This window comes from Pseudomonas sp. 5C2 (assembly GCF_034314155.1).
In the GTDB taxonomy this organism is placed as follows: Bacteria; Pseudomonadota; Gammaproteobacteria; order Pseudomonadales; family Pseudomonadaceae; genus Aquipseudomonas.
The window spans coordinates 1,207,203-1,322,545 of record NZ_JAVIWH010000002.1 but is presented as its reverse complement, the minus strand read 5'-3'; the positions used below and the strand labels follow the sequence as shown (position 1 = coordinate 1,322,545).

The 115,343-nt window shown below is 55.4% G+C and carries 111 protein-coding genes and 7 pseudogenes (1 of these 118 only partly in view); 57 read left to right on the top strand and 61 right to left on the bottom strand.

What is annotated here, in order from left to right:
* Positions 1-22: 22 nt before the first annotated feature.
* Positions 23-307, bottom strand: a complete 285-nt coding sequence (locus tag RGU44_RS06760; protein WP_322216373.1) for a hypothetical protein — start codon at positions 305-307, stop codon at positions 23-25.
* On the opposite strand from RGU44_RS06760, the gene RGU44_RS06755 reads away from it, so the two are divergent.
* Positions 292-1,844 (top strand): IS3-like element ISPpu4 family transposase gene (locus RGU44_RS06755; RefSeq protein WP_250690811.1). Its coding sequence is split into 2 segments (ribosomal slippage): positions 292-754 and positions 754-1,844, totalling 1,554 coding nucleotides; the frame shifts between segments, so codons are not numbered across the junction. The genes RGU44_RS06760 and RGU44_RS06755 overlap by 16 nt on opposite strands.
* A 22-nt stretch (positions 1,845-1,866) precedes the next feature.
* On the opposite strand, the pseudogene RGU44_RS06750 reads toward RGU44_RS06755, so the two are convergent.
* The 7 genes and pseudogenes from RGU44_RS06750 to RGU44_RS06720 form a co-directional block, all read right to left on the bottom strand.
* Positions 1,867-2,124: pseudogene (locus tag RGU44_RS06750) on the bottom strand (PaaI family thioesterase); the annotation flags it as partial.
* A 457-nt stretch (positions 2,125-2,581) separates the two neighbouring features.
* Positions 2,582-3,199: a class I SAM-dependent methyltransferase gene (locus tag RGU44_RS06745; RefSeq protein WP_322216372.1), complete on the bottom strand. Its 618-nt coding sequence runs from the start codon at positions 3,197-3,199 to the stop codon at positions 2,582-2,584.
* Between the two features lie 49 nt (positions 3,200-3,248).
* Positions 3,249-3,707, bottom strand: coding sequence for an OsmC family protein (locus RGU44_RS06740; protein WP_322216370.1), 459 nt, complete (start codon positions 3,705-3,707; stop codon positions 3,249-3,251).
* Between the two features lie 293 nt (positions 3,708-4,000).
* Positions 4,001-4,189: a DUF2892 domain-containing protein gene (locus RGU44_RS06735; RefSeq protein ID WP_322178467.1), complete on the bottom strand. Its 189-nt coding sequence runs from the start codon at positions 4,187-4,189 to the stop codon at positions 4,001-4,003.
* A 10-nt stretch (positions 4,190-4,199) separates the two neighbouring features.
* The gene (locus tag RGU44_RS06730) at positions 4,200-4,622 is read right to left on the bottom strand and encodes a DUF6691 family protein (protein WP_322178466.1); all 423 of its coding nucleotides are present in this window, start codon (positions 4,620-4,622) and stop codon (positions 4,200-4,202) included.
* Between the two features lie 2 nt (positions 4,623-4,624).
* A complete protein-coding gene (locus RGU44_RS06725) occupies positions 4,625-5,059 on the bottom strand; it encodes a YeeE/YedE family protein (protein ID WP_322216368.1) in 435 nt (144 codons plus the stop codon).
* Positions 5,056-5,382: a metalloregulator ArsR/SmtB family transcription factor gene (locus RGU44_RS06720; protein WP_322216366.1), complete on the bottom strand. Its 327-nt coding sequence runs from the start codon at positions 5,380-5,382 to the stop codon at positions 5,056-5,058. The genes RGU44_RS06725 and RGU44_RS06720 overlap by 4 nt, the downstream gene beginning before the upstream one ends.
* A 134-nt stretch (positions 5,383-5,516) precedes the next feature.
* Here RGU44_RS06720 and RGU44_RS24960 point away from each other — a divergent pair, with 134 nt between their 5' ends.
* On the top strand, positions 5,517-5,597 hold the full coding sequence (locus RGU44_RS24960) for a CGNR zinc finger domain-containing protein (protein WP_416194632.1): 81 nt from the start codon (positions 5,517-5,519) through the stop codon (positions 5,595-5,597).
* Between the two features lie 67 nt (positions 5,598-5,664).
* On the top strand, positions 5,665-5,856 hold the full coding sequence (locus tag RGU44_RS06715; RefSeq protein ID WP_322216364.1) for an MbcA/ParS/Xre antitoxin family protein: 192 nt from the start codon (positions 5,665-5,667) through the stop codon (positions 5,854-5,856).
* A gap of 247 nt (positions 5,857-6,103) precedes the next feature.
* On the opposite strand, the gene RGU44_RS06710 is transcribed toward RGU44_RS06715, so the two are convergent.
* Both RGU44_RS06710 and RGU44_RS06705 read right to left on the bottom strand, forming a co-directional pair.
* Positions 6,104-6,484: a hypothetical protein gene (locus RGU44_RS06710; RefSeq protein ID WP_322216361.1), complete on the bottom strand. Its 381-nt coding sequence runs from the start codon at positions 6,482-6,484 to the stop codon at positions 6,104-6,106.
* Positions 6,485-6,901: 417 nt separating this feature from the next.
* Positions 6,902-8,035 carry a nickel/cobalt efflux protein RcnA gene (locus tag RGU44_RS06705; RefSeq protein ID WP_322217783.1) on the bottom strand — a complete coding sequence of 378 codons (1,134 nt, stop codon included), beginning with the start codon at positions 8,033-8,035 and terminating at the stop codon, positions 6,902-6,904.
* 320 nt (positions 8,036-8,355) lie between these two features.
* Between RGU44_RS06705 and RGU44_RS06700 the strand changes: the two genes are divergently transcribed.
* On the top strand, positions 8,356-8,631 hold the full coding sequence (locus RGU44_RS06700) for a metal/formaldehyde-sensitive transcriptional repressor (protein ID WP_322216359.1): 276 nt from the start codon (positions 8,356-8,358) through the stop codon (positions 8,629-8,631).
* A 141-nt stretch (positions 8,632-8,772) separates the two neighbouring features.
* On the opposite strand, the gene RGU44_RS06695 is transcribed toward RGU44_RS06700, so the two are convergent.
* Positions 8,773-9,987 carry an ATP-binding protein gene (locus tag RGU44_RS06695; protein ID WP_322216356.1) on the bottom strand — a complete coding sequence of 405 codons (1,215 nt, stop codon included), beginning with the start codon at positions 9,985-9,987 and terminating at the stop codon, positions 8,773-8,775.
* Between the two features lie 122 nt (positions 9,988-10,109).
* On the bottom strand, positions 10,110-10,772 hold the full coding sequence (locus tag RGU44_RS06690) for a response regulator (RefSeq protein ID WP_322216354.1): 663 nt from the start codon (positions 10,770-10,772) through the stop codon (positions 10,110-10,112).
* Between the two features lie 316 nt (positions 10,773-11,088).
* On the opposite strand from RGU44_RS06690, the gene RGU44_RS06685 reads away from it, so the two are divergent.
* The 4 genes from RGU44_RS06685 to RGU44_RS06670 are packed head-to-tail and all read left to right on the top strand — an operon-like array spanning position 11,089 to position 17,334.
* Positions 11,089-11,685 carry an undecaprenyl-diphosphatase gene (locus tag RGU44_RS06685; RefSeq protein ID WP_322216352.1) on the top strand — a complete coding sequence of 199 codons (597 nt, stop codon included), beginning with the start codon at positions 11,089-11,091 and terminating at the stop codon, positions 11,683-11,685.
* 10 nt (positions 11,686-11,695) lie between these two features.
* Complete coding sequence (locus tag RGU44_RS06680; protein ID WP_322216351.1) at positions 11,696-13,123, top strand: TolC family protein; 1,428 nt, start codon at positions 11,696-11,698, stop codon at positions 13,121-13,123.
* Complete coding sequence (locus RGU44_RS06675) at positions 13,120-14,184, top strand: efflux RND transporter periplasmic adaptor subunit (protein ID WP_322216346.1); 1,065 nt, start codon at positions 13,120-13,122, stop codon at positions 14,182-14,184. The genes RGU44_RS06680 and RGU44_RS06675 overlap by 4 nt, the downstream gene beginning before the upstream one ends.
* 21 nt (positions 14,185-14,205) lie before the next feature.
* Positions 14,206-17,334 carry an efflux RND transporter permease subunit gene (locus tag RGU44_RS06670; RefSeq protein ID WP_322216343.1) on the top strand — a complete coding sequence of 1,043 codons (3,129 nt, stop codon included), beginning with the start codon at positions 14,206-14,208 and terminating at the stop codon, positions 17,332-17,334.
* Between the two features lie 378 nt (positions 17,335-17,712).
* Here the strand turns inward: RGU44_RS06670 and RGU44_RS06665 are convergent.
* Positions 17,713-17,901 (bottom strand): annotated as a pseudogene (locus RGU44_RS06665) (transposase domain-containing protein); the annotation flags it as partial.
* A 59-nt stretch (positions 17,902-17,960) separates the two neighbouring features.
* Positions 17,961-18,506, bottom strand: coding sequence for a hypothetical protein (locus RGU44_RS06660; RefSeq protein WP_322216341.1), 546 nt, complete (start codon positions 18,504-18,506; stop codon positions 17,961-17,963).
* Positions 18,507-19,374: 868 nt separating this feature from the next.
* Here RGU44_RS06660 and RGU44_RS06655 point away from each other — a divergent pair.
* Positions 19,375-19,536, top strand: coding sequence for a hypothetical protein (locus RGU44_RS06655; RefSeq protein WP_322216338.1), 162 nt, complete (start codon positions 19,375-19,377; stop codon positions 19,534-19,536).
* A 182-nt stretch (positions 19,537-19,718) separates the two neighbouring features.
* Here RGU44_RS06655 and RGU44_RS06650 read toward each other — a convergent pair whose 3' ends face one another.
* Positions 19,719-20,429: a response regulator transcription factor gene (locus RGU44_RS06650; protein WP_322216336.1), complete on the bottom strand. Its 711-nt coding sequence runs from the start codon at positions 20,427-20,429 to the stop codon at positions 19,719-19,721.
* 151 nt (positions 20,430-20,580) lie between these two features.
* Between RGU44_RS06650 and RGU44_RS06645 the strand changes: the two genes are divergently transcribed.
* From RGU44_RS06645 to RGU44_RS06565, 17 genes are all read left to right on the top strand, one after another.
* Positions 20,581-21,273, top strand: a complete 693-nt coding sequence (locus tag RGU44_RS06645) for a response regulator transcription factor (RefSeq protein WP_322216333.1) — start codon at positions 20,581-20,583, stop codon at positions 21,271-21,273.
* Positions 21,251-22,618 (top strand): sensor histidine kinase, encoded by a 1,368-nt coding sequence (locus RGU44_RS06640; protein ID WP_322216330.1) that lies wholly within the window; start codon positions 21,251-21,253, stop codon positions 22,616-22,618. The genes RGU44_RS06645 and RGU44_RS06640 overlap by 23 nt, the downstream gene beginning before the upstream one ends.
* A 524-nt stretch (positions 22,619-23,142) precedes the next feature.
* The gene (locus RGU44_RS06635; protein ID WP_322216327.1) at positions 23,143-23,346 is read left to right on the top strand and encodes a co-regulatory protein PtrA N-terminal domain-containing protein; all 204 of its coding nucleotides are present in this window, start codon (positions 23,143-23,145) and stop codon (positions 23,344-23,346) included.
* A 241-nt stretch (positions 23,347-23,587) separates the two neighbouring features.
* Positions 23,588-24,424 (top strand): glycosyltransferase family 2 protein, encoded by an 837-nt coding sequence (locus RGU44_RS06630; protein ID WP_322216324.1) that lies wholly within the window; start codon positions 23,588-23,590, stop codon positions 24,422-24,424.
* A gap of 266 nt (positions 24,425-24,690) precedes the next feature.
* Positions 24,691-25,431: a hypothetical protein gene (locus RGU44_RS06625; protein WP_322217782.1), complete on the top strand. Its 741-nt coding sequence runs from the start codon at positions 24,691-24,693 to the stop codon at positions 25,429-25,431.
* A gap of 330 nt (positions 25,432-25,761) precedes the next feature.
* Positions 25,762-27,813, top strand: a complete 2,052-nt coding sequence (locus RGU44_RS06620; protein ID WP_322216321.1) for a bifunctional DedA family/phosphatase PAP2 family protein — start codon at positions 25,762-25,764, stop codon at positions 27,811-27,813.
* 282 nt (positions 27,814-28,095) lie between these two features.
* Positions 28,096-28,491 carry a hypothetical protein gene (locus tag RGU44_RS06615; RefSeq protein ID WP_322216318.1) on the top strand — a complete coding sequence of 132 codons (396 nt, stop codon included), beginning with the start codon at positions 28,096-28,098 and terminating at the stop codon, positions 28,489-28,491.
* 100 nt (positions 28,492-28,591) lie between these two features.
* Complete coding sequence (locus RGU44_RS06610) at positions 28,592-28,978, top strand: hypothetical protein (RefSeq protein WP_322216315.1); 387 nt, start codon at positions 28,592-28,594, stop codon at positions 28,976-28,978.
* 130 nt (positions 28,979-29,108) lie between these two features.
* Positions 29,109-29,360 (top strand): DUF2933 domain-containing protein, encoded by a 252-nt coding sequence (locus RGU44_RS06605; RefSeq protein WP_322216312.1) that lies wholly within the window; start codon positions 29,109-29,111, stop codon positions 29,358-29,360.
* 3 nt (positions 29,361-29,363) lie between these two features.
* Entirely contained in the window at positions 29,364-31,712 is a 2,349-nt protein-coding gene (locus RGU44_RS06600) for a heavy metal translocating P-type ATPase (RefSeq protein WP_322216309.1), read from the top strand.
* Between the two features lie 114 nt (positions 31,713-31,826).
* Entirely contained in the window at positions 31,827-32,099 is a 273-nt protein-coding gene (locus RGU44_RS06595) for a heavy-metal-associated domain-containing protein (protein WP_322216306.1), read from the top strand.
* A 28-nt stretch (positions 32,100-32,127) separates the two neighbouring features.
* Complete coding sequence (locus RGU44_RS06590; RefSeq protein ID WP_322216304.1) at positions 32,128-32,568, top strand: DUF411 domain-containing protein; 441 nt, start codon at positions 32,128-32,130, stop codon at positions 32,566-32,568.
* Positions 32,569-32,809: 241 nt separating this feature from the next.
* The gene (locus RGU44_RS06585; RefSeq protein ID WP_322216301.1) at positions 32,810-34,594 is read left to right on the top strand and encodes a copper resistance system multicopper oxidase; all 1,785 of its coding nucleotides are present in this window, start codon (positions 32,810-32,812) and stop codon (positions 34,592-34,594) included.
* 63 nt (positions 34,595-34,657) lie between these two features.
* The gene (locus RGU44_RS06580) at positions 34,658-35,518 is read left to right on the top strand and encodes a copper resistance protein B (protein ID WP_322217779.1); all 861 of its coding nucleotides are present in this window, start codon (positions 34,658-34,660) and stop codon (positions 35,516-35,518) included.
* Between the two features lie 78 nt (positions 35,519-35,596).
* Positions 35,597-35,983, top strand: a complete 387-nt coding sequence (gene copC, locus RGU44_RS06575) for a copper homeostasis periplasmic binding protein CopC (RefSeq protein WP_322216298.1) — start codon at positions 35,597-35,599, stop codon at positions 35,981-35,983.
* A 3-nt stretch (positions 35,984-35,986) separates the two neighbouring features.
* On the top strand, positions 35,987-36,925 hold the full coding sequence (gene copD, locus RGU44_RS06570) for a copper homeostasis membrane protein CopD (protein ID WP_322216295.1): 939 nt from the start codon (positions 35,987-35,989) through the stop codon (positions 36,923-36,925).
* 150 nt (positions 36,926-37,075) lie between these two features.
* Positions 37,076-37,750 carry a heavy metal response regulator transcription factor gene (locus RGU44_RS06565; protein ID WP_322216292.1) on the top strand — a complete coding sequence of 225 codons (675 nt, stop codon included), beginning with the start codon at positions 37,076-37,078 and terminating at the stop codon, positions 37,748-37,750.
* 242 nt (positions 37,751-37,992) lie between these two features.
* On the opposite strand, the gene RGU44_RS06560 is transcribed toward RGU44_RS06565, so the two are convergent.
* Both RGU44_RS06560 and RGU44_RS06555 read right to left on the bottom strand, forming a co-directional pair.
* Complete coding sequence (locus RGU44_RS06560) at positions 37,993-38,586, bottom strand: iron transporter (RefSeq protein ID WP_322216289.1); 594 nt, start codon at positions 38,584-38,586, stop codon at positions 37,993-37,995.
* 493 nt (positions 38,587-39,079) lie between these two features.
* Positions 39,080-39,859, bottom strand: a complete 780-nt coding sequence (locus RGU44_RS06555; protein ID WP_322216287.1) for an SDR family NAD(P)-dependent oxidoreductase — start codon at positions 39,857-39,859, stop codon at positions 39,080-39,082.
* A gap of 246 nt (positions 39,860-40,105) precedes the next feature.
* Here RGU44_RS06555 and RGU44_RS06550 point away from each other — a divergent pair, with 246 nt between their 5' ends.
* Both RGU44_RS06550 and RGU44_RS06545 read left to right on the top strand, forming a co-directional pair.
* The gene (locus RGU44_RS06550; protein ID WP_322178512.1) at positions 40,106-40,678 is read left to right on the top strand and encodes a TetR/AcrR family transcriptional regulator; all 573 of its coding nucleotides are present in this window, start codon (positions 40,106-40,108) and stop codon (positions 40,676-40,678) included.
* Positions 40,675-41,652: a DMT family transporter gene (locus RGU44_RS06545; protein ID WP_322216284.1), complete on the top strand. Its 978-nt coding sequence runs from the start codon at positions 40,675-40,677 to the stop codon at positions 41,650-41,652. The genes RGU44_RS06550 and RGU44_RS06545 overlap by 4 nt, the downstream gene beginning before the upstream one ends.
* Before the next feature lie 212 nt (positions 41,653-41,864).
* Here the strand turns inward: RGU44_RS06545 and RGU44_RS06540 are convergent, their stop codons facing one another.
* Positions 41,865-42,176, bottom strand: coding sequence for a hypothetical protein (locus tag RGU44_RS06540; RefSeq protein WP_322216281.1), 312 nt, complete (start codon positions 42,174-42,176; stop codon positions 41,865-41,867).
* Positions 42,177-42,423: 247 nt separating this feature from the next.
* Between RGU44_RS06540 and RGU44_RS06535 the strand changes: the two genes are divergently transcribed.
* Entirely contained in the window at positions 42,424-43,035 is a 612-nt protein-coding gene (locus RGU44_RS06535; protein ID WP_322216278.1) for a CGNR zinc finger domain-containing protein, read from the top strand.
* Between the two features lie 65 nt (positions 43,036-43,100).
* On the opposite strand, the gene RGU44_RS06530 is transcribed toward RGU44_RS06535, so the two are convergent.
* Complete coding sequence (locus tag RGU44_RS06530) at positions 43,101-43,454, bottom strand: hypothetical protein (RefSeq protein ID WP_322216276.1); 354 nt, start codon at positions 43,452-43,454, stop codon at positions 43,101-43,103.
* A gap of 550 nt (positions 43,455-44,004) precedes the next feature.
* On the opposite strand from RGU44_RS06530, the gene RGU44_RS06525 reads away from it, so the two are divergent.
* The gene (locus tag RGU44_RS06525; RefSeq protein WP_322216274.1) at positions 44,005-44,466 is read left to right on the top strand and encodes an isoprenylcysteine carboxylmethyltransferase family protein; all 462 of its coding nucleotides are present in this window, start codon (positions 44,005-44,007) and stop codon (positions 44,464-44,466) included.
* Positions 44,467-44,511: 45 nt separating this feature from the next.
* Here RGU44_RS06525 and RGU44_RS24955 read toward each other — a convergent pair.
* A pseudogene (locus tag RGU44_RS24955) lies at positions 44,512-44,803 on the bottom strand (SAM-dependent methyltransferase); the annotation flags it as partial.
* Positions 44,804-44,962: 159 nt separating this feature from the next.
* On the bottom strand, positions 44,963-45,499 hold the full coding sequence (locus RGU44_RS06520; RefSeq protein ID WP_322216272.1) for an aspartate carbamoyltransferase: 537 nt from the start codon (positions 45,497-45,499) through the stop codon (positions 44,963-44,965).
* Between the two features lie 123 nt (positions 45,500-45,622).
* Between RGU44_RS06520 and RGU44_RS06515 the strand changes: the two genes are divergently transcribed.
* The 5 genes from RGU44_RS06515 (at position 45,623) to RGU44_RS06495 (ending at position 50,305) form a co-directional block, all read left to right on the top strand.
* A protein-coding gene (locus RGU44_RS06515) for an IS3 family transposase (RefSeq protein WP_322215723.1) occupies positions 45,623-46,785 on the top strand; the annotation gives its coding sequence in 2 pieces (ribosomal slippage) (positions 45,623-45,878 and positions 45,878-46,785; 1,164 coding nt in all).
* Between the two features lie 24 nt (positions 46,786-46,809).
* A complete protein-coding gene (locus tag RGU44_RS06510; RefSeq protein ID WP_322216270.1) occupies positions 46,810-47,442 on the top strand; it encodes a Crp/Fnr family transcriptional regulator in 633 nt (210 codons plus the stop codon).
* A gap of 462 nt (positions 47,443-47,904) precedes the next feature.
* Entirely contained in the window at positions 47,905-48,984 is a 1,080-nt protein-coding gene (locus RGU44_RS06505; protein WP_322216267.1) for an ArsO family NAD(P)H-dependent flavin-containing monooxygenase, read from the top strand.
* A gap of 27 nt (positions 48,985-49,011) precedes the next feature.
* A complete protein-coding gene (locus RGU44_RS06500) occupies positions 49,012-50,049 on the top strand; it encodes a permease (RefSeq protein ID WP_322216265.1) in 1,038 nt (345 codons plus the stop codon).
* A 19-nt stretch (positions 50,050-50,068) separates the two neighbouring features.
* Entirely contained in the window at positions 50,069-50,305 is a 237-nt protein-coding gene (locus RGU44_RS06495; protein WP_322216263.1) for a thioredoxin family protein, read from the top strand.
* Positions 50,306-51,048: 743 nt separating this feature from the next.
* Here the strand turns inward: RGU44_RS06495 and RGU44_RS06490 are convergent.
* From RGU44_RS06490 to RGU44_RS06465, 6 genes and pseudogenes are all read right to left on the bottom strand, one after another.
* A pseudogene (locus RGU44_RS06490) lies at positions 51,049-51,447 on the bottom strand (transposase); the annotation flags it as partial.
* A 102-nt stretch (positions 51,448-51,549) separates the two neighbouring features.
* Positions 51,550-53,112 carry a GGDEF domain-containing protein gene (locus RGU44_RS06485; protein ID WP_322216261.1) on the bottom strand — a complete coding sequence of 521 codons (1,563 nt, stop codon included), beginning with the start codon at positions 53,110-53,112 and terminating at the stop codon, positions 51,550-51,552.
* 857 nt (positions 53,113-53,969) lie between these two features.
* On the bottom strand, positions 53,970-54,398 hold the full coding sequence (locus RGU44_RS06480) for a DUF6957 family protein (RefSeq protein WP_322216259.1): 429 nt from the start codon (positions 54,396-54,398) through the stop codon (positions 53,970-53,972).
* Positions 54,399-54,472: 74 nt separating this feature from the next.
* Entirely contained in the window at positions 54,473-54,877 is a 405-nt protein-coding gene (locus RGU44_RS06475; RefSeq protein WP_322216258.1) for a DUF6957 family protein, read from the bottom strand.
* 501 nt (positions 54,878-55,378) lie between these two features.
* On the bottom strand, positions 55,379-55,756 hold the full coding sequence (locus RGU44_RS06470; protein ID WP_322216255.1) for a hypothetical protein: 378 nt from the start codon (positions 55,754-55,756) through the stop codon (positions 55,379-55,381).
* On the bottom strand, positions 55,756-56,484 hold the full coding sequence (locus tag RGU44_RS06465; RefSeq protein ID WP_322216253.1) for a metallophosphoesterase: 729 nt from the start codon (positions 56,482-56,484) through the stop codon (positions 55,756-55,758). Before RGU44_RS06465 ends, RGU44_RS06470 begins: the two co-directional genes overlap by 1 nt.
* Before the next feature lie 300 nt (positions 56,485-56,784).
* Between RGU44_RS06465 and RGU44_RS06460 the strand changes: the two genes are divergently transcribed.
* Positions 56,785-57,246, top strand: a complete 462-nt coding sequence (locus tag RGU44_RS06460) for a helix-turn-helix domain-containing protein (protein ID WP_322216251.1) — start codon at positions 56,785-56,787, stop codon at positions 57,244-57,246.
* A gap of 304 nt (positions 57,247-57,550) precedes the next feature.
* On the opposite strand, the gene RGU44_RS06455 is transcribed toward RGU44_RS06460, so the two are convergent.
* From RGU44_RS06455 to RGU44_RS06440, 4 genes are all read right to left on the bottom strand, one after another.
* The gene (locus RGU44_RS06455; RefSeq protein ID WP_322216248.1) at positions 57,551-57,787 is read right to left on the bottom strand and encodes a hypothetical protein; all 237 of its coding nucleotides are present in this window, start codon (positions 57,785-57,787) and stop codon (positions 57,551-57,553) included.
* Positions 57,788-57,834: 47 nt separating this feature from the next.
* Positions 57,835-58,746 (bottom strand): ParA family protein, encoded by a 912-nt coding sequence (locus tag RGU44_RS06450; RefSeq protein WP_322217777.1) that lies wholly within the window; start codon positions 58,744-58,746, stop codon positions 57,835-57,837.
* A 920-nt stretch (positions 58,747-59,666) separates the two neighbouring features.
* Positions 59,667-60,047, bottom strand: coding sequence for a histone-like nucleoid-structuring protein, MvaT/MvaU family (locus tag RGU44_RS06445; RefSeq protein ID WP_322216247.1), 381 nt, complete (start codon positions 60,045-60,047; stop codon positions 59,667-59,669).
* Between the two features lie 38 nt (positions 60,048-60,085).
* Positions 60,086-60,427 (bottom strand): hypothetical protein, encoded by a 342-nt coding sequence (locus RGU44_RS06440; protein WP_322216245.1) that lies wholly within the window; start codon positions 60,425-60,427, stop codon positions 60,086-60,088.
* A 1,136-nt stretch (positions 60,428-61,563) separates the two neighbouring features.
* Between RGU44_RS06440 and RGU44_RS06435 the strand changes: the two genes are divergently transcribed.
* Complete coding sequence (locus RGU44_RS06435) at positions 61,564-63,483, top strand: ATP-dependent nuclease (RefSeq protein WP_322216243.1); 1,920 nt, start codon at positions 61,564-61,566, stop codon at positions 63,481-63,483.
* Complete coding sequence (locus RGU44_RS06430; protein ID WP_322216241.1) at positions 63,480-65,153, top strand: ATP-dependent helicase; 1,674 nt, start codon at positions 63,480-63,482, stop codon at positions 65,151-65,153. The genes RGU44_RS06435 and RGU44_RS06430 overlap by 4 nt, the downstream gene beginning before the upstream one ends.
* 160 nt (positions 65,154-65,313) lie before the next feature.
* On the opposite strand, the gene RGU44_RS06425 is transcribed toward RGU44_RS06430, so the two are convergent.
* From RGU44_RS06425 to RGU44_RS06410, 4 genes are all read right to left on the bottom strand, one after another.
* The gene (locus RGU44_RS06425) at positions 65,314-66,366 is read right to left on the bottom strand and encodes a TniQ family protein (RefSeq protein WP_322216240.1); all 1,053 of its coding nucleotides are present in this window, start codon (positions 66,364-66,366) and stop codon (positions 65,314-65,316) included.
* A gap of 11 nt (positions 66,367-66,377) precedes the next feature.
* Positions 66,378-67,007 carry a hypothetical protein gene (locus RGU44_RS06420; RefSeq protein WP_322217774.1) on the bottom strand — a complete coding sequence of 210 codons (630 nt, stop codon included), beginning with the start codon at positions 67,005-67,007 and terminating at the stop codon, positions 66,378-66,380.
* A 216-nt stretch (positions 67,008-67,223) separates the two neighbouring features.
* Positions 67,224-68,207 (bottom strand): TniB family NTP-binding protein, encoded by a 984-nt coding sequence (locus RGU44_RS06415; protein ID WP_322216238.1) that lies wholly within the window; start codon positions 68,205-68,207, stop codon positions 67,224-67,226.
* Positions 68,204-68,935: a Mu transposase C-terminal domain-containing protein gene (locus RGU44_RS06410; protein WP_322216236.1), complete on the bottom strand. Its 732-nt coding sequence runs from the start codon at positions 68,933-68,935 to the stop codon at positions 68,204-68,206. The genes RGU44_RS06415 and RGU44_RS06410 overlap by 4 nt, the downstream gene beginning before the upstream one ends.
* Positions 68,936-69,606: 671 nt before the next feature.
* Between RGU44_RS06410 and RGU44_RS06405 the strand changes: the two genes are divergently transcribed.
* Positions 69,607-71,159 (top strand): IS3-like element ISPpu4 family transposase gene (locus RGU44_RS06405; protein ID WP_250690811.1). Its coding sequence is split into 2 segments (ribosomal slippage): positions 69,607-70,069 and positions 70,069-71,159, totalling 1,554 coding nucleotides; the frame shifts between segments, so codons are not numbered across the junction.
* Here the strand turns inward: RGU44_RS06405 and RGU44_RS06400 are convergent.
* The 3 genes from RGU44_RS06400 to RGU44_RS06390 form a co-directional block, all read right to left on the bottom strand.
* Positions 71,054-71,863 (bottom strand): hypothetical protein, encoded by an 810-nt coding sequence (locus RGU44_RS06400; protein WP_322216234.1) that lies wholly within the window; start codon positions 71,861-71,863, stop codon positions 71,054-71,056. The genes RGU44_RS06405 and RGU44_RS06400 overlap by 106 nt on opposite strands.
* Positions 71,860-72,594, bottom strand: a complete 735-nt coding sequence (locus RGU44_RS06395) for a hypothetical protein (RefSeq protein WP_322216233.1) — start codon at positions 72,592-72,594, stop codon at positions 71,860-71,862. Before RGU44_RS06395 ends, RGU44_RS06400 begins: the two co-directional genes overlap by 4 nt.
* A 733-nt stretch (positions 72,595-73,327) precedes the next feature.
* Positions 73,328-76,138, bottom strand: coding sequence for a TrlF family AAA-like ATPase (locus RGU44_RS06390; protein ID WP_322216231.1), 2,811 nt, complete (start codon positions 76,136-76,138; stop codon positions 73,328-73,330).
* Positions 76,139-76,724: 586 nt separating this feature from the next.
* Between RGU44_RS06390 and RGU44_RS06385 the strand changes: the two genes are divergently transcribed.
* The gene (locus RGU44_RS06385) at positions 76,725-78,056 is read left to right on the top strand and encodes a PipA/GogA/GtgA family type III secretion system effector (protein WP_322216229.1); all 1,332 of its coding nucleotides are present in this window, start codon (positions 76,725-76,727) and stop codon (positions 78,054-78,056) included.
* 604 nt (positions 78,057-78,660) lie between these two features.
* Here the strand turns inward: RGU44_RS06385 and RGU44_RS24950 are convergent.
* The 4 genes and pseudogenes from RGU44_RS24950 to RGU44_RS06370 all read right to left on the bottom strand — a co-directional run.
* Positions 78,661-78,891, bottom strand: a pseudogene (locus tag RGU44_RS24950) (SDR family oxidoreductase); the annotation flags it as partial.
* 129 nt (positions 78,892-79,020) lie between these two features.
* On the bottom strand, positions 79,021-79,593 hold the full coding sequence (locus tag RGU44_RS06380) for a hypothetical protein (RefSeq protein WP_322216227.1): 573 nt from the start codon (positions 79,591-79,593) through the stop codon (positions 79,021-79,023).
* A 271-nt stretch (positions 79,594-79,864) separates the two neighbouring features.
* Positions 79,865-81,490 carry a type III effector gene (locus RGU44_RS06375; RefSeq protein ID WP_322216225.1) on the bottom strand — a complete coding sequence of 542 codons (1,626 nt, stop codon included), beginning with the start codon at positions 81,488-81,490 and terminating at the stop codon, positions 79,865-79,867.
* Positions 81,491-81,581: 91 nt separating this feature from the next.
* The gene (locus RGU44_RS06370; protein ID WP_322216223.1) at positions 81,582-82,124 is read right to left on the bottom strand and encodes an RNA polymerase sigma factor; all 543 of its coding nucleotides are present in this window, start codon (positions 82,122-82,124) and stop codon (positions 81,582-81,584) included.
* Between the two features lie 244 nt (positions 82,125-82,368).
* Here RGU44_RS06370 and sctW point away from each other — a divergent pair, with 244 nt between their 5' ends.
* From sctW to RGU44_RS06300, 14 genes are all read left to right on the top strand, one after another.
* Positions 82,369-83,457 (top strand): type III secretion system gatekeeper subunit SctW, encoded by a 1,089-nt coding sequence (gene sctW, locus RGU44_RS06365; protein ID WP_322216221.1) that lies wholly within the window; start codon positions 82,369-82,371, stop codon positions 83,455-83,457.
* Positions 83,457-85,541 (top strand): type III secretion system export apparatus subunit SctV, encoded by a 2,085-nt coding sequence (sctV, locus tag RGU44_RS06360; protein ID WP_322216219.1) that lies wholly within the window; start codon positions 83,457-83,459, stop codon positions 85,539-85,541. The genes sctW and sctV overlap by 1 nt, the downstream gene beginning before the upstream one ends.
* Positions 85,542-85,559: 18 nt before the next feature.
* Positions 85,560-86,492, top strand: coding sequence for a type III secretion system inner membrane ring subunit SctD (sctD, locus tag RGU44_RS06355; RefSeq protein WP_322216217.1), 933 nt, complete (start codon positions 85,560-85,562; stop codon positions 86,490-86,492).
* Positions 86,489-87,838 carry a FliI/YscN family ATPase gene (locus RGU44_RS06350; protein WP_322216215.1) on the top strand — a complete coding sequence of 450 codons (1,350 nt, stop codon included), beginning with the start codon at positions 86,489-86,491 and terminating at the stop codon, positions 87,836-87,838. The genes sctD and RGU44_RS06350 overlap by 4 nt, the downstream gene beginning before the upstream one ends.
* A gap of 2 nt (positions 87,839-87,840) precedes the next feature.
* Positions 87,841-88,287: a type III secretion system stalk subunit SctO gene (gene sctO, locus RGU44_RS06345; protein WP_322216213.1), complete on the top strand. Its 447-nt coding sequence runs from the start codon at positions 87,841-87,843 to the stop codon at positions 88,285-88,287.
* A 6-nt stretch (positions 88,288-88,293) separates the two neighbouring features.
* Positions 88,294-88,860, top strand: coding sequence for a flagellar hook-length control protein FliK (locus tag RGU44_RS06340; protein WP_322216211.1), 567 nt, complete (start codon positions 88,294-88,296; stop codon positions 88,858-88,860).
* Positions 88,857-89,579 (top strand): type III secretion system protein, encoded by a 723-nt coding sequence (locus RGU44_RS06335; protein WP_322216209.1) that lies wholly within the window; start codon positions 88,857-88,859, stop codon positions 89,577-89,579. Before RGU44_RS06340 ends, RGU44_RS06335 begins: the two co-directional genes overlap by 4 nt.
* A complete protein-coding gene (locus tag RGU44_RS06330; protein WP_322216208.1) occupies positions 89,569-89,934 on the top strand; it encodes a FliM/FliN family flagellar motor switch protein in 366 nt (121 codons plus the stop codon). Before RGU44_RS06335 ends, RGU44_RS06330 begins: the two co-directional genes overlap by 11 nt.
* Before the next feature lies 1 nt (position 89,935).
* Positions 89,936-90,589: a type III secretion system export apparatus subunit SctR gene (gene sctR / locus RGU44_RS06325; RefSeq protein WP_322216207.1), complete on the top strand. Its 654-nt coding sequence runs from the start codon at positions 89,936-89,938 to the stop codon at positions 90,587-90,589.
* Positions 90,590-90,596: 7 nt separating this feature from the next.
* Complete coding sequence (gene sctS, locus RGU44_RS06320; RefSeq protein ID WP_322216206.1) at positions 90,597-90,863, top strand: type III secretion system export apparatus subunit SctS; 267 nt, start codon at positions 90,597-90,599, stop codon at positions 90,861-90,863.
* Complete coding sequence (gene sctT, locus RGU44_RS06315) at positions 90,864-91,658, top strand: type III secretion system export apparatus subunit SctT (RefSeq protein WP_322216205.1); 795 nt, start codon at positions 90,864-90,866, stop codon at positions 91,656-91,658. It begins immediately after the preceding gene.
* Positions 91,655-92,731: a type III secretion system export apparatus subunit SctU gene (gene sctU, locus RGU44_RS06310; RefSeq protein ID WP_322216204.1), complete on the top strand. Its 1,077-nt coding sequence runs from the start codon at positions 91,655-91,657 to the stop codon at positions 92,729-92,731. The genes sctT and sctU overlap by 4 nt, the downstream gene beginning before the upstream one ends.
* A 66-nt stretch (positions 92,732-92,797) precedes the next feature.
* Positions 92,798-93,733, top strand: a complete 936-nt coding sequence (locus RGU44_RS06305; protein ID WP_322216203.1) for a CesT family type III secretion system chaperone — start codon at positions 92,798-92,800, stop codon at positions 93,731-93,733.
* Positions 93,730-95,142 (top strand): hypothetical protein, encoded by a 1,413-nt coding sequence (locus RGU44_RS06300; protein ID WP_322216202.1) that lies wholly within the window; start codon positions 93,730-93,732, stop codon positions 95,140-95,142. Before RGU44_RS06305 ends, RGU44_RS06300 begins: the two co-directional genes overlap by 4 nt.
* On the opposite strand, the gene RGU44_RS06295 is transcribed toward RGU44_RS06300, so the two are convergent.
* The 16 genes and pseudogenes from RGU44_RS06295 to RGU44_RS06220 all read right to left on the bottom strand — a co-directional run bounded on the left by RGU44_RS06295 (position 95,143) and on the right by RGU44_RS06220 (position 110,011).
* A complete protein-coding gene (locus RGU44_RS06295) occupies positions 95,143-95,502 on the bottom strand; it encodes a type III secretion protein HrpV (RefSeq protein WP_322216201.1) in 360 nt (119 codons plus the stop codon).
* Positions 95,503-95,507: 5 nt separating this feature from the next.
* Positions 95,508-95,714, bottom strand: coding sequence for an HrpT family type III secretion system protein (hrpT, locus tag RGU44_RS06290; protein ID WP_322216200.1), 207 nt, complete (start codon positions 95,712-95,714; stop codon positions 95,508-95,510).
* Positions 95,711-97,765 (bottom strand): type III secretion system outer membrane ring subunit SctC, encoded by a 2,055-nt coding sequence (sctC, locus tag RGU44_RS06285; RefSeq protein ID WP_322216199.1) that lies wholly within the window; start codon positions 97,763-97,765, stop codon positions 95,711-95,713. Before sctC ends, hrpT begins: the two co-directional genes overlap by 4 nt.
* A gap of 23 nt (positions 97,766-97,788) precedes the next feature.
* Positions 97,789-98,013: a type III secretion protein gene (locus RGU44_RS06280; RefSeq protein ID WP_322216198.1), complete on the bottom strand. Its 225-nt coding sequence runs from the start codon at positions 98,011-98,013 to the stop codon at positions 97,789-97,791.
* Positions 98,014-98,083: 70 nt separating this feature from the next.
* Complete coding sequence (sctL, locus tag RGU44_RS06275) at positions 98,084-98,659, bottom strand: type III secretion system stator protein SctL (protein ID WP_322216197.1); 576 nt, start codon at positions 98,657-98,659, stop codon at positions 98,084-98,086.
* A 22-nt stretch (positions 98,660-98,681) separates the two neighbouring features.
* The gene (locus tag RGU44_RS06270; protein ID WP_322216196.1) at positions 98,682-99,224 is read right to left on the bottom strand and encodes a type III secretion protein; all 543 of its coding nucleotides are present in this window, start codon (positions 99,222-99,224) and stop codon (positions 98,682-98,684) included.
* Positions 99,221-100,036 (bottom strand): type III secretion system inner membrane ring lipoprotein SctJ, encoded by an 816-nt coding sequence (gene sctJ / locus RGU44_RS06265; RefSeq protein WP_322216194.1) that lies wholly within the window; start codon positions 100,034-100,036, stop codon positions 99,221-99,223. Before sctJ ends, RGU44_RS06270 begins: the two co-directional genes overlap by 4 nt.
* Positions 100,037-100,044: 8 nt before the next feature.
* Positions 100,045-100,407 carry a type III secretion system inner rod subunit SctI gene (gene sctI, locus RGU44_RS06260; protein ID WP_322216192.1) on the bottom strand — a complete coding sequence of 121 codons (363 nt, stop codon included), beginning with the start codon at positions 100,405-100,407 and terminating at the stop codon, positions 100,045-100,047.
* A gap of 44 nt (positions 100,408-100,451) precedes the next feature.
* The gene (locus RGU44_RS06255; protein WP_322216191.1) at positions 100,452-101,453 is read right to left on the bottom strand and encodes a type III secretion protein HrpZ; all 1,002 of its coding nucleotides are present in this window, start codon (positions 101,451-101,453) and stop codon (positions 100,452-100,454) included.
* A gap of 57 nt (positions 101,454-101,510) precedes the next feature.
* Complete coding sequence (locus RGU44_RS06250; protein WP_322216189.1) at positions 101,511-101,840, bottom strand: hypothetical protein; 330 nt, start codon at positions 101,838-101,840, stop codon at positions 101,511-101,513.
* Between the two features lie 193 nt (positions 101,841-102,033).
* Positions 102,034-102,936 carry a sigma 54-interacting transcriptional regulator gene (locus RGU44_RS06245; RefSeq protein ID WP_322216188.1) on the bottom strand — a complete coding sequence of 301 codons (903 nt, stop codon included), beginning with the start codon at positions 102,934-102,936 and terminating at the stop codon, positions 102,034-102,036.
* 74 nt (positions 102,937-103,010) lie between these two features.
* On the bottom strand, positions 103,011-103,871 hold the full coding sequence (locus RGU44_RS06240; RefSeq protein WP_322217772.1) for a sigma 54-interacting transcriptional regulator: 861 nt from the start codon (positions 103,869-103,871) through the stop codon (positions 103,011-103,013).
* A 1,024-nt stretch (positions 103,872-104,895) separates the two neighbouring features.
* Positions 104,896-106,098 carry a transglycosylase SLT domain-containing protein gene (locus tag RGU44_RS06235; RefSeq protein WP_416194616.1) on the bottom strand — a complete coding sequence of 401 codons (1,203 nt, stop codon included), beginning with the start codon at positions 106,096-106,098 and terminating at the stop codon, positions 104,896-104,898.
* Between the two features lie 95 nt (positions 106,099-106,193).
* Positions 106,194-107,855, bottom strand: a complete 1,662-nt coding sequence (locus tag RGU44_RS06230; protein ID WP_322216186.1) for a hypothetical protein — start codon at positions 107,853-107,855, stop codon at positions 106,194-106,196.
* Between the two features lie 602 nt (positions 107,856-108,457).
* Positions 108,458-109,059, bottom strand: a pseudogene (locus RGU44_RS06225) (IS3 family transposase); the annotation flags it as partial.
* A gap of 295 nt (positions 109,060-109,354) precedes the next feature.
* Positions 109,355-110,011, bottom strand: coding sequence for a dTMP kinase (locus tag RGU44_RS06220; protein WP_322216183.1), 657 nt, complete (start codon positions 110,009-110,011; stop codon positions 109,355-109,357).
* A 202-nt stretch (positions 110,012-110,213) separates the two neighbouring features.
* Between RGU44_RS06220 and RGU44_RS06215 the strand changes: the two are divergent.
* Together RGU44_RS06215 and RGU44_RS06210 are read left to right on the top strand one after the other, a co-directional pair.
* A pseudogene (locus RGU44_RS06215) lies at positions 110,214-110,393 on the top strand (IS21 family transposase); the annotation flags it as partial.
* Between the two features lie 588 nt (positions 110,394-110,981).
* Positions 110,982-112,325, top strand: coding sequence for an OprD family outer membrane porin (locus tag RGU44_RS06210; protein WP_322216180.1), 1,344 nt, complete (start codon positions 110,982-110,984; stop codon positions 112,323-112,325).
* A 270-nt stretch (positions 112,326-112,595) separates the two neighbouring features.
* On the opposite strand, the gene RGU44_RS06205 is transcribed toward RGU44_RS06210, so the two are convergent.
* The 3 genes from RGU44_RS06205 to RGU44_RS06195 form a co-directional block, all read right to left on the bottom strand.
* Positions 112,596-112,760: a hypothetical protein gene (locus RGU44_RS06205; RefSeq protein ID WP_322183154.1), complete on the bottom strand. Its 165-nt coding sequence runs from the start codon at positions 112,758-112,760 to the stop codon at positions 112,596-112,598.
* A 182-nt stretch (positions 112,761-112,942) separates the two neighbouring features.
* A complete protein-coding gene (locus tag RGU44_RS24945; RefSeq protein ID WP_416194631.1) occupies positions 112,943-113,392 on the bottom strand; it encodes a methyl-accepting chemotaxis protein in 450 nt (149 codons plus the stop codon).
* 747 nt (positions 113,393-114,139) lie between these two features.
* Positions 114,140-115,141 carry an AraC family transcriptional regulator gene (locus tag RGU44_RS06195; protein ID WP_322217768.1) on the bottom strand — a complete coding sequence of 334 codons (1,002 nt, stop codon included), beginning with the start codon at positions 115,139-115,141 and terminating at the stop codon, positions 114,140-114,142.
* A 184-nt stretch (positions 115,142-115,325) separates the two neighbouring features.
* On the opposite strand from RGU44_RS06195, the gene RGU44_RS06190 reads away from it, so the two are divergent.
* Positions 115,326-115,343 carry the 5' portion of an acetyl-CoA C-acyltransferase family protein gene (locus tag RGU44_RS06190; RefSeq protein ID WP_322216178.1) on the top strand. 1,164 nt of this gene lie beyond the right edge of the window, so only the first 18 of its 1,182 coding nucleotides appear in the window; the start codon lies at positions 115,326-115,328; its stop codon lies beyond the right edge, outside the window.

The window sequence follows — 115,343 nt, the reverse complement described above, 5'->3', positions numbered from 1 at the left end:
TCGCCTTGTGGCCGTTATGGGCTTAGCGTAGCCCAAACCCCATCCGTTTTAGCTCCTCGACAAGCTCCTCGCGCCCGTGCAGGTTGGAGACGCTTTGAAGCCTGTTAATCACCTGCTCCGACCACCCGGAAGACTTCATCCCCTCGCGCTGGTAGAAGGCGCCCAAGCGCTCATCATATTCAGCCACCGCTTCCACATCTGCGGTCGCCGAATAGGCCCCCGGTGTCAGGCTAGTTGTCGCCTGAGCTGATTTATCAAAACGATAGATCGGGGGCGCCAAAGAGAGCTGTAATGTCGAGCTATTCACCTGAGCGTAAAGCGGCCCTTATCAACAAATTGCTGCCGCCTCAAAACATGTCCGTGGCCGAGTTGTCGCGTCAAGAAGGCATCTCTCAAGCCACCCTGTATGCTTGGCGAACCAAGCTCAAAGCAGGAGGCGCAGTGGTGCCCGGAGATAAAAGCAGTGCCGATAACTGGTCGGCTGAAGCCAAGTTCGCAGCGGTGTTGCACACGGCCACGTTGAGCGAGATCGAGCTTAGCGAATACTGTCGCAGCAAGGGTTTGTACCCCGAGCAAATCGGCGCTTGGCGACAGGCCTGCATCAGTGGCCAGCTAACAGCCCAGGCACAGCGCCAGGCCGAGCGAGAACAGGCGCGCGCCGACAAAAAACGCATCGCCGAGTTGGAGCGTGAACTGCGGCGCAAGGACAAGGCGCTCGCAGAAACCGCCGCGATTCTGGTGCTGCGAAAAAAGATGAATGCCTTCTGGGGAAACGACAGCGAGGACGTCTGACCTCGCTGCCAGAACGGCAACAACTCGTTGAACGTTTTAACCAAGCCGTTGCTTCTGGTGCACGCAAAACTATTGCCAGCGCGGAGATCGGGCTGTCGCTGCGCAGCCTGCAACGCTGGGCGCTGACGCCTGTGATGCAGGCCGACGTGCGCACCACCACGTCACGTCCGCGACCACTTAATGCCCTGAGTGAACAGGAGCGTTGCGCTATTTTAGAGGTCTGCAACAGTCCGCCATTCGTCAGCCTGCCGCCCAGCCAGATCGTCCCGATACTGGCCGATCAAGGTCGTTATCTGGCCTCAGAGGCAACCTTTTACCGCGTCCTGAAGGAAGCTGATCAGCAGCACCGACGTGGCCGCAGCCATGCACCGCACAAGCATGCTGCGCCGACAACTCACAGCGCAACCACAGCCAATAAGGTCTGGTCTTGGGACATCACCTACTTGCCATCGCCAGTGCGTGGGAAGTACTACTATCTGTATTTGATCGAGGACATCTACAGCCGAAAGGCCGTGGGCTGGGAAGTTTACGAGCAAGAAAGTGGCGAGCTGGCGGCCGAACTGATGCAGCGCACCGTGCTCACCGAACGCTGCGCCGGACGGCCCCTAGTGCTGCACTCGGACAACGGTGCACCGATGAAATCGGTGACGTTGCTGAGCAAACTGTACGAACTCGGCATCACCCCGTCACGCGGACGACCACGGGTGAGTAACGATAATCCCTACTCAGAATCGCTGTTTAGAACCCTGAAATATTGCCCGCAATGGCCTCCTGGTGGTTTTGCAGATTTGGACGCGGCACGCAGCTGGGTGCGCGATTTTATCCGCTGGTACAACCACCAACACCGCCACAGCCGCATCCGCTTCGTGACCCCGGCGCAGCGTCATCGAGGAGATGATCAAGAGATCTTGGCCAAGCGTCATGCCCTGTATCAGCAAGCTCGTAATCAACATCCACATCGCTGGTCAGGTGCGACACGCAATTGGCAGCCCATCGGCGCGGTCACACTCAATCCGGAAAGGGAGTTACCGACACTGAAAATAGCCGCATAAAACACAGCTGACGCGACAACTACCTTGCAAAACGCCGATAGTGATAGGCCATCGCAGTCCAGTTCGAGTGGCAGTCTACTAACATTGCAATGAAACCACCGTAAACCAAATCTGGCCAGCCAGTAAACTCAGGGGCTGGAGTGTGTTTGCACACCACATGAACTCCGTCGGCATCCCAGTGGCTTTTTATGTGGAGACCGCTTGGGTGTGCACTTCCGCACCCGAAACAGATGCCTTCCGGGGCCGCCTGATCTTGCAATGGAAGAACGTGGGTAGTCATCGATTGTCCTTTTGTTGATTTGTTATCGGATTACCGAAGTTTAACTAATTGCTGGCGTATTAACATGAAGAATTGCAGACTCTCAACCCTTTTAAACAATATATCGTTGAACCACCACAGCCTAACTCACCCGATCAACCTGAGCGCTTAGCAATACCGATCGCTCTGAAATCAACGATTAACGCAGTAAAGTTTTTGCCAAATCAGGGCCGCCTACCGTTGAAAAGTCCGTAGAAGAATTTCCAGCTCAGTTAACACCGGTTGAGTCCGCAGCCTAGTACGAACATTGACGATTGCTAAGGACGCGCTGACTTATTCGGTATTTCGTTCCAGAAACGCTGGAGGTCTTGATTCATCTGAGAGCAACAACTGGTTTTTTGAATAAATTAGCGCCTCCCTAAAATAAGCTAAAAGAAGTCGCTCAGATGTGTCTAAAAAATCAGAGGCAATTCACTACTCAGATTACCTTGCGACAAAAACAGTAAACAAACTTCTGCTCATCGCCCCCAGGTGTATGGTGAGACTCTTTTTCATGTCCAAGCATGACAAACGGCTCACCGAATTCAGCATGAAGCTCATTGGCATCGTAACGCATGACAGACAAGCCACTGCACTTGCTTGGCCCATCCTCTGCAAAAGTTGCCACGATTACCAGACCGCCTGGTTTAACCGCCCTAAGTACAGCCTGGACATAAGCATGCCGCTCTTCTGTAGTGGTTAAAAAATGAAATACGGCCCTGTCATGCCACACGTCGTAGGCGTTCGAATCAAGCTTGGTTTCGATGATATTCGCTTCTAGCCACTGTACCTTCGAAGCTAGCGTGCCGAGCCTGGCTTTTGCCGTAGCAAGAGCTTTTCCGGAAAGGTCAAGAACCGTGACGTTTTCATAACCGTTAGCCAAGAGATCATCAACCAGTGTTGATGCGCCGCCGCCAACATCAATGATCGAAGCTGTAAGCGGTACACCCGCCTCTCGAATCAACTTGAGAGAGAGTGCGGCGTGCTCTTGAAACCAACTCACCTCATCAGCGGCTTTGGTCGTGTAGACGTTTTCCCAGTGCTCCTTGGATTGCATAGTGATTCCTCTGAGCTGTCTTTGCGGAACAGGGAGGTGTAGTGCACGCCTACAAAGTTTTTGGCGATTCACGATCTACGAGTTGACTGTATAGCTGAGTGCCATGAGTCAAATTGTCAGCCAGTGGGCAGCGACGCTCTACTTCTTGCAAAAACGCCTGCTTTTCTTCAAGACTTAGATCGGCATCAATCTCTACCAACACTCGTAATGCCTGAAATCCTGGTCGAATAGAAATATCCCGCCCAAGTAATCCGGCAGGATCGTAATCAGCCTGAATTTCAAAGCGCATGCCGCGCAGTTCAATTTTGCGCTGATGGGCAAGAAAGCGGCCAATGGTGCCAAAGCATCCAGCAATCGCGGCGAGAATTAGCTCCAGCGGAGTAGGCCCAGTATCCTGTCCAGCCGCATGCTTGGGCTGATCCATGATGACGTGGTGCTCACCGCAAGTCACTTCGACTGCAAAGCCTGAACCGAGGGTGCCATGTGCGCTAATAGTTTTCAGGGTCATGTCCGCGATATTCCTTTGAAGGGTGAATAAAGCCTGAGAAGCCTTAGGGCAACTCGGTCGTTCGAACTATCGTGCCCCGAATCATTCGAGGGAACTCAACCAACTGAGTCGATCCATTAGCAACCTCTGCCGTTGGAAGGTTGCAACTTGAAACAGGGCTAACGCCTACATTCACCTAACGCAGTCAAAGTTCACGCTCGGCATTTTCGCGCCGAAGCGTGTTTGACAAAATATGGGGGCTCGCCAAGAGCGTTAATAACCGCGCAGACCCCAAGCTGCGTAACAGCCCTGAGCTAAGAACGCTTGCAGGTATTGACCCCAATAAGCGAATAGCCCGGACAGAAGCGAAAGATGCCGGTAGCCAATGGCACAACACCAAGCCAGCCCCACCAGCCAATGACCCCAGCCAGGCTCAGACCGATCAGAATTACGCCTGCGACAACGCGCAGAATGCGGTCGATGGTTCCAACATTTGCTTTCATGGCTATTTCCTTATCTATCCGTTCGACGGTTTTCGAGCACAGAGAACAGCAACATACCGGCCAGCATGGCCAGCACAAACACGATGATTTGCCAGTGTCCGGTGAGCAAAATCGCCACCGCCGGCCCAGGGCAGATGCCTGCGATGCCCCAGCCAACACCGAATAAAAGACTGCCTACAATGAGTCGAGAGTCCAGTTCACGTTTGACGGGCAGCTGCATGGGTGATCCAAGCAAGGATTGCTTCTGTTTGCGGGCCCAATTGAACGGCAGGATCGCCACTGCGATAGCGCCAGCCATGACAAGCCCCAGAGAGGGATCCCAAGCACCCGCCAAATCAAGAAAGCCTAGCACTTTGGCGGGGTTCGCCATGCCACCCAGTAGCAGGCCAAGTCCGAAGATCAACCCGGCAAAAAAAGCAGTTAATTTGACCATGCTCAGACTCCCAACACATGACGAACGACATACACCGTGGCAAATCCCGTAGACATAAAACACAACGTTGCAGCGATGGAGCGCGGGGATAAGCGCGATATGCCGCACACGCCATGGCCACTGGTACAACCGGAGCCATAGCGGGTACCGACACCCACTAGAAGACCAGCAAGCACCAAACCAACCCAGCCAGTCTGGAACTGGATCATCGGGAAGGCAGCAAACAGCGTCCAGGACAAGGGCGCCAATAGCAGGCCAAGTAGAAACAACGCTTTCTCTCCCCAGCCATCACTACCCCGTTGGAGTACGCTGCCGAGCAATCCGCTAATTCCCGTAATACGGCCATTGGCGAGAACAAACACACTGGCCGCCAGCCCGATCAACGCGCCCCCGGACAGGGCTGACCAGGGAGTGAAGTTAAGCCAGTCGATGCTCATGTCGCGTCTCCCGCACAAAATAGTTGGTAAAGGGTATTGATCACTGCAAGTGCTGCCGGGCTGTTGATACGGTAGTAGATCTGCTTGCCGTCGCGACGCGTCTCCACGAGCCCTTCCCGGCGCAGTACTGCGAGTTGCTGAGACAGCGTCGGTTGCTGGATGCCAAGCAAAGCCTCCAGGTCGCTGACGTTGCGCTCTCCCTGCGATAACTGACAGAGCAGAAGCAGTCGATCTGGGTTGGCAAGAGCCTTGAGTAGCTGACCAGCAGCATCGGCATTGGCGCGCAGCTGCGGGATATTGAGAGCGTCTTTGGTGGCAGTCATGACACAGCTTTCAGTTAATATAAAAACAATATATTGTTTTATATACTATATGGCAAGCAGTTCCTGTACTCGGGATAGAAGCCATAGGACGCAGTGCTTCGAGGCTATCTAGATCAACCTAGGAAAGCGGGCTTATACGGTGGTGCGCGATGGCTACGTGTGGGAATCGTGCGAAAGCGCAGCGGCATTACCAATCGAAGGCGGCACTCGAGTGATCCAGGAATAACCGAACGCACCCCGATAACCCCCTGGTTACAGCAGCGCGTCTAACGAGAGCCCGAAATGAACTATGTTGAATTGGTTCAGCGTCAAGCCGAGCAGGTTTTTGGCAGCAAAGAGAAAGCAAATGCATGGCTGAATCAGCCGAAAACAGCTCTGGGTGATCGAGCACCAGTGGAACTCGCGCACTGTGAAGCAGGGTATCTGCTGGTCAAAGATGTACTTGAGCGAATCAATAGCGGGTACTCATTCTAATGACGAGTGCTCAGCTATCTGCCTGTGACGCTCAGGCGATGAATGACCGGAGCAAATACTTGCATTTCTCACTGGAACTCCTCTAAGCACAGTAACGTCGCCGCGTGATGCCTAAAGCGCCAGTAACGACGGCCTTATCAATGGCCTCTACAGCGACCTGACAGAGTCATCCAATGCCCGGCCAGGTTAGCCAGGAGGCCCTAACGCTGATGCGTCCCCCGATCTTGGCAGCCTACTCAATCCTTCTTCAGCCTTCGTTTAAAGCTAGAGCAGCAAGCACGAGCTCTGAGTGCTTCACTCGCGCTTTCGTCGCTGTTACGGTCTGGGTGGTGGTCAACACCTCCACCTTGAGGTAGTAGTCTTTGGCGTACCGTCGGTTGTTGAAACGTTTGTGCAGGTACTCAGCAAACCGCTCCGCCAGCTCCAAGCTGTCCAAATACAGAGTCTTGTAGGTCAGCCTCCCCCCAGGTGACGGGTACAGCCCTCGTACAATGTCCTCATCGCAGTAGTGTTCGCTCTTGAGATTGCTCGGCAACCAATGATGGGGAAGCTCGACCTTGACGGTGGCGTATTCAACCGCCCTATTGTTGCTGAACTCACCTGCGTTTCGTAGCTTGATTCGATCCATTATCTACGGTCTGTCCTATGTTTTAGAGCCCTGCAAGATGTGACACCAGTTTGCGCGGCCATGGTTGTGCAGATCAACCGTCCGTCACAGCCTGACTGCCAGCCCCTCCCCGCATAAACCACATCAGACTAGAACCCGTTTTGCCCATTACGGCCAGGCCAATGCCTGAGGTGTTCCAGCTCACGATTTCGAAAGAAGCCCTTGGCCCGCACCGTCGAAATCTAGCCCTCGCACTCGCATAACGGGTTTAAGTTCTCGACTGGCCTGACAGAAACGCGGGCAGTAGCTGTACAGTTAATCGCAGATGATTGCGGCAACAGCCTCAGCCTCAGCCATCTGACAGATACAGCTGGCGACACCGAATGCCGCCAGGAACAGACCAAACTAGCTGGTGAGTTCAAATATCCATGCATCGCCTTATGCGTTCAAGCCGATCCAGCCATGGATCCCCATGTACAAACCTACGCCAATAATGAGCACACTCGAGAAGTAAGGCGCACGTCGAGCGACACTACCCAGCCAAGGCCACCGATTGGATGCCTGTCGAGCCCCGACCGCAGCGGCAACACCGACAGTAACCAAGGTCAACGCCAATCCGATACTGAAGCAAAGAACCAGTACTGCCCCCAACGCCACCTCTTTGACTTGCAGGCAAAGCAGCAAAACCGTGATGGCAGCCGGGCAAGGAATCAATCCACCGGTCAGGCCGAACATAATGATTTGACCGGTGCTTACCTCACGATTTGTGAAACGCTTACGGATATCGCTGGCGTGCGCTCGCTCATGAGCGTCCTGGTAGCCCTCAATTGAGAGCTCCAGCCCCTCCAACTCAGAGTGCTGATGTTCATGGCCGTGCTCATGAAAGTCCAGGTCATAGTCATGACTATGGCCTGCATGACCAAGACAAAGTTTGGCGGTAAATTCGTGAGGTTCGGGAATGGCCTCCAAAGACTCCAGATATTCGCCCTGGTCAGCAAAACTGAATGTCTGAACTTGTCCATCGGGGCGAGTGGTCAACAGACTCACGTCCGCAGCAGACCAGGCATGACCACTCAACGCTTTCATCCGCCACCTTGGTAGCACACCGGTTTCGAAGATCGAGAGTTCTATTCTGCCGTGGCCTGTGTCGATGCGTTTGGTTCCATCATCATGGCTATGATGTTCATGCCCATGATGATCGTCGCCCTCTTCAAACGTCCACATTTGCTCGCCACGCCAAGTGCGCCAGAGCATCCATAGAGCAATGGTGATGATGATTGCAGCCGAGGCAAGCTGAAAATAGGGCTCGGTGGTGGCCGCGTCCAGATTCTGTCCCAGATACATACCACCCACGGCGACGAGCCACACGACCAGCGTATGCGAAAGCGTAGCCGCCAACCCCAGCAAAATGGCCTGTTTCACAGAACCACGGACGGCAACGATGAATGCCGCCATCATCGTTTTTGAATGCCCAGGCTCAAGCCCATGCAAAGCGCCCAATAGAATCGCACTGGGGAAATAAAGCCAAGCATGAGCTGGGCCTTGTTGCAGAATCTCTGCGAAGGTCGACATGGATAATCCTAGAGGTGCGTGGTCATTTGTTTGGGTATTTCCAGTGGCTATGGCCCGCGTAGTAACGTCCGGCAGCACGTACCCAGCGGAGCCTCCCGATCTCAGGAAAGATTCATCTGAGTCAACCCCTGGCATCGATAGGATTTACTCGCCCCCATCCGCTTGAACTCCCCATCAGCAATCGTCACTGGCGGTGCGACGACCACTATTAACGGCCCTTTCGTTCAGGTGGATATGGCGAGTGACATTTGCTACCGTCCTCCTATATAGGCACGAAATATACTATACCCCAGTATACTTCTATGAAAGAGAGAAATCCCATGGGCCATACCATTCACGAAAAAAAGAAGTTATTAGCACGCGTTCGCCGTATCAAAGGACAAGCAGAGGCGCTGGAGAAGGCGCTGGATAAAGAGGCTGAATGCGTAGCGGTGCTTCAACAGATCGCTGCGATCAGAGGTGCGGTGAACGGCTTGATGACAGAAGTGCTCGAGGGACATATTCGTGAGCACCTAGGGCCTGATGCCGTCTCCCCAGAAAGCAGGCAGGAAGATGTCGAACAGGTCGTTTCCGCTCTGCGCTCCTACCTCAAATAGCCATCAGAATTCAGATACGAGAATGGTGCAGTTGATGCCAGGGCGACAAACAAAGTGACTGGGCAGCCCTAATCAAGCAGCATCAATTGAAGGGGCCGGCCCTGATGAGCTTATCGCACTGCGCCTTTTAGAGAGCGCTTTCTACCCTGCGTATTTTTCCGATTGAAACGGAAAAACAACCTGAACCCGCAGCCCTAAGCTATTTGGTGCAGTATCGAGTACGACCTGAGCCCCGTGTTGCTCCGCAATCGTTTTAACAATTGCAAGCCCCAGCCCGCTGCCAGAGCCCGTTTGATTGTTGCCTCGGTAGAATCGCTCAAGCACTCGCTCACGCTCCGCTGCACTTATTCCTGGGCCGTTGTCGCAGACCTCAAGCACGACCCCTTGGTCGGTATCGCGTACTGCCACGTCAATCTTTGCGCGGGCACCTGCGTAGCGAATGGCGTTGTCGACCAGGTTATTGAGCAGGATTCGCAGCGTTTCAGGATCCCCAAAAATGCTAGATGCGGCATGCTCGGTCAGCCCGAGATCAATACCAGAGGCTTCAGCCCTACGAACCTGATCAGTGATCACCGATTTGCAGAGAGCAGATAACTCAACGCTCTGCATGACTGGCGACTGCGCGTCAGGCTCCAGGCGAGCCAAGGTCAATAACTGTTGTGTCAGGTGAGTAAGGCGCATGACACCTGACTGCACCTCAGAAAGTGATACCTGCCTTTCTACTTCCTGAGTGGCGCGTTGCGCCAATTCAACCTGGATACTGAGCGCTGCTACCGGGGTGCGTAACTCATGCGCGGCATCAGCGATGAAGTGCTTTTGCATGGCGAAGGCATTTGCCAGGCGTTCCAGCAGATCGTTGAGAGCATCGACCAAGGGCTTCACTTCGCCAGGCAACTCTTTCGAAGCGATAGGCTGCAAGCTATTCACGTTACGCTCAGACAGTTCTGTCGCCACTGCCCGCAATGGCTTTAGCCCATAGGTGATACCAAACCACAAAAACAGGGCTAGCAAGGGGATCAGTGACACCACTGGCCACAGTAGGTGCATGGCTAAACCGGCGAGCTCTTCCCAGCGTTTATTTTGTGCTTGAGCCACCCGGATAAACTTATCGCCGCGCTGGCTCACAAACGTGTGCCAGATTTGATCTCCGACCTGAACATCACTGAGGCCTGTTTCCTGCGGCGGTGGCAGCGTGAGTGCGGGGTCAGTCGTAAAACTCAAGGCTCCTGCGCTCCAAACCTGAAGCAGCACTTCGTCCGCATTATCATCACTGAGTGGACTGGGTTTCTTGCCAGTATCCGTCAGTACCACATGCTCACCAGGATCCACATTGATGTGTTCTGCGAGGTAACGCATTTGGTCGTTGAGTAGATCATCCAGTTCAAGGACAGCCCCCCAATAGGTGCCGATACTTGCCAGTAGCCCAGCCAGAAAAGTGGCTGGCAGCAGCCATAACAGCAGACGTCGACGGAGCGAACTCATGCGTCCTCTCCAATGTGATATCCGACACCTCGGACAGTACGGATTACCTCGGCCCCAAGCTTTTTACGAAGATTATGGATATGAACCTCCACTGCATTGCTACCGACCTCGTCTCCCCAACCGTACAGGCGATCCTCTAGCTGCTCGCGGGATATCACCGTATCCGGCTCCTTCATCAGCTCGTGCAGCAACGCATATTCTTTGGCCGACAAGCTGACAGGCTCGTTGCGTAACCACAGCAGGTGTCGTACAGGATCAAGTCGCAGGGGGCCGCCTCGAAGCTCGGTCTGCACACGCCCTGATTGACGGCGGCTGACGGCACGGATGCGTGCAACTAGTTCCTCGATGGCGAACGGTTTAACCAGGTAATCGTCAGCGCCGTGATCAAGGCCAGCAACCCGATCGGGTAACGAGTCGCGGGCAGTGATTATGATTACCGGCAAGCGCTCATCGTGTTTACGCAGAACCTTGAGAACATCCATTCCATCTTGGCGCGGAAGTCCTAGATCGAGCAGCAGCAGCGCATAAGGGGTGGTTTCCAAAGCGAGCACGGCAGCCTTGCCGTCCGTGACCCAATCCACTATGTACCCTTCCTGGCGCAAGCCTTTTTGCAAGCCGCTGCCAATCATCGGGTCATCTTCTGCAAGTAATATTCGCATCGCCTGATCCCTCTCCTCACATCAGTCAGCGCTTCGCTGGAACACCGCGCAGTGTGCCGAACTCTTGACTCCAAGCATATGGCGCCCTAACCATAGATAATTCTGACCCCACTCGGGCTCTCAATATTCGGAACTTAGCCCTGCGACCTGTGCCTTGAAAGCAACACTTTGGAGCAACGGCCTCTCAGGCCTATAAAGACGATAAGACTGCCAGCGTCAGCCTTAAGGTGGACTTAAGGAAGCAACCATTACGGTGCGTATCACTCGCACCGTGATCACAACGTGGTGCTTCCTAGCCTCCTGAACGGGTCTCCCCATGGAAGATCTCAATCGCACCCTGTTTTTGGCTATCAACGCCAGCGTGCACTCCTCGGCGAAAATACAGCTATTTGCGACTTTTCTGGCGCAGTGGCTCATCACCGGCGTACCACTGTTGCTGATCGGATTGTGGCTGCGGGGGACACGCCAGCATCGAGACGTTGCGGTAACAGCCACGCTGAGCATCGTGTTCGCGCTTGGGTGCAATCTGCTGATCAGTAGCCTTTGGTTCCATCCACGACCCTTTATGCTGGGGCTAGGACAAACCCTCCTGGCACACACCCCGGAGTCCTCTTTTCCAAGCGATCACGCCACTGTGATGTTCACGTTGGCCTTTGCTCTGATGCTGGCATCGCTGCGCAAACTTGGTGTGTTGATTCTGCTGCTGGGCGTGTTGGTTGGCTGGGCGCGTATCTATTTAGGCGTGCATTTTCCATTCGATATTGCCGGGTCGCTGCTGATCTCGTTGATAAGCGCGTGGCTGGTACCACAGGTGCTGAGTTGGAGGCATCTCGACGACCGTTTGCTCGACGCTCTTGAGCGTCTATATCAACGAGTTTTTCCAGACACCGCTCGACGCAACGCTCAGCTCTAGGAGGAGATGCGTGCTTTATTCACGAAGTTCAGCGTGCTCCACCATTTTGGCCTCAAAGAAAATTCTAATGCGCAAACCCTACCTTTTCATCGTGATGGCGCTGCTTACCGGCTGCGCCAGTTATCAACCGCAACCACTGGCGCCTCTGAAAATGATGGCTGCTTATGAAGAGCGCTCTCTGACTAAACCAGAGCTTCAGCGCTTCATAACAGCGAGCCTCCCCAAAACCACTAGCGCCTGGGGGCTGAGCAAATTAACTCTGGCGGCCTATTACTACAGCCCTGAGCTGGACGCGGTACGCGCCAAATTAACTAGGGGTGAAGCGGCGACAGAAACGGCGAATCAACGACCCAATCCGTCCTTGTCGTTGCCACTGCAATACGCCGATCAGCCGATAAAACCGTGGACGTACGGACTGGCCCTCGACATCCCGATTGAGACTGCCGGTAAACGTGGGTATCGAGTGGCACAAGCGCAACAACTCTCAGACGCTGCCCGACTCAATATTGGTCAAACCGCCTGGCAGATCAGGAGTCGTCTCCGCAGCGCATTGCTTGACCTTTACGCCGCCACCCAGCACCACTCGATTATCGAGCGTCAGGTCGACATCCAGCAGAACATAGTCACCATGTTGGAGAGGCAGCTTTTGTTGGGGTCGGCCTCTAGGTTCGAGTTGAGCCAGGAACAGATCATTCTGGAGCGTGATCGTAGCGACTTGGCTAATAACGAAAAGCTTATGCTGGACGCCAAAGCACTGATTGCTCAGACCATAGGGATTCCTCTCAGGGCTCTTGAGCCCATCAAGATAAATCTGAGCGACTTTGAGAGCCTGACTCCGCAGATCCCTGATAACGCTGCCCGTCGTCAAACCGTTCTGAACCGCACCGACATTCTTGGGGCTCTGGCCGAGTACGACGCGAGCCAAACCGCTCTCCAGCTAGAGGTTGCACGGCAGTATCCGAACCTGTCACTTGGGCTCGGATACTCGTTCGACCAGGGGGTGAACAAATACAGCGTCACACCGGCAGGCATCACCCTCCCCCTGTTCAACCGTAATGAAGGGCCTATCGCGGAAGCCGAGGCGCACCGTAAGGAAGCTGCCACCCACGTCGAAGCACTTCAAGACCAAGCGATCAATCAGACCGACAGCGCTCTGCAGCACTTTCATCTGGCCACGCAGAACCTTGTGCTCATCGACACTCAGGGGGCGACCCGAACAGCCGCCTTTCAAGCTGATCAACGTTCCTTTGATTTAGGCGCGATAGACCGACTGGCGCTATCACGCTCACGCCGTGCAGTGAATGTCGATGCAATGACCCACGTTGATGCAGTGGTTCAAGTCCAGCAAGCCATCACCCAACTTGAAAATGCCATCCAGCAACCGCTCGATGGAATCCCATTGCACGCCCAGTCAACCGAAACGGTCATTCGAAAATGAACACTCCATTTCGTAGCAAAATCCCACTGATCGCCCTGGCGATGTTAGCCGCTGTCGGGTTAGGCGCTTTAGGTTCCTTCTTTTATCAAACCCTGCAGGCTGTGCCTGTAACTGCGGTAGCGCCCCCTACAAGGGTCACCATCGAAGGAGGTTTGACCATTGTCACGCTAGATGAAACGACCCAGACAATCAGTGGTATTCAAGGTGAGCCGATAACTGCGTCCAGGCATCAAGTGGAACATCTTGCTTACGGCAGTGTGCTTGATGTGCAAGGGCTTAATGATCTGAGCACTCGTTACGCTATGGCTCAAGCAGACTCAACGGCAGCACAGTCTGCAGCTTCAGCTTCTGGCCAGGAATATGAGCGCAACCTCGCGCTGTTCAAGGCCAACCAGAGCGTGTCCTTGAAGGTGCTGCAAGCCTCGCAAGCAACATGGAATACAGACAAGACCAAGCTACAGGCCGCGAGTGCCAACCTGCAGTCGGTACGCATTAGCGCACTCCAACAGTTTGGTGCGACCTTGGCCGGTATGATCGGAGCACAGGACGCCACGCTTTTGCACAGGCTGTTGAGCCGCGAGGACATGCTGTTGCGCATTGCCCTCCCCCTCGGTGTTGATTTGGCTGCGCCTGAACAGATCGCGATTGAGTCCAGCGAACATCATCGGGAAACGGCGCACCTGATTTCAGTCTCGCCTCAAGTCGATGCTTCGACAGAAGGCCGTGCCTACCTTTACCGAGCGGCGGCTACCCTTCCAGTCGGTAGCAAAGTGGCTGCCTATTTGCCATTACCCACACCAACCAGCACCAGTCTCGTCATACCTGAGGCGGCCATCCTATGGTTTGGCGGACAGCCGTGGGCGTATGTGCAAATTGCCAAAGACCGGTTTACCCGCCGTCCTGTCGCAGACCAAACCCCCTACAACAATGGGTACCTGGTCAGCACGGGGTTTGAGTCCGGTGATCGTGTCGTGGTGCGTGGTGCGCAACTGCTGTTGTCCGAAGAGCAGCGTCCGCCCATCACCGCATCGGCTTGCAAAGACCCCGAATGTGACGACTAACCAGACGGCAGCGAATACATCATGTTGAATTCAATTATCCGCTTCGCTGTGCGCTTCCGAGGTGTGGTTATCGCCCTCGCGTGTCTGCTGGCAGGTTATGGCATCTACACCCTGACTCAGGCCCGGCAAGATGTCTTCCCCGAGTTTGCTCCACCGCTGGCGGTGATTCAAACCGAAGCTCCAGGGTTATCGTCCGAACAGGTTGAAATGCTTGTTACCCAGCCGATCGAAAATGCCATGGGTGGCACCCTGGGACTTGCGAGCATGCGATCCAAATCGTTGCCGGGACTGTCAATGGTGACGCTGACCTTCAAGGATGGGGCTGACCTATACCGAGCCAGACAACTGGCTGCGGAGCGACTCAGCACGCTCACCGGTATTCTCCCGCACGGGGTTAAAACACCTGCGCTATTGCCATTAACGTCATCGACCAGTGTCACTCTGGTCGCAGGTATTACCTCTGACACCCGCTCGCTGATGGAGATGCGCACACTAGCGGAGTGGACGATCAAACCGCAATTATTACGCGTGCCAGGCGTGGCAGACGTAATCGTATTCGGCGGTGATCTAAAGCAGTTTCAGATTCAGGCAGATCCCAAAAAGCTGGTGCAATACGGTTTCGCTCTTCAAGACGTGTTGAGCGCTGCACAACGCGCAACGGGGGTTAGAGGTGCGGGTTTTCTGGAGACCGCTAACCAGCGCATAGTCTTGAATACCGAAGGTCAAACCGTTACACCCGCGCAGTTGGCGCAAACGGTGCTCAACTACCAGAGTGATATCGCCGTACGCTTGGGCGATGTCGCCACGGTGACCTATGGGCCAGCTCCCGCAGTCGGTGCGGCGGCAATCGAGGGTAAGCCAGCGGTGTCGCTGATGGTGGAAAGCCAATACGGCGCCGACATGATGAGCGTTTCCAGTAGTGTGGAAAGCGCCCTGGACAGCTTGAAACCTGCGCTAGAAGCAGAACAGGTGAGCCTGCACCCGGACATCTTCCGCCCAGCTAGGTTTATCGAAACAGCGATTGGTCACTTGCAGATGGCACTGCTATTGGGCGGCGTGTTAGTTGTCCTGGTGCTGTTTCTGTTCTTGTTCAATATCCGCACTGCAATCATTTCGGCTACGGCGATTCCGCTGTCCTTGTTGACGGCGGTGATCGTGCTCCATCACTTCGGTGTGAGCCTCAACACCATGACCTTGGGCGGTCTGGCCATCGCCTTGGGAGAGGTGGTGGACGATGCTGTGGTAGACGTGGAAAACATTTTCCGTCGGCTGCGCCAAAATCAAGCGCTGGAGCATCCCCTATCACCAGCCTTGGTGGTATTGCGCGCCTCGTTCGAAGTCCGTAGTGCAGTGGTGTACGCCACCTTGGTTGTCGCGCTGATTTTCCTGCCCGTTCTAGCACTGTCAGGGATCGCCGGGAAACTCTTCGCCCCCTTGGGGCTCGCTTATATCCTGGCGATTTTGGCGTCCCTTGTGGTGGCCCTGACGGTCACGCCAGCGCTGGCGTTTATGTTGTTGACCACCAAGCCACTTCAATCGGAAGAACCAAGATTGGTGCTGCGACTGAAGACCCGCTACCTGAAATTACTCGCCAGTATCGAGTCGCACTCTCGCTCAATCGTCTGGATGATCGTCATTCTCTGCACCGTGGCGGCCAGCGCACTGCCGTTTTTTGGCGGCAACTTCATACCGGAACTGAAGGAGGGACATTACCTCATCCATATGGCGTTGGCCCCAGGCTCCTCTTTGACCGAATCCATGCGCGTGGGCGACCGTGTAGCGCAGGAGCTGAGTACAGTCTCCGGCGTGCGACTGGTAGCGCAACGCGCAGGGCGAGCCAGTGAAGTAGTCGACCCGACTGGCGTCCATGTCAGTGAGTTCGAAGTGGATTTAAATAGCTTGTCCGCCGCAGAGGAAACCCAGGCCGTAGCGCGTATTCAACAAGTGCTGGCCAGCTTCCCAGGGCTGACGACGTCGGTGAACACGTTCCTGACTGAACGGGTGGACGAAAGCATCTCCGGCGTCACCGCGCCGGTCGTTATCAATGTTTTTGGCCCTGATCTGGATGTGTTGGACAGCAAAGCCCAGGAAATCGCCCAGGTGATCGGTCGAATTCCAGGCACCATCGGCCTGAGAGTTGAGTCCGCCCAGCATGTGCCGCAATTGACCATCAGGCTGCGGCCTGAGCAATTAACACACTGGGGATTCGAGCCGGTTGATGTGATGGACGCGATCCAGGTGGCCTATGATGGAGTGACCGCCAGCCAAATCTATCAGGGGAACCAGATTTATGATGTCACCGTTTCGTTGACTCCCACGGCCCACCACAGCATCGCGACTGTCGGTTCACTGCTGCTACGTAACAAAGCCGGAACAACGGTGCCTCTCGATCAGTTGGCCCTGATCACTCAAACCACCAGCCGTTACCAAATCATGCACAGCGGTGGTCAACGCCTGCAAACAGTCTCCACCGCAGTACATGGCCGCGCGGTGAGTGACTTCGTTCAGGAGGCTCAACGGCGTATTAACAAGGAGGTCACTTTACCCAAGGGAACCTACGTCTTGTTTGCTGGAGAGGAACAAGCACGTGTGCAATCGCAACAGGACTTAATGGTTTACACAGCGGTTGCCATCATTGGGATCATGCTGCTTCTGTTCCTCGCCCTCAAAAGCATGCGTGCGCTGGTCTTAGTCCTCGTGAACTTGCCCTTCGCCTTGGTGGGCGGTGTATTGACTGTGTTGGTGTGCGGTGGAAACTTGTCATTGGGATCACTGGTCGGGTTTGTCACCCTGTTTGGTATCACGCTGCGCAACTCCATCATGCTCATATCCCATTACTCACATCTGGTGAATGAAGAAGGCATGACATGGGGCCCGGAAACAGCTCAAAGGGGTGCCGCCGAGCGACTTGTACCGATTATGATGACAGCCGTGGTGACCGCGTTGGGACTGCTACCTTTGGCGCTCGCCAGTGGCGCTGCCGGCAATGAAATTGAAGGGCCTATGGCTATCGTTATCTTGGGAGGATTAGTGACCTCGACAGCACTCAACCTATTGGTGCTACCAACTTTGGCGTTGCATTTTGGACGCTTTGAAAAGCGCGTCGAAGAGTTCCCTGCTCAGTTAACACCGGTTGAATCCGCAACCTAGTTCGAACATTGACGATTGCTAAGGACGCGTTGAGTTATTCGGTATCTTATCCCGGAAACGCTCTGGAGGCCTTGAGTCATCTGAGGGCAACAACTGGATTTGAGTAAATCAGCGCCCCCTAAAAGCAGCTAAAGGAAGTCCCTCAGATGTGTCTACAGAATCAGCGGCAATTCACGACTCAGATTACCTTGCGACAAAAACAGCAAACAAACTTCTGCTCATTGCCCCCTGGCGTATGGTGAGACTTTTTTTCATGTCCAAGCATGAAAAATGGCTCACCGAATTCGGCACGAAGCTCATCGGCATCGTAACGCATGACAGACAAGCCACTAAGTCCAAACGACTATTAACAACGAACCTAGTAATGCTTTGAAACGGCTAAATACCTTGGCTTGGCTGCCCAAATGGTCGACTGATACGTGCGCCCAACACCCCTTGTGTAATTAAACGGGCACCCACCGTGTGGCAATAACTCGGCAAACGCGTAAGGACGTCCTTCAAATACGCGTACGGATCATGGCCATTTAACCGTACTGACGGGATCAAACTCATGATTCGTGCTGATCGGTTCACTTCAACAGCCTTAATGAATAGGGCTCACACTCTATTACGGCTTGCGGTGGATATTATTTGCCCTGCACCACTCGAACATGTGCATGGCTTATGGCTTTGTAGACGCGAATCAATCTTAAAAGTGGCCACCAGTCATATAAAAAAATCTGCAGTGGTCGCCACATTGCCACCCAGCCAACGATCATCAGACTTTCGCGCACTATGCCGACTACAGCACCAGGACTAAGTTGGCCAATAACATCGACTACGATCAGGCAAAGGGTAACAAAGGCGATGCCGATCAACAGGCTAATGCGGCCCTCTCGAAGGAGATGTTTCAACTCACTGCGTACGAGACCTGCTTTATGATCAAAGTAATTGTGGATTGCCTCGATAATAATCGCACTTGGATCGCCTTCTGCTGGCAGATGCTCAAGGTGGATTGTGATACGAAGCCGGCTGTCCGACGAAAATTCTGCTGCCCAGGTCTCGATGAACGCTTCAGCTTCGCGATCAAGATCCTTGTTAAGAAAAGGTGTCGGATCCATCGAGTTAAACAACTGTCCAACTTCGCGTACCCGGAGTTGAAGGTGATGCTCTGATGATGTTTTTTTTCTCATGGTACTACTCGATTATCATGCATTGGCAGTTTCGAGTCGCGCGACTCGCTTTCGCTGCTCCTCTGTCCTTGCACAGCGCACTGACCGCCGCTGGCATCACCGTCAAATCTTAACCCCAATTTACCCTACAGCCTGCCAGTGAGCGGCGGGCAAGAATGACCTGTATCCAAGAAAGCTGAGTTTAGTTTGGCCGAAATCAATCGACTCGCAAAGATTGCACTCTCGGAACCATGGCCACAGCGACCTCTGCTTGCCGCGAGACGGTTATCCCGAGCAAGCGTAGCGAACCACTTGTTTGATTGAAGTCGACTCAGCTATTGCGTTAGTGCCGACACTGGAACAAGTTGGGTTTAACAGGCCCGTGGAGCGTTTCATGTACTGGTTCCGTCATCACTACCGCAATCTATTGCGACTCACGCTCGGGGTGTGGGTGTTTGCTATGATCGTGAAGGTATTTCATGGATGCTTGGTGGGCCCGGAGCACAGCCTGACTGCGCCGCACAAGACACTTCCCACTATGCAGCAGGCGGATAACCAAGTCCTGCACGACAGCGGCTGCCTTCAACATTGTGTGGATGCGGTGAAGGCGATTAGTCCGACATCGCAGATCCCACACTAGACCTCGCCAGTTTGGCTCTTGTCTTGCTGCTACCTGCGTTGATGCCGCTTAACCGTGCTGAAAAAAGCACCTTCGCTGCACTTGCACTGAAACGCCCATACCATTGGGGCCGCCAGCTCGCCTGATTTTCGTCCGTTTCAACGATTAATCCGACTTTCAGGGCGATCAAACCGTGGCCGTTCTGCTTCATTGCGCCCATTTGACGCGGCTTAGTAGTTCCTACTTACCTCTCAGCACCCGGATTTCACCATGCAAACACAATTGAAATTGGTTCTTGCCGCTGTCTTGGCCAGTAGCGTATTCATGGCTTATGCCGAAGATGAGCATCACCCAGCCGACGCACCTGCCAGCACAACTGCTGCTAGCGCACCCTCAGAGTCGTCGATGATGGGCATACCAATGAAGAATTGACGACAGCTATCCACCAAGTATTGCGGTGTTGGCGATAAGCAAGTGATCCTGACGATAGCGTTGTAAATGCAACAGCGGTTTCACCCGAGCCAACATGGCAAGGATGAAACCGCCGCGCACTGAACCTGTACGACGTTTCGCTGGATAGCGCTCCCTCAGGGTTTAGTTTAACCAAGGCCGCTCTAGCCCTCAGACTCGGCCTCACGAGGAGATTTAGCGTCGACCTCCAGACGATACCCTGCGCTTGGCACGGTCTGTATCAACGAACCGGAAAAACCTTCGTCGAGTTTGCGGCGCAAGCGATAAATATGCTTATCGATCACGTTGTCGTTAGGGTCAAACTCATAATCCCAGGCGCTCTCCAAGAGCATGCTGCGGGTCACAATCTCACCACTGTGGCGCATCAGCTTTTCCAATATCAAGGTTTCCCGATAAGCTAGTGCGATGGTACGCCCCTGGCGAGTTGCCTGACGTGTAGCACAATCGAGATGAAGCTCCCCAGCACGGAGTGTTCGTGAAGGGCCAGGAACTTGATCCCGTGTCCGCAGCAAGGCGTCCAGTCGAGCCAGCACTTCAATAAAGGCGTAGGGTTTGGCAAGATAGTCATCGCATCCGGCCTGCAGACCTTCGACCCGTTGAGAGGTCGAGGCCAGCGCACTTAGCATCAGTATCGGGGTGTTCAACTGCCGGCGGCGTAGTTCACGCACAAGCGCCAGGCCATCCATTCCCGGCAACTTGCGATCGACGACAAGCACGTCATACAAATCCTCGAGCGCCATCGCCAAGCCTTGTCGGCCCTCTTCGGCGACATCGACGATATGACCGCTTTCACTCAAACCGCGTAACAGATAAGCCGATGCGCGAGCATCGTCTTCAATTACCAGGATGCGCACACGCAGCCCTCCGATAGCGAACCTAAACTTTCTTTCATGTTCACGCGACCTGTGCGTTTACTTCGGTTTGGCACACTATGATGCCACTGAAAGGGTCGAGGGCCAGCGCCACGCCCCATCTGTTCGCCCAACCGAGGCCTTTGCAACGCTCATGACCCATGTTCTAGTCGTCGAGGATGACCCCACCACTGCCCGCGAAATCGAAGCCGCCTTGCAGGATCATGGCTTTGACGTGACCTGCTCCAACAACGGTCGAGACGGCCTGTTAAAAGCCATTGGCGACACGTTCGACATTATCGTACTGGATCGTATGCTTCCCGGTGCCCTCGATGGACTAGGCATGCTCACCGCCTTGCGCGCATCAGGTATCGCAACGCCGGTGCTGATTCTCAGTGCGTTGAGCGCGCTCGACGAGCGGGTTCGCGGCTTACGTGCTGGCGGTGATGATTACCTGACCAAGCCATTCGAGTTCATCGAGTTGACCGCGCGTCTGGATGCCCTGAGCCGACGGCGAATCGCGCAGCCGGGCCAAGATCGGGAAAGTCGTCTACGGGTCGCCAATCTTGATCTTGACCTATTACGTCGCACCGTGCGCCGAGGTGATAGGCAGATCGACCTCCTTCCCCGGGAGTACGCCCTGCTTGAATACCTGGTTCAGCATGCAGGCCAAGTGGTGACTCGCACGATGATGTTCGAAGCGGTCTGGAATTACAGCTACGACGAACGCACCAACGTAATTGAGGTACATATAGGGCGCTTGCGCCGCAAGATCGATGCCGAAGGCGAAGAACAGATGATCCATACCATTCGCGGAGCCGGCTATGTTCTCCGTTCACCTGCGTGAAATACCGCGCACCATCAGCTTTCGTACCGCACTGATGTTTCTGGCGCTGTTCGGCTGTTCGTTCCTTGCCCTGTTTGGCTACATATATTGGCAGACTACCGGTTATTTGAAGTCAGAAGTCGACGCATCGCTGTACCACCAGATCGACATCCGCAGCCGACAAGCGCCTGCATTGCGACAACAGGAAATCCGTCAGCATACCGAACAGGACATAGAGAGTCGTACCCCACACGCCTTATTTAGCGCCGATGACCAGCTGATAGCGGGTGCGATCCAGGCGCTGCCCGATTTCAACCGTTACGACAGAGCCTATCAGTTCGTATGGCATAAGCAGAACGAACACAGTCGTCCCATTCGTTTCATGGTTCACCAATTGGAAAACGGGCAAAAACTGCTGGTGGCTCAAGACATCTACGATATTCATGAATTCGATGAGCTGTTGATTAATGCGTTGATCTCTGGGGGCGCGCTGCTGGTGGTGGTCGGCCTGCTAGGAGCGATCGCCCTTGGCTATTCCGCCAGACGCCGGCTGGATGCCCTTAGTCGTTCGATAGAACGGATCATAGAGGGCGATCTCAGCAAGCGTTTGCCGACTCGCGGTAACCGAGATGACATTGACCGTATCGCTAGCGTCGTCAACGGCATGCTCGATGAACTCGAACGGCTGATGAGTGAAGTCAAGGGTGTCTGTGACGACATCGCCCACGATCTGCGTACCCCACTTACCCGCCTGATCGCCGGACTTGAACGCGCCCAGCGACGCAGCCTGAGCAAGGACGAATATGCGGCGGCCATCGACTCAGCCATTGAAGAGGCCATGGGGCTTTTGCAGACATTTCGAGCGCTGCTGCGCATCTCCGAAATCGAAAGCAGCGCCCGACGCAGCAACTTCGCTATGGTCGACCTGAACCGGATCGCGGCAGATGCCACGGAGTTGTTCGAGCCGCTAGCCGAAGAGCGCGGCATGACTCTGGAACTGGTTCCCAGCAAAAAACCGGCTAACCTGTCAGGGGATCCTCAGCTGCTGTTCGATGCCGCCTGTAACCTGCTCGACAACGCCATCAAGTTCTCACCCGATGGAGGCCGCGTTCAGGTCACCGTGGTTGCTGACGCAACCCATAGCGGGATCCGAGTCAAAGACAATGGGCCTGGCATTCCTCAGGCTGAACGCGAAGCCGTGTTCCGCCGACTGTACCGCTCAGAGTCCAGCCGCCACATGGCGGGCAACGGACTAGGCTTAAGCATGGTGTCTGCGGTTGCCCGCCTGCATGACATGACGTTACAGGTGCAGGACGCGCAACCAGGGTGCCAGATCGAACTGGTGGGTAAAGCGCTGTCAGTTTGAGCGCGCGGCGTTGCCTGCGGCGGTTTTCTAGCTGCTGACCACGGCATGGGCATACTCGGACTGAGTATTGCTCGCGCCGCGTCCATGCGGGCCATTACCTAGTCACCACCGCCTTCAGCCATGCTGCTGACGGAAACACCCAACAACTCGATCAGCTCACTCGAGAGCTCGGAATTTTTTGTTCTCGTGGGAAATATCCCAATAACCCTTTCGATTTCTTACCGGTAAGCCAGTTTCAGGCAACCCTGAACTTGATGCTCATGGCAAGCCCATATCCGCATGGATATCGGTCATATATCGCCATAGGGGATGCGGTACCTGTTCGTTTGCAGGAATGCGGGAGACGTTGACTATCAACGTAGTCCGGAGCATTTCCAGCTTATTAAAATCGAAAAAAAATCCTGTCAAAAAATTTATGAACAGGGGAACAGCCTGTAAGGGTGCCGGCTCTAGGATGAGCACAAGCCTGAAGCTTATGCCAGCCACCTTCGAGCTGGCATTACCTGAACAGTGGAGATTTCCTAATGAAAACCCTTAAAGCTCTTTTGATCGTTAGCCTGATGAGTGCCTCTGTAGCTGCGTTGGCTGAAGGTGGTGGAGACCGGGTCGTGGCACGGATGGATGCCGCACGCGAGGTCTCGATGAAGCACTACCAGCAGGCCGAACATAAAGAGGCCGTAGTGATTGTACAGAAAGCGATTAGCCACGATGTTGAGCGCTTGAACTGACAATGAGCCGCCCATTCATTCAACTGGGTCGCCATGTGCTTGAAGCGTCATGGGATGCAGTGGGGCAACGTCTGGAACCAGAGGTGAGTTGAGGGTTTGCTTGCCATGTGACGGCAGAACTCGACGTGGTAACGACGATAGATGCATTGGGCCGAGGAGTATTCCATCCGGCCCGGGCTATCGACATTGAAATACCATTTTTCGGCCACAAAAGCAGTAAGTAATCGAGGTCAAAGTACTTATGACATGCTCACTTCCGACTAAAGCAAACTACAGTATTGTGCTGGTTAATTATAAATCACTTGAACTGACAAAGGCTTGTCTGGAGCTGCTGCGCGATGGGTTGCAGGAGACTGGCGTTCCTATTTTTGTGGTGGATAACTATTCGGATGATGCGAGCAGCGAATACCTGCGTACGCTGAATTGGATCAACCTGATTGAACGTAAAATATACACCCCTGAAGCAGGAAACGTTGCTCATGGCCGGGCCTTGGATCTTGCTTTAGATCACGTTGAAACCGAGTATCTGTTTCTGTTGCACACCGATACTTTTATTTACGACCCGACTATTTTCACCATGATGATCGACCAGTGCGCTGGCCCATACAAAGTCGCAGCTGTCGGATGTCTGGAGCAGTTGAATCGAGGTATTACGCGATCGGCCTGGCGTCTGTTTTCACGGTTTTTCAAGCACTATACCCGGCGGAGCTTTTTAGCCATGGGCTTCAAAGCAAGGGCGCCGAAACCGTTCAGAGAAACTCACTTGAAAAGCTTCTGCACCCTGTGGAATGTACGTCTGATTAAACAGCACGGATTGCACTTTCAAATGGACGAGCGTAATCCCGGTTATGAGTTGCAAGACAGAATGGTAGAGCTGAACTATAAGATCAGCTTCATTCCACCACGAAAATTATTCCGTTACCTGGATCATATTCAAAGCGGGACAGTTTCAGCGATGGGTGGTTACGCGAACGATCATCGAAGAGTCAAAATCTACAATCAATTTACCCATAAAAGTCTATTAACACCCCACTCACCCGGCCTAAATATTCGCTGGGGATCTCTTCAGCAAAAATAGACACTCAGGCCTGCCTCTTACGTCAGGGGCGACTCACTTAATGAATTTAATTCAGATTTGGCTTTGACGGAATTTTGACCTTTTACAGCGTAAGGTGTGCCCGCCTATACATCGTGCTATAGCTTGATCGTTGCCCTCATAACATATACCTGTTTTCCGCAGTGGATGTATGTGAATCCGGGGCGAATGGCGAGTTTTTAAAACGCTGTACTTCATAGTTCTAATCCGATTTCAGGAGCACACCCCCTATGAGCACCCCTATCAGTCTGAACAAGCTGCCGGAAATAACCTTGACGTTCTGGGTGATGAAAATCTGCGCCACCACCCTCGGCGAGACCGCCGGCGATTTACTGTCGATGACTCTGAATGTGGGGTATGCGATCAGCTCACTGATCCTAATAAGCGCCTTCCTGATTACACTTGGCTTGCAGCTGTTTTCGAAAAGTTATAATCCTGTGTTGTACTGGATCGTTATTCTCTCCACCAGTACCGCAGGCACCACCATGTCGGACTTTATGGATCGCACCCTGGGCCTAGGTTATGCGTCCGGCTCGCTGATTCTGATCAGCCTGTTAATCGCGATTTTTGCCGTCTGGCGCTTGAGCGAAAAAACCCTGTCGGTGAACAACATTCACACCACTAAGGGTGAGCTGTTCTATTGGGCGGCCATTCTGATTTCCAACACGCTGGGCACAGCGTTAGGCGATTACCTGGCGGATGACTCCGGCCTGGGCTTTGCTGGCGGCGCACTGCTGATCGGGTCGGCGATTGCAGCAGTGGTGCTGGCCAAGTTCTACACGCGGATTTCCACCGTGCTGCTCTTCTGGTTGGCCTTTGTCCTGACCCGACCTTTCGGCGCGACACTCGGCGACTTCCTGACCAAGTCTCACGAAAAAGGCGGTCTGGATTTTGGCACCGTTGGTTCATCGTTAGTACTGGCCGGCGTATTGGTAGTGCTGGTGTCCTTCGCCGCCAAGGCCCGCAGCGCTGAAGAAATGTACGGCTAAACGGCTTGTGGAGCAGTGCGATACCGTCGAGTTGGCGTTTGGCAGCGTTTTGTGTGAGCCCGACATCCTATCTTGCATTTACATTTTCCGCGTACAGTATTCATCGTAACTGATGACTACGTTGTATGGTCGTACTCCCATTGAGATGGGCTTGATCTAAAATGAAAAATGCTCGGCACGACACTTACTCTGAAACCAATTGAGGGCTTTGAAAAACTCACCGAGGAATTTCCCGCTGCCGTTGCACCGGCTTCATAATGGTTCTGCGACCTATCGGGAGGGTACGCACGATGATTGCTTCATCACCGGTACTTTATAGGCAGCCCACGAATGATGACGTCCCTGGTCTCATCGATCATCGAGTTCCTCACGGTGAATCCGCATGTTGCCTATCTGGCGGTGTTTCTTCTGGCACTTTCCGAGTCAATCCCGATTCTCGGGGCTGTCGTTCCCGGCACCGCCGTGATCCTCGCGCTCAGCGCCTTGGTGCCGAGTGGCGTGTTATTGCTCTGGCCGTTGCTGGTCGCCGCCACTTTAGGTGCCGTCGCTGGTGATGGTCTGTCGTTCTGGCTAGGGCATCGATACCACCGCGAGATTCTGGGTTTCTGGCCATTTAACCGCCACCCTGAACTGATTCAGCGCAGCGAGGACTTTTTCAAGCGTCACGGCGCCAAAAGTGTGTTTCTCGCGCGCTTCATACCGGGCGTCCGCGCCTTTATTCCGCTCTTTGCAGGCATTCTGGGAATGGCGGTCAGTCGGTTCTATGCCGTCAACGTTGTCTCGGCGCTCGCGTGGGCTCCGTCGCATATCTTGTCAGGTGTGCTCCTCGGCGCAACGTTCAGCATTCTCGGTGCGACCGCAAAGCCGCTCTCGATCCTGCTGGTCGTTCTACTTGCAACGGGCTGGGCGCTCCTACATATCGTGCGTTTGACGTTGCGGCGCGGCGTCCCTTACTTCATTGACGTACTCGGGCGGCTACAGCGCTGGGCGGGTACTCACGACACCCGGCTGAGCCGCAGCCTCACCCATTTACTTGATCCTTCGCGGCCCGAAGCACGGACTCTCGCATTGTCGGCTGTACTTCTCGTCGGTGCAGCATGGCTCTTCCTTGGCATCCTTGAAGATGTAGTCACCGGTGACCCCTTGCTGCTCGCAGACAGCGCAATATACCGCGCGCTTCAGGATCTTCGTACAGCGCCAGGCGATGCGGTGATGATCGCTATTACAGAACTCGGCGACACCAAGGTCGTGATGGCGGTCACGATTGTTATCTTGCTGTGGCTAATGTGGAAACGTGCCTGGCGTACAGCTGCCTATTGGCTGGTTGCGATTACGGGTGCTTCGGTTCTTAACACTGTCATAAAAGTTGCGCTGCATCGAACTCGACCCGGTGAGCTTCTCTACTCAGGGTGGAGCGCGTTTTCCTTCCCCAGCGGTCACAGCACGGTCAATGTCGTGCTCTACGGGTTCCTCGCTTTTCTCATCGCGCGTGAGATCCGCCCGGCATGGCGCCTCGTGGTCGCTCTCGGCGCAGCAACCCTGATATTTCTGATTGCATTCTCGCGCCTCTACCTCGGTGCACATTGGCTTTCCGACGTGCTCGGGGGGCTGGCATTTGGATCCGCGTGGCTGGCGCTGCTCGGTCTGTCCTACCTGGGGCGCCAAGCCGGACGCATTGAGCCAAAGGGCTTACTCGCCGCCGGATGTTCGGCACTGATTCTCGCCGGAGGACTCAATATTTATCGTAGCCATGCGACCGACAGCGACCGATATGCTGTCAAGGTAAGAACTCCGTCCATGGCCGCCAGCGATTGGTGGGCGTCGGATTGGCAGCAACTGCCGGTGCGGCGTATTGATCTCACTGGCGAGACAAATGAGCCCCTGACGTTCCAGTGGGCCGGTGACATGAAGGACTTGCAAGATATCCTGCAGCGCAACGGGTGGCGCAACTCGGCGGACTGGACACCGCTGAATGCCCTGAATTGGCTTTCCGTCCAGACCGACTCGGCAGTTCTTCCGGTAATCCCACTTTTCGCCAGTGGTCGCCTCCCCAGTCTGACGCTCGTTCGACCGAATAGTGGTGGTGCACTTACCAGCTCGCGCCTCGTACTACGAGTGTGGGTCGTCGATTTCGAGCTCACGAACGGGCGTACTTCACCGCTGTGGATGGGCTCGGTTGTCGAGGAGCGTTTTTATCATCCCCTATCCCTCGTCACGTTGACGTCGACACAGCCCGATGTGAATGCACCACGCAGCACGCTAGCTACCACTTTTGACGATGCGCGGCAGCTATCTCGAATCGAAGGAACGGCAGATATGGATTGGGATGGCCAAGTCCTGTTAGCTCGTCACGGTAAGACACAGAAATCTATGTCCGATTGATCGCGACGAACTATTAATTGTCTGGATAACGTCACTGTGACCACTTTGCACTCAATGCCCCCTTAATACACATGGACGATGAAAGAGTTGCGCCCAAAAAACTGATAGCAAGGAACGGCAAAGAGGGGTAAAAATTCGAAAGGTCGACGTTGACCTTACGATTTGGCCACAGCACAAGAACCGACATCCGGTTGCATACGTTGATGTGGATCAATCGCGGCGCCTTGAGGTGCTGATATTTTTAAAAGATCAACACCCGTCAATCAGTGCTGGAGACGCTGTATGTTCTGGTTTCGCCACCACCAACCAGCGTTCATACGCCTCGCCATCGTGCTGTGGGTGTTAGCGTTTGGTATGGCCGCGACACAGGGATGCCTGACACAGCCGAGCCACACTCCCGCGACAACCCATGCCTCGCTCAACACCGCGCAAGATGACGATAGCCACGACGCCCACACCCTTGGCTGTATCCAACACTGCGCCGATGCGGCGATTGCCGTGAGTCCCTCATCGCCTCTTCAACTGTCTGACCTGTCCATTTGGACGTTCCTGTTACTGATCCCTGCGTTGCTGATTTTTTACCCCGCCACCCCCTCTGCTTTTGCCTTTCTTGCATTGCGGCACCCTGCGCCCGCCAGACCGCCCGCTCGCCTGATTTTCGTCCGCTTCAACATTTAGACCGACCTTCTGCGCGCCGAATTCCGGCCGCACTTCTTGGCTGCGCCACTCTGGCGCGGCTTTATATTACCTGTGTTGCCCTCACCCTTTGGAGATTGCCATGCATATGTCATTGAAACTGATTCTCGCTGCCCTGCTCGTCAGTAGCCCGCTCATGGTCTCGGCCGCCGATGAACCACAGCCAGAGCCGTCGTCGACCACGTCAGCTCAAACAAGCGAAATGCCCATGCAGAACAAAGCCATGACCGAGCAAATGCAAAAAATGCAGGCGGCACACGACAAAGCGGCGGCCGCCAAAACCCCTGCCGAACGACAGGCCGCCATGCAGGAGAACATGAAAACGATGAAAGACAGCATGGGCATGATGCAGAAAAACTGTAATGGCAATGGCATGTCCGGCAACAAAGACGGCATGGGCATGATGAACATGATGATGAAAATGATGGATCAGCAGTCGAGCATGATGGCGATGCCCATGAACAAGTGATCCCGAGAATAGCGCTGTAAATGCAACGGCGGTTTCACCTTGGCCAACGTGGCAAGGATGAAACCGTCGTGCATCGAACCTGTAAGACAAGACGTCCCAAGGAATACCACTCCCTCAGGAGTTCAAGACCATGATGAGTTCACCGCACTCAGCTAATACTCCTCCAACATTTTGGAGGAGCAAAACCGGCGTAGCGTTGGGCATGCTGCTGGTGATCGCCCTGTTCTATCTGGCCAGAGAACACTACGGTCATATGTTGGGCCTGCTGCCTTACATGATTTTGCTGTTGTGCCCACTGATGCATGTGTTCGGGCACCACCACGGTGGTCACAGCCATCACGGAGAAACTGCAGACTCAACCAAGGACGCGAACAGGAATTAGCTCATGCGCAACCCCGAGCTTCGCCAAGGGAACACCCCACTACAGCAGCCAGAGCCTTCCCCCGCAGGCTCGCATGACCCGGTGTGTGGCATGGCCGTCAGTAACGACAGCCAGTTCAGCACGCAATATGAGGGGCAAACCTACCGGTTCTGCAGCCAGAAATGCCAAGCAACGTTCAAGGCCGAGCCCAGGCGCTATCAAGCATCTGCACCTAAAATCGAACAGGCGTCAACTGCACCGCTAGCAGCGACCACTGAATACACGTGCCCCATGCATCCGGAGATCCGCCAGATCGGCCCCGGCACCTGCCCCAAGTGCGGCATGACCCTGGAGCCGGTGATTCCCGAACTCGAAGAAGAAGAGAACCCCGAACTCAAAAACTTCACCCGACGCTTCTGGTGGACATTGCCACTGACAGTGATCGTCACCGTACTGGCCATGGGTGGCCATGCCTTGGTGCTGTTCCACAGTCCCACACAAAACTGGCTTGAGCTGGGACTGGCCACACCCGTCGTGCTGTGGGCTGGCTGGCCGTTTTATGTTCGCGGCGTGCGTTCGGTGATTCAGCGCAGTCCGAATATGTGGACACTGATCGGCCTTGGCACGGCAGCGGCCTTCCTTTACAGCCTCGTCGCCACCCTGGCCCCCGGCGCATTCCCCAGCACCTTCATGATGGACGGCCGCATCGGCGTGTACTTCGAGGCGGCGGCGGTGATCATCTCACTGACCCTGCTCGGCCAGATGCTCGAGCTCAAGGCTCGCTCGCAAACCTCGGCCGCCATCAAGTCGCTGCTTGGGCTGGCCCCCAAAACTGCTCGAAGGATCAATGCCGACGGCACGGAAGAAGACATCCCCCTGACACACGTACACAGCGGTGACACATTACGTGTGCGACCGGGCGAAAAAGTGCCTGTCGACGGCCAAGTGCTGCAAGGCGAAAGCGCTGTGGATGAGTCCATGCTCACCGGTGAGCCGATACCGATCATGAAAAGGTCTGGCGACGCGTTGATCGGCGCGACCCTCAACACCCACGGCAGCCTGGTGATGCTGGCACAAAAGATCGGGTCGGCCACCCTGCTCGCACAGATCGTGCAGATGGTTGTGCAGGCACAACGCTCAAAAGCACCGATGCAACGTCTGGCAGACGTGATTGCCGGCTACTTCGTGATCGTGGTGATTAGCATTGCCGCGCTGACTCTACTCGGCTGGGGGCTATGGGGGCCCGAGCCAAGCTGGGTGTTCGGCCTGATCAACGCTGTAGCGGTAATGATCATCGCCTGCCCCTGTGCCCTGGGCCTGGCGACGCCGATGTCGGTCATGGTTGCCACCGGCAAGGCCGCTGGCAGCGGCGTCTTGTTTCGCGATGCCGCCGCCATCGAGAACCTGCGCAAGATCGACACCTTGATTGTCGACAAGACGGGCACTCTCACTGAGGGGCGGCCAGCGTTCCATAGCGTCGAGGCTGTACCTGGATTTACTCAGAATGAAGTGCTGCGCCTGGCCGCGAGCCTCGATCAGGGCAGCGAGCATCCGTTGGCCCACGCTATCGTCGAACAGGCACGCGCTGCAGGCCTGACCCTGAGCCCGCCTGAAACCTTTGAGTCAGCCTCCGGCATTGGTGTCAGCGGTCAGGTCGAGGGTCGCCGCCTGACATTGGGCAATACCGCACTGATGCAGGAGGCCGGCGTCTCCACCGAGAGTTTGCAGGCACAGGCCGAGACGCTGCGCGGCGACGGCGCGAGCATCATTTACCTGGCAGTCAATGGCGCCCTGGCGGGTTTACTGGCCGTTGCCGACCCCATCAAACCCACCACGAAGCTGGCAGTCGAGCGTCTGCAGGCGGACGGCGTCAAGGTCATCATGGCCACTGGAGACGGCCTTACCACTGCGCGTTCGGTAGCTCGCCAGCTAGGTATCGAGGAGGTGCATGGAGAGGTCAAACCGCAAGACAAAGAACGACTGGTCGCGGCTCTGCAACACGCAGGACACCGCGTGGCGATGGCCGGCGACGGCATTAACGATGCCCCCGCACTGGCTCGCGCCGACGTCGGTATCGCGATGGGCACTGGCACTGACGTCGCGATGAACAGCGCGCAGGTCACCCTGGCCAAGGGTGATCTGCTCGGCATCCTGCGTGCTCGTAGCCTGTCAGTAGCAACGGTGAGAAACATGCACCAGAACCTGACCTTCGCCTTCCTTTACAACGCCATGGGCATCCCGCTGGCCGCCGGTTTGTTCTACCCGCTTACCGGTCACCTTCTGTCGCCACTGATAGCGGCACTGGCCATGAGCGTGAGCTCGGCGTCGGTGGTATTCAACGCTTTGCGCCTGCGCCAGGTGTCGATTGATTGAGTGACAAGGGCCGCTTGACCTTGCCATAGCAGTAAGGTTGAGGATAAGCCAAGGCCACAGAAAAGCCTCATGCATCAGTCTTTCCATAATCAATTCTGTTGTGAGGAGTCACCAATGAAAACCGTTGAACTGCAAGTCCAGGGCATGAGCTGTGGTTCATGCGTCAAACATGTCACCGAAGCGCTGCGCCCACTTGAAGGCGTCAGTGACGTGGCAGTGGATCTACAATCCGGACGGGTGAAGGTCAGCGGCGATTCGGACAGCCATGCGCTGCTCGCAGCCCTGCAGGACGCTGGCTATCCGGCACAACTGGCGACAGCCGAAAGCGTAGCCAGTAAAAAAACCTCAGGTTGTGGCGGGAACGGCGGTGGTTGCTGCTGCCGGTAATCGCTCTTTTTTGAACAGGAGAATGCCTATGAATACCAGACTGCGCATCGCTGCGCTCGCGACCCTACTCATGACCGGAGCAGCACAAGCTGCTGACGTCATCGACGTCTACCGCGACCCTAACTGTGGCTGCTGCGAGGAGTGGATCAAGTACCTTGAAGCCAATGGCTTTAGCGTGCACGACCATGTCGAACCCAACATGAGCGAAGTCAAACAGCGCCTCGGCGTGGCTCCGCGCCTGGCCTCGTGTCATACCGCGATGATTGGCGGAAAGTTCGTCGAAGGGCATGTGCCAGTGGCACAGATCCTCGATCTGAAGAATCAGCCCGACCTCGTTGGGGTCGCGGTGCCCGGTATGGTATCGGGTTCGCCCGGCATGGAGTATGACTCGACCAGACAGCCGTATCAGGTGATAGGTCTGACTGACAGCGGCACTGATCGGGTGATCGCGGATTACCCCGGCAATTGACGATACCCCTTGGGGCGGAACACATGGCGCCCGTCGGAGCTGCCAAATAACAAACGCTGTTCAATCGCCGCGCAAGCTAGGTTGCCTTTTTGCCAACCTGACGGAAATGTAATCACTCGCAACGCTGGCCTATGGCATCTTGCTCAGCAATTGGCGGTTGGCAACGTACTCTTGAGGCACGTCCAAGCCGCCCTATGGCAGCGCATTCACCTGCCCGGATTCTGACAGTTGGATACCTTCGATGCATTCCAGAACATCAAGACGCACGTTCGTGAAAGCCTTGGCGGCAGGTGGAATTCTCGCCGGCTTCGGGCTGTGGCGCAGCCCAGTGTGGGCGATTACGAGTCCCGGACAGCCCAATGTTCTTGCTGGCACCGATTTCGACCTATCCATCGGTGAGATGGGGGTGAACTTCACGGGGACGCCCAACACCGCCATGACCATTAACGGCAGCCTCCCCGGCCCGCTATTGCGCTGGCGCGAAGGTGATACGGTGACGTTGCGGGTCAGGAACCGGCTGAAAGAAAACACCTCGATCCATTGGCACGGCATCATTCTGCCGGTGAATATGGACGGTGTGCCGGGCCTGAGCTTTCACGGCATCGAACCCGGCGGCTTGTACGTTTACTCGTTCAAGGTCAAACAGAACGGCACGTACTGGTATCACAGTCACTCCGGTTTTCAGGAGCAGGTCGGTGTATACGGGCCGATTGTCATTGATGCCAAAGACCCCGCCCCCTTCAGCTACGACCGCGACTATGTGGTGATGCTGTCCGACTGGACTGATGAAGACCCCGAGCGGGTCATGAAAAAACTCAAGAAGCAATCCAGTTACTACAACCTGCACAAACGCACCGTCGGCGACTTCATTGATGATGTCAGTAAGAACGGTTGGTCTGCCACCGTCGCGGATCGGAAAATGTGGGCTGAAATGAAGATGAACCCCACGGATCTTGCCGACGTTAGCGGCGCCACCTACACCTACTTGCTCAACGGGCAGGCTCCCGACAGCAACTGGACGGGCATTTTCCGGCCTGGCGAACGGCTGCGCCTGAGGTTCATCAATGGCTCGGCGATGAGCTACTTTGACGTGCGCATTCCAGGCCTGAAGATGACTGTCGTCGCAGCAGACGGGCAGTACGTGAAACCGGTCAGCGTTGATGAGTTCCGCATCGCCGTGGCTGAAACCTTTGATGTGATCGTCGAACCTACCGAAAACGCGTACACCTTGTTCGCCCAGTCGATAGATCGCACAGGTTTCGCGAGAGGAACATTGGCCGTACATGAAGGGCTTTCAGCCCCTATACCGCCCCTAGATCCACGTCCGTTGATCACGATGAGCGACATGGGCATGGGTGATATGGCCGGCATGGATCACGGCGATATGAATGGCATGACCCAGAATTCGATGCAAGGCATGGAGGGCATGGATCACAGCCAGATATCAGATACCGCAGACATGTCTGGCCACTCGATGCAGGGCATGAGCGGCATGGGAGCCATGGAGCCTCACCCGACCTCCGAAACCAATAATCCACTGGTTGATATGCAAACGATGAGCCCCACGCCGAAACTTAACGATCCCGGCATGGGACTGAGAAACAATGGTCGAAGGGTACTGACCTACTCAGACCTGAAGAGCACCTTTCAGGATCCCGATGGCCGAGAACCGAGCCGCACCATCACCCTGCATCTGACCGGACACATGGAAAAGTTCTCGTGGTCTTTTGACGGCGTCAAGTTCGCGGATGCCGAGCCGCTTCGCCTCAAGTATGGAGAGCGTATTCGAGTGGTTCTAGTGAACGACACAATGATGATGCACCCCATTCACCTGCATGGCATGTGGAGTGATCTGGAGGACGAAAACGGTGATTTCATGGTGCGTAAACACACCATCGACATGCCGCCAGGAACCAAACGCAGTTACCGCGTGACCGCCGATGCCTTGGGGCGATGGGCGTACCACTGCCATTTGATGTACCACATGGAAATGGGCATGTTCCGCGAAGTCCGTGTGCAAGAGTAGGAGCCAGACATGAACTTCGAAAAATCCGCTAAACCGGTACTCGCGGGCTTGGCCATCCTAGGGATGGGTATCATGCCGCTTGCGCTTGCCTATGGGCAGACCGAGCCGATGCAAGGCATGGACGGCAGCCAGATGCAGGGTATGGATCATTCCCAGATGCAGGGCATGGATGACGGCGAAATGCAGGGCATGAAACCCACTGCGCCCCAGCAAAGCCGTACACCGATCCCAGTACTCACCGACGCGGATCGCGCAGCAGTGTTTGAAAGCCATGCTGGCCACCAGATGCGCGAGCGCTCGATCAACTCGTTCTTCCTGATCGATCAGCTCGAATGGCAAGACGCCGACAAGGGCAGCGCACTGCGTTGGGAAGCCAATGGCTGGATTGGCGGCGACACGGATCGTCTCTGGCTGCGCTCTGAGGGCGAGCGAACCAACGGCGTCACTGAGCGCGCTGAACTCCAGGCTCTTTGGGGACATGCGGTTAGCCCTTGGTGGGATGTTGTAAGCGGCGTGCGGCAAGATTTCAAACCCGGCGCCCCCCAGACTTGGGCGGCGCTGGGGCTGCAAGGCATGGCGCTTTACGACTTCGAAACGCAGGCCACCGCCTACCTGGGCGAGGCTGGCCAGACTGCGCTACGGCTCAAGGGCGACTACGATATTTTGCTGACCAACCGTTTGATATTGCAGCCCACCGCTGAAATGAACCTCTATGGCAAAAACGACCCTCAACGGGCCACCGGCTCCGGGCTGTCGGACACCGAGGTCGGTCTGAGATTGCGTTATGAAATACGCCGCGAGCTCGCACCTTATATCGGCGTGACCTGGAATCGCTCGTATGGCAAAACCGCAGATTACGTCCTTGAAGAAGGCGAAAACCGTAGTGATACCCGTTTTGTTGTCGGTTTGCGGATGTGGTTCTAAACCTGACCGATACGTACACCCCAAATCCATTCAAACAATAACCCCATCATCCACGGCTCAGGCCGTCAGGAGCCTTGCATGTCATCTCTTAAAACCCTCAGCGTTGTCGCAGCACTCAGCGCCGGTTTGTTGTTGAGCGCTGTTGTCCAGGCGCATCCAAAGCTGCTGTCCTCTACCCCAGCCGAGGGCGCCACAGTGGCGCCACCGGCAAAAATCGAACTGATTTTTTCGGAAAAGCTCACCACCCAGTTTTCTGGCGCGAAACTGATCATGACTGAGATGCCCGGCATGTCTGCCCACTCCCCTATGGGCGTCAAAACCAGCGTCGCGGGCAGCGCCGATCCGAAAATGATGGTCATCACCCCGGCTGTACCGCTCACACCAGGCACATACAAAGTTGAGTGGCGGGCTGTGTCTTCCGATACCCACCCGATCACAGGCGCCGTGACCTTTAAAGTCAAATGATCCATGGACGACTCAATCTACATTAGCCTTCGCTTCGCGCTCTATATCGACTTGATGCTGCTCTTCGGGCTGGCACTGTTCGGCCTGTACAGCCTCAAAGGAAAGGAGCGCACGGGCGGTACCGTATTGAACTTTGGGTCGTTGCTGGTGGGAACTGCCGTTATCGGCATACTGCTGTCGATGGCGGCCATGCTGCACATGGCCAAGACGATGAGTGGTATGTCCAGCGTCATGGAACTTCACCACCACATTCTGCAGATGATGCTGATGGACACTGACGTCGGGTTGACCTGGATGGTTCGAATAGCCTCGTTGACGGTGGCGGTCATTGCAGCGACCCTCAATCAACGGGCCCCGGCATTGAGCCTCCGGTTGGTCACAGTGTGTGGGGCCATCGCCCTGGCGACGCTGGCCTGGACAGGACATGGCGCTATGGATGAAGGCTCTCGTCGCTACCTGCATTTCACAAGCGATATTGTTCATCTTCTGGCTGCAGGCAGCTGGTTGGGTGCTCTCGCCGCGTTCGCGCTTTTATTGCGCTCAAACAACCTTACGGGAGATCTGCAGATCCGGTTGTTGGCTCGAATGCTGACTGGTTTCGAATCAGCGGGGGCGCTCATGGTCGCAACCCTGGCTATCACCGGAGTAGTCAACTATCTGCTGGTTGTTGGCCCGGTATTGGAGACGTTGACAACCAGCACTTACGGAGCACTGCTGTCTTTGAAGGTCTTCTTGTTTGCGGGGATGCTGGTATTTGCAGCGGTGAACCGTTTTCACCTGAGTCCACTGCTTGAGCGATCCATTCAGACAGGCACTCCTAACGTCGCCATTAATGCCTTACGACGTAGCATGATCCTAGAGTTGTCGGTCGCGGTGATCATTATGGGCCTGGTTGCCTGGCTAGGCACCCTCAGCCCAGAGATGGAGATGTCAGCTGAGTAGACTGTAAAGCGAATGCGGGCAGTGCTTTGCAAGTTTGTAAGTTGAGCCAGTGCGCCCCCGCTGAGTCGGCCGTAGAAATTACATCAGCTTGTATTGGGGCATCGGTTTTGGCCGCAAACTGCTGCAATACAAATCGTGGAACCTGCCAACATGAAACTCTTGGTAGCTGAAGATGAACCAAAGACCGGAATTTACCTGCAGAAAGGCCTCACTGAGGCCGGCTTCAGTGTTGACCGTGTCATAACCGGGATCGACGCTCTTCAACACGTTCTGGACAGATCCTACGATCTACTCATCCTGGATGTGATGATGCCTGGTCTCAACGGTTGGGACGTCCTGACAAAGATCCGGGCCGCAGGCGTAAGTATGCCAGTGTTGCTCCTCTCAGCTCGGGATGGTGTAGAAGACCGAGTTAAAGGGTTGGAGCTGGGTGCTGATGACTACATGGTCAAGCCTTTTGCGTTCTCCGAACTGCTTGCTAGAGTCCGAACCTTGCTGCGCAGAGCAACCCCTCCTTCCAGTCAGACCCATCTAAAAATCGGAGATCTTGAGCTTGACCTACTAAAGCATCAGGCGTTTCGAGGAGGGAAACGGATTGACCTAACGGCGAAAGAGTTTTCGTTATTGGAATTTATGCTACAGCACCGTGGTGAAGTTTTTCCGAAATCACTCATTGCATCACAGGTTTGGAATATCCACCTTGAGAGTGGCACCAATGTCATCGAAGTTGCCGTGCGTAGACTGCGAGCGAAAATTGATGACCGTTTTGAATCCAAATTGATTCACACCTCACGCGGCATGGGTTATGTCATCGACGTATCGTAGATCAAATGACTCATTTGTCGGTGAGGGCCTGTCAGAGGAGTGTGAGCCACCTCCGTTTTCTTCGACAGGTTTGAGCGGTAGCTTTTGACCGTTTCTGCCCGGCACGACTGCTGCTTCACGCCCTGACGATGTCAGTTAACCTTAATCAAGTTTTTAACCTCGCTGACCGCTGAATCATTTTACTGGCATTCATGTGCCTGCTGACAGTTTGTCTGCCCCCTCCTTCGGCAAAATGGGCTCCGCTAGTTTGCTGCCGAGACGGGTTCTGATACCTCGACAAGCACACCGTCCTTCAATTTGAAGTGAAAGTGGGCGTTTACCGGTTTCGACCACAGGTCTTTGTCCTTCATTTCACGAGCGAACGTTGGAACACCAACAGTGACCGTGGCGGCGTAAACACCATCACCAGCCAAGGGACTGTTTTCAGAGTAATGCAAACCACTGCCGCCCCACATTGGTGGTAGAACCGTTTCTACGCTCTTTCCATTGGCTTTGTTCGTCGCAGCGAAGGTAACCGTGGAGTACGGGAGTCGCGTCTTGGTTGCATTGTCCGTCACCTTGATCTCGATATGATACCGCTCGTTCTTTGCGGGAACATGCTCACTCCACTGAGCAGGTGTTCCCATCTGCATCCACATAGCTTCGGCGCCCTCAAGCTCCAACTGGATTGTCAGCCCGTCGTTGATGACTCTACCTATTAGAACTGCGCTTTCCGTTGGATCTTTCGGTGAGGTGAGCGTCTTGATCTGCGGCTCTGCCGCTTGTGCAAGGCATGTGGCAACTGGCAGTGCGATTGCGGATCCTAAAGCGAACAGCAACTTTTGGGTGTTTGTCATTTCAAGTGCTCCTGGCTGAGTGAAGCTATCGCGGATGCAATTTCCAACGCCAATTAGATCTCACTGTCGTTTCCACCAATCACGTTTGAAATAGCGTCAATGGCTAAGCGCATCTGTAAGCCCTTTGAATAGCTACGTTGGTTCTTCACTCTAGCCCATAGACTACCTACCGCCGGCTAGCTGTCAGAAATGTAATATTTCACACAGCAAATCAACTCTGCTCTCGCATAGGCTTTCGATTGCCGACTTCTGGCCCAGGCTGTGTGTGTGTAAAAGCGCGGGTACCTTCTTGAAGACGTCGTTGCTACGTAAAAGCTGTCAGCGCGTAGCTAGTCAGCAGACCAAAATTTTGCGCAGAAACGCGTTTTTTGTCCCGATCCTGGCCGCCAAACCTGCTCTAAAACGCTTTTTCACAGCCTCGGCCAATTTCCGTCGGCCACACAGGGCATGTTTCGACCCAACATGTTGAAAAAGGTCGTCAAGGGCCCATTGCTCAGGGCGCCTTGTTTTCGATCAGACAATTACCGCCATCCACCACCAGCACTTCACCGGTGATATAGCTGGCTTCTGGAGACGCCAGAAACGCCACTGCAGCTGCAACCTCTTCTGGACGACCGGCGCGGCCGATCGGAGTGTAGGTACCGGCACGGTATTCTTCCTCGGTCAATGCCCCCGTATCAATCCAGCCTGGTGCAACGCTGTTGACGGTGATGCCCCGTTTACCGACTTCCAGCGCCAAGCTCATATTCATCCCCAGCATCGCTGCTTTGGCCGCACTGTAAGCCGACTCACCTGGATTGCTGCCGCGTGTACCGGTCGTTGAACTGATGTGGACGATGCGTCCGTAACCGCGTGTCTTCATCCCAGGCAAAACCGCACGAGTCAGCAGAAAAGCGCTGGTCAGGTTGCGCGCCAGAGATAGATTCCAAGTCGCCAAATCCATGTCCGCCACTTCGACGAAGGGTTCCGGGCTGCCGACCATAGCCATACCGGCGTTATTGACCAAAATGTCGATATGGCCGAACTGCTCATGAGCCCAATCGGTCAGCTCCTTGACCTGCAATTCGTCAGTCAAGTCGGCTGTCATCGCCCGAGCGTCTATACCCTCAGCCTGCAACTCGGCGACACGTTGCTGGATCCGCGCACTGCTGGCAGTGATCAATACACGCGCGCCTTCGCGGCCCAAACGTCGGGCGATCGCCAGACCAATACCACTTTCACTGCCCGCACCGCTGACCAGAGCGACTTGACCTTGCCACATTGAAATCGCCATTTCATATCTCTTTGTGATCACAAATTTAATGCACGATAGCAAAAAAGCCGATGAATGCGGGTGATTCGGGAATTTGTGATCAGGCCGGGTAGCGAACTTCCTGATTGGCCAAATCCTAAGATTTACTGCTGCGTTGGCATGCTGCGGTCTGTGTCGTAGCGGCCATGATTCAGGTCGTAATTGGACGCACCCAAATCTTACCGGTCAGTATAGTCAACTCCGTCCCTTATGCCGGAGTGCCTTAAATTGGACAATACCCGTGAGCGCTTGATTGACTCAGCGCTGAAGCTGTTTCTGTCACAAGGTATATACATTACTGGTGTGATGGCCATCGCCGCGATGGCGGGTGTTACCAAGATGACGCTATACAGCCATTTCCCCTCCAAGGATGCGCTGATAGTCGCTTGCCTTGAGGAGCGTGACCGACGCTGGCGTGAAGAGGTAGCGCGCACCTTGGCAGGGCATCCTGACCCGGTCAGTGGCATGCTCGCGTTTTTCGATTTGTATCAACGCTTTCTTTTGCAAGATAGCGGGCGCGGGTGCCTGTTCGTCAACAGCGCGGCTGAATTTCCCCAGTTTAGCCACCCTGTGCATTTGGCAGTGAGCAGGCATAAGCAAGGGATACGCGAAAATCTTACTGCATTGGCCATGAGCGCCGGTATAAGCGACCCTGACGTAGTTGCTGAGGGGCTGTTTATCTTGCTGGAGGGCAGTTTTGTCAGCGGCGCCATGGGCCAGGACGTGCGGGTATTCGACACTGCCCGGCACGTAGCTCATTGCTGGATCCGGAAGCAGGGCCAGCAGGAGCAGAGCGTATGACCCTAGGCTTATTAGCGGCCATTGCCGCCACTTTTTCCTGGTCGCTGCTCTACATCTTTCCGGGGCTGGTCGGCGATTTCAGCCTTTTTGATCTGGCTGTGGTGAGCTATGCCTTTGCCGGTTTAGGTAGCCTGCTAGTGCTGTTTGTTTACCGTAGCGAAGTGCGGCAATTGCGACTGAGTGACTGGGCCTGCGCCGCACTGCTGGGCTTCTTGGGATACATCGGTTACTTCTTTCTGATTACCACTGCGGTCTTGGCAGCTGGGCCGGTGATCCCTCCGGTGATGATGGGGTCAGTACCGATCGTGCTCGCGATTGCCGGCAACATGCGAAGCTCCAGCGTGCCCTGGCGCGCCATTGCCGGGCCACTGTTGGTGGCGGCATTGGGCATAAGTTTGGTCAACCTGAGCGTGTTTGATTTTAGCAGCGCAACGGTGGTGCTCCCGACCGGTTCGATACTGCTTGGGCTGCTCGCATCGTTAATGGCAATTGGATTTTGGACTGGTTTTGGATTGTTAAATGAAAGTGCTTTGGCTCAACGCCCAAGCATATCTCCCATGTTGTGGTCAGCCATGCTGATCTTCATGTGCAGCGTCGAAATGCTGGCCTTCATCCCAGTTGGGCTGTACTTGAAACTGTCCCACTTCGCTAGCCATCCGAGCGGGTTAGCAGGTACTCAGGCGCTAATAGTCTGTGGGTTAATTCAGGGGTTAGGGGCCACCCTTGCAGGTGCCTGGGCATGGTCAATCGCAACTCGGCGTCTACCTCTGGCTCTAAGCGGGCAATTGATCGCCAGCGAAACCATTTATGCAACTACGATGGGCCTGCTCATCAACCAACGCGGGCCCTCTCCTATGGAAGCGCTTGGGACAGGGTTGCTATTCGTAGGGGTGGTGTGGGCAATTCACGCCTTTTATCGCAGGCAAACACGCTTAGAGACGCATGGTGGGATAACTGACCTTAGCCAAAACTAATGCGACTTTGCAGGTATGGGCATTTCAGGTGTCCGCTTTGGATTGATTTGGCATCATTGCCCTAAGTGTTGAGGCCGGGAAGGTGTGTTGGGCGGACGGTCACGCAGGAAAAGGCCATTTATGCGATAAGGGCGCCGTATCCCCCTATTTCAGAATGCGCAAACTGCCTAACAGCCTCTCGGCAAAATCAACCAAATGCCTTTGCCGGGTATTTACTCGATAGCACCAATGGAGACCAACTCGAAAAATCTATACTTCTCTTTGGTCGCTGCTTTTCGGGCTAGCTGCTCGGCGTCGAAACGACTCAATGTATTTGCATCGTGAACGAAGAGACTCTCTTCGCCTTCAAACTCACGTGTCACCCGAAGAGTAACGCGAAGCCCAGTGGAAGCTCGTTTTTTAGGCCTCTGTGGTGCCACAGCCGTCGAGACCGGCGTTTGCTCTGGCTCCTCTGGCGCAGCCTCTACCTTGATCTCAAGCCCCAAAGCGTTTCGCATTTCTTGCTCAGTCAGTCCTGTACTCATTACGATGCCTTTTTTGAGGGGAGTTAGGTGCAGCTTTATAGACACGAGCGGAGATTGACGCAATGCCCCTGAGGGCAATCGTTGCGATCCGTCTGGAGCCGTGACACGCTTCGAGGCCCCGCCTGCTTGTAGTGTTCGTAGAAAACCAGCGAGGCGGCACTGAGTGTTGACGCCGTTGCGTAGAGACCTTGTGAGCACTAGCTCGCGTCCAGGGATGGCAATCAGCTCCACAACAATGAGATGACATATGTTTTCTTACACGTGGTCTAAAACAGCGTTTGTTGCGGGTGATCGTCTTCTCGATTTTCTCAATACCGTGGATTTTTGCGGGAGAACGGGGAATCACAATCGCCTGACAAGCTACGCCTCAGTAGTGGAGTGGAGTCTAGCAGCAGCGATAATTGACTCGGCCGAGGCTCAAGCGATCTCTTTAATTGCCGCGAACGCACCGTTCCAAGCGAAGCAAGCCTTGATCGATCTAGTGCAATGGCGGGAGACCGTTTACCAAGTTTTTTCAGCAGTCTCTCAAAAACATGAACCATCGCCCGAAGACTGGAGAATTATTGAGGTATCGATTCAATATGCCATCTCCAGCGCCTCGCTAAAACGCAACGACATCGGCATTGCCCATTGGGTAGCCGTTTCAAACGGATTAACGACCATCCCACAGAGACTCGCCCTGGGGCTGCATGAGCTGCTTGCCAGCGATTTGGTTGCAAAAATCAAGCAGTGTGAGGGGTGTACTTGGCTGTTTATCGATACGTCCAAGAATCATCGGAGACGATGGTGCTCCATGGCTACGTGCGGGAACAGAGCAAAAGCGCAGCGGCATTACCAGGTGAAAGCGACAGCCGAGTGATCTACGAATGCACAACGATCAAACGCGCCTGATGCGAATACGTAAATGCCCCCCGCTCCACTTTCTCAAAGCCCTAAGTCCCGCGCCATCCGATCCTCCAGCACCGCGTCGCAAGAGTATCCAGACTCGATCAGTCTTCGCTGTAACTGCTCGTAAAGATGTTGGCGTAAGGGAGCTCTCACAAGCACAACGCTCGACGCGGCGAAACCGTATACTTGCTCCACGGGCTGCTCAAGGGCGGTGCGTAGCGCTAAGACGCCTTGAGCCCCGATAGTCGATGCATATATTCGCTCCACGTCAAAATACCCAGGTCGCCGCTTGTATATCTTGGCCACGTCGATGATCAGTTCAGCAAAATCCTCATCTGAATAGACCGCCTGCGCCAACGACCAAATTTTTGCTTCAAGTGAATAATCCACGCTGCCACCTCAAATTTCAGACGTACCAATCCCAATGATTGGCGCTGTGCTAGGCGACAGATTTTTTAAACTTTAAGAGCTCGCTTTTTGAAGCCAAAGTGAGAAGCAGCGGTCTGGCGACAGAATGCGCGACTTCCCTGTGTCCTACGGGTGTTTCCAACACCGTATCCGCGCTGAAAATCGTCAGAGGCGAAGCAGAATCAAAGACAAAAAGCGAAGACAGAATCGGTGGTATCGCTCAAGAAAACGGAGCGACTGCTTACCTCGCTTTTTCTTTGGTCTCAAATATAAGAACTCCGTCTCAAAAGTTTTTTATTAAGGGGGGCGAGCTCATATTGTCGTATATGGCATGCATATTGTCGCATTTGACATCTAAATAGCCATCTAATCTGATGCCTTGGATGCGATTACAGTAACCGTCCGGGCAACACCCCTTCCTGACCCCAACGCTTAAGCCCCCGAATAAATCAAGGCCACATTTGCTGCCTTGCTCGTCTCTAGGTCGTAACCTGTATGCTCAGCTTACTCCTGCTAATTTAAGGTGGTTTCTATGAGTACATTGGAAAACAAGATTCCTCCGCCCATTGTTGCAGTCCTATTTGGGGTGCTGATGTGGTGTGGTTCAGCCTATCTTCCAAGCATCGACGTGGCACATTCGATGCGAGTGATGTTGGCCTTGCTCGTGTTCTGTACGGGAGGCTTCTTTGATCTTTCAGGAGCGGTGTCTTTTCGGCGAGCGAAGACAACTGTCAATCCGTTGAAGCCTGAAACAGCATCAGCGCTCGTAAGCACAGGGATCTATCGATATTCACGCAACCCGATGTACGTCGGCTTTGCTATGTTTCTCACTGCCTGGGCCTTTTATCTTGCATCGCCGCTTTTGTTGCTCGGGGTACTGGGATTTATCTTGTACATGAACCGGTTCCAGATCACCCCCGAGGAGCGTGCGTTGACCGCCTTGTTTGGAGCTGACTTTTTGGCCTATCAAGCGAAGGTTCGCCGCTGGCTATGAGACCATCTTCCTCATCATAAAACGATCATCCAAACCGCATGGTCATCAGGCTAGCTTGCGGTAAAAACAGTAAACGAACTTCTGTGCCACCAGGCGTATGGTGCGACTCCTTTTCATGTCCAAGCAGTACAACCGGCTCACCAAACTCCGCGTGAAGCTCCTTTGCGTCGTAACGCATAACCGGTAACCCGCTGCATTTGCTGTGCCCGTCCTCCGCGAAAGTTGCCACTATAACCAGACCGCCTGGCTTGACCGCCTGAAGTACCGCCCGGACGTAAGCTCGGCGCTCTTGTGCGCTGGTTAGAAAATGGAATACCGCCCTGTCGTACCACAAGTCTTAGGTGTTAAAACCTAACTCGGCGTCGAGGATATTAGTGCCTAGTCGCTCTGATGTTTTGGAAGCAACCGCCATGGTTGGTCGTGGTCGGTGGTGTAGCCGGATGGCTGCTGAGTGTCGTGCTTTGACGGTCTTTTAAATTCCGTAGGGCTTTCTCGTCTACTTGGAATGTCCTTCCATAGCATCCTTACCATGGTCGGAGAGTTGGGCGTCAAACCACTTGTGCAATGCCGTCACCAAGCTGGCATCCGACGTTTTGTAGATCAGCTCTGCACCGCCTTCAACATCCTGGTAAACGATGGAGATTTGTCCTGGTTTGGCGTTTTTTAGATCGGCGAGGCCTGGCATGTCGTCACCATGGACTCGGGAAGGGCCTGAGAAGTCGCCATCCAGAAACTGCTTGCGGATCTCTTGCAGGTGCTGGCGAATTAACTTCACTTGGTCGGCGTCAGTGGATTTCTTGGCCACAACTTGCTGCATCCCGCCTTCGGCGTTTTTCGTAAAGATGTGGGTCGTTGCTGCTAGGCTAAATGGCATTACCTCTTCGCCGCGTTGGGATACTTCTGATTTCCGCTGCGCGTCGGCCATCGCCGTCATATGAGCGGTATGGTTCATTTTAGAGTGATCCATAGTTTGGGCATCAGCGCTTCCGGCGAAAGAAAAAATAACGCCCAAAGTAATAGCGATTATGCGCATGATTTTTCTCCGAAATTGACGTTACATCAATCTTATGATGTGACGACCTTCCATGGGTATGTAGTGGTCTAATGAAACCGGACACCCATTTAGGCGAGAATGCTCGCCAGATCGAGGTGTCAGATGACCAAACAACGCCGCTCCTTTACTGCTGAATTCAAACGCGAGGCTGCTGACCTCGTGCTCAAGCAAAACTACAGCTACATCGAAGCCAGCCGCTCACTCGGCATTGGTGAGTCAGCGCTGCGCCGCTGGGTTGACCAGGTTCAGAAAGAGCACCAAGGCGTCACTCCGCAGAGCAAGGCGCTGACCCCAGAGCAGCAGAAAATTCAGGAACTGGAAGCCCGGATCGCTCGGCTTGAGCGAGAAAAATCCATACTAAAAAAGGCTACCGCGCTCTTGATGTCGGAAGATCACGAGCGTTTGCGCTGATTGATCAGTTGAGTGCCCATGAGCCGGTTGATTGGCTGTGTAAGGTGTTTGAAGTCACCCGCTCGTGCTACTACGCCCAGCGCCTGCGGCGCCGCACTCCCGATGTTGAACGGCTTCGGTTGCGTAGCCGGGTCAGTGAGCTGTTCTCGCAAAGTCGCAGCGCTGCGGGCAGTCGCAGCATCCTGTCACTGATGCGTGAAGATGGTGAGCAACTCGGTCGATTCAAAGTGCGCAGTTTGATGCGCGAGCTTGATTTAGTCAGTAAACAACCCGGCTCACATGCCTATAAACGAGCGACAGTAGAAAGACTCGATATCCCGAATACCTTGAACCGTGAGTTTGATGTGCCAGCTCCTAATCAGGTCTGGTGCGGTGACATCACCTATATTTGGGCACAAGGAAAGTGGCACTACTTGGCTGTCGTTCTGGATCTCTGCACGCGCCGGATAGTGGGCTGGGCACTGTCGGAAAAGCCGGACGCCGAACTCGTGATCCGGGCCCTGGATATGGCCTACGAGCAGCGTGGCAGGCCTTCGGATCTGCTGTTCCACACCGACCAAGGGTCGCAATATGCAAGCCGCTTATTTCGCCAGCGGTTGTGGCGATACCGCATACGTCAGAGCATGAGTCGCCGGGGAAATTGCTGGGACAATGCGCCGATGGAGCGGGTGTTCCGGAGTTTGAAAACTGAATGGATACCGACCTTAGGCTATAGAACTGCGCAGGAAGCACAGCGCGATATCAGCCATTTTTTGATGTATCGGTACAACTGGATTCGGCCGCATCAGTTCAACGGTGGGCTGGCGCCAGCTCAGGCCGAGGAAAAACTTAACGTCGTGTCCGGGATTAGTTGACCACTACAGTATGATCCTAATCATATGAAGAATGTAAATGACGCATTGGACTGGCCGGCTTTGATCGCCGCCCAACCATCAGCGGCCCTCATCCCAGAGACACTGCGTGTGTCGGCCAGGCGGGTGGATACCGATACTCGCGAGACACTCTTTCTGATTGGAGATCCGATTCGTCATGTTTATCTTGTGATCTCGGGCGAAGCGCGCCTGGTTCGGCTAGGCCGCAATGGCCTCGAAGTGGTCTTGCAACACTCACGTGGAGGCTTCATTGCGGAAGCCAGTCTCGACAGCCGCGCCTACCACTGTGACGCTATAGCTACCGAATCCACCACCTTGCTGTTGTTTCCGGTCGTAGCGTTTCGCGAGGCCTTGGAGGATGTGCCTGCATTTCGCAAAGCCTGGCAATCAGAACTTTCCAAGGAAATCCAAAAGCTACGCGCTCAATGCGAAAGGCTATGCCTGCATAGCGCAACTGACCGTATCACCCATTACATTGAATCCGAAGGCAGCGATGGCGCCGTGACGCTCAGTCAGTCGCGCAAGTCTTGGGCAAAAGATCTGGGCTTGACTCACGAAGCTCTATACAGGGCTTTGAGGCGCATGCAGAACGATGGTTGTCTTAAAGTCGAAGGCAATCATTTGACTATCAAACCCTGACCTACGGAGACCAATTGAGGACACGGAAAACGAGGCAGTGCATGCTATGTCTACGCGACTGGCATTGATCGTGTGACCGCAGAAGCACTACCCGGCCCAAATCCAATTTTTCCGAACTATCAAAAAAAGAAAGTGACACCTGGCAGCTATGGCTCAATTCTGTTGAAAAAGTCCGAGCGGCTTGGCTCAACCTGCACTGAGCTTGAAAAACGTCTACTTTACGCGTTGCTACGTGAAATTTGAGCTGGCTTTCTTCTATACCAAGTTCAGATTTCATCTCGTGCGAGCTTTTTTTGTAGTCGAGACCATCGACAAGTTTTTCAACAAAATCAGCCAAAGGAGCCACTCGAAGCATTGAAACGGTGACAGTCAATTCCCTCTCAATATGCGCTAGATCAGTAAGAGTCAAAGCTGAGTCGATAAACTTACTAACGCCCAGCACCGATCTAAGGTTTCCCCCACATGACTCATTCACTGAGTGACCAGCTAGACGTAGTCATTATCGGCGGGGGGCAGTCAGCCTTGGCAGTAGCGTATTTCCTACGCCGAGCTCAACTTTCATTCGTCATCCTCGATGCGGAGGAAGAGCCCGGTGGTGCCTGGCGGCATGGCTGGAACTCGCTGCGTTTATTCTCCCCGTCCACTTGGAGTTCGATCCCCGGCTGGATGATGCCGCCCGCGCAAGAGGGTTACCCCACACGAAATCATGTGGTCGATTACCTCAACCAATATGAGCAGCGCTACCAATTTCCGGTTGAGCGCCCGGTTCGGGTCGTTTCTGTGGAACGTATAAAGTCTGGCTTACGAGTACGTTCTGACGACAGGTATTGGGATGCCAAGGTTGTAATTAGCGCTACCGGCACCTGGAGCAATCCCTACATCCCTCATTACCCGAATGCCGAGCAATTCGCCGGGCGGCAATTGCACTCCGCGAACTATGTCGAAGCACAAGCGTTTGCTGGCAAGAAGGTTTTGGTGGTGGGTGGTGGTAATTCAGGAGCGCAGATTTTGGCAGAAGTATCCAAGGTCGCCGAGACCACTTGGGTAACCCCTACTGAGCCGGTCTTTTTGCCTGACGAAGTGGATGGACGGGTACTATTTGAGCGCGCCACTCAGCGCTTGAAAGCTCAGCAGGAGGGGCGTGTCATTGACCAGCCCGTCGGCGGGTTGGGAGACATTGTCATGGTGCCGCCAGTTGTAGAAGCCCGTGAGCGTGAAGTTCTCAAGTCTGTACGCCCTTTTGAACATTTCACTCGCGATGGCGTGATTTGGGCCGATGGTTCCGAATCTGCAGTGGACGCGGTAATTTGGTGTACCGGATTCAGGCCAGCACTTCAGCATCTGGATACGCTGGGGGTGATCAACACCGAAGGCCGCGTTGAGGTCGAAGGCTCTCACTCGATCCAAGAGCCTAGACTATGGCTGGTCGGCTATGGCGAGTGGACAGGTTCGGCTTCTGCCACCTTGATCGGTGTAACACGCACAGCACGCAGCACAGTCAATGAGATCGCAGCCTTTCTCGCCGAGCAGTCCGTTGCCTAGTGCGTCTATACCTTAGGAGCAGTGGACATGAACGAAATGATCGTGCGCTGGCCTGAGCGGAATCCCCGCATGTTTTTAGCGGTAGCAGCGCTTGTCTGGTTCGGATTGTATGAAGCCCTGATTCCTGTTTCAGAGGCTTTGGTCGCAGCGCTTCCTGTTGATCGTAATAGCCACCTTGGAGGCGCCTTACAGTTTTTTTTCTACGACACGCCCAAAGTGCTGATGCTGTTGACCGGCATCGTGTTCTTGATGGGCATGCTCAACTCCCACTTCACACCTGAGCGCACCCGCGCAATGTTGGCAGGGCGAAGCGAAGGGATGGCCAATGTCATGGCGGCCTCTCTCGGTGTGTTTACCCCATTTTGCTCCTGCTCAGCCGTTCCTCTATTTATAGGTTTTGTTCAAGCCGGGGTGCCACTAGGGGTGACTTTCTCTTTTCTCATTTCTGCGCCCATGGTGAATGAGGTAGCGCTGACACTGCTGCTTGGCCTATTCGGCTGGAAAGTTGCGTTGCTGTACCTCAGTTTGGGTTTGTTTATTGCGATTGTTGCTGGTTGGGTCATTGGGCGCCTGAAAATGGAGGCCTATCTGGAAGACTGGGTTCGTAATATGCCCAAGATCCAGGCAACTGTTGGGGACACGAGTATGCCGCTGCATGAGCGAACAAATGCCGGGCTTAGTAGCGTGCGTGAAATCGTTGGGAAAGTATGGCCTTACATCCTTGCCGGTATCGCTATTGGCGCAGGCATTCACGGGTATGTGCCTGAGGATTTCATGGCCAGTTTTATGGGCAAAGAAGCCTGGTGGTCGGTTCCGCTCGCGGTTCTTATCGGCATCCCCATGTATACCAATGCGGCAGGCATCATTCCTATTGTGCAGGCACTGCTCGCAAAGGGGGCGGCGCTGGGCACCGTACTGGCCTTCATGATGAGTGTCATCGCTCTATCCCTTCCGGAGATGGTGATCTTGCGCAAGGTGCTGAAAGTTCGCCTGATAGCCACCTTCATTGGGGTCGTCGCCGTCGGCATTCTCATCGTTGGTTACGTCTTCAACTTCGCTTTGTAATCCACCTACCGAGGTTTTTATGAAAGATATCAAGGTTCTGGGCACCGGTTGTGCAAAATGTAAATCGACAGTAGCTATCATCGAACAGGTGGCGAGTGCGAAAGGCGTCCCCGTAAAGCTGGAAAAAATCGAAGACATGCAACAGATCGTCAGCTACGGGGTAATGTCCACGCCCAGCGTCGTGATTGATGGAAAGGTGGTTCACTCAGGGGGCATCCCGACCCGTGACAAAGTCGAACAGTGGCTCAACGCTTAGATAGGCAGCCTCTGGACGTCCAGCCATACTCTGTGTTGAGAGGCCCAACTGTGCCCGCCTCAAAAAATTACAGGCTTCGGGCTAGGGACTCGGCCCGTCAAGTCTCAGAGCCCTAGGAGAAATAGCGATGCCTAAGTTGGTTATGCCCTTGTCCGACAATAACGCGGCGTTTCTTTCGGCGGCAGTCGCGGCGGCGGCTGTAGCAGGGGGGGCCTATAGAAAGCCTCAACAACCAGTGCTTTTGCATCAGCCTGGATAAAGATGCATCTGCGCGAGACTCTGGAGTCGACGCTCGGTGAGCCAGGTTTGCTTGAGCTTGTGCAGCAACGCTGCCCTCATCTATTCGCAGCCCATCCGGTCTTCATCGCACCGGCCCACTTGGATCGCATGGCGCAGGTAGTGCGCGCGGTCGAAGCAGTCGTTGCACTCCCGGCTTACCGATAGGAAGTGCAGGCTCACTCTCCTGCTATCGCACGACATTGAGGGTAAAGGCCAAGTAATTGCCGGTCACCAACAGGTGCTGGCGCACTTGCGGTGAAAGGGCTGACAACGCGTTCATGATCTCGCCCTGTTACCCGCCTGAGAAAGCTTCATGAGAAGTCTGAGGTCGAGACTTATGAGGTGCTCGCCAAGAGCGCCTGCAGTGACTTCAGGATCATCGTCGAGAAAACGATTGAGTACGTTTTGTTGGCAGATGTCGTGGGTTGGGGATTCCACGGCCATTCGGCCACCCATTCCACGCACATGCAGCGGCTCAGTACCTCATTAAACAGCCAACGAAACAGATCACTGTCCCGGAAACGGCCTTGGCGATTATTGGAAAAAGTAGAGTGATTGGGGACTTCATCTTCAAGGCTCAACCGACAGAACCAGCGGTACGCCAAGTTCAAATGAGCCTCTTCGCACAACCGGCGCTCTGAACGAATGCCGTAGCAATAGCCCACAACCAGCATGCGAATCATCAGTTCAGGATCAATCGAAGGACGCCCAATCGGGCTGTAGAAATCGGCGAGGTAATGGCGCAGGTCGCTCAGATCGAGACATCAATCAATGCTGCGTAGGAGGTGATTTGCTGGGATGTGATCTTCAAGGTTGAACGAGTAAAACAGTCGTTCTTGTCCACTCGACAATTGTCCCATCATGCTGCGAATCCTCCCGGCGGCCGATGACCATATTTTGCCGCAGGCCAAGCAGGCGATCTACTTTTTCAAAAAAATCGGCCAAAAGCAGGCGCTCGAAAGCGTCTAAGTGACCGAGGGCGATTCGAGTAGCCCGCCTCCGTGCGTGGGCGGTACACGTAGTGCGCACCCATCGCAATAAAGAGTTTGCTGACGACGCTGCTTATTGGCATACATCGCGGCATCGGCAGCAGCAAGCAGTTCACCCAAAGGCTTCAGCTCCTTTGGTAAACAACGAACAGCGCCGATGCTTAAGCCGACAGGATAACGGCAGCAGTCACTACCATTGAACTCATCGACCAGCGCTTGCACACGAGCAGAAAGAGTATCTGCCGACTCGTTCACGTCGGCAGCCAGGACTACAAACTCATCGCCGCCGAACCTAGCGACAACATCAGTAACTTTAAACGCTGTTTTGAGCACCTGCGCGGCAGCGATGATCGCCAAGTCGCCCGCCTCATGGCCGTGGACATCATTAAGCTTTTTCAGACCATCGAGATCAATAAAAAACAGCAAGCAGGATTGGTCATTACGGCGAGCTGAGTGCATTAGCTGGTCAGCCAAAAGAAAAAAACTGCGACGATTGTGCAAGCCGGTCAGTTCATCCGTCAGTGACAGTCGGCGCATGTCATCTTCGACCTTTTGTCGCTGCGATATTTCGCCCACTAGCGTCCCGTTCGCCATTTCTAGTGCACTGGTTCGCTCGACCACTCGCAATTCAAGCACAGCATTCAGGGCTGCCAATTCCGCCTGAACATTCCCTCTCGACTTATCGATCCGATGGAGATGCCTCGCAGTTCTCAGGATTACCGCAACGAGCGTGGCGATGCTCAGCGTCACCATCCACGCTAAGCTGAACCGGTTATCATAGTACCCCAGTTTTTCTCCGGCTAGCAGGGCGCCTCCGATGCTGAGAATTACTACGGGGATACTAGCCAGTAAGCTTCTCGCTACCTTGCCGCCGGCTGTATCGCTTGTCAGCAACTCGACGAATCCCGAGCGTTCCTGGATAACCAGCAGTCCAGTATTGAACAGGATCAGCGCAATAGCCGTATGGATGGCCATAGAGCTATAGATGCCCATGGTGTAGAGGGCACTGACGTTGAACAAATAACCGACAAGCGCCATCAGGCTTATAAATAGCGCTGACGACGCAAAAAATTGCGGCAGTAACGACCTTCCCTCAAGCAGCAAGCCAAAACCAGAAAGCAGAAAACAAAGTGCCGTCACGGGAGCCATTCGCCCCGGAAAAGTAACGGGTTGGCTATGTTGAAGCTCGAAAGGAAGCAGCAAATCAATCGCTAGATCAACCGACAGGACATACTCAACGAGGGTCAACCCACCAACAAGTATCACCAAAATAGCGCCAAGCTGTCTTATCAAGCTTCCGGCCTGGGAGGTTCTGAACGTAGCGCACCACAGCCCCCCTCCGAGGACAGTGAACATACTGGCGGTATTGACCATCATCGCAGTCCAGCCAGGAAACACCGCTCTGAGTACGGGCACATCAAGCAGCCAGCCAGCCAGCACACCTATGCCGACTATCATCACCGTGGAGGCAGCCAACCGGGCATAGGTTATGAGCTGTTGCAGCCTTTTTACCTGGCTGACTTCGGGCTCCGCACTCATCGTGTCTCCGGTAACGAGCAATTGAATGCCATTATTATGACATCGCGCATTCAGCCCTGCCAATGCGGTACAGTCCCTGCACTGCGTCGTTCCAGTCACTCAAGCAAGGACTGGCCTCAATTATCGCGATCCGACTTCTCTGTAGCACCTGTCACACATGACCGGTAGCAACCGGCCGAGGCTGTGTATAAACGTTTTAGAGCAAGTTTTACAGTTAGAATCGAAACGAAAGTCGAGTTCCTACGCAAATTTCAGGTCTGCTGACTAACCAAACACTGGCAGATTTTACGTAGCAACGCAGACCTAAAATTCGTGAATGAGTTTTCACACAGCCTGGGCCAGGAGCTGGCGGTGGTCGTTGCATTTTGCTTGTCGCCGGTGTTTGGCTAAGCTGAATAGACGGTAATCTGTGGATCTCTCAGCGCGGCTAACTCAGGCATGCCCATAAGCTTTCTGGCACCTCGGCTGGCGAGTGTATACAGCGTGTTTTTGCTTTCAAAACAGTAGCCGTTGACCAGGCGGAGTGAGCTGGACAACGCACGCTATATCGCCGCTTTCCTATCCGCTTTCCCTTACCGCCGCATATCTCGCAAATTGTCAGGGAAGTCTCCATCGCGTTATCCACCATTTCCCGGCAGACTTCGTCGCCACCACGATAATAAATCCGCAGCCCTCCCCACTTTTCTTTTACTCGTACGATTAGGATCACTGGAGCTTCGTGATGCGCATCCAGATAACCTTGAATCGTCTGACAAAGGTTGTTCAGTAGCGACCACCAGCCGGGCATAAATGCGATTTCACGTATGACCAGATCATCAAGAAGCAGGCGGTATCTCCCAGGCAAAACCGTCAGGAGATCATCGCCCATCGTCGACCCGAAATTCGCCGCCGCACTGCTGTGATAACGCGAATACTGCAGGTACCTCAGCAGATTTGCGCGATCCTCGCCCCCCAAGCACGTAGAGCATGTCATCAGATGCAAAAAAACAGTCTTCGTAGCGATACTGAAAGCCAGACAACACGCCTTGTGACAGATTCTCTGTGGCATTCGCGCTAACGACTTTGTTCGCATAAAGCAGCGTAGGCTGCAGTCCATTGGTCTTTACCAATCGTTCATGGCGGCCAGTCAACTTGACGTCGATAAGCATCCAGTTTCTGACGATGCAAACCACCTGGGCACCGAAGGTTTCGTGCGTGGCCTCCAATAGGTTTTCGTCTGAGAGCCTTGATCCGTACAATATGCGAGCTGGGCCGTAGAGAAGATCACCCAGTAATTCAATGTCCAAAAAAATCTGCCTTACCTAGTCAATAATGCGGGAGCACATTCTCGTGGCCCCTCGTGTTGCTCACGGTTTTAGTCTCAGCTAACGATTGCCAAGATCGCTTCAACGCTCGCCTTTTTCCGAAGGCCCGGGCCCATCAACAGATAGGTCGTATTTTTTGTTTTAAACAAGAAGCCTTGAGTGAATGAGCGCTGAAATGTGCTCCGCACCCAATCACCTGGTCGACGCTTGCCACCGCTGTGCAGAACAACATCCGAGGCATAGAGCACGTAAGGCGATAATCCATCTGTTGCTAGCGAGACCTTATAATCTTCGGAGACATCAACTTCGATGATGCTCCAGGCTCGAACCAAGCAATATGGGCGACCAGTAAAGCTCATAATCGCCTCGGCCTCGGCTTCGACCTGCCCCATATCAAAGCCCTCAACAGGCTCGCCGCTGCGATCGAACAGAGCTGCGACTTCCTGCAAAATATCAGTCATACGAATGCTCCCGAGGGATCAGGTACTTCAGTCAATCTATAGTCTGATCGGAACCCATTTCTGCGTAACGGGATTGCCTACTCGTCGAGGCTCATGGGCGTCGCTCTCCGGTACCAAAAATTCATACCTGCTACTTTCCTGGTCATCACAGAGCGGGTCAGTGCAACTGGCCCGTGAAACGAAGGCCAGATTCGTCATGAGCCCAGCTGCAAATGACATAAAGACTGTTGAGCGTCTCAACAAGGACATACCCTTTCACCACGGCTTGGCTCAGGACGCTCGACGTGTGGATACCCTTGCCGTTCTCAAACCTGCCGAACAAATCTCCGAATATGATGCCAATTGCGTAGTTTCTCTCAAAAGCCGCGCAGCATAGATACCCTGTGATTAGAGTCCCAAAATCAACCTTTAGGGCTTCCGTCACGACGCTCGGAATTCCAACAGGATCATCTGCATTTGTGATTACACGACTGGCAAGCAGCCTCCTTCTGTTTTTCATCATCAATGCACTTTATGAAATGGGCCTAATGCGCCGTTTTGGTGATACCAGTGAGCAACAACATAGAGGCCGCCACCCTCCACTTGGACGATGAGATAACCATCGCGGTAATACCGTTTCACTATTGGGGGCGTATGCGCAGGAAGACCCTCAGGAAATCGCTTACGACGATCGCAAAACATCAACCCCGTCATCTGCGGTGGGCGTTCCAATGCACAAGCGAGGAATCCCGCAACCTCCTCGTCGGGGATTGCTTCCCGAGCTTGTTGAATGACTCTTGGAAGCCGAAAAAATTGGAGGTCGGCGAGCGTCGCTCCGAAGGTTTTTATCCAGTAACTGGCATACGAAGGATCGTTCCTATCCCGCACCGAGAAGCTCATCAGAGCTCAACCTCGAAATCAGCGCGAAAGCCAGTCTCCTCACCTGGATAACCTCTCGAATTCGAGATCACCCTGCATCCCGCGAGTTCTATATCGACTCCGCGATGCGTGTGCCCAAAAATCCAAAGATCGGCCTTCTCAATCAGCTCAGGCCAGCTATTGGCATACGCCGCAGACAGATGTCCGTCCTGCTTATCGCCCACAACGTAGGGTGTTGGGGCGTGATGCGTGATGACCACGGTTTTTCCTTCAAATGGCTTGCTTAGCTCTTGGGTCAACCATTCTCGCGCCACTCTATTTCTTCTTACGACATCATCCGGCCTAAGGCGGCGGTACGAAGCATCAGCCCTGATAACTCGAAAATCGTTCATCCACTCCCAGGCCATTCGGGTTGCTGCCACGACATCACCAGACGATGTAAAGTCAGTCCAGGCTGTGGTGCCAAGGAATCGAATTTGCTGCCAAACAAAAACTTCGTTTTCTAGGACGTGGACATGAGGTGCGGCTGCGTCTTTCATTTTTTTCAGCGTTTCTTCGATATGGCCTTTGTAATATTCATGGTTGCCCGCGACATAAATCACTGGGCAGGAAAAGGCTCCGTTTGCCCACGTCACGCCCCTGGCGTGGATGTCGATATCTCCCGCCAGAATGACAATGCCCGCTTCTTTTTTGGGCTGTTCGAACTGGGAAAACTCAAGATGGAGGTCTGAGTAAATCTGGATTTTCATTACGCCACGCAAACTCGATTTAGCGGGATATAGGACAGTTTCGTAAGGAGAACCGGACAGCCGAAATAGATCGACTAAACCCGGTGGCTTCTCGATTTACATATATATTGATAGATATCTAATTCCTTAAAGGGCAACAAATGGCGACCCACATGGGTTCGGCCAATCCATCGATGTTCGCCGTCGTGGGCTACCGAGCTATGCGCTCGGCGGCGCAATCGTTGCCGTAGAATGACTATAAGCATTTGTGCGCAACGATGCAATCGCGGCATACCGTTTTGTTTTACAGGAACGCCTAAAATGTCGCTTCGTAACGCCTTTGCAGCAGCGCTGCAATTCCTGCGGGCTAACCAGCGATTAACTCAACTCGACATCTCCAAGCAGACTGACCCGTCCCACGTGAGCAGATTGGAGTCCGCACAAAGGTCTGTTTCTCTTGAGAAAAGTAAGGAGCTCGCCCAAGCACTGAATATGGAGCCCCTTTCTCTCTTAGCGGTTGTGTATGCATCTGAGAGTGGACAGTCGGCGCGTTCTGTTCTACAGCGTGCTCACGATGACCTTGAATCGCTTGGCTTGTTGGATTCCGTAATCCCGGCCCAGCCGAGCAAGACGGATCATCCGCGAATAGTTGAGTCAGCTGATTTGAAGCAAAAGATCGTCAAGCTTTTGGAGGAAGGGAATTCTCAGGCGCAGGTCGCCCGGATACTTGGTGTGGCTAAGTCGACGGTTACCAGGCGAATGCAAAAGAACGAAGATAGCTGACACTTACGCGCGGCCGGCTTCATAGCGGTCTTTTGGGGCGCGGCCTTTGGTGATGTTTGCCGAGCAGGAAGACGAGGTTTGTCAGAAGAGATTTCCACGTCCCCTCTTCACTCAATCGGACGTGTTAGACCTTTCGGCACATCGGCATGTGAGCCGACAAGTAGTCGACAAGCGCTCTAGTTTGAGTGGGTAGAAAACTGCGATTGGGATAGAGCAGCCACGCGGTGCCTTCGAAGTCCGTTGGGATGATTGAGCAGTCAGCCAACAACTCGACTATACGGCTGCTCACCAGTAGCCACCGAATCTAGGTAACCAGCGTTGAAGTTGGAGCCTTCAGCTGTGTGATTTGCCAGGACTGATCATCCTGGGCACCTTCAAATAGGTCGTCGTGGATTTTCTTGCTGGGGGGACGGATGGGCTTGGGCTTCGAGGGGTTAGCACCGCAAGATTTCAGCTCTTGCGCCATCCACTCCCCGGCCACGTCAAACTCGCGCATCACCGTCTCGAATTCCTCAAGCGTGAGCGTATGTTCGCGCTTCATGTTCCGTCATGCCTCCCGCTCGATGGCTCAACACGTTCCACGTTTGCCTACAGCCGCAGACCAACGAGTTCATTGGTCAAACGACGTATCTCGTCTGCTGCATGCGAGCTGGAAGCGATATCGAGGACAGAGTCAAAATACGAATAGCCCTCCAGGAACGGCTGCTCATGATTGTACTTGTCAATCACGATCTCGTGCGCGTTCGTCAAATGGGTCATAAGACGAGTCAAGGGTAGAGCCGTGATGTCGCTGAGAATACGCTCGCGAAAATTGCTGGAGGCGAGCCTCGCAGCCTCAAGTTCCTCGGCCGTGTCTGGCGGGAGATCCAGATCTCCAAAGTACTCCTCCAACTCTCGGCTTCTACCCCCAACATCGTTGCGCGTGACCAACCCAAAGCAGCTTGGTGTACGACGCCCTCCTTTGCTTTTTTGCAATCGCAGATTTAGCCGCTGGGCGCTGTCTACCGATTGAAGACAAGAACTATCGATGATGATCGCAACCAGGTCTGAGTGAGCGCGAATCAGATCTACCTTGAGATTGAGGTCAAGCAGGACATAGTCGTAATCGGCTCTCATGTCTTTGAACATCTTGGATGATCCAATCCGCTCGACCATCGAACCAAGTGTCCCACCCGTCTCGAACTCAAGCCCGCTACGATCCATCGGGGATCCATGATCCACGACGTGTCGCAGCCGTTTGGCGAAGGTTTCTCGTTCGGCCAGCGAAAAGAACACATCTGGGTAGCCAAAAAAGTCGACGTTTGCAGTCAGGGAGCCGGCTCTCGGGCGCACCCCGTCAGAGATACCATCCTCATAGCAACAATCGTGGGTGATGACTGCCACCCTGTTTCCTCGCTCAACCAGGCATGCAGCGACGTCTACGGTGATGGGGGACTTACCAACGCCCCCCTTCAGAGAGGTGATACTCAGCACGCGGGCTGCGTGCGAGGCCCTTAGCATCTTGGCGGTGTCCGCCGTCATCGGGATACCCGACCGGTCATAGAAATTTCGAACAACGCTTTTGCTAGGTGTGCGTTGCCCTTGCTCGTAAGACCTCCAGGTTCGCTCGCTCACTCCGGCGCACTCTGCGGCCCTGAACCTGGACATTGAATGCGCGATTCGGGAATTCATAAGGGCCGCGGCAAATGGGGACATAGCAATTCTCCTTGTCTGTTCAACCAGCGTAAGGGTTTGCAAAATCAGATAACAGCTGGCACAGAGTGCCGCTGGACTCTGCGCCCGAGGGCAACTGACATCCAGCTCGCCCCAACGGGTTTAGCAGAAGCAGATCGCTTGGTGCAACTGGGCATGCACCTCAGCAGGGTGTCAATATCCAAACAGGGCGTTGGTCGCGCGCAAATGAATCAAGAGGTGAGAGACTCCAATACTCTTTTGCGAATGGCGTCAAACGCTTCCGGATCAGGCAATGGCATCTCAACCACCTCCCCAAAACTGCCAGGCAATAGACCCAGTGTTCTGGACGTTAAGATTCATGTAACTTTAGGGTATTGTTCCCTTAGCCCCGGATTTGTCACCGTACACCATCGCAGCGTAGCGCTGCCCTACCCTTGCCGCATCGTAGAGATAGGTATCGATTGTCACGCCCCAATCCATACATAGGAGTGCAAAGCCCAAGGCTTAACCCAGGCGCAGAGGTCTCAGAATCTTGAGGTGAACAAAATGACAGTCAGCAGATATTGGCGCGAGTCTGAGTGAGCCTTTCGCTGCTGCGGATCACTGGGGCCCCTACCGCTAAGTGATCTTCTCCGTGCAGTGATGTCTGGCCACGTCTGCGGCCCTACCCCTTCCTAACCGTCCAGCGATAGGTCGAAAGGGTGCTGTAGGTCAGGAATGAGCAGCAGGTCGAGGACTGATCGGTTCTAACGCAGCCATTTCTCGACAACAGCTGCGCCATGTAATGCTTTCCATTGCTTCAAGACTTTATGATTAGCTCCGCGAGTCTGTACCACTTCGCCCGTGTGAGGGTTGAGGTAGTTCTTCAGCGGGCGGGGCTTTCTTTTCTTAGGAGCTGGCTTCAATTGCGCTCCTGAGCCATCGGGAAGTTCCTCAACTCCAAGACTAGGGTCGAGAAGCAGGACTATATCCTTGGGAGCAAACTGATACTTATCAGCAAGTGAATCGAGGCGAGTCAAGAAATCAAATGCTTTGATCACTTCAGGATCATTAACGAGTGGCATAGCTGTAGAGCATTCATTCGCAAGTCGATCATTAACCTCAAGCAGCTCAATCAACTTGTCCATGGCATTCTCATTCTCGGCAATACAGGCTGTCAGTTAGATCAGGCATAAGAACTTTCCCTTGCTTGGGATCGCTCATTTTTTGATACCTTTCTTTGAACGGGCTCTGCAATATCAACCGGTTTGTTTTCGGACGTTCCACTCGGGATAAGATCAAGCAATGGATTTACCCCGCGCTGTGCGAACTTGTCGCGAGCACAGAGCAATTTGACCACTTGAGGCGTGGTATAACCAAACTCGACCATGAGTGCCTTGAGCTGGGCGTGAAACTCGATGTCCAGCAGATAGTCAGGCTGATCCTTCTTCTTGGAAAGGGCGACCAGCATCGTGGCCAGCTGATGCTCTGCCAGCCGCAATTCGACTAGGGTATGTGACCTGCTCATGCCATCCACCAATTCGCGCTGAGTGAGCTATGTGCATTGAGTGTAGCCGATGCACCCTCTGGAATAAACCAATACTGACGGCTTACCACAAGGCTGAAAGACCTGTCCCCGACGGCTGCAACGTCAGTATTTTGGCTATTCGCAAAGGTGTTCATAAGCATCGTGATCATTAGTATTCCTAGGGAAACAAACGACTGACGAGATTGAACGAGGATGGAGCCTTCGTAAAAACCGAACATCCAGCCAGGGTAATGATGGCACCCTGCTGAGGCTTGATCGGCGTACATCTCAATATAGACCTAAACCGTTTCTATGATCAATGTAGGCGAAAACCAGTCATTATGGTCAGCAAGGCCTCTAGTACGAGGCTTAGCGTATGACTGTGTGTTTGGGATGCTGGAGGAATGACCTAAGATTCGCTGCTTTATGGGCCAGGCTGGCTTCATCCCCTGGGTTACGCGATGCATCAGCTTTGCGATTACCCATAGACTGCAGGCTGATAGTTTTCTTGGAAATCGATCGGCAAACGCGCCTTGCCCTGCCACCGAATTTGATTCGATCGTATGAGCCTTCGGCATTTGCATATTTGGTCATCATGGTCTACGCCCATCGTGGGCCTGAGCCATGTTCTAGATGTAGTTAGCGGCTAAGTGAATATTATTAACGGAAGAGTCGATTCCTGGCCTATACATGCCATCCGATTTAATCAGCAATCCTGGAGTCACTGCAATGTGCAGACCTCTTTCAAACCAATGTTGAAAACCAACTACTTCGCAGATACAAGATCAGAACGCATCGATTATAAAGACGGCCATGGTATTAAATACAAGTAATTAAATAGCAGCCCGAGCCTTCACCCTTAATGTCAGGACGAAACATTTTGTCAGCGCCCATTTTCCTGGCCTACCTATGATTATCATGCTTCTTGCTACCTACTGGCGCCAACTGGTAAAGACACGACTAAGAAGCTCGGATATCGGAACAAATTTTTCCAGCAAGCCTTTCTACAACCTGAGCAGGCACAGTATTCTTCACCCCTGCGCGCAGCGACACGGACAGGGATAGCTAGAGCCGTCAGCCAAAAATTTGCTGCGTGTCTTCGAAAAGACAGCTTGATCAGATAAGGAAAGCGAGCAATGAAGCTGTGCAGTCTGCGGATATCCAATTTCCAGTCGTTTGGCCCTGTACCGACTCCGATCACGTTCGAAGACATAACCTACCTCTTGGGCCCGAATGGCGCGGGCAAAACCGCTGTCCTCCAAGCACTCTGCAGGCTGTTTGCATTTGAGCCAGGGTTGCGTCGTGTCCGGCCTTCTGACTTTCACGTTCCTATTGGCCTGAGCAATGCTGAGGGTGGCAGCACGTTGTGGCTGGAGGCCGAGTTCTCCTTCCCAGAGACAGCTGACGATGAGGACAACGACACGGTTGCTCCGCATTTCGATCACATGCGCCTCCAGGCTGCGGGCGATGTGCCGCGGGTGCGTTACCGCCTCACAGCCACCGTCGATGACGAAGGTGACGTCGAAGAGACGCTTGTTTACGTCACCCAGGCGGATGCCTATGGAAACCCAACCGTCAGCTCCATCGTCCCCAAGCATCAGCGCAACCAGATCCACCTTCACTACATCCCGGCCCGACGTGATCCGTCCGACCATATCGCCTACGGGGCGACCGCATTGCTCGGACGGTTGCTGCGCGCAACGCAGTGGGGTGGCGATCGCAATACGGTCAAGGACTTGACCGACCAGATTACCAACTGCCTGGCAGGGAACGCCTCCGTCAAAGCGCTCGGCCAAAGCTTGAACGCTTCATGGAAAGGCCTCCACAAAGGAGCGTTCTTCGCCGAGCCTAAGCTCACCTTCGTGAATTCGGACATCGAGATGCTGCTGCGGCACATGTCGGTTTCATTCACGCCGGGGCATGGGGTGAATGAGGTGGATTTTTCCAGGCTAAGTGACGGGCAAAAATCGATGCTCTACCTATCGCTGGTTTTAGCAGCCCACTCGATCAACCGTGATGTGAAATCAGGTAAAAACACGGCCATTGATCCAGCGAAACTGAAACCACCCGCCTTCACCATCTTGGCCATGGAGGAGCCCGAGAACAGCCTGTCACCTCATTATCTGGGCAGGATCGTTAACGTCCTGAAAGGATCGATCGGTATCGATGCACAGGCGCTGATCGCGACACACGCGCCTTCGATGCTGCGCCGGGTGGATCCCGAAAACATCCGCTACCTAAGACTCGGCTCAAACCGGTGCTCCCTGGTCAGCGGCATCACGCTGCCATCCAAGGAAGATGTAGCCCATAAATTCGTCCGAGAGGCCGTCCAGGCCTTTCCTGAGATCTATTTCTCCCGGCTAGTAGTGTTGGGTGAAGGCGACAGCGAGGAGATCGTTCTTCCAAGAATTCTCCAAGCCAAAGGGGCGCCGGTTGACGAATCGGCGGTGACCATCGCGCCCTTGGGTGGCCGTCACGTAAACCACTTCTGGCGGCTGCTTTCCCAATTGGGCACCCCATACATCACGTTGCTAGACCTTGATCTGGCCAGACACAACGGAGGCTGGGGACGGCTGAAATACGTCAATGACCAGCTGGCGCTTTTTGAGCCTTCCAAGGTTTTGCCCTATACCATCCCGGCCTGGGACAGCCCTGAGTTTCAAGTCAGAATCCACAACGGCGTCTCGTCCACGTCCCCAGAAACCCTCTTCGACCTCCTTGAGCAGCGGGGCGTGTTCTTCTCGGCGCCACTGGATCTCGACTTCGCCATGCTCACCGCCTTCCCTCTCGCATTCAAGGCACTGCCTGCCGCGTCCACGCCAGAAAGCCAGAAGGCTGTTCTCGGAAAAAGCCATCAAGGCGCCGATCAATACAGCCCTCAAGAGCAAGCGTGGTTTGATGCCTACCACCACCTCTTCAAACTTGGCAGCAAACCTGCTGCTCACCTCACGGCTCTGTCGAGCCTCTCTGACGCAGACCTGCTCGCCGGCCTCCCTCCCTCACTGGATCGACTCGCAAACGCAGTCATCGCAGCGCTTGAGGAGTCACCCGAGTGATTCACCCTGACCGTTGGACGCCTTCGCCAGGCCTCACTCTGGAAGCGAACGCGTGGCACGCCATCAAGGACACCGAGCGCTCGCTCGTCCTTCTGGCGGGGCCTGGCGCTGGCAAGACGGAGATATTGGCTCAGCGTGCGGACTTTCTGCTGCGCACAGGCAGTTGCCGGTATCCCAAACGAATCCTGGCAATATCGTTCAAGTCCGACTCGAGCCGCAATCTCAAAGACCGGGTCAGCCTGCGATGCGGATGGGAGCAAGCGACACGCTTCGACAGCTTCACGTTTCACTCCTTTGCCAATCGGATTGTCAATCGCTTTCGTGTTTTATTGACCGGTGCCGACGCTCTGAAACCAGACTACTCGATTGGCAAGACGGCCATTCCCGGCGAGCAGATCACCTTCATGCACCTGCTTCCCATGGCGCTCAAAATTCTGCGTATGAGCAAGATCGCCAGAAACACCATCCGTCAAACCTATGCGCACGTATTTCTCGACGAGTTCCAGGATTGCACCTCTGATCAATACCAGTTGATCAAGCTTCTATTTGAAGGAACACCGACACTCCTGACAGCCGTGGGTGACACCAAGCAGACCATCATGGGTTGGGCCGGCGCCCTGGATGGCATATTCAAGCTTTACGCCGATGACTTCGCCGCCCGGCCATTGCGGCTTTACCGCAATTTTCGATCCAAGCCGCGTCTACTGCGCATGCAGAACAGCGTAATCCGGGACATCGATCCTTCAGCCCTCATGCCCGACGAAATGATCGAGGGAGACGAAGGTGTGATCCGTGCGGGGAATTTTTCCTCGAGCACCGCTGAAGCCGTGTCCCTGGCGAACCTCATCCAGAAATGGATTGAACTCGAAGAGTTGCGACCATCCGAAATCGCCGTACTTTTCCGCGGTGAAATCGATCTGTATGGCGAAGAACTGATGGAGCAGCTGACGCTTCGGAACATACCATTTCGCAATGAGAATACCCTTCAGGACTTGCTCAAAGAACCTGCTGCCAGGCTGATGATCGACTACCTGACCTGCCTCTATACGCGAGGCGCCAATAAGGCATGGTCGCGCCTGATGGATCTCTTCGCCCCGTTCGACGAAGAGGGCAACAGCGACAGGACTCACAAGTCGTTCGAGCTTTGCTACAAACAACATCAAAAGCAGGTGAAGGCGGCAGCGAAGACAACGGCTCCTTACGCCGATTGGTGGGAGCTCGCCAGGGCGTTCTTCGACACCTTGGGGCATGCCGTCATGACGACCCTTTCTTCAGACTACGAAACCAAGCGACGGCTGAAGGAGATCATTCGCGATACCCGTGACCACATCACCGCCCTTCTGCAGACAGAACCCGACCTGCCACGGGCTCTTGCCCGGTTCTCCGACGACAACGCTGTCCGCTTCTTATCCATGCATAAAAGCAAAGGGTTGGAGTTCCATTCAGTGATTATCTCCGGAGTCGAGCAGCAAACCTTCCGCGGCAAAATCGGAGAAGAGCGACAGGTTTTCTTCGTCGCAGTCTCTCGAGCGAAGGATCGTCTCATCATTACCACTGCGAATCAGAGGCCACGCCCCGCGGGAATATTAGCGAACAAAAGATGGGATGTGGCTAGACAGCCGCATGTAGCCTTCGTCACGTACGTCACCGAGCATCTGTCCCACAAATAGCCGCAGTGATGTGAAGCTGGTGCGGATGACGCAGGATTCTGGGGTCTGAACTCAGCATCCAGATATGCTCCGGTAAGGCCGATGGTTCGAATCCGAGCCTTTGTCCAGGCGCCGCAGAGAATTCACGTGAATGCGCAACGACTGTAAATCCGCGAGCAAGCTACGGCGCGTCCTTTGCCCTGAGCAGCCGAACAAACACCCATGAGATCGCCTGAAACTCTTCGGGGGCCAGAGATTCATTCGCTTCCTTCAGTATCTCGGCCAACCCTGCCTCCAGATAATTTCGGGTGGTTGCCGCCGCAACCTGCAGCCTGGTAGTAGGAAACACGGCAATTTCGGATCGGGTGATCTGGTTTATAAGCTTGCCCTCCTCCTGCGTGATCAACCCGTAAGCGATCCCCATCAACCAGTACGCCACAGCGAGATCCCGCGGGCTCGCGGTGTCGATCGATACCTGGGGCGATGTGATCTTTTCAGTAACGCTGATACTGGGGTACCTGAAAGTCGAAGCACGGAAATACGCCCGCGCAATCCCTGGACTCAACTGTTTGTACACGGGTTGATGCAGCCATAAGCTCATCAGAAATTGTAAGCCCCTGCCCGCTTGACTATTCCCGGCTTCATCGCAGAAGGCACGTTGATACCAAAGCTGAACCCGCTGGGTCAGCAGTAACAGCTTCCTGTTATTCGCTATCACTGTATGAGGTGGCGCCCTGCGCAGGGCAAAATCGACGTCCAACCGAGACAACGGGCTATCCAGATACTCTTGGAAGCCTTGCCATCCCCGATCACGTAAATCCTTGGGCCGCTCAATGAGCCTTGAAAGGAGCACGGGACGATCATGAAGCACGCACACAGATGCGCCGCGCATCCGCCATGACTTACGCCAGATGGGCGACTGACGGGCGCTGATGTCGTTCTGGAAACACAGCCGGCAATACTTATCGCCTAGGCCAAGCGGTACAGTGTTTGATTCGACCATCCGAAACTGAGCAAGGATCTGGGGCCGTTGAGTGCGGCTGAACAGATCCAGAAATGCGGATGATTTGTATAGCAGGTCTAAATCGCCTTTCACGCTGGAGTCTCGAGCTGCCAGACGCAGGATTTCCGTCTCGAAAGTCGAATCGACGTAGTGTTGGTGGTACATCCGGCTCAACCAGGAGGACAGTGATTCATCGCCTATTGGCTTCAGTAGCCCTGAAAATGCACGCATGGTTGAGCCCACTACACACTGGTCGCGGGTGGCAGGTCGCCAATCCCGTCGTCGAAATCTGCGTCGCGTTCGTTCTCGGCGAGCAGTTGCTGGTAGACCTTGCTCTGCAATGCACGAACGATGGCCCCACGCTGCAGATATAGCCACTGGATGATCCGGACTGTGAGACCTATCCGCCCATGTGATTGGCGATATACCTGGGGGATGTCGAGCGCCATGAGGAAGTCTTGGCCTAACGAATAAGCCTGGCAGACACTTCCTACAAAGGCGTCGTAGTCCTGGCCAAGCTTCATTGGTTGCAGCACCTTCAGCTCACTAGGGATGCCCGCATCCATGAGTCTGGCATGGTGGAACTCCACCGCATCCGTGAGTCCACTCAGTATGACCAAGGGTGGGCGTCGCAGGCGGGTGATGCCTACAAGTGTCGCCATGTTGGGGTCGACGCCCCGCCATTCAACATCTTTGTATTTCTGCACATCCTCCATAAACAGTGCATCGTACTGCCGCAACTCCAGAATGCCGGCGCACAGGGTCGATAAACCATCGAAGCACCGTATGGAACTCGCTGTACCGACACCCAGGCAATGGAGCAATTTGGCGTGCAAGTACTTGTTTCCGGGAAAGGGGGCGTCATCCAACATCAGCACTCGCCTTCCATGCTTGCGTGCTCGGGCGGCTACCCTTTGCATCAATGTTGTCGCCCCAGCCCCCGACAGCCCGGTGATGCAGATGGCTCGGGGCATTGTTCCTGGATGCTCTGTGATCGCATCCAGACAATCTCGCAAGACTGAATCATTGCTTGGAGTCGCAATCCACGGGGATGTGTCCACAACAGGTCTAATAGCTCGCATTCGCTATCAACTCGTGGCCAAGTTAGTGCGCGCGTTCTGGATCAATAGCGCCTGAGGATCGGCAATTCCACGAAGCCTGTCCGCGGCGGTTTTGATGCTCACGACATCGATGTATTCCTCCCCCGAAACAACGGCGTAACGACACGCCTCCTTCAAAATGTCGACCATGGTTCTCAGTGAGCTCTTTTTGCTCCGAGCACGGAATTTATTACCATGCAGTGTCTCTGCTCCAGCATGAGCAGGCGACGCCAAGCTGTACAGTTTGTCGCGAAAAATGGTTGATGACACCTCGGAAGGACGCTGCAAAGGCATGTAGCACATGAAGGCCGCGATAAAGGATGCGAGTAGGTTGTCATTTTCCCACTCTGGCAGCTCGGTCGTGCGATGCCCATAACGTGACTGAATCTGATCATCAATCTCCAGCATATCCCTGAGCTCCTTGATACCGCACAGAATCACATTCAATCCCCAGTCCTGGCTGGAGAAGCCTTTCAACGCCTCAAACATATTGTGCAGGCGCTGGCTCGTCATCCGCCGATCAAGACCGTGGGCTTCGTCGAAAATGACTGCACGGATGTTGAGCCTTCGCACAGCCTGCTGGGCTTCTGCATAGTCCTTGGCACTGAAGGTGTACGCCCGTCCGCGGACAATCATCCCCAGTTCCTGCAAGAACCTTTTTTCCAGATCGACGCCCTTCTTGCGGTTGGACAGATCGATGTACATCACCTTTCCCGCCCAACCTCCACCGTCTGAAAAGCTCTCCTCGCTCCACCGTTGAGCAAGCCTGCTTTTACCGACGCCAGGAGCACCGACTACGGCCATTCCGGGATTCGCCTTAACCCTCGGTAACGAAACCAGAAGCTTGGCGCATTCAGTCAGCGCTATACCGTAGGGGTGCTTTACCCACACATCTCGATAGCACAAGAGCGCGCGCTCGTCCGGAGGCAGCAGTAGATACTCGCGGGTCTTTTTAGTTAGATGATCGTTCATATGTCTTCATCCAACTCCGTGATGATAATGGGCATGGGCGTGGTTGATTTCGTATCACTGGGTTCATTCGGCTCCTGGGTAGGCCCGAAGTGGCCCATTCCTTCGATCTGCGCGACATCCTCTTGCGCTCTTAGGATGGCCCTGCCCTGCTTCTTGCCCTCTGCCTTGACGCAGTCAAGTTGTTCCTGGGCACTTAGGCGTTTGTCATCAGGGTCTCGGTCTAGACGTCGTGATTTCAGAATTAGTTTTTGCTCAGCCAAAGTGATTGGCTGAGTCTGCTTGTTGACCAGCCAGAGTGGATGCCAATGATCACCATAGAGCCCCCATATCCTGTGAAGATTATTAGGGTCAATTTTGATCATGATCTTCTCGCCCACCATCTTGGTAAACGGGCCAAACTTATAAACTAAACCGCGAGTGACAACTCCATTGCGCGCTACGGTCACTTCACGCCCTTCAAGAATATCAATAACAAAGCGACTTGGATCTGAAACTATTGGCGGCGAAATGATCACTCCGTTGTGCAGACCATACTTACGTTCGAAACGTTGGTTCGGCGATAACCCATCGGCGCCTTTTCGGTTATTGAACTTACATACCCAAGCTATTATGATACTGGTGAAAGATTCAAGGGTATACACCCCTTTTTCGTGAGGTCTATAACCAGGGCCTTTCTTAGTTGCCGATGCCGTCCCACCATCCAAAGTTTGCGCCAGTCTGCGATTCAATATACCTAAACCACGTTCAACTCCGCCCCCGATGGAGGGCGCAGTCGTAGGATGTGCTTTATATTTTCCTGATCACACGCAACCTTGAAGCTCAAGGCCATCAAATCAGATCCATGATCTACGACATATTGCTTTGGCTTACCATATAATGGCCAATGAAGATGAGACATGCCGTACTTTGCCAATAGCGCTGTCTTCGGACATAAGGCCATATGTAAGGCTGCAGATATGCTGGCGCGCTTGGGGGCACCGTACAACAGCGCAAACCCCATAATTCCTTGAGTATCTCGATCACGAACAACCGTGAGAGTAGCCCTGCCCAAAGCTGCACCACTGACTGAATCAATCCCATGGCAGTCAAAGGGCGTGTGGTCAATATCATGGATTCTTCCGGGATAGAATTCTTCCACAGTGGGCGTTGGAAAATGACCGAACTTTGCTTGTGCTGCTTCAGGCCCATCAGTTGACTTAAGCCGCTCTCTCTCCGACAGCTCACGCCAGCGTCTCCAAACAGTCGTACGACTGGGTGGACGTTTATTAATTCTTTTGCACTGAAGCTCGATCTCATCTAGCGCTTCTGCGTCGTTGGCTCCATACCCCCGGTGTCAGGCTAGTTGTCGCCTGAGCTGATTTATCAAAACGATAGATCGGGGGCGCCAAAGAGAGCTGTAATGTCGAGCTATTCACCTGAGCGTAAAGCGGCCCTTATCAACAAATTGCTGCCGCCTCAAAACATGTCCGTGGCCGAGTTGTCGCGTCAAGAAGGCATCTCTCAAGCCACCCTGTATGCTTGGCGAACCAAGCTCAAAGCAGGAGGCGCAGTGGTGCCCGGAGATAAAAGCAGTGCCGATAACTGGTCGGCTGAAGCCAAGTTCGCAGCGGTGTTGCACACGGCCACGTTGAGCGAGATCGAGCTTAGCGAATACTGTCGCAGCAAGGGTTTGTACCCCGAGCAAATCGGCGCTTGGCGACAGGCCTGCATCAGTGGCCAGCTAACAGCCCAGGCACAGCGCCAGGCCGAGCGAGAACAGGCGCGCGCCGACAAAAAACGCATCGCCGAGTTGGAGCGTGAACTGCGGCGCAAGGACAAGGCGCTCGCAGAAACCGCCGCGATTCTGGTGCTGCGAAAAAAGATGAATGCCTTCTGGGGAAACGACAGCGAGGACGTCTGACCTCGCTGCCAGAACGGCAACAACTCGTTGAACGTTTTAACCAAGCCGTTGCTTCTGGTGCACGCAAAACTATTGCCAGCGCGGAGATCGGGCTGTCGCTGCGCAGCCTGCAACGCTGGGCGCTGACGCCTGTGATGCAGGCCGACGTGCGCACCACCACGTCACGTCCGCGACCACTTAATGCCCTGAGTGAACAGGAGCGTTGCGCTATTTTAGAGGTCTGCAACAGTCCGCCATTCGTCAGCCTGCCGCCCAGCCAGATCGTCCCGATACTGGCCGATCAAGGTCGTTATCTGGCCTCAGAGGCAACCTTTTACCGCGTCCTGAAGGAAGCTGATCAGCAGCACCGACGTGGCCGCAGCCATGCACCGCACAAGCATGCTGCGCCGACAACTCACAGCGCAACCACAGCCAATAAGGTCTGGTCTTGGGACATCACCTACTTGCCATCGCCAGTGCGTGGGAAGTACTACTATCTGTATTTGATCGAGGACATCTACAGCCGAAAGGCCGTGGGCTGGGAAGTTTACGAGCAAGAAAGTGGCGAGCTGGCGGCCGAACTGATGCAGCGCACCGTGCTCACCGAACGCTGCGCCGGACGGCCCCTAGTGCTGCACTCGGACAACGGTGCACCGATGAAATCGGTGACGTTGCTGAGCAAACTGTACGAACTCGGCATCACCCCGTCACGCGGACGACCACGGGTGAGTAACGATAATCCCTACTCAGAATCGCTGTTTAGAACCCTGAAATATTGCCCGCAATGGCCTCCTGGTGGTTTTGCAGATTTGGACGCGGCACGCAGCTGGGTGCGCGATTTTATCCGCTGGTACAACCACCAACACCGCCACAGCCGCATCCGCTTCGTGACCCCGGCGCAGCGTCATCGAGGAGATGATCAAGAGATCTTGGCCAAGCGTCATGCCCTGTATCAGCAAGCTCGTAATCAACATCCACATCGCTGGTCAGGTGCGACACGCAATTGGCAGCCCATCGGCGCGGTCACACTCAATCCGGAAAGGGAGTTACCGACACTGAAAATAGCCGCATAAAACACAGCTGACGCGACAACTACCTTGCAAAACGCCGCATAGCCCACACGATGAGTCTTAAACACTGCAGATATTATCGCATCCACTTCCGGGTCGATGCGCTTTTCCCCTAGGCGTCGGCCGTCACGACCCGCTATCTGCGCCCGCCAGTCAGGGTTATAGCGGAAGACGCGTTTGATCTTGTGAAAGATCGTCGGGCCGACCTTCAATTCCGCCATGGCCTGGTTCTTGGAAATCGGATCAACCTTCGCGCAGTGCCTGCGCATTATATCGGTTCGCCGTTGGGCCTCGATTTCAGCCTCGCTATCAACCTCAGTGACAGGCACTGGCTCATAGTCTCCCAGGCCTGCTGGGAAATGCTCATGGTGTTCGGCCAACGCTGCGGTGGTCGCCTTGTCAAAATGGCTATCAATTTTTATGACGTTTTTGTGAGAGACCGTGCGAAATGTCTCTGAACCAATTTTTGACTTGAGCCTGAAAGTGTTACTTGTGAGGTCGTAGGTGATCACTTCGTAAATCGATAGCGCGGCTATAACCTCTTCAGCGGCCATTGGGTCACCGAGGTCTGGATTGCCCTCGCCCTGCTCAGAATCCTGGCCTTCGTCTAGTACAAACTCCCCAGGCAAACTTGTGGTTTTCGAGTTGATGGCTTCACCGGCTTCATCGACCGTCACCAGATCGCCGATATGCACAGGGGCGTTCACGGCTCCATCCCCTCGATGTCAAACATCAGTCCACGCGGAGTGGGGATTGCAGTTTGGTCAGGGTTGCCCTGTGAGAGAAACGACGTAATTTCACGGATCCGACGTAGCACCAGGGATTTCGTAGGTGCGCTCACCCCTGCTGTTGCGCAATAGATCTGGATTAGCCGGCATAGGTCGACCTTGGTGCCCAAGACTTCGATCTGGCCTGTCTCATTAGAAATCAAGTTCGATGCCACCATTTCGGTGATGACACCTTCCCTGATGAAGTCTTCCTCATGTGGGAGGATCTGGGATGACGATGGTGGTTGGGGGTGTGGCTGTTTTGTTGGTTGGGCCTGTTGAAGCGGTTGTGTTTGTTGGGGCCTTTTGGGCTTAGGCGGCGCGATGGTTGAGCCTAACCGGCCAGTGCTCCGGCTCGAACGACAACCCATCCCCGCGGTATGAATTCCTAACTCGTGGCAAGAAATGTAGGCGTATGCGGCTGCCACCAAATCCTCTTTCCCATCTAGGACATCGTGATTCCCCTTCGGAGTGTCTGCCACGATCAAGGCGCGCAGTTGCTCGACCCCTTGCAGCGCAGGGATCACCGAAACATCTTTCTCTTTGGCAGTCCTGACTACGCCATTACTCCACTTGAGGATTCTGACGCGAGTGCCCGCTGACTCCTTGCCGGTGATCAAGCAGAGCTCAGGATTGTCTCCGTGCGTGACGAATGCGCCGACATAGGTCATGGAAGCCTACCTCAAGTGAGCAATAACACTTAAGGTTTAGCAGCATTTTAAGGGAGCGCCACTTGAAATTTCGCAGGATTGTAAGCTATTGTTTTTGCAATAAATTCAGATATTTGTGTTTCACAAACCTGTGAAATTTTCATTTTGAAAAATCGGTGGTTTGTGAAATTTTGAGGGGTGGTTTTAAGGGAAACAATGGGTTGGGAGGACTGCGGAGGTTATTGGAAACAGACAGCAGCCTAAAGCACTGATTCGACAAATCAGCCTCTGACGTCCACTCTCTCAACGGGTCATGTCCTTCGTGTTCATGGCGCGTTATTGAATGAGGTGGCTGCCGATGAAGCTGATTCAATGCCGTTTCTCTTCAGGTCAGCGTGTACCGCTGCTCGTGCAGACTGGAGATGCGGCGCCGTTGCCTATGCTTATCCCGTTCATCTACGTTCAACTCAAGCTCAGGTACCGCGCTTACAACACTACTGCGGCACATCTACGCGCGATCCAGGCTTTCTATATCTATGCCAAAAGCCGTGACCTCAATATTGATGACGCCATCTTGGCCTACCACTTCGAGTCGATTCTGGCTTTACTGGACGGTTACGCCATCTGGCTCCAAAGCGGCCGTCACGCCAATAATCTGGTCGCCCGAATCGGCACAGCTGCGACGGTACCTTTTCCGTACATCGATCCGCGTACTCGTGACCATTCCTTGGCTGGACGCTTCAGGGTGATCCGATCAAAAATGGTATTTTTCAAAACGTCGCTTGAAGGCCTCTTCCGAGCCCTCCATGATGTCCAAAATCGCTGTGGCGGTAGGCTTTCTATCCATTCCGCCTTGGGCCAGCACGCACCCTTTTCCACCCTCGGACTTAAGCGCATAGACGAACTCGCTGTCGGCGTTCACCGGAAGGTTCGCGTTGTGGGTCGCTAGGATGATTTGACGTTGTACTTTCGACTGCCTCAGCAGCGGAACCAGATCTTTATAAATGAAGCTCGCATCTACCTCGTCCTCTGGTTGGTCGATGACGATAGGCCCGTCGCCTTTGACAAGTAGCATGTTCAGAATGGCTGTATTCCTCTGCCCCTCAGAAAGCTGATTGCCTTCAATGCTACCGATGAAAGTACCATCGGGGCGATACAGCTCAATATCGATCAAATCCGGTACACGCTTGAGCCGAAGCGCCCGCCATTTCTCGACAATAGTCTCTGTGAACTCTGGCAACTCTTTCTTGAACTGCAGAAGAATTTCAGGGAGCTTGGAGGTATCATCCAAGAGCTCAGTGATGTGCTCCCAAGGGCTGCTCTTTTTGGAGCATGAACAGGTCAAGAAGCTATTCCAGAAAGCATCACCAATCCTGTCCCACTCTCGCCCTATACGCGAGCGTCTGTCTGGTTCAAGAGCCATCCAAAATTCATCAAATTTGGTTTTGTACCCCATCGGGGTGATAAAAACCTTGACTGATTTACCCGTTTTCCCCGTGATATTGTCTGCAGCCTGCTGACGAAGTTTGTGTTGCTCTCTCCAAATTTCGAACAGCTTTTGTAGGGAGGCATCCAGCGCCTGATGGGTTCCTTCCAGCGCCTCGCATTGCCGCTTTTTATCATCCAGGCTTTTCTGCTTGGCCAGTTTGGTACGGTCCAGCTCTTGCAAACGGCTGACGTCTTGCGGCTGCACCCCCTTATCTTCACAGGCTGCGAGGAAGACGGTCTGTGCTGTGTCCAAGTCTGCAGAAACCGCCTGCCATTGCTCGTTTTGCTTAAAAAGCCGGGCCGATTCACTGAGCATCTCTCTGACTAGACTCTCAAGTTTTGATCGAAAGGCAGCCCTGCTAGCGTTGACTTCAGCTGCATGTGTGGTGAACCAGGCCGAATGTGGCCAAGCGTCGGTGATCATTACGGATGGATCGTCAGGAGCGGCCATACTTTCCAGAGCGCGCTCTACAGCCTTCACATCATCCGCGAAACGGTCGGAAAGCACCTTGTAGTAACGTTTGGCGCGCTGAGAGTTTTGATAAGCGGCTGCTTCACCTTGAACATCCTGGCGTGCCTGCCACTGTCGCTCCAACTCCACAAGCTCTTGCTTCAGAGTAGTGATCTCGGCCTCGATCGCAACTATCTGATCCTTTGCGGCGAACAGTCGGCTGATATCGGCTGCAACCGTTCGCTCCTCGCCATGAAGCTTTTCAAGTTCCGCGGCGCAAGCCTCATCAATCAACTCAAGAAGCTGAGGCTGGCCACCTGGGGCAGTAAGATCACTCAACTGCTGTTGACTATAGAATTGGACAGGAAGATGGCGCAGATAAGCCGACAGATCATGTGCTTCCCCCACCGCTAGGCTGAGTCCTTCAGCAGACGTGAACCGTATCGTATCGGGCTGCCCAACAATCCCCTCCCATCGCACCTCTATTTCAGTTTCGGGTGTGAAGGTCTCTTTTGCACGTTTTGCCTTCAACTGCACCTTTGCTGAAAGAGCGTCGCTGGTTTCGCGGGCAAACATGATCCGTAACAGTTCCAGGATGGTCGACTTACCCGTTCCGCGAGCGCCGATCATTGCGTTGAGATTGTGGGAGAACGTTATCGTTTGATCCTCAAGAAAACGCAGCCCTTTAACACTCATGGACACGATCCGAGGGTACGTTTCGCGATCACTGGGCCTGATCTTCTCCAGGCTTATACGGGACGCGGAATCGAGGAAAGCCTGTTTGAGCGCAGCAATCGAGGGCGTCGAACACTTCACCCAGGTTGAGCGATAGCCGAGGGAGTTCGGGCGAGGGTTGCCATCCTTGTCTGTCTTCAGCGATTTGGCATCCGATGACTGCACGTAGGCCGGCTGCTTCCCACCTCGAGACCACTCTCTGTTCTTCCCCAGCAAAATGTCGGCAATCCGTGGACTCATTGGGTACTGAGTCACCTCCAGCGCCAAGAGGTCAGTCAATTGGTAGTCTGCGCGGTTGCTTGAGCGCTGCAGCAGACCATCTTCCTGGTCGGCATGAGCGGCAATGACGATACCGCCATGAATATCCTGAACAACGCGCAAAAGCTTTGCGAGGCTGATGGTCGCGTCCTCCCTTCTCAACGGTGTCGATTCTCCTTTCTCGAAACGCCTACTTTCGGGTAGTCCCAGCTGTATTAGCACCTTGTTAACGTGCTCGAGATCGCCCGCCTTTCCGGTAGGCTCGAACAGGCACAGAACGTGATAGCCGATATCGACCTCGAACCCCGGCATGATATGGATACGCTCGCGACCTAGCTCTTTGGCGACCGACTTATTCTGTTCAAGTAAATGAGTCAGGAACCAGTCTCTAGGATCAGTCAGCGCTGAGAAATTGTGATCGGTGATGCCAATGAGCTGGAGTCCCAGTTCATGGCAGCGTTTCAGGAAAACTCGAGCTTTGTTCTGTATATCCAACTCGCAAGCTACGTTGCCCGTCTTCGGCCGCCGCGGATTACCAAGTCGCAGCTCAGGGTCCGCCCAATTCTTGCTGTCCTCCGGCGTCTGCACTTGGAAATCTGCCTTGACCCAACGCATTCCTTGGTATTCGCTCACTACGTATCCTTTGTCTGTAAAAAACGATGAAATTGAAGCATCGGCGACGTTGAGCGTGGCGTCATGTGCACTGCGGCGCAGCTTCCCTCTGCAATGACTCGCGTGTGCCGAGCTATACAACGCATTGTGCGCGCTGCTATCAGAGCGACGAACTGGATGATGCTGTGATCCATTCAGAAAAAACATCAGCCTTAGCAGAGTGCAACATACCTGAGAAACCTCTGCCTCGATGAAAGATTAGGTAGATGCACGGGCACACTAATTTCGGTTGTAACCGTGCAGCCGAGTCACCACTACAAGGGGCACCGGACAACGATAGGCCTCGATCTTCCTGGCCGTAGCTGATTCTACGAGACTGTCCAAGAAGACTATCATCGCTTGGTCGCTCGCCTGGACACCGACCGCCTGCGCAAACTGCGCTATTGGCTGAAAATGGCGCGTGGGTTTCAGAGGGCCTGCCCCTCTGAACATAGACTGGTGATCCTGCTTGTGGAGATCAAGTGCGTCGCGGTGCCGCGATGACGCTGGGAACCGCATAGCACTCAGCGCCACACAGTGGTACCCCCCTCGCAAAGAGCGAACTGCCATGCTCCACATTGCAAGATTATCAGGCCCACCACAGCCCACTCCCCCGGTGACGACTCGCGAGTCTGTTTTCGACACCCAGTGCGAGGATCAAAAGCTGGCAAGGACACATCGCGACTTGTGGCCGCAATTAAACCACCCCAGCACCGCTAGACGGTGCCACGATGTGCACGCCAACGATGACAGCAGAAAGCTCGAACTCAGCCGTGTCGGTGAACACTTCATGAAGGCGCTACCGAACACGGCCGGAAAAGCACAAAGGGCGGCGTTCGCAGTGCTGACTGACACCCTGAAAAATGCGTATGAAAAGAGCCCAACGTTCCGCCGGATTTATAACCATGCCTGGGCGCAAGACCTGCACATGCCGGACCGACGCTGGACGGTCGGCACCCATGCCGAGGCGGCTTTGGCTGACCGGCAACTTGGGCTCGAGCAATTGACTGTTTCTGGCGTGGCGCAAAGTTATCAGTTCGCCCGAGGCACCTACCCTTTGGACCTTCAACGCAGCGTGCTGAATGCGTTGTTGCCAGCGCTGACCGGTTTTATCGTGGAAGAGCTGAATCACCCGCGAGGTCCGATTGTTGAGTACGCCAATATCATCCTGAAAGAAATCGGCCATCCGGCCCCGGCCTGCACTATTCGAACTTTGCCTGTTGATCATCAACGGATATATTCCGTTCCATCGGACAACAGGTTGCGAAGCAGTCTCCAAGCCATCCTGGCCATGCCTACGACTTCTAGCGCTGGCGCGCTGACGACCTTTCGGCAGCGCGCAGAAACCCTGCTGGATCGGGAGGCCGAACGCCGTCTCCAGGGCATTGCCAGCCGGCCACGGAGTGCCAACCCGATACTCGCTAGACGTTCAGCGGACGAATTCGCCGCAGCGCGAACATTTAGCCCGTTGCTCATGCGTTTGCTACGAACGCTCAAGGGTTGCGAAACACCCATGCAAACGTTGTCCTGCATTGCGCAGCAGAACCGTGCACAGTTGATGTTCAAGTACCGCATGGATAAATACCGAGATCCTTTTGCAATGGTGGCCGAGCGCGGCGGCGACTGTGTGTCCTTTTGCAATCTATATCAAATCCTTGGAAAGGCGGTGGGCCTGGCCGAACTGGAGACCGTTCATATTGATCGTCCGTTTGTCTTCCAATTAACTCGCACCGATGAGATTCCGGGGGCGCAGGCTAATCAAAGGCTTGCATTCGCCCGCCACACCATCTTGGCCGTACGTGATGAGCTGGGTAATCAGCGTCACTTCGATCCCGTGTTTGGCTGCGAAGTGGATCCTGCCCACTATGGTGACTTGGCGAGGTATCTTGGAACCGCTTGAAAACGTCGAGGGGTTTCGCGGCGCTCGGGCGAACCATGACGCCACTGAGCCTTCCCGGCGGACGCCTGGCTGTTCGCCCTCCGCTACAAAACCGATAGGGAATCTGGATAAGGACTCCGGCGCCATCCACTGCAACGGACGGCGGGCCTGCGCATCGTCAAAAATGTAGCTGCTTTCCATAGCAAATCCGTAGGCGCCGATAATGACCTTATTAAGCTGCGCCTGCTTCTCGGTAAGATTGGATAACACCTCGTTATACTCATTCTGACTAGAATAATAGCTTATATCTCAGCCACCTCAGTCACCTCGCCTAGCGTAGGGATATTGCGTGTAGCAGAAGAACAATGGACAACCTGGAATGTAGTATTCGATGGGGCAACGGCATTTGCTAATAACATGTTAATGCAAATATCAACGGGAATCATATCATTGACTGCCGCCTTCATCGATACAGAGAAATACCTGATGCCTCCCAGCGCAATAGCCCTTATAAGTGCTGGCAAGGAAATAGAGAAGTTACAGTACACCCACGCACCTGTTACAGATGTGATGCGCGCGACCATTATAGGCAAATGATGATAGCGGTGGTGCAACAAGCGCTCCATTAGATTTTGGAGTAGGAATAGGCATTAGGCCGCTCATTGAGTCTTGCATTACTGTCTGTTTTTACTATCTCGCAAAGTTCGGATTCTGCTGTGGCATCCTGATAAATTCGTTTTTCTATATTTCCAGGTGTCGAGCGATTACACAGCGCCAAATAACTGGATGTTACCAGGAATAAAGCAAGTTTTTTACAGGTAGCTGCCAGGTCAGCCCCATGTAGCGCGGAGAGGGTAAATACGTGACGGAGCTATCGGTATGAGGCCCACTTGGTATGGGTCGTATAATGTGAACTCGAAAGGGCATGGCGGTACGCTCGGAAGGGCTTAAGGTTGAAATGTCCATCTGACGCCCGTCCACGCTCTCAATTTGATGTTTCTACTAGCCAGCCTTTTTCTTTCAATGTGTCAAGGCAATTCTGTGATACATCGTCAGGGGTACCTGAATAGGAATACATTGAGTTACCATTATCCTCCATGCCCGCCCTCTCACATGCTTTATGCATGGCAGATGAAACCACGTTAGAGACAACTACTTTCTCAACACCTAAAGATTTGGCTGAGTCCGCTATATGAAAATGCAGAAGATTGATAAGTCTCATGTTTTGCATTTCGTCGGGCAAGAAAATATCAGAGTATCCAATGGTCGACTGATTTTGATAGTCCGGGTCATGGTTGCAGATATATATGGATTTTGAGAATGGTCTTTGGTTTTTCTGCCCGCCAAGAGAAATTTCGAATATTGCAATGGTATCGTCCTTCGTTTTGGGTAACCTTTTAACAGTACATTGCCCATACTTCGGATGGCTCATTTTATACATTTCCTCACCTAAAACCCCGATTTCAGGAGTCCGGCCAACATTGCTACTTCCCATCGATTGAGTGGTAGGTGAGAAACTCGCAACTGGAAGTTTTCGAGAGTCCAGCTTCGCTGTCATGTTGGAAAAATTAGCCTCCACAAAGGGTGACGCACGTGGTTTGGATCTTGGACCCTCTGGTCTGGCGGGTAACTGCCTCTCGCAGGACCGGGCTGGTGGGCTTGTGGGCTCGGCCCGCAGATCTATCTGTTGCTGCGACGCCACGTTACTGGCAACGTTAATTATTCCTGGAAGCGAAACACAGTTCCCCATCAATACAGACCTTTCTTCTGTGGGCCGCCGCGATAAAGCGGACCCTGCCCTTCCCCCACCCTCGGGCTGGAACATCGACTTATTCAACTACGCCCAAGGGGATGTCGCCCGTATTACCTGTACTGGCGACACCCAGGCCCTCACCGGCGGCTTCGACATCCGGTTGACGAGTGCGACGGGTCAGCTCGTTATAACGACGATTCAGATTCGCGCCCGTGACTCTTGCATAGTCAGCACCTTGAGCACCCAGCCTGACGCCCTCTTCGATACCTGCCTTGCCTGCTTTGATACCTGCTTGACCCACTTTGATACTCTTTTCAATACCCGCTTGGCCCACTTTTTTACCCGCGTCGATACCTGCGTTACCCATTTGGATACCCATCTTTGCGGCTGCGGCTGGCGCGCCCTTCACATCATTCTTGAGAAACTTCTCGGCCTTGTCCGCCACAGGGTCGGTTACGACGCCCAGCGCAGTCCAACCTGCGAAAACGCCCGCGGACAAGACAGTGTTGGTTAGTTGGCTGACGGCCTCCTTGGCCACCGGGTGCTTTACAAGGCCGGCAAGTGCTCCTTGAGCCATACCGACAGCGGCGAATCCAGCGGACAAACCGATTCCGTTTTGGGCAAGAGTCGTGGCCGTAGCAAGACCTCTGAACGCGCTTGCTCCGTCGGTTAAAGCGTCGATGGGCAGGCCCGCCAGACGTTTCGCAGCATTGAACGCGACGCTGGATACACTGGCGTCCTTGAGGGCTTTGTAAGTGTCAAGCCACTCTGTTTCATCGGCCATATCTTTTTTTGGTTGCGCATCCTTGCGACCAAACAGAAAGGCCGCGCCCCTGAGCGAATCACGCTGTTCAGTCGTGTGTATCCGGTTGCCGTAGGCCGCGTTGGCCGCCGCGCCCAACGCCACAACGAGATTGATGTCCATCGCGCCTTTAGCCAAAGGCGCGGCATATTCCATGAGCGTGCCCACACCGGTACGGACCGCATTGCGTACCGAATAACCCTGAATGCCAATACCGTGGTCCAGGACTTTTTGCTTTTTCCCGGGATCATTGTTCTTGAGCGAATGCGTCATGGCATCATGCAACTGGTCCGGCGACGCTTTGAGGTAATGGGCATTGCCGGTCACCTGGTTCATTATGCCGTTCCCAACGGTATCCATGACCCCGAAAACTGCCCCTGGAATAAAGGGCTTCAGAGACTGCAGGTCGGTAGGTAGCCACTTGCCTTCACTGATGAGCGGTTTCATGTATAGCAGTACTGACGCCGCCGCAAACGGCGTAGAACGCAAAGCGCTCGACGCGTTGGTCGAGATCCGGTCCAACATGGGAGCTTTGCCCAGCGTGGCCCTGATGTCGGCGGGGGTTTCACCGATCTCTTGCAGTTTGGCTGCACGGCTATCGATCAGGCTGTCGATTTGCGCGTTGTGCGTTTCAACACCTTTGTTGTGTTCGGTGATGCGATCAAACTCTGCGGGTGTCGCGGGGGATCCGGGGGGACCGTGAGGGGTGGGCTCCTGTCTATGACTATCAAACACCTCTTTCATGACGTCCTTGATGTCCGCAAGTCGCGTGGCTGCTTGTACCTGTTCAACCGATGTGGTCGAAGCAGTCCCATGGAGACGGCCAGCGGCTGATGGAGAAGCGTCTTGTACCTGCTGGAGGCGCGCCAATGAGGGGTTCGGTTGAATGGTTAGCGACATAAGAAATCCCTTTTTAAATCGTAAAGTAAATGAAGGGTGCAACTGTGTGGTCCGAGGCGCAGGTTGGTTCCCTGAAGAGGTGGAGTTGGACTCACGCAAAAGGATCCATCTGCCGCTTCAACTGCTCGCGTGCCCGTGACAGGCGCGAGCGCACCGTACCGATGGGCACGCCCAGCGACGTCGCTGTTTGTTGGTAATTGCCATCCATTTCCAGCGCCACCTCGATCACCCGCTGCATATTCGAGGACAAGCATCCAATGGCCTCGACTGCCCGCATCAACTGCCGGTGGCCGTCTACCTGATGACCAATATCGCCTTCACCCTGGCTGCTAATCTCGGAGTGCATGTGGTCGTCCCAGCTTTCCTGATAAGGCTGGCGGTACATACGTCGAAAGTAACTACGGATCAGGTTCAGTGCGATACCGCACAACCAGGTCTGTGGCTTGCTGGCGTGTTGGAACTTGTGCTCGCAGCGCAGCGCTTCAAGGAAAGTGCCCTGCAGAATATCGTCGACATCGTCGGGGTTCATCACGCGTTTGTGAATGAACGCTCGCAGCATCTGCACCTGGTTACTCGTGAGTTGATGAATGCCGGCTTGCGGAGTGGGCGTGGATATCGAGTCACTGGGGAACATGGGGCTTACTCTTATAGAGAAGTGTCCAAGTCCCATTGCGATATGTATGCCAGCCGAAAAATAATAATAACTAATTGATTTTAAACGTTTAAAAAAACACTAAAACTTCCCTCCGTGCAAAAATTTGCGCAAAACCCTCTGTGACACGACGGCGATTGGCACAAACACAAAGGCCGTCAGCGGCATGGAACCAGAACACCACCGTGGCCCACTCAGAGCACATGACAACGCTCAGACGCGCCCTATGAAAATCGTCGCCCCTCCTTCGGTCCAGCCGTTGCATACACCCGTGGTCGCGCCGACGAAGACCGCCCCGGCGCCCACACTTGCACCCTCTACCGGCGGCACCACGGCTCAACAGGTAGCGCGATTCGCCACGGCGGTGGTGCAGCAGAGCAAGACCCTGAGCCAACGCGACCTGCTCGCCAGCAGCAATGCGTTGCAATCGCGCGCGGTCAAATTGAGCGAGCTGTACCAACAGCTGACCGGCGCACATGAACAAGGCCTCGATTCCGCCGCGCGAGCGCTGCGCAAACAATTGCAAAACCAGAAGCCGAGCCTGGCGATGGTGATGGCTTTCGCCGGCGATGATGCCGCCAAAGCCCATGTGATGTTGCAGGCTGCAGTCAGACAGACTCGCAATGAAGGTGCCACGGGGGAGCATGTAACGCTTGCGCAGCAATTGAACCTGCTGCGCAGAAAGTTCGGCACGCACAGCCGCGGCGGTATCAACAGCGCCAAGGCCTTCGCCCGTTCGAAGCTGGACCCGCGTCGGCGCGGCACCCTGCGCACGCTCTACAGTGACGCGGTGACGGGTCAACAAAACATTGCCGGGCTGATCGACGCGCTGATGAGTGAGCAAGAAGAACCTGGCCAATTCGAACTCACATTGCGCGACATGCGCAGCGCCATCGCCGATGACCTTGGCGCACTGACACCGTCGGCCTCCCAGCAACAACTGCGCACACTCATGCATGGCCTCAACACCGCACGGCATGTCGGCACCTTGCTGCGTGACTGCGAGCATCTGTTGGGGCGCATGCGCGGCAAGAATCCCGAGTTAAAAGTCAATCCGCCGGCCTTCCTCAAGCACCTGCTGACGCTGTCCGGCAAGGGCATGAACCTGAACGAGACGTTGCAATTGACCCAGCACATCGGCGGCAAGCAACTCAAGCACCAACTGGCGTTTCTCAACGGTCTGCGGCCCATGCTGCAGCAACTGCCGATCCTGATCTGGCGTGACATAAAAAGCCGGCAGAACGCGCTGGGCAACTTGCTCATGCTCATGGCCGAACTCACACAGCAGGAACAGAACCAGGGGGGCATTGCCTGATGGACAAAGTCATCAATCTGTTGAATCAGCTCGCTCTGGCGGCCATGCGTCGCTCGGAAGTGGTGGGCGCGTTTGTGGTCATCGCCATCGTGTTCATGATGATTACCCCGCTGCCCACGTGGTTGGTGGATGTACTGATCGCCATCAACATCTGCATCTCTTGCCTGCTGATCATGCTGGCTATGCACCTGCCCCGGCCGCTGGCGTTCTCGACCTTTCCGGCGGTACTGCTGCTGACCACCATGTTCCGCCTGGCCTTGTCGATCTCCACCACGCGCCTGATCCTGCTCGACCAGGACGCCGGACACATCGTCGAAGCCTTCGGGCAGTTTGTGGTGGGCGGCAATCTGGCGGTGGGTCTGGTGATCTTTCTGATCCTCACCGTGGTGAACTTCATGGTCATCACCAAGGGTTCGGAGCGAGTGGCCGAGGTGGGTGCACGCTTTACCCTGGACGCCATGCCCGGCAAGCAGATGTCCATCGACAGCGACCTGCGTGCCAACCTGATCAGTGTGCACGAAGCCCGTACGCGACGTGCCGAACTGGGCAAGGAGAGTCAGCTGTTCGGGGCCATGGATGGCGCCATGAAATTCGTCAACGGCGACGCCATCGCCAGCCTGATCATCGTCGCCATCAACATGATCGGTGGTATCGCCATCGGTGTGGTGCAGCACGGCATGACCGGCGGTGACGCCCTGCAGCTGTACACCGTACTGACCATTGGCGACGGCCTGATCGCCCAGATCCCCGCGCTGCTGATTTCGGTCACCTGCGGCATGATCATCACCCGCGTGCCCAGCGGCGATCCCGTGCCAGCCAACATCGGCCGGGAGATCGCCGAGCAAATCACCAGCCAGCCCAAGGCCTGGATTATGGCTGCGGTGGCCATGCTGGGTTTCGCTGCGCTACCGGGCATGCCCACGGCGGTGTTCCTGGTGATTGCGTTCATTTGCGGCTGTGGCGGCCTGCTGCAACTGCAGCGAGCCAAGCCCGGGACGGATCAGGAAGAGCCCGCTGCAGTAACCCCGGAAATGAACGGCCGCGAAGATTTGCGCACCTTCTCGCCCAGCCGCCAGTTCGTGCTGCAGTTCCATCCCGAACAGGACACGGGGCAAGTGGCAGCACTGGTCAGCGAAATTCGCCAGCGACGCAACCGCCTGGTGGTGCAATACGGCTTGACCCTGCCCTCCTTCATCATCGAGCGCGCCGCCCACCTGGAACCCGACGAGTTCCGCTTCTCGGTCTACGAGGTTCCGCTGCTCAAGGCCACGTTCACCCAGACCCACGTAGCCGTCGACGTCGGGGCGCTGCCCGAATCAGCCGTATCCGGCAGCGTCGACCGCCAGGAGGGTCAGTGGGTGTGGATGCCGAGCGACACCCCGCTCCTTCAGGACAACGCCATCGACTCGGTCAGTGCCATGACCCTGATCATCGAACGCATGGAGCGCGCACTGCAGGCTTGTGGCCCGCAATTCATCGGCCTTCAGGAGACCAAAGCGATTCTGGGCTGGCTGGAAACCGAACAACCGGAACTTGCCCAGGAAATGCAGCGCGTGCTGCCCCTGGCACGCTTCTCGGCGGTGCTGCAACGCCTGGCCTCCGAATGCGTGCCGCTACGGGCCATCCGCGTGATCGCCGAAACCCTGATCGAACACGGTCAGCATGAGCGGGAAATCACGGTGCTGACCGACTACGTGCGCATCGCCCTCAAGTCGCAGATCTTTCATCAATACTGCGGGCCCGAAGGTCTGCTGGTCTGGCTACTGACGCCGGAAAGCGAAGGCATCCTGCGCGATGGCCTGCGCCAGACCCAGACCGAGACCTTCTTCGCGCTGGAGAACGAAACCAGCCAGTTACTGGTGCAACAACTGCACATCGCCTTCCCCCTGCGCTCATCGGAACAGGCCGTACTGCTGGTCGCCCAGGACCTGCGCAGCCCGCTACGCACGTTGTTGCAGGAAGAATTCCACCATGTGCCGGTGCTGTCCTTCGCCGAAATCAGCAACACCTCCCAGGTCAAGGTCATGGGTCGTTTCGATCTGGATGACGACCAGCAACCCCTGGATAACGAGTACGCCGCTTGATCACCTGGAGAAGACCAGATGTTTGAATTACGGGTATTGAGCGGACTGCATCAAGGTGCGGCGTTGCCACTGATTGGCGAGCAATGGCTGATCGGCGCCGATGCGGCGCAGGATCTGGCACTGTTTGACCCCGGCGTGGCCAGCCTGCACTGCCGCCTGCAACGTGTCGGTGAAGGCTGGACCCTGAACGCGGAGGACGGCGTTGTATGCGACGAGCAAGGGCATGCGCATCCGGTGACAGCGTTGACGCTCAACCGCAACTTCACGCTGGGCTCGGTATGGCTGTGCCTGGCCGCGGCCGAAGATGCCTGGCCCGCAGTACCTGCACTCAACGCCGCCAACCCGCAGAACGATACCCAGGCACCGCCGTCACCCGACGCCCCGCAACGGGCGAAAGCCACCACCCGTTCACGGGTGTTCAATCGCGTCAGCGGGGTGATCATCGGTCTGCTGGTCGGCATTGTCGGCAGCGCCTGGAGCTTGACGCGCGCGCCCACATCGGTGATCGAGCCGGTCGCGACCTCAGACGCCAAAACCATGGTCCCGTCCGGCAAACGTATCCCTCTGGAAAACGCCGAGGATGCGCGGCGCCAGCTCAGCACCATGCTCAGCGAGCGCATGCTCAACGACGTCAGCGTGCAGCAGACGCCTGAAGGCATGACGGTGAGCGGCAACCTCAAGGAAGAATCGCTGCTGGTGTACCAGCGCATGCTGCAACGCTTCAAGGACCGCTTCGATTCACCCGTGGCATTGATCGACAACGTCTCCACGTCTAGCACCGGCCTGCCTTTCGTGATCGTGCAGATCATGTCTGGCCCGCACGCGCATCTGGTGACCGCCGATGGCCACCGGCTGTACATCGGCGACGAGTTGCAAGGGCTGCGCCTGACGCGCATCGATGATCAGCGCATCGAGTTCGATGGCGACCGTCATTATGAGTTGCGCTGGTGAACGCGGCATTGGCGCAATGGAAAGCCGGGCATGCCGCTCGGCTGGCGAACTTTTCTGCGGTGACCGTCAGCGGCCGGGTCAGTGCGGTCAGCGGCATTTTGCTGGAGTGCCAGATTCCCGCGGCGAGGATCGGTGACCTGTGCGAAGTGAGCAAGGCCGACGGCAGCGTCATGCTGGCCGAGATCGTCGGGTTTACCACGCAATGCACCCTGCTCAGCGCCCTGGGCACCCCGGATGGTATTCAAGTCGGCGCGCACATCCGCCCGTTGGGCATCGCTCATCGCATCGGCGTGGACGATAGTCTGCTGGGCAGCGTACTCGATGGCTTCGGTCGTCCGCTGCTGGGTGACGAGACCGGTGCCTTCGCAGGCCCCCATGACCGTCGCGTCACGTTGCCGGTGATCGCCGATGCCCTGCCACCCACCCAACGCCCGCGCATCACCCATGCGTTGCCCACCGGCATCCGCGCCATCGACAGCGCCATGCTGCTGGGCGAGGGCCAGCGCGTCGGGCTGTTTGCCGGTGCCGGCTGTGGCAAGACCACGTTGATGGCCGAACTGGCCCGCAACATGGGGTGCGATGTCATCGTGTTCGGCCTGATCGGCGAACGAGGCCGCGAGCTGCGCGAGTTTCTCGATCATGAACTGGACGAAACCCTGCGTCGACGCTCGGTGCTGATCTGCGCCACCTCCGACCGTTCAAGCATGGAGCGCGCCCGGGCCGCATTCACCGCCACTGCCATCGCCGAGGCCTACCGGGCCAAAGGGCGCAAGGTGCTGCTGTTGATCGATTCCCTGACCCGCTTCGCCCGTGCTCAACGGGAAATCGGTATCGCTGCCGGCGAACCCTTGGGCCGCGGCGGCCTGCCGCCATCGGTGTACACCTTGCTGCCGCGTCTGGTAGAGCGTGCCGGCATGAGCGAAACCGGCTCGATCACCGCACTGTACACCGTGTTGATCGAGCAGGATTCGATGAACGATCCGGTGGCCGACGAAGTGCGCTCGCTGCTGGACGGCCACATCGTGCTGTCGCGCAAACTGGCCGAACGCGGGCACTACCCCGCCATTGATGTGCAGGCCAGCATCAGCCGGGTCCTCAGCAACGTCAGCGGTCGTGAGCATCAGCAGGCCAATAACCGGTTACGCCGCCTGATGGCATCGTATCGCCAGGTGGAAATGCTGCTGCGCCTGGGTGAATACCACCCCGGCAGCGACCCGGTCACCGATTGCGCCGTTCAACTCAATGACTCCATCAACGCCTTCCTGCAACAAGACCTGCGCGAACCGGTGCCGTTGCAGGCCACCCTGGATGCCCTCATGCACCTGACCTCGCAATTGCCGGAGTAGCCATGGATGAAGAATTGGAAGTCGATCCGCAACGCTCTGAGCTGGAACGATTGATCTGTGTACTGACCCCCTTGCGCGAGCATCGTCAGGCCAGTGCCGAGCGCGCACAGCGCCGGGCTCAGGCGGAACTGGCGATGATGCACGATCAGTTGGCCCAGGCCCAGGCATTGTTGGTCCAGGAACGAATCAATCAGCGCGAACGCCGTCAAGACCTGGCCGACGCTCACCTACAACAAACCCTGACGCTGACCGAGGTCGATCGCTGGCACGACAAGGAGCGTCACATGCTCGACCGGCTGGCTAAAGTCCGTCAGGACGTCGATCAGCAATGCCTGCAAATCGATGCACAACAGACCCTGCTCGAACAGGTTCGCCAGACCGCCAAGGCGCGCCAGCGCGCGGTGGAAAAACTGGCCTGCCTGAGCGAAGCCATCCATGAAGAAGGTTAAGCCTCAATGAGCGCACCCATCAAATCCGCCCCGGCACCAACACCGCAGCCCAAACCTGCGCCGCGTATAGCCGCGCCCGCCGATCGTCCGGGCCCCGGAGAATCGCGCCCCGCCTCCCAGTCGACAGCAAGGCGTGGTGACACCGATCGGGCTCGTGCCGCGTGGCAGAGCCAGGCAGCGGACACACCGATGGCCACCGATGGCCTGTTCTTTTCTCAGTTGCTGGTGCCACCGGTGGGCGAAGAGCCCAGCCATTCCGGGTTCGGTGGTGGCAGCAGTTTCAGCATACGATTGCCGACAGAAGGTATTCCCGCACAATTGATCGACGAGTTGGCGCAGCAACTGCCAGCTCAGGCCGGGCAGCCCTTCAGCGTCACGCTATTGATGCCCAATCTGGGCAAGGTGCACGTCAAGGCCAATAAGCGCGACAGCCATTGGGACATCGAACTGGGTTTCGCCCGCCCCGACATATTGGCGCGCCTTCAATCTCGCCAGGACGCGTGCGAGGATGCACTGACTCAGGCGCTTGGGCATGAAGTTCAGCTGTCGCTGCATGACGACTTCTACTCATGAGCGCCTTGTCCTTGCGGCGAGTCGACCATCGGTTCGCCCAGGCCACGCGTCAACTGGGTCAGGGCCTGACACTGGGCTTCAGCGCCCAGAGCCTGATGGGCGAGTTGACGCTGCGCCCGGTGACGCCTGGCACTTTTGCGAGCAACGACGGGGTATGGCTGCGCAGTGCTGTCGGCCTCTTGCGCCTGAGCGACGCCAGCGCGGTGCTCAGTCTGCTGGGTAACGCGCCTGCGGTGCTGCAAGGCACGCACCAGCCCTGGTATTGGCAGTTTCTGAACCAGCAATTGAGCGCCCCGATCGCCGCGCTGCTGGCACCGATCGAACCGGTCGAAGAGGACACCTGCGAGTTCGCCGCCGTGGTGCACTGCCGACTTCAAGTCCGCCTGGGTGATGAGTCCGTCCACGCGCGACTCGCCACTGACCCGGACACCCTGCTTCGCCTGTTGAGCGCCGCGCCCTGGCAGGCACATCAACCACCCTTGCCCGATGACTGGCAAGTCCCCCATCCGCTGGTCATCGGCCAGTTTGCCCTGACCCTGGAGCAGTTGGCGTCCTTGCGCCCGGGCGACGTGGTGCTGCCCGAACACTGCCATTTCGACAGCGAGGGCAACGGCCGCTTGGACCTGGCGGGCCGACACTGGGTGGTGGGCATCGAGGCCCATGCCCAACGACTTTTTTTGCGACTGAGCCATGAGGAAGACTTTCAAGATGGGCGATGACGATCTGTATCAGGACGAGCTTGAGCTGTTGCCCGACGAAAGCGACGTGCAGGAACTGGAGCACGAATACGATGAGGAACAGGACGCAGCCGAGCATGTATCCGAGTTGCCGGAATCCGACACCACCGCGCCGGATCCGTTGGAGCAGATGCCTCTGGAGCTCACCCTGCGTTGCGGCAACCTGACCTTGACCCTGGGCGAACTGCGGCGCCTGGCTTCAGGCACGGTGTTGGAAGTGTCCGGTATCACACCGGGCCATGCCACGTTGTGCCACGGCGAGCGAGTGGTCGCCGAAGGCGAATTGGTGGATGTGGACGGGCGCCTCGGCCTGCAGATTACGCGGATGGCGTCCTGACATGGTCATGGACGGGGTTAACCCCATTGTGCTTGCGCTGTTTCTCGGCGCGTTGTCTCTGGTCCCTTTTCTGCTGATCGTCTGCACCGCTTTCTTGAAAATCTCAATGACCTTGCTGATCACCCGCAACGCCATCGGTGTGCAGCAGGTTCCGCCGAACATGGCCCTGTACGGTATCGCCCTGGCGGCGACGATGTTCGTCATGGCGCCGGTCGCCCACGAGATCCAGCAGCGCGTGCACGACCGTCCGCTGGAGCTGGGCAGTACCGAAAAACTCCAGGCCAGCGCCGACACGGTCATCGCGCCGCTGCAGCGTTTTATGAGCCGCAACACTGACCCGGAAGTGATCGCCCACTTGCTGGACAACACCCGGCGCATGTGGCCCAAGGAAATGGCCGACAAGGCGACCAAGGACGATCTGATGCTGGTGATTCCGGCGTTCGTACTGTCCGAATTGCAGGCCGGTTTCGAGATCGGCTTTCTGATCTACATCCCCTTTATCGTCATTGACCTGATCGTCTCCAACCTGCTGCTGGCGCTGGGTATGCAGATGGTGTCGCCGATGACCATTTCACTGCCGCTCAAGCTGCTGCTCTTCGTGTTGGTGGAAGGCTGGACCCGCCTGCTCGACAGCCTTTTCTATTCGTATATGTGAGGTTGCCGTGGAAGCGCTGGCATTGTTCAAGCAAGGCATGTTTTTGGTGGTGATCCTCACGGCCCCGCCCCTGGGCGTGGCCGTGCTGGTGGGCGTGCTGACCTCGCTGCTGCAAGCACTGATGCAGATTCAGGACCAGACCTTGCCATTCGGCATCAAACTGGCGGCGGTAGGCCTGACGCTGGCCATGACCGGACGCTGGATCGGTGTGGAATTGATCCAGTTCATCAACATGGCGTTTGACCTGATCGCCCGGACCGGAGGCGGACACTGAATGCCCTTCGACGCCCAAGGCCTCTTTGAACTCCTGTTGGGCATGGGCCTGGGCATGGCACGCCTGCTTCCGTGCATGGTCCTGGTACCGGCCTTCTGTTTCAAATACCTCAAGGGCCCGTTGCGCTATGCCGTGGTGGCCGTGGTGGCGATGGTGCCGGCACCCTCGATCGGTCGGGCTCTGACTATACAAGGCGATGCCTGGTTCGCCATCGCCGGTCTACTGATCAAGGAAGCCGTGCTGGGCACCCTGCTCGGCCTTCTACTGTATGCCCCGTTCTGGATGTTCGCCTCGGTGGGCGCCTTGTTCGACAGCCAGCGCGGCGCACTCAGTGGTGGGCAGATCAACCCGGCGCTGGGGCCCGATGCCACGCCAATGGGTGAGGCGTTCCAGGAGATGCTGGTCATGTTGGTGATCCTGTCCGGCGGTCTTTCGCTGATCACCCAGGTGATCTGGGACAGCTACATCGTGTGGCCACCCACAGCCTGGTTACCGGGCATGACCGTGGAGGGTCTCGACACGTTCCTCGAACAACTCAACCAGACGCTGCAACACATGATGTTGTATGCGGCGCCTTTTATCGGTCTGCTGTTATTGATCGAGGCCGCCTTGGCGATCATTGGTCTGTACGCGCAACAGCTCAACGTCTCGATTCTGGCCATGCCCGCCAAAAGCATGGCGGGTCTGGCCTTCCTGCTGATCTATTTGCCCACGCTGCTGGAGCTGGGCGATGGGCAATTGCACCAACTGTTGGACCTCAAGCATTTAATGCGGCATTTGGTGCAGGTGCCATGAGCGAAAAGACAGAAAAGGCCAGCCCCAAGCAGCTTCGCGATGCCAGGGAAAAGGGTCAGGTCGGGCAAAGCCAGGACCTGACCAAACTGCTGGTGCTGATGGCAGTCAGCGAAGTCACCCTGAGCCTGGCAGATGAGAGCATGGCGCGTCTGCAATACCTGCTGTCGCTGTCCCTGAATCAAGTAGGTCAGCCCTTCCTGCATTCGCTCGCACAAATCGCCAGCGAGGGGATCACCGTGTTGATTGGCTTCATCCTCAGCAGTGTCGGTGTGGCGATGTTGACGCGACTGGTGGGCAGCTGGATGCAGATCGGTTTTCTGTTCGCACCCAAAGCCTTGAAACCGGACCTGGCCAAGCTCAATCCTTTTGCCCATGCCAAGCAGATGCTGTCCGGGCAGAACATCACCAACCTGCTGCTGAGCATTCTCAAGGCCACGGCAATTGCGACGACTCTGTACGTGCTGATCAAACCTTCACTGAATACCTTGATCCTGCTGGCCAACTCGGATCTGACCACCTATTGGCACGCACTGGCGCAAGTATTCCGGCACATCCTGCGCGTCACCCTGGGCCTGCTGTTGGCCATTGGTATCGTCGACTTCGCTCTGCAAAAATATTTCCACGCTAAAAAACTGCGCATGAGCCATGACGATATCAAGAAGGAATACAAACAGGCCGAGGGTGACCCTCACACCAAAGGGCATCGCCGCCAGTTGGCTCATGAGCTCTTGAACCAGACTCCCACGACGCCACGCAAGCCGGTGGAGGACGCCGACATGCTGGTGGTCAATCCTACCCACTATGCGGTGGCGTTGTATTACCGGCCGGGTGAAACACCGCTGCCATTGATTCATTGCAAAGGTCAGGACGACGATGCCTTGGCCCTGATCGAGCGCGCCAAACGCGCGAAAATCCCGGTCGTCCAGAGCGTGTGGCTGGCGCGCACGCTGTACAAGGTCAGTGAAGGCCGGCACATCCCACGCGCCACCTTGCTGGCGGTGGCGCACATCTATCAGGTGGTTCGCCAACTCGACGAAATCACTGATGAGGTGATCAGGATAGAGGAGTCCTGACGCGGGTCATCAAGCTGTAACCGGAAGGCGGTTTACTGGTTTCAAAACCGCCACGGACTCCGAACCATGAATTTACCTTTTCGGCCGTCCCTCGATACGCCGGTAAAATCGCTGATCGATCCGCTGGCACGGCCCTGGCTGCAGAGCGCGGCGTTGCACTTGCGGCTCTCGGCCGCAGAGGCGAGAAACTTCGCCAACAGCGGCCTGTTGCAACTACCTGGCTTGGCCATCCAACTGCAACCCTGGCGCGACACGCCTCTGCCCCAATGGCTCGCACTCGGTTTACTGCCTCGCCCGAACGATGTATCACCGTTGCTCTGGAACGAACTGCTGTTGCGCGGTAACTGTGCCATGAGTGCCATAGGTGCGTGCGCCGCCGCCATCGATGAACGAGGCCATGGGCTGCTAGTCAATCGACTCAGCATGCAACCCTATTCCGACACCACCCAGCTGGGCGAGGCGCTTGCTGTGCTGATCGCGCTGGCCGAAAGCCTGATCGCCGGCGCCACCGCACTCAGCGCCGGGCCCACTCGCGCCGAGTTACCGGCCGAGCCGCCCTCCACGCCTGCGCTGCTGGCGTCCAGCAAGGCCGCCATGGCCCACAGCTGGCATCGATCCTTGCTCGTTCAGGCGCTGCAACACCTGGGCAACACCACGCCAGTGCAGAGCATCGACACCGTCGGGGTGATTCGCATCGGCAAACAATCCCTGGAAATCATTGCCGACAGTGACGAGCGCCACCTGCTGGTCAGTACCGCTATCAATAGCCCGCTGCACAGCAGCAGCCAACGCATGCTCGCCCTGCGCGCCAACCTGGAGTTGATGACATTGACCGGCTGCTCGGTGGCGCTGGCACCTCAAGGCGCCTGTCTGCAGTCGCGGTGGGATTGCAAGGGTCTGGATGGTATCGCCCTGGGCGACTGGCTGGGTGATTTCGCCCAGTTGGCCGGCGCTATGGGTACCCGTCCAGCGCCGTCGTCCGTCACCAGGTCCAGGCTATGAGTGATCGGATATCGGGGCCTCCCGCGGGCACGTTCCACACACCCGCCGTTGAAATGACCGACCGTGCCGGCCAAGCGTCCGCGCTGGAGCAAGGCCTACCGCCCAGAGCAAGACCCGGGATGCAAGCGCGTGCCACACAGGCGTTCGCCGGTTTGAACCAACGTTTTCACCGCGACTACCTCGCACCGACCCTGCAATCGGTCGCCCGTCACAGCGTCGAGCTGCGTGATCAAACTGTCCGGCTCGGCACCGCCGCGGGCCAAAGCCTCAAGCACGGCGCGGCGCAAAGCTGGAGCGACAGCGTCGCCAACCTGCCCTCTGGGCGCGCTACCCTGGCAGCGGTCGGCCAGACCCTGCAACAGGTGGCCACCTGCGGTCTGCCCACCCTCGCAAGGGAGGTGGCTTTCATGCACGCCTACAACCTTCTGGCCAACAGCATTGCGCAGAAAAATCCGGGGGCGGCACTAGGTCTGCAGGCGGTCGTTTCCATGGCAAGCATCGCCAGCCATGTCTACGTACGTCATCCACGCATGGATCGGCTGGGTGCCGACTCCACGGTGGCGGTGCGTGGCCATTTCGGCTTGAGCCCGCAAGACTGGAACGCGAAGTTACCCGCAGAGCGCGAGCAGCTGAGTGACCGACAACAACAGGATTCACGCAACGTCACACGCAACCAAGTGGTTGCCGAAGTGGTGTACCTGGGCATCGCCGCCATGGGTGTTGCACGGGGCGATGGCGCCCTCAGTGCGCGGGTGATCGCGACCCAATTGCGTCATTTCACTTACGCCGTTTCACGCGAAGGCATGCAGGCCAGCCTCAGCATGACCGGCATCGATGGCGGTAAAAAAACCCACGGGGTCAACGAAGACAACATGGCGACCATGAGCTGGATCTACGGCGCCATGACGCTGGCCATGGGCTTTGTCCAAGACTCGATCAGCCGGGACCTCTTGCCGGCGGGCCAGACCTTGTCCAGCCCGGCCCTGACCGATGCCCATCAACAGCCCTTGCTGGGTTTGGCACTGGCGAAATCGATCCTGTTGCTGGCCGGAACACGCTCGGGTTTCAACACCCTAGTCTCGATCATGGATGGGCACGTGTCCAAACATCTGGACGCCAGACAATCGGGCGCTACGCAAAGCTTCCAGCCCAGCCTTCCCCTCAAGGACTATGGACGCATACTCGATCAGTCGCTGGCCCGCATGAGCTGGACCAGCCTTGCCAGCGCAGCCAACATGGCCATGGGCGAACTCGTTGCACGGGATATTGTGTCGCCAGCGCTGGGGAGCTTTCTGGGCAACGGGGCGACGGCGGCCGCTATGGGACTGGCCTACCGCACCATCAACCAGACCTTCCAGGCTCATGCTGCGGTGCGCAAGGCCATCGACAATCCGCCGGTGCCAGACTGATCAGAGGCAGATGTCATTCAAGTGATCGAGGCCCGCCAGCATCAATTGATGCTGGCGGATATCGTCCAGCGTCGCCACCGAACCCGGCACACTGGGCGCCGCATGCCAGACGACGAAATCGCGCTGCACATCGAGAAACAGGAAATAGTCATTGAACAACTCCGCCTGCGAGAAACGACGCTGCAACGCGTCACGCAACTGCTCGGGCCGCAACGTCCGGCCCTCAATGTGTAGGGCAATACCCCAGTCGTGATGCTCGGCGCGACTGACAAACGTTACGCCCGTGGCCACCGGCCAGATAGCGGACTGCTGCGCCTTGACGTGGGCATAAAAAGTATCCTTTTGCGTAACCTGAATCATGGGGCTCAATCCTTCAACTGCACGACGGTGAAATCCAGCTCATGGTCCCGGTCATCCAGGCCCTGGCGCATGTCCGGTGGCCACCAGATGACCAGTTCGCGATCGGAAGAATCCGGTCGCATACAAGCATCCGGCGAACAGCCCGAATGACTCGCGCAGCCCGCCAGCACAGCCAGCAGCGCAAAAAGAGTCACGTACAGACGGGGCGTCATTGGCTTAGGCTCTTGAGTAGTGAAGGCCTGGCCTTCATCGCTTTTTTTGATACCTGAGGCTGGCGCAACGCGATATACACCTCGCTTTCCTCACCGGGTTGCAGCCAGGCATGTGGCCAGGCACTCACGCCCATGACCCAACGGCCACCGCAACGACCTTCGTCGATACGCAACGGCTTGAGGGTATTGTTGCGGGCCACCACCACCGCCACGCCCCAATCCTTTTGCACAAACCATTGCGAACGCTGGCTGTCCAGAGTCAGGCCGTTACCCGGGTCGCACAGGCTCTCGGTCGCGAATGGCAACGGCGTACCGGTAGCAAACCCGTTGGGCGTGACGCCATCGAGCAGCTGCGTGAATACCTGCTCGATATCACCGCGTGTCGGCTGGGTGCTGCCATCGCGGCGTGCGGCTATTTTTTTCATCTGGGCATCCAAATCATGAGGATTGCCGTTCTCCACGTAACGCGACGGATTGACCTGGTCGCCAATCAGGCGCGGTGTGAGGATAAACAGACGCTCGCGCTGGTTCAGCTCGCGACTTCGCGATTGAAACAACAGCTTGCCAATCCAGGGAATATCCCCAAGCAACGGAATCTTGTTGACCTTGTCACTGGCCTCCAGTCCATGGAAACCACCAATGACCAGCGAGCCATGTTCGGCGATCACCGCCTGGGTGCTGACATTGCCCTTGCGCACGCTGGGTTGCTCTTTATTGATTTTTGACATATCGATCTGACCATCCTCGATATCGATGATCAATTGCACCTGGGACTTGCCATCACTGTTCACCGAACGCGGTATGACCTGCAGGCTGGTACCGGCGGTAATGGGTTCGATAGTGGCCACTCGCTCCGACGTCGCGGTCAAATACTCGGTGCGACTGAAGTCGATCACCGCAGGCTGGTTCTCCAGCGTCAGGATCGAGGGGTTACCGATCACCGATGCCGAACCGTTGCCCTCCAGGGCTTTGATGTCGGCGGAAAACTTGCCGGCGTCCTGAATGAATAGCGTCGAGCTGCCGCCTTGCAACAGGTTCGCGCCGCCACTGACGCCGCCTGCCTTGAAATTCCAGCGGCTGGACAGATCGGCCAGTTCATTGCGATCGATGTCCAGAATGACCGCGTCGATCTCGATCAGGTTGCGCGGTACATCCAGCTGCTTGACCAGTTTTTTGTATAGTCCCTTGCGCTTGGGCAGGTCATAGATCAGCACCGCATTGTTGCGCACATCGGCGCTGACACGGATACGCGATTTTTCCGATTTGGCATCACGGTTTTTTTTACCGCTGCCCCCCAGCACTCGGTCCAGCCCTTGTTGCAGGGCACCCGTGTCCAGCCCGCCGTAGGACAAGCCCGTCGAACTACCCCCGGCTGCCGCGCCTCCCTGTCCCTGAGTCAGGTTGACGCCATTGATTGATTCGCCACGCGAACGGCTTTCCAGCAACTCCTGAAGAATGCTGGCAACCCCGGCCACGGCCAGTTGCTGGTCACGGTAACGAATGGTCCGGTCGGCCGCATTGGCGTACTTAAGGGGGAAAGCCAGGATATCCTGCTTCTCGGCCTTCTCCGGCGCCTCGATTTTCGTGCTGTAGCCGCGCACGAACTCCACGTACTTGGCCGGCCCGCGCACCAACACCACGCCTTCGTCCGGCAAAGCGCCCCAGCCAAATCGAGGGTCCAGCAAGCCGACATCAGTCAAGGCGCTCTGCAGGTCATCCACCGCATCGGGCGAAACCTCCAGGCGCGCCGAAGTCTGCTCGTTGGTGGGGCTCACATACAGCGTTTCGTTGTAGACGAACCACTGGAAGTGGTGCTCCTGTCCCAAGCGATCAAGGAACTCCTGAGGGTTCTGGGCGCGGAGGCGACCGTCAAGCGTGCCCTCCATGACGGGCATATCCAAGCCCATTCCGAATTCCTTGGCGAAACCGCCCAAGACCGTGGCCAGGTCCGTCTGCTGGGCATCGTAGGCGTAGGCCGTGTGCGTCCATGCTTTGGGCACTGCGGCCCATACCGGGGCAGTCATTGCTATCAACAACAAAGGCAACCACATGCAGGCCTTGCGCCTTGCAACATTCACTGAATTCCATCGATGATTGCTTTGGTGATGCCGTGCTTGGCGCGCAATCCTTCATTCATCAGGGTCGTCGCGGTGGCGACCTTTTGTGAAGCATCGTTAAATGCCTGCATGTCTTCAGGCGATGCGCTGTCCGATGCGTCCATGGCGGCATCGTCCATCTCGGTATGGGCTCGGGTGAACGAGCGATCAAGATGATGTTGCAAGGTTTTGAATTCGATCATGTCGAGACGCTCCATCAGAAGGATTGAATCCTGAGTGGAGCGAAGCGCCCGTACGGTTCCATCGTCGACATCAATCGCCTTGGGGGAGCAAACCTCGACGCAGGCTCCGCCAATCGATATCGAACGCTCCGTTGGCATGACTCAGGCGCAAGGCATCAGGGGGCATCGAAGTGTCACCCTTGAGTTGCCAATGGTCGGCGAAGCGACTATCGGCCAGCCATTCACCCAAAGGCTCGAGTATTTTCGGATGACAACTCAGGGTTCCTGCGGTCTCGACCACCTGACTGGCCGCGAGATTGCGCGCCAGCGCACGGATGCGTTCGACCAGCGAGGTTTCGTCCAGCAGGCGCTCCAGCGCCAGGTTGAGCAGCTCTTCGGCCGACGCCAGCGCGTCGCGCTGAGACGCCACGCGCTGTTCTTCAAGGGATTGCAGGAAGCCATTGGCGGTGTCCCAGAACTCGGCCAACGCCTGATCGAGTAGACCCTGGGCATGCTCCTGCACCTGAGCCAACAGTTGGTCGGCCTGAAAACGCGCCGTGTCGAGCACTTCACTGGCCAATTGGGTGTCGGCCAGATCCTCACGGCGCACTATCGGTTCGGCGAGGACGGCGGCCGATCCCAGCGAAAGTCGGCGTTTGACTAGCATGGGAGTGATTCCTGCCGCAGGTTCATGGTGCGCCGACCCGCCAGAGGATGGCCTGCCACAGTGTCTGGAGTTTGTTATCGGGCATGTCGCCAAACGACTCGGCTACCTCACCGGGAGCCCAGGCCAAGCGCAGCCGCGACCAACACGCCTGGCCCAGCCAGGCACCGAGCAACGGCCGCACGTCTGTCACCGCCGGGTCGAGCCAGAACCCGGGACGCAACGCCTTGGCCAGCCCCTGGCACCACAGAGTGTCGGAGTCATTGGCGCGCGATGGCGGATCAACGGGCGCAAAACAGATCCGCTGCGCCAAAGACAACGCCAGTTCACGCTGCATCGGGCTCAGCGCCAGCCAATGCATCAGGTGTTCGCAGGGCTCCGGCGGCTGGCAGGGCACAATGCCGACACTTTGCAGGAATTCGCCATGGCGGCTTCGCATCAAGGCTTCACAGTCGCTGCTCAGCAGCCCGCTGGTCGCGGCAAATTGTGCCTTCCAGTCGGGATGAGCCCACGGCCATGCCGAACACCACCACTGCACCCATTCATCCCTGATATCGGGCCGTGTCATGTCCGCGCCGGCAGTGTCGAGCCTTTGCCAAATCGCTGCCGGATATGCTGTCGAATACGCTGCAACAGCGCCTCGCGCCAGTCAGCACGCAGACCCAAGGTCAGCGCGGCGATCAGCATCAACAGCACAACAGGCAACACCCAGGCCACGCCTTTCCAGAAGCCAAGATTCTGACTGTCGAGCAAAAAAGGGCCGAAATTCACCAGCCGCTCGGTGTCCTGAAACTCCGCTGCAGGCACGAACACAATGGCGAGTTTTTTCGAATCCAGGGATTCCCCGGACATGCCCGGAATACTGCTGGCCACCATCTGCTGGATCCGGCCACGCACACTGTCAGAATCAAGCGCCGTCGTATGTTTGATAAACACCGCAGCCGATGCCGGCTGCACCGGTTCACCGGGTGCAATGCGTTCGGGCAATACCACATGAACCCGGGCGACAATCACCCCGTCGATCTGCGACAAGGTCGCTTCCAGTTCCTGAGACAGCGCATAAATGTAGCGCGCACGCTCTTCAAGCGGGGTGGAAATCACCCCTTCCTTCTTGAAGATTTCACCCAGGCTGGTCCGCGAATGCCTGGGCAGCCCGGCCGCTTCGAGCACGCGCACGGCCCGATTGATGTCGCTGGAGGCAACGACAATGGCCACGCCGGCTTTTTCCGCGCGCTTGTGAGCATCGATATGCTGATCGGCAAGCTTGGCCACCACGTCATTGGAGTCCTGTTCGGACAAGCTGCCGAACAGATCGGTTTCATCGCTGCAACCACTGAGCAGCAGGACGCACAGCAACAGGCTCGCGCCAATAATTTTCACGAAAACCTCTACTGCAGATTGGTCAGCTTATCGATCGCCTGAGCGCTCTTGCTCACCACCTTGGTGGTCAGGGCCATTTGCAGCGAGTATTGCGACAGCGATTGGCTCATTTGGGCCAGGTCCATCGGGTCGCTGGAAGACGACGCGGTTTTCATATGGCGCATCGTTTGCTGCGAGAGCTTGCTGGTGGACTCCAGACGCTCGGACAGTGCACCCGCGACCTCATCGCTCAGATGACTGGACATAGGCGCGGCATCGGGACCCATGGCGGAACTGAAAAGGTCGACGTCCGCCTGGGAAGGACTGGTCACCAGACTCTGCTCCATGTCCAACGATGGGGCTTTAACGGTGTTGACAGTGGAAATGGTCACATGAACTCTCCGGCAGGCGGTGTCAATTCAGATGCGATAAGGCATCAGGCAATGGCGTTGCTGCTGGAACTTTGCGTCAGGGAGCCAATGATACTGCTGGCGGTGTCTGCGGCGCTGCTGAGCAGATCGTGCTGGGCAAGTTGAGGCGCCAGACTGGAAATTAGATCCATCAAACCATTGCCCTGCTTTCCAGAACCGCCCCCACCCAGGGTCGCCTCAAGACCTTTTTGAATAAGGCCACCCAGAATTTGACCTATATCCGGGGATTGGTTGCCATCCGAATCATTGATCCGACTGCTGCCGTTTTGCCCGCCAGACTGGCCGCTGAGGAGTTGCTCGAGATCCAAAGGCGTGTTGCTACCCTGCGCGGCAGTGGATGAGCCCGCGCCATCGGCCGCACTGCCCAGCCCACCGGCCAGATCATCGCCGCCTTTTCCACCCATCTGCCCACCGACAACGTCGAGCGCTGCACGAAAGACGCCCGTCTCTTGTTTATTGAGAAAATTGTCCTCCTTGAGTTCGTTTTTCCAGGAACCCGAGTCCGGAGCGGGAAACTTGGTGGGATTCTGATCCATGAACTGGGCGATTTTATCCAGTGCCGGTTTGTCACCGGAGGAGAAGTTCGTACCCTCCCCCTTTTTATCCAACAGGTTATCCAGCGACGCTTTGCCAAGCCCGTTGAGGACCTGCGACATCATGTCGTTCTTGCCTTCGCCGCCACCACTGCCACCGCCTATGCCAAGGTCCGCCGCGGCACCGAAATTATCACCGAGCTTTTCATGGATCAGGCTGGAAAGGCCGGACTTGATCGCCTCGAGATTATGTTCTCCACCCAGGAGTTTACCGTTCAGGGACTGAGGCATGTGCGAGGCGACCATTTTCCCCAATGGAGAATCCTTGAGATCCCCCCCCTTGGTCAGCGCCTCGGCCAATTTATCGATCACCCCGGTCAGTGATTTGGGAGACGTAGCGGCTCTTCCCAGCTCGACCGGTATAACAGTTCCAACCACGGCGTTTGCCATATTGCCAACGTTCAGACTAACCATGACGCCTCCAATACAGGTGTTTGCGCCCCCCTTTTGAAACCAGGGGGGCTGGAAACATCAGAAATTGATGTTTGTCGCGTTCTTCGCGAGTGCGCTCTGTTCCTTGCCCACCGAATCCTGCTTACCTGAAGCGATGGCGTTCAGGGCGTCCTGGGTTTGCTTCTGGATGGTGGCTTCAGATTGCATCCTGATCATTTCTGCGCCGTTCTTGTCTTGCGCCTTGTTGGTTTCGCGTTGAGCCGCCACCGATTCGCTGCTGCCGGTGGCGTCGGTTTTCGCCGCTTCGGTTTTGACATTTCCTCCAATACTGGCGGCTGACTGAGCCGCGCCGCCGACAGCATCGATGCCCGCGTTAATTATGCTCGTTGGACCGATAGGCATAACCATGTTGAAACCCCTTGATTGATACCCGCGTTAATGCGTGGTGAAGATAGGTGGTACCGACGAGCTTTTCGGTTCCGTCCCGGTGCGCTTAAAAATCGGGATAAACGGCAGACGAGCGAAAACGTTGCCAAAATCTGCTCAGGGACCAACGAAGGGTTCATGGAGAAAACATTGCCAAGCGACCTGTAGATTCGTCTTAAACGTCAAGGTCCTTCATGCGGTGGTAGAGGGTGCGCCGGGGGATATCCAGCTCTCGGCTGACTGCCTCGATGCTGTTTTTGTGGCGCTTGAGTGACTCCTGAATCAACACCTTTTCGATCACTCGCAATTGGGACTTGAGGCCGGTGGCAGGGCCGTGGTCGTCAATTGGCTCTGCGCCAAACAGGGGAAATCCCAGCACGAAGCGTTTGGCCGCCGATTTCAACTCGCGAATGTTGCCAGGCCAGTCATGGCTCAGCAGCGCCTGACGCAAAATCGGGCTGATGTCTTGAGCACCGCGTCCCAATTCGTCGGCAGAGGCAGCGACGAACATGTTGAACAAGGGAACGATCCTCGCCCGCTGTTCGCGCAAAGCGGGCAACTGCAGGGTGAAGACATTAATGCGAAAATACAGGTCGCGACGAAACACCCCCAACTCCACCAGATCATCGAGCGGACGCTGCGAAGAAGCGATCACGCACAGGTCGAGGTGGATTGCCGTGGTGGAACCCAAGCGCTCCAGGGTACGGGTTTCAAGCACTCTGAGCAGCTTGGCTTGCAGACTGAACGGCATGCTGTCGATTTCGTCGAGATACAGCGTGCCGCCCTGCGCCGCCTCGATGTAGCCCATGCGTGAACGAGCGGCCCCGGTATAGGCGCCGCTGACCACGCCAAACAACTCGCTTTCGGCGAGAGATTCAGGGATAGCGGCGCTGTTCATCGCTACCAGTCGACCCTTTCTGCCGGACAAGGTATGGATTCGCTGAGCGAGAGTGTCCTTGCCTGTCCCGGTCTCTCCAGAGAGCAGCACATCAATACCCAGCTGCGAAATATTCTGGGCAATGCTCTCGAGGTTGGCCTCGTCGTTATCTTCGTCCGGTTGATAATCGAACACATCCATCCACAACCTCTAATGCGTTGGAATTACCAGAGGGTGGCAATACGCCACCTCAACAATGAAACGGCAACGTGGACTCAAACGCCCAATTCCTTCATGCGGTGATACAAGGTGCGTCTTGGAAGGTCGAGTTCCTGACCTACCGCCTCGAGGCTGTGCTTGTGCCGTTTGAGCGAGTCCTTGATCAACATTTTCTCGATCACCTTCAGCTGCGTCCTCAAGCCAGACACCGGATCGCGCGCCTCGATCAGCTGTGTTCCCAATATCGGGAAGCCGAGTACAAAACGCTTTGCGGCGGCCTTCAGCTCACGGATATTGCCGGACCAGTCATGACTCAACAGCACCTGCACCAGGTGACTGTCCAGCACCGGAGCGGGCCGTTCGAAGTGCGCGGCCACGGCATGGGTGAATTGGTCGAACAGGGGCAAAATCTGCTCGCGACGCTTGCGCAAGGCAGGCAACTGGATCGTCAGCACATTGAGCCGAAAAAACAGATCGCGTCGGAAAAGTCCCTGTTCCACCAATTCATCCAATGGACGTTGCGCAGAAGCGATCACGCGAAAGTCCAAGGGCACGAAGGTGGTCGAACCCAAGCGTTCAATACCACGGGTTTCAAGGATGCGCAGCAGCTTGGCCTGCAAGGCCAGTGGCATGCTGTCAATTTCATCGAGATACAGCGTGCCGTTCTGAGCAGCCTCGATATAGCCCATTCTTGACCGATTGACCCCGGTATAAGCCCCGTTCACCACGCCGAAGAGCTGACTTTCAGCAAGTGCTTCAGGAATTGCGGCACAGTTGATGCCCATGAAAGAGCCTGTTCGATCAGACAAATCGTGAATATATTTGGCCAGGGTGTCCTTGCCGGTTCCCGTTTCCCCACACAAGAGCAAATCCAGTTTTACGTGGGCGGTACTCATTGCAATTTGATGAACATCCATTGCAGTTGTATCGCCCTGCAACTCTAAGCTGCTTACAACGATTCCGTCTGTCATCGATATTTCTCGCATTAGGCAAGCCGGACAATTAATAGCATGCTTATAAAAGGCAGCGATGTCTAATTTTAGTTCCCGGATACCACGAGGTCGAGTTCACATATCGAGCGGGCGATGTCATTTTGATTCCATTCAGTGGTATTTAAGTTGAACGCTTATTCAAATTCCTTTCCCGCTCTAGGGTGCCGCCTAAAAATCACGGACAGAGATTTGTTATATTAATGAAACTTTTTTCTTTAAAAACAATATGTTAACAATCTATGCGACCAAGCAGAAAATCATCAAAACGCCCCATTTCTACTCATTTTAATGCCTGCGCCGGAGGACCTTTCGATAACGGCATTTCAATTCCCGCCATGCAAATATTTCACTGTCTTATTTAAGACTCCACGAGAGTCAGTCATGCGACAAAACCAAAATTGAAACTGTGCCATGACGCTCTATGATCTGCGGATATTAAGGGGCAATAACTTAAACTTTATCGTCATAGCCAGCGCTGATTTATAAAGCATTCACTAGTTGCTTGCTTAACGCTTTCCTGTTCGCATTGATGTTTCAACCGTTACGTTAAAATCGCCCTGCTACAACATTCAACTTCCTGCCGAGACTGATATCTGCCTGCTTGCCTCTGGTCAGCAAACGGCTGCACGCCTAGGCTTTTGGGCGCCCGCGCGGGCGAGCGGACGAATTTTCGGTTTTTTTGAACGGGAAAAAATCTGCTGGAAAATAACCGCACCCTTTAAATTTGTCAGATTCAGCTAGAGGTAGGCGGTGAATATTTTTTCAGCCATTTATCGGAAAGACCCTGAACCAAAGGGAACTATTCTGAACATAATTGAACAATTAAAAACCCATGACCGCTGTATCAACAATGTTACAACCACTCATCAGTGCATCAGTGAGTCGCCCGCTATCTGGATCCAACTTACGTTCACAGAGTTGACGCGAGGAAGACTCGACAAAAAATAATTCAGGGCGTCTGGCGGAGCACATACACGACCACTGCCACGCCCGCTTTCGAAGCATTCAGCTTGTCGGGCCTTGGCGTTTTTGATGCGACTGTACGTCGCTTTTCCAGGAGCATCGACGGCTTCGTTTGCACCATGGCAACCGGTTGATCCATCTGCTTTTGCGGTTCGGGTTGAATCGCCAGGCTCTCGTCATACATTTTCGACAGGCTGGCGGACAACGTCTGTGCTCTCGCTCGGGGCACTAACAGGTGCGCAGGACCGTCGAGCGTTACCTTCTTGAGAAACGCCGGGTTAAGCCCCACCAACTCGGCTTCTTCGATCCCGGCATCGACGGCAACTTTCGCCAGGTCCACAGGGTGACTGAGTTCGACCACCTCGAAATAAGGCACGTTGGCCACCGGACTCAGCTTGATGCCATAGGCTTGTGGCTCTCTCACCAGCTGCGACAACGCCAGCAATCGGGGCACATACCCCTGAGTTTCCTGAGGCAGTGTCAGGTGCCAATAGTCGATCGGCAGGCCCCTCTGCTGATTCCATGCAATGGCGCGACTGACGGTTCCTTCGCCAGCGTTGTACGCGGCCAGAGCCAACAGCCAGTCGCCACTGAACCGATCGTGCAGTCGTGTCAGGTAGTCCATGGCTGCATTGCTGGAGGCAAGAATGTCTCGTCGGCCGTCATACCACCCGGTTTGATGCAGATTGAAATCACGTCCGGTCGAGGGAATGAATTGCCAAAGCCCCGCCGCGTCGCGGTTTGAATTGGCCATGGGGTTGTAGGCACTTTCGATAATGGGTAGCAGCGCCAGTTCGGGTGGCATCTTGCGCTCATCGAGACGCTGCGCGATGAAGTGAATGTAGCGGCTTGCACGGCTGCTGGCGCCCCCCAGGAAAGACGGGTTGCTGACAAACCAGTCACGCTGCTGCTCGATCCTGAGGTTGCTGCCGTTGTTATCCAGTAGCGTGAACCCTTGTCCCAAACGTGCCCATAGATCTTGCGTGGGATCGCCCGTAAAAGCGCTCAGGTTCAAACCAGCGACGGGCCTGAGGCCTGTGAGCACTCGGGGAGACCGCACACTGGCGTGTTCGTCAATGCGGCCCATGGATTGGCAGCCCGCGCACAGAGCACTCAGCGTGAGGGCGAGCGCCTGTATCGAGCGCAAAATTTTCTCATAATCCATCACATGGGGTAAAAGCGGCAGCATCGATGTCGTCGTCCTGGAAGGGCTCCCTCATAGGTGGCCCAAACGTCGAGCGGGTTCCATTGATAGCTGGATGATTCAGACGGTTGAGGCGACAACTACCTTGAAAAAACGCCGACCTCGCCCACCAACACATAGCCGTCCTGGGTGCGAATGACTTTTTGCGGATGCACCACATGATTGGGCGCCAGGAGGATTTCCTGTTCGTCCAGTGACAGGGTGTCGCCAAGCCCAAGGGTTTGCGAATCCAATACGACGCCTTTGGCATTTTTACAGTGCAGCACCATCATGATGAAAGCGTTGTCATCGCGGGTCTCGGGAGCATTGAGTTCGCTGAGTAATCGGGCACGCTGCAGCATCGAAGCGGGTGACGGGTCGTGCAGATCCACGGCCATTTGCGCGTGAACGCAGGGTGCGGACCCACCCGTGAAGTCCTTGGAATTGCTCCAGGAAGCCGATGTGCTGAGGAAACTGTTGTAGTGGATTTTTTCCTGATTGACAAAAGCACCGACGAACGACGCCATGTCGACAGCGGTTGAACGGACCATGTCGATGTTGCTCTTCAGCCCCTTGACCAGGGAGACGTCATTGATGCTGGCGCCGCTGTTCAGGAAGTCCTTCAAGGGGCGAATATCGTTCTGGATATCGTCTTCGAAGCGGGATCTCAGATCAGACGGTTCATATCCGTGGTAGCTGTAGTTTTCGATGAAGTCTTCACAGAATTCATCCACATCCTCATCACAGTGGTACTTCTGTGGGTCTATGCCTTGCAGGTACTCAGCCAGTGTCTTGTGCCCCAGCAGCGCAATATTCATCAGCACATGGTCGCCATCCGGCGCCTGGTAGTGTGAAAGCGCATCCACCATCTTGTCGCGCATGTCGCTCCCGGGCACCAACAGCCTGCCCGCCAACTCCGTGGTCCGCTGGCAGAGCCGCTCAAGCTGCTCGGGATGATGTTCCAGAAGGCTGTTCTTCAAGGCCGTGAGTTCTTGCGCGGCATGCGCCCGTTCCTGCGCTGTATAGCCGGGTGCGTGTGCGGGCAAGGCCAGCAGTGCGGCGCGGCGGATGTTGGCCCGCCTGTCGAGGAGCCTGACCGTGAACCCATTGTCAGCCGTTTTGGCCGCTTCAAAGTGCTGACCGCCGAGGGACAGGGGTTGTCCGGGACGAACGCTTGCAAGCTGCGAATTGGAGTCGATATTTATGGCGCGGGTAGATGATTCGCGCAAGGCCGATGGCTGCCTGGTAAAAGTCGACAGGGCCGGGTGCTGCTCCAGCGTCGACGCAAAGTGGGCGCGAACCAGAGGCGTTGTGTACTGGAGGTTGACGCCATATTGCGCTGAGGTGGCGCGGAGGGCCGTGAGATTGCCTCGGTTGTCCACCAGCAAGGTCACCAGCATGCGCCTTGGATCGGCCGGATTCTGGTTGCCTGGATAGTGGGCTTCATAGGAGAGCGCGCCTTCGTCATCGGGTTCCAGCATGGGCGGCATGCACTGGACGGCGGCTGGCTGCAAAGCGGCCAGGAGGTGGGCGCGCTCATTTTCATTGAGCGCCTGTAGCAGTGGGCCCAGTTTGAACACGCGATTACCCACTCTGACTCTCGACGGCAAGACACCAGTGAGTGGCGCCCTGGGCACCGGTGCGGCGACATGGGTAGTGGCAGGATTCGCCCTCACCGGGATGGCCGCGCCTGGTGCACTTGCCGGTTCGGTTTGATAGCTGGCCGGGTTGGTCAGGGTGGCATTGGGTAATCTTGGGAACATCGAACTCTCCGATAGCGCGGTGGCACTTTCTAACGAGTAAACGGATCAGTGAGTGGTGCCACAGGCAAAAGGGTTCCTGAATTTTGCTAAAGATCCGCCATGTGTTTCTTCTGATTTTTCGGGAGGCTGAGGCTGTGGTGTTAAATCGAGTGTTCATGAGTGGCGCTTGGCGGTGATCGGGTTCCGACACGAGGGGTCGCCAGGCGTATTTCCAAACGCGAGCCGCTGCATCTAACGCTCCTTTAGGCCAATGGACTGGCCTGAATCGATGCCGGCAATATGCAGTGCGGGGCTCAGACCGCACCCCACCAGATGCTTATTCCGTCACAAATTTATCCAACCGTCATGAAACTAAATGGCCGGCCGGAACCACACATCGGTCACTGGTGGTGAAAATGGTGAAGACTTTCGCCGCTTGGCCATCCCCCTCTCTGAGCGAGATTAACGCATGCTTTCTATACGCCCCCCATCAACTCCGCCCCAGAACACACTCAGCCTACCAGGTGCTGACCGTACAGCCATTCCTACGCAAGCACGCCCGTCTTCTCAGGCCGTACCCGTGTCGCTGCCACCTTCGGTAAGTGTCGGAAACCTCACCTTCCATTCATGCTTTGCTGCATGTCATTTCGTGCCAGCGGCGCTCTGTAGCTCGCGCTGGCATATTGGCTGCCACGATCTGTGTGAGCGATCAGGCCCGGTGGCGGTTGACGCTGAGCAATCGCCAGCTGCATCGCGCTACACACCAACTCCGCTGGCATGTTCGGAGCCATGGACCAGCCGACGATTTTACGAGAGTACAAGTCCAGCACCACTGCCAGGTATAACCAGCCGCTGCGTGTCCGGATGTAGGTAATATCAGCCACCCAGGCCTTGTTCGGCGCCACGGGATTAAACTGCCGATTTAGCACATTTTCGGCAATGGGCAGATCATGGTTGCTGTCGGTGGTATGGACAAATTGGGGCTTACAGGCCGAGCGTAGGCCGTTGGCACGCATCAATCGGCGGATTTGATAAGCCCCACCGCCAAGCCCTTGCCGCGCAACGCATTGCGCAATGGGTGGCTGCCGAAGCAGCCTCCACTTTCCTTGAACGAAGCCCTGAGCTGAAGCGTAACCGGACAAATAGATGCCGACGCAGCAACACGCTTGCCGGCCTCATAGAAACCGGATCGACTGACGTCGAGTACGCTACAGACATGCGCTAGAGTTTTTTGTAGTGCGGAGAAACAATGGCGATAATTATCCGAAGAAATGGCTCTCTTCGTGAGACAAAATCAGAAAAAGTCTCAAAATTAGCGCATTGGGGGCTGAGATCCCTGGAATTCAGGGCTTTGGCAATGCCTCATGATTTCGCGACTGCCTCACCAGCAATCGACGCTTGAGCCGTCTGATCATGTAAAACCCACCCCGGGCTGCTTCGGCTCAGATTTCGTTGACAGGCACCCAGATCAAAGCGCCAGCCGGCTACCGCTGCGGCGACAAATCAGCCCTTCGATACTGCTAACGATCTATATCTACGGCTATCTCAACCGAATCAAGGCCGGGGCATCGAAGGACTCTATAGATCTCAGAAATCACCTGCATCGTTGCGTCTTCGATTGTTCCTTCATTACGGCATAAAACCCAGCCGTGATCTGCAATCGCTCGCTCGAACGCCTTGGTGCAAGCGACATGTTCTTCCAGCTTATGAATCACAGTACTGCTCAGCCCACGCCGTCGTGCCGCTGCCCTCGCCCATGAAATATCAGGGGCAGTGACAACCCCAACATGGAGGTCTGGCACTCGCACGTTCCGATCAACGTTCAACTGTAGAATCTCTGCAAACGGGACTATCCGGCGAAACGCGGCATCAGACGGGTACCAGCGATCGATCAAGATGATGCTGCCTGGTGGCTGTTTAGGCAGTACGTGCTGGGAAATCCAAGCACGGCTATCAGCAAAGCGCTCACAAACCCCCAACTCCAAATCCCGGGTGGGATTTCTGACGAGTTTGTTAACGAGGGCCATTGTTTCAGCCCTATAGGGATCGCTTTTTTTCTCGCAAAGTCGGATCACCTTTTTGTTGTCGGCCCTCAGTACTTTCGTAACGGCCTCCAAAAGCGTGGTTTTGCCGGCGCCCTTGGGCCCATCTAGAGAAACAAACAGCGGACGATTCATTCTTCACATAACGATTGATATACGGTTATTTTTGCCCTGTTCGTTCGCTGGAACCGCTTGGCGCGACTGCGCGAATCGAACGGAGGGACCTTATGAACAGACATTGATGATCACTCTAACTTAGTTTCTGGCTAACGGATCTCAAAATCCTGGGATACAGCCGCTTATGAACATCGGTCATCGCCCATATGTTAAATAGCGAAACTGGCTGGGCTCGCACGTGCGCTGCTTCGCTTTTCTCGGAGGGACATCCTAGAGACTGGTGCCGGACAACCTGCGCAGCAGCGTCAGCAAAGCGCATCGCTACGAGCAGGACATCAACCCCAGCTACCGTGATCTGGCCGAGCATTACGGGGTCGCCGTATTGCTCGCTCGCGCAAAACCGAGCACATGTCCAAGAGTCACCGCGACAACGGCTAATCGGCAGGCTATCGATACATCGGCGCCTTAACGAAATGAATTACCCCGCATTTAGGAAACAGTGTTTATCACAAACCGGCCTACTCACTGTTTCAACACTGCCTTAGAATCCGCCGGCTTCACAGAAGCTATTCCAAGACCTGCTTTCGACAGCACCCAGGGAAACGCTGAAAAATTCTCCTTTCTGGAAAGCCATCGAGTTGAAAGCCGCGTATTTCTGGGTCTAATTTTTTTGCCAAGGCTTTTTCAGGCCATTCCTAGCGGAAAACCAGTCCATACAAGACGGCTGCAATTAGTTATACCGGGGTTAGAAATTAGCGTAAAAGTCGCGTTGATCGCAATGGTACTTGCCAGTCTATGATGCTGCCATTGCCAAGAGCGATCAGACCACGCAGGTAGACATTATTTCTATTCGGGCACTTATCTACCTGGTCACACCGTTTAACCACCGGATGAAAAATAACACCGCGCCAGTCCATTACTTACTGACAGATAGCACTGGCGCGTCACGCTTGTTAATAATTCATAATAAATACACTTTGGGGCAACTATGCACAGCAAATCACTGTCGGCCACGTTGGCGCTGACGAGCCTAACCGTGGGTCTTGGATTAACCTCCACCGCGCGGGCAGACTTTATCGAAGACAGTAAGTTATCACTGGGCATGCGTAACTTCTTTTTCAACGCGGATAACCACTCCGGTGGTGCAGATCAAAAAGAATGGGCGCAGGGGTTTAAGCTCGATTATATCTCGGGGTTTACCGAAGGCACTGTCGGTTTTGGCGTAGACCTTGAAGGCATGCTCGGGCTGCACCTCGACGGCGGCAAAGGCATGCACCCGGCGATCAATACCTTTACTCCGAGCAAAAGCGACGGTTCGGCGGAATCCACTTGGGCCAGTGCTGGTGCTACGGTCAAGGCACGCTTCTCCAAGTCTGAAATTCGCTATGGCAACACACTGACCCCAAATCTGCCCATCCTGGTGGCCAACGATGGGCGCCTGCAGCTGCAGACCTTCGAGGGCGGCATGATCACCTCCAAGGAAATCGATAACCTGACGCTGACGGGTGGCCAGATCGAAAGCGTCAAAGGCCGCGCCTCGACCAACAGCACCGGCTTGTCGGTGTCCGGCGCCACGCACGGCAGCAATAAATTCCGCTTTGCCGGTGGCGACTGGAAGGTCAACAAAGCCCTAACCTTGCAGTACTACTACGCCAACCTGGAGAACTTCTACTCGCAGAACTTCTTGGGACTGGTGCATGTGCTACCGATCACCAACGACTCTTCGTTCAAGACCGATCTGCGCTATTTCAACAGCACCTCGGACGGACGCAACGGTGAGGTTGGCTACGCGTTCAACAACAACGGTGGTTACGCGAAGAACACCGGCAAGGTGGACAACAACACCTGGAGCTCGATGTTCACCTACTCTTTAGGTAACCAATCGCTGATGCTGGGCCGAACTCAGGTCTCTGACAACGGTGGTTTCGTCTGGAACAACGACGCCAGCGTGGTTAACAAGTACGGTAGAAACGAAGGCGAAGGCGGTTATAGTTTCTACCTGTTCAACGACGCTACAGTCGGAAGTTTCGCCCGAGCGGGTGAGAACACCAACTTCGGCCAGTACAGCTATAACTTTGCCAGTCTTGGCGTTTCCGGCCTGAAGGCGTCAATCAGCTACCTGCGGGGCGACGGTATCAAAGCGGCCGACGGCCATGGGCCCGATCAGCACGAGTCGGAAATCGACACGCGCGTCGACTATGTGGTGCAAACCGGCCCATTGAAAGGCTTCGGCACTACTCTGCGCCACGGCACCTACCACGCTGGGAACACTGGGACTGCTGACCTGGATCAGACCCGTCTGTTCTTCAACTACACCTACAATTTCTTCTGATCGATCGCGGCAGAGGTGGCAGCTACCTGAGCTAATGGTTGCCACCCAAGGATTACTTAGCGTTGATCACTAGCAAAAAAACAGGATTATCGACATCAAAGTCTTTCAACCTTAAGTATTCAACCAAGTAGATGTCAGCAGGAATCCTGCCAGAGACCAGCCGCCACCCTCCTCGCTCTTTCGATATAAATACTCAGTGAAGCTGAGTATTTATATCCGTCATTGGCAAGAACTAAATTTCGATTTTACGCCCAGTTTACCGGCAGCCAATTAAGCCGAGGTACTGACCATCGAACCCGTGGTGGTGCTGCCTTCATCCTGCAATGCCTGCAACAACGCCGCCGTGGCGGTCTGCAACGACCCTGAGGTGGTCGCGGTTTTACTCGAAGGCGTCGAAAGGGTCTGGTTGATCGAAACAGAGGTGATGCTAACCATGAGACTTATCTTGTTTGGGTTTAGGTTAAATCCATCATCGACATCGTTTAGATGGACTTGAGATCGACTGTGTACTTGTTTGGTAAACAAACGGGTACACAGTCCTTTGCCCTACGCGCTCAGACGCGTCGTCACTTCATTCAAGTGCCCCGAACCGTGTGTCTTCAGGGAGCAGCACGGTTTCATGCGACTATCCGTTTCGCCTCCAATGACAATTCATGCAGGCTGGCCAATCGCTGCATGATGCGCTCGACCACTACTACCCGCGCTATTGCACCATTTTGAAGTTCACCCATTGAGTGCAACGCGACCTCGGCCTTTTCCAGGCCCAACCGCGTCGACCCCGCCAAGTGCTCGATACCCTGGCGCGCATTCTCGGCAGACTGTTCCAGGCCCGTGGCGATGTGTCGGATCTGCGCACTGGAATCGGCGGCCTGGCGAGACAGATTGCGCACCTCGTCTGCTACCACGGCGAAACCTCGACCATGACTACCCGCCCGTGCGGCCTCGATGGCCGCATTTAATGCCAGCAAATTGGTCTGTCGGGCAATGTCCTGAATGCTCCCGACAATGGCGCCAATTCGTACCGACTGACTGCTCAGCTCGTTGAACACCTGATCGAGACCCTGCATATAGAGATTCAGATCGCCGAGCACGCTCGCCGATGACTGCATGCTTTGCGCACTCGACTTCACCCGTTCGCCAGCAGTCCGCGCCAACTGATCGGCGAAGCGCATGTCCTCCTCGGTTTGCAGTACTGCTTGGGTCAACTGCTCCAGGGTGGCCTGAACGTGTGCCCCCGGCCACACAGGGTTGGGTATCTGGGCCTGCGTTTGCACAACGGCCACCGGAGCACTGAGTACCGGAACCTCCAACTCGCGCTTTGGCGGTTCCTGTCGCACAACCGCAAGTTGCCGATGATAGAGCGCGGATGCGAGCAGCAACGCGAGGTTTATTCCGCCGGCCAGCAGCAGGCGCTCATTATCACCCCAGGCCAACACCACTGCGCCCACGCTTGCAACCATCAACAGCAAACCGGCCCATATTTTACGTGCCCTATGAGCAGCCATGCTGATCACAGCGGCGTTCAGGTGTAACTGAAGATCAGCAGGTTTTTCGATAACCTCATGTACGTCGATATTGCGCATGGCATCCGTCTCTCGTTGTTGTTTTTAGAACGGCGGACGAGAAGTCCATCGCTTTTGTTGAGGCCATGCGAGGCTATGAAGGCGAAACAAAACGCAATATCCGACCTGTGCAGATATCTATCCGTTTTGTGCAGAGGTGGCGTCATGGCGCCCAAGGAGCGCGGAAACTGACCCGGCGCAAGGGTCAGGCAAACGTTTTCAGCAGAAGGTTGACGTAATGGCTTTTAGACCTCACCGGCGACGACGAAAGGCTCCAGGGCTCTCCCCGGTCCATTGCTTGAACGCTCGATGGAACGCGCTGGGTTCCCGGAACCCCGCCTCCTGAGCGATTTCGGCGATGCTCATGGACGTCGTACGCAATCGTTCGAAGGCAATGGATCGACGCATTTCATCCTTGATCTGTTGGTAGGTAAACCCTTCACGCTCTAACGCACGCCGCAGGCTGCTGAGGTTAATCGCAAACTCTGCGGCAAGCTGTTCGAGCGTCGGCCAGTGATCGTAGCCGCAGGATTTCAAGCGTTGATGAATTCGGGCGCTGTATCCCTCTCTGTTACGAAAACGGATAAAAACCGACTGCGGAGCGTTACGTAAAAAGGTGTACAGCGATTGTCGATCCTGAATGACCGGAAGCTTCAAGCATTCAGGATCCAGTTCGATTTCCGTGATATTCGCGTCAAACTCCACGTAAGCACCCCACAGCAAGTGCTCATCACCGTGTCCAGGCAACGAATGTTCGAATTGCACGCGACTGATGGGCATGCGCCTGCCTGCCAGCCAGCACATCAACCCAACGATCAGAACCATGAAGGTCTCAATCACGATGGCCCGCAAATGTTCATCCTTGCTGGTACAACGCATGACCACCACCCTGCGTTTACCGCGGGCCTGTACTTCGCATTCAATGTCACGCAGGAACAGTTTGAAGTAGTCCAGCGACTGCTTTAGCGCCTTCTCTACTGTAGGAACCTGGATCAATCCTCGGCAGATCAGGGCGAAACTGCCCAAGGGCATGCCATGGGAGTCCAAACCAAAAAACTCGTCGTCAAGCTCCTTCACCACGGCCAGCCAAAGCGCGGCGAAGTTTGTCGCGGCTACCCGTTCAGGCAGTTCATCCAGCGAGCGCTCCGCGAACCCTGCCTGCTCTAAAAGACGAGCGGTTTCCACTGGCCGGCCACTAAATTGATAGAGCAGCGCCTTGGCGAAGTAGGAAGAAACGGAGTGTTTTTCGTTCATGGATACTGGGTTGCCTATGGCAAAAAATAGCAGTTTTGCTGAGCGGTTTTGGCATAGGCCCGGCGCCTGCTCGCCCCTTAGACTGTCCACCTGATTAGCAGTATCCCAGATGTCGGCTGCGGCGCCATTACCTGATTTCGGTAAGACCGCTTGAAAACCCGTCATCCCTACAAGGAATAACTCCATGAACACCCCTGATATT

Coding starts and splice junctions, on each gene's coding strand:
- RGU44_RS06295 (WP_322216201.1), bottom strand. CDS start 95,502: ATGATTCAGGTTACGCAAAAGGATACTTTTTATGCCCACGTCAAGGCG.
- RGU44_RS06330 (WP_322216208.1), top strand. CDS start 89,569: ATGGGCGATGACGATCTGTATCAGGACGAGCTTGAGCTGTTGCCCGAC.
- sctU (WP_322216204.1), top strand. CDS start 91,655: ATGAGCGAAAAGACAGAAAAGGCCAGCCCCAAGCAGCTTCGCGATGCC.
- RGU44_RS06505 (WP_322216267.1), top strand. CDS start 47,905: ATGACTCATTCACTGAGTGACCAGCTAGACGTAGTCATTATCGGCGGG.
- sctV (WP_322216219.1), top strand. CDS start 83,457: ATGGACAAAGTCATCAATCTGTTGAATCAGCTCGCTCTGGCGGCCATG.
- RGU44_RS06445 (WP_322216247.1), bottom strand. CDS start 60,047: ATGGACAAGTTGATTGAGCTGCTTGAGGTTAATGATCGACTTGCGAAT.
- RGU44_RS06690 (WP_322216354.1), bottom strand. CDS start 10,772: ATGCGAATATTACTTGCAGAAGATGACCCGATGATTGGCAGCGGCTTG.
- RGU44_RS06735 (WP_322178467.1), bottom strand. CDS start 4,189: ATGAAAGCAAATGTTGGAACCATCGACCGCATTCTGCGCGTTGTCGCA.
- RGU44_RS06210 (WP_322216180.1), top strand. CDS start 110,982: ATGCACAGCAAATCACTGTCGGCCACGTTGGCGCTGACGAGCCTAACC.
- RGU44_RS06660 (WP_322216341.1), bottom strand. CDS start 18,506: ATGAGAAAAAAAACATCATCAGAGCATCACCTTCAACTCCGGGTACGC.
- RGU44_RS06425 (WP_322216240.1), bottom strand. CDS start 66,366: ATGCGTGCATTTTCAGGGCTACTGAAGCCAATAGGCGATGAATCACTG.
- RGU44_RS06725 (WP_322216368.1), bottom strand. CDS start 5,059: ATGAGCATCGACTGGCTTAACTTCACTCCCTGGTCAGCCCTGTCCGGG.
- RGU44_RS06230 (WP_322216186.1), bottom strand. CDS start 107,855: ATGTTCCCAAGATTACCCAATGCCACCCTGACCAACCCGGCCAGCTAT.
- RGU44_RS06300 (WP_322216202.1), top strand. CDS start 93,730: ATGAGTGATCGGATATCGGGGCCTCCCGCGGGCACGTTCCACACACCC.
- RGU44_RS06235 (WP_416194616.1), bottom strand. CDS start 106,098: ATGCTGCCGCTTTTACCCCATGTGATGGATTATGAGAAAATTTTGCGC.
- RGU44_RS06520 (WP_322216272.1), bottom strand. CDS start 45,499: ATGCGCATAATCGCTATTACTTTGGGCGTTATTTTTTCTTTCGCCGGA.
- RGU44_RS06255 (WP_322216191.1), bottom strand. CDS start 101,453: ATGGTTAGTCTGAACGTTGGCAATATGGCAAACGCCGTGGTTGGAACT.
- RGU44_RS06495 (WP_322216263.1), top strand. CDS start 50,069: ATGAAAGATATCAAGGTTCTGGGCACCGGTTGTGCAAAATGTAAATCG.
- RGU44_RS06450 (WP_322217777.1), bottom strand. CDS start 58,746: ATGCTAAGGGCCTCGCACGCAGCCCGCGTGCTGAGTATCACCTCTCTG.
- hrpT (WP_322216200.1), bottom strand. CDS start 95,714: ATGACGCCCCGTCTGTACGTGACTCTTTTTGCGCTGCTGGCTGTGCTG.
- RGU44_RS06695 (WP_322216356.1), bottom strand. CDS start 9,987: ATGCGTTACCTCGCAGAACACATCAATGTGGATCCTGGTGAGCATGTG.
- RGU44_RS06375 (WP_322216225.1), bottom strand. CDS start 81,490: ATGTCGCTAACCATTCAACCGAACCCCTCATTGGCGCGCCTCCAGCAG.
- RGU44_RS06385 (WP_322216229.1), top strand. CDS start 76,725: ATGCTCCACATTGCAAGATTATCAGGCCCACCACAGCCCACTCCCCCG.
- RGU44_RS06305 (WP_322216203.1), top strand. CDS start 92,798: ATGAATTTACCTTTTCGGCCGTCCCTCGATACGCCGGTAAAATCGCTG.
- sctW (WP_322216221.1), top strand. CDS start 82,369: ATGAAAATCGTCGCCCCTCCTTCGGTCCAGCCGTTGCATACACCCGTG.
- RGU44_RS06335 (WP_322216209.1), top strand. CDS start 88,857: ATGAGCGCCTTGTCCTTGCGGCGAGTCGACCATCGGTTCGCCCAGGCC.
- RGU44_RS06605 (WP_322216312.1), top strand. CDS start 29,109: ATGATGAGTTCACCGCACTCAGCTAATACTCCTCCAACATTTTGGAGG.
- RGU44_RS06635 (WP_322216327.1), top strand. CDS start 23,143: ATGAAAACCCTTAAAGCTCTTTTGATCGTTAGCCTGATGAGTGCCTCT.
- RGU44_RS06240 (WP_322217772.1), bottom strand. CDS start 103,871: ATGGATGTTCATCAAATTGCAATGAGTACCGCCCACGTAAAACTGGAT.
- RGU44_RS06555 (WP_322216287.1), bottom strand. CDS start 39,859: ATGGCGATTTCAATGTGGCAAGGTCAAGTCGCTCTGGTCAGCGGTGCG.
- RGU44_RS06600 (WP_322216309.1), top strand. CDS start 29,364: ATGCGCAACCCCGAGCTTCGCCAAGGGAACACCCCACTACAGCAGCCA.
- RGU44_RS06250 (WP_322216189.1), bottom strand. CDS start 101,840: ATGGTTATGCCTATCGGTCCAACGAGCATAATTAACGCGGGCATCGAT.
- RGU44_RS06590 (WP_322216304.1), top strand. CDS start 32,128: ATGAATACCAGACTGCGCATCGCTGCGCTCGCGACCCTACTCATGACC.
- RGU44_RS06560 (WP_322216289.1), bottom strand. CDS start 38,586: ATGACAAACACCCAAAAGTTGCTGTTCGCTTTAGGATCCGCAATCGCA.
- sctT (WP_322216205.1), top strand. CDS start 90,864: ATGCCCTTCGACGCCCAAGGCCTCTTTGAACTCCTGTTGGGCATGGGC.
- sctC (WP_322216199.1), bottom strand. CDS start 97,765: ATGTGGTTGCCTTTGTTGTTGATAGCAATGACTGCCCCGGTATGGGCC.
- RGU44_RS06475 (WP_322216258.1), bottom strand. CDS start 54,877: ATGACTGATATTTTGCAGGAAGTCGCAGCTCTGTTCGATCGCAGCGGC.
- RGU44_RS06395 (WP_322216233.1), bottom strand. CDS start 72,594: ATGACCTATGTCGGCGCATTCGTCACGCACGGAGACAATCCTGAGCTC.
- RGU44_RS06630 (WP_322216324.1), top strand. CDS start 23,588: ATGACATGCTCACTTCCGACTAAAGCAAACTACAGTATTGTGCTGGTT.
- RGU44_RS06370 (WP_322216223.1), bottom strand. CDS start 82,124: ATGTTCCCCAGTGACTCGATATCCACGCCCACTCCGCAAGCCGGCATT.
- RGU44_RS06540 (WP_322216281.1), bottom strand. CDS start 42,176: ATGAGTACAGGACTGACTGAGCAAGAAATGCGAAACGCTTTGGGGCTT.
- RGU44_RS06340 (WP_322216211.1), top strand. CDS start 88,294: ATGAGCGCACCCATCAAATCCGCCCCGGCACCAACACCGCAGCCCAAA.
- RGU44_RS06700 (WP_322216359.1), top strand. CDS start 8,356: ATGGGCCATACCATTCACGAAAAAAAGAAGTTATTAGCACGCGTTCGC.
- sctR (WP_322216207.1), top strand. CDS start 89,936: ATGGTCATGGACGGGGTTAACCCCATTGTGCTTGCGCTGTTTCTCGGC.
- copC (WP_322216298.1), top strand. CDS start 35,597: ATGTCATCTCTTAAAACCCTCAGCGTTGTCGCAGCACTCAGCGCCGGT.
- RGU44_RS06205 (WP_322183154.1), bottom strand. CDS start 112,760: ATGGTTAGCATCACCTCTGTTTCGATCAACCAGACCCTTTCGACGCCT.
- RGU44_RS06655 (WP_322216338.1), top strand. CDS start 19,375: ATGCAAACACAATTGAAATTGGTTCTTGCCGCTGTCTTGGCCAGTAGC.
- RGU44_RS06595 (WP_322216306.1), top strand. CDS start 31,827: ATGAAAACCGTTGAACTGCAAGTCCAGGGCATGAGCTGTGGTTCATGC.
- sctO (WP_322216213.1), top strand. CDS start 87,841: ATGGATGAAGAATTGGAAGTCGATCCGCAACGCTCTGAGCTGGAACGA.
- RGU44_RS06465 (WP_322216253.1), bottom strand. CDS start 56,484: ATGAAAATCCAGATTTACTCAGACCTCCATCTTGAGTTTTCCCAGTTC.
- RGU44_RS06195 (WP_322217768.1), bottom strand. CDS start 115,141: ATGAACGAAAAACACTCCGTTTCTTCCTACTTCGCCAAGGCGCTGCTC.
- RGU44_RS06280 (WP_322216198.1), bottom strand. CDS start 98,013: ATGATCGAATTCAAAACCTTGCAACATCATCTTGATCGCTCGTTCACC.
- RGU44_RS06565 (WP_322216292.1), top strand. CDS start 37,076: ATGAAACTCTTGGTAGCTGAAGATGAACCAAAGACCGGAATTTACCTG.
- RGU44_RS06745 (WP_322216372.1), bottom strand. CDS start 3,199: ATGCAATCCAAGGAGCACTGGGAAAACGTCTACACGACCAAAGCCGCT.
- sctD (WP_322216217.1), top strand. CDS start 85,560: ATGTTTGAATTACGGGTATTGAGCGGACTGCATCAAGGTGCGGCGTTG.
- RGU44_RS06440 (WP_322216245.1), bottom strand. CDS start 60,427: ATGAGCAGGTCACATACCCTAGTCGAATTGCGGCTGGCAGAGCATCAG.
- RGU44_RS06640 (WP_322216330.1), top strand. CDS start 21,251: ATGTTCTCCGTTCACCTGCGTGAAATACCGCGCACCATCAGCTTTCGT.
- RGU44_RS06500 (WP_322216265.1), top strand. CDS start 49,012: ATGAACGAAATGATCGTGCGCTGGCCTGAGCGGAATCCCCGCATGTTT.
- RGU44_RS06485 (WP_322216261.1), bottom strand. CDS start 53,112: ATGAGTGCGGAGCCCGAAGTCAGCCAGGTAAAAAGGCTGCAACAGCTC.
- RGU44_RS06730 (WP_322178466.1), bottom strand. CDS start 4,622: ATGGTCAAATTAACTGCTTTTTTTGCCGGGTTGATCTTCGGACTTGGC.
- RGU44_RS06535 (WP_322216278.1), top strand. CDS start 42,424: ATGTTTTCTTACACGTGGTCTAAAACAGCGTTTGTTGCGGGTGATCGT.
- RGU44_RS06685 (WP_322216352.1), top strand. CDS start 11,089: ATGGAAGATCTCAATCGCACCCTGTTTTTGGCTATCAACGCCAGCGTG.
- RGU44_RS06710 (WP_322216361.1), bottom strand. CDS start 6,484: ATGGATCGAATCAAGCTACGAAACGCAGGTGAGTTCAGCAACAATAGG.
- RGU44_RS06675 (WP_322216346.1), top strand. CDS start 13,120: ATGAACACTCCATTTCGTAGCAAAATCCCACTGATCGCCCTGGCGATG.
- RGU44_RS06460 (WP_322216251.1), top strand. CDS start 56,785: ATGTCGCTTCGTAACGCCTTTGCAGCAGCGCTGCAATTCCTGCGGGCT.
- RGU44_RS06435 (WP_322216243.1), top strand. CDS start 61,564: ATGAAGCTGTGCAGTCTGCGGATATCCAATTTCCAGTCGTTTGGCCCT.
- copD (WP_322216295.1), top strand. CDS start 35,987: ATGGACGACTCAATCTACATTAGCCTTCGCTTCGCGCTCTATATCGAC.
- RGU44_RS06380 (WP_322216227.1), bottom strand. CDS start 79,593: ATGACAGCGAAGCTGGACTCTCGAAAACTTCCAGTTGCGAGTTTCTCA.
- RGU44_RS24945 (WP_416194631.1), bottom strand. CDS start 113,392: ATGCAGGGTCTCGATCAGGTGTTCAACGAGCTGAGCAGTCAGTCGGTA.
- RGU44_RS06610 (WP_322216315.1), top strand. CDS start 28,592: ATGCATATGTCATTGAAACTGATTCTCGCTGCCCTGCTCGTCAGTAGC.
- RGU44_RS06245 (WP_322216188.1), bottom strand. CDS start 102,936: ATGGATGTGTTCGATTATCAACCGGACGAAGATAACGACGAGGCCAAC.
- RGU44_RS06645 (WP_322216333.1), top strand. CDS start 20,581: ATGACCCATGTTCTAGTCGTCGAGGATGACCCCACCACTGCCCGCGAA.
- RGU44_RS06220 (WP_322216183.1), bottom strand. CDS start 110,011: ATGAATCGTCCGCTGTTTGTTTCTCTAGATGGGCCCAAGGGCGCCGGC.
- RGU44_RS06670 (WP_322216343.1), top strand. CDS start 14,206: ATGTTGAATTCAATTATCCGCTTCGCTGTGCGCTTCCGAGGTGTGGTT.
- RGU44_RS06715 (WP_322216364.1), top strand. CDS start 5,665: ATGAACTATGTTGAATTGGTTCAGCGTCAAGCCGAGCAGGTTTTTGGC.
- RGU44_RS06525 (WP_322216274.1), top strand. CDS start 44,005: ATGAGTACATTGGAAAACAAGATTCCTCCGCCCATTGTTGCAGTCCTA.
- RGU44_RS06415 (WP_322216238.1), bottom strand. CDS start 68,207: ATGAACGATCATCTAACTAAAAAGACCCGCGAGTATCTACTGCTGCCT.
- RGU44_RS06705 (WP_322217783.1), bottom strand. CDS start 8,035: ATGTCGACCTTCGCAGAGATTCTGCAACAAGGCCCAGCTCATGCTTGG.
- RGU44_RS06720 (WP_322216366.1), bottom strand. CDS start 5,382: ATGACTGCCACCAAAGACGCTCTCAATATCCCGCAGCTGCGCGCCAAT.
- RGU44_RS06510 (WP_322216270.1), top strand. CDS start 46,810: ATGAAGAATGTAAATGACGCATTGGACTGGCCGGCTTTGATCGCCGCC.
- RGU44_RS06455 (WP_322216248.1), bottom strand. CDS start 57,787: ATGAAGCGCGAACATACGCTCACGCTTGAGGAATTCGAGACGGTGATG.
- RGU44_RS06620 (WP_322216321.1), top strand. CDS start 25,762: ATGATGACGTCCCTGGTCTCATCGATCATCGAGTTCCTCACGGTGAAT.
- RGU44_RS06420 (WP_322217774.1), bottom strand. CDS start 67,007: ATGTTGGATGACGCCCCCTTTCCCGGAAACAAGTACTTGCACGCCAAA.
- RGU44_RS06740 (WP_322216370.1), bottom strand. CDS start 3,707: ATGACCCTGAAAACTATTAGCGCACATGGCACCCTCGGTTCAGGCTTT.
- RGU44_RS06615 (WP_322216318.1), top strand. CDS start 28,096: ATGTTCTGGTTTCGCCACCACCAACCAGCGTTCATACGCCTCGCCATC.
- RGU44_RS06580 (WP_322217779.1), top strand. CDS start 34,658: ATGGGTATCATGCCGCTTGCGCTTGCCTATGGGCAGACCGAGCCGATG.
- RGU44_RS06270 (WP_322216196.1), bottom strand. CDS start 99,224: ATGACACGGCCCGATATCAGGGATGAATGGGTGCAGTGGTGGTGTTCG.
- RGU44_RS06470 (WP_322216255.1), bottom strand. CDS start 55,756: ATGAGCTTCTCGGTGCGGGATAGGAACGATCCTTCGTATGCCAGTTAC.
- RGU44_RS06585 (WP_322216301.1), top strand. CDS start 32,810: ATGCATTCCAGAACATCAAGACGCACGTTCGTGAAAGCCTTGGCGGCA.
- sctL (WP_322216197.1), bottom strand. CDS start 98,659: ATGCTAGTCAAACGCCGACTTTCGCTGGGATCGGCCGCCGTCCTCGCC.
- RGU44_RS06545 (WP_322216284.1), top strand. CDS start 40,675: ATGACCCTAGGCTTATTAGCGGCCATTGCCGCCACTTTTTCCTGGTCG.